Raw genomic sequence first — 114,774 nt, forward strand, 5'->3', positions numbered from 1 at the left:
AGGCCGGCAAGCACGTCTTCGGTTTGGTCGCGGGCCGCGACTTTACCTGGGACGGCGTGATCGAGTGCACTGAAGTCCGTGCCGGCGATCCTTCGCCGGACGGCTCCGGCCCCCTGGAAACCGCCCGCGGCATCGAAATGGGCCACATCTTCCAGCTGGGCCGCAAGTACGCCGAAGCCCTGGACCTCAAGGTGCTGGACCAGAACGGCAAGCAGGTAGTGGTCACCATGGGTTCCTACGGCGTCGGCGTAACCCGGGCCGTGGCAGCCCTGGCCGAAGCCAACCACGATGACCGCGGCCTGGTCTGGCCCCGCACCGTGGCACCTGCCGACGTGCATGTGGTGGCCGTGGGCCGCGGCGAGGAGATCTTCCAGGCAGCGGAGAAACTCTCGGCAGACCTTGAAGCGGCAGGCCTGTCGGTCATCTACGACGACCGTCCCAAGGTCTCGCCCGGCGTGAAGTTCGGCGACGCGGAACTGGTGGGCGTGCCCACCATCCTCGCCGTGGGCCGCGGGCTGGTGGACGGTGTGGTGGAAATCAAGGACCGCCGCAGCGGTGAAGCCGAGAACATCGAGGTGGACAAGGCCGTCGACTACGTGGTCAACGCCGTCCGCAACCAGTGATCTCCGGCTTCGAATCGATCCAGCTCACCACCATCATCCTGATCGTGGTGGCTGGATTCGCAGCCGGCTGGGTTGACGCGGTGGTGGGCGGCGGGGGCCTTATCCAGCTTCCCGCACTGCTGCTGGTTCCCGGCATCGCGCCGGTCCAGGCGCTGGCCACCAACAAGATGGGCTCCATCTTCGGGACCGCCACCAGCGCCGCCACGTACTACCGGAGGGTGGGGCCGGACCTTCGGACGGCCGTCCCCATGGCCGTCATAGCCCTCGCGGGCAGCTTCGGCGGGGCGAGCCTGGCGGCCACCCTGCCGGCCGGGGTCTTCAAGCCCATCATCGTGGTGGCGCTGGTCGCCGTCGCGCTTTTCACCGCCCTCAAACCCAGCGTCGGCGAGCTGACGGCACTGCGGCACGAAGGCCACCGGCACTATGTGGTGGCCTGCCTCATCGGTGCGGTGATCGGGTTCTATGACGGACTCATCGGCCCCGGGACGGGGTCCTTCCTGGTCATTGCCCTGGTGTCCGCCATGGGGTATGCGTTCCTGGAAGCGAGCGCCAAGGCCAAGATCGTGAACATGGCCACGAACGCCGGGGCGCTGCTGTTCTTCCTCCCGCACGGCTCCATCCTGTGGGGCATCGGCCTGCTGCTCGGGGCAGCGAACATGGCCGGAGGCTACCTGGGCGCCCGGACCGCCGTGCAGCAGGGCAGCAAGTTTGTCCGGGTGGTCTTCCTGGTGGTTGTCGGGGCCTTGATCATCAAGCTCGGCTACGACGTCTGGCAGGAGAACTTCGCCTGACCCCGGCCCGGAAACTGGTTCTCGTGACCCGGGCGTGCCCGGCGTAGCATGCAGGTATGGCACACGGCGACGACGGGTATGCCGCGGCGTTGGCAGCCGCAGCAGGGCACTCGCAGGCCTGGCTGGCCAGCCTCCGGGACCGCCCTGTAGGCCCCCGCGTGCATGCCTCTGACCTTGCCGGCGTGTTTGGCGGCCCACTGCCCGCAGCAGGCATGCCCGCTGCTGAGGTGATCGATTTCCTTGCCACGCAGGCCGAGCCCGGGCTGATGGCCATGCCCTCGGGCCGGTTCTTCGGCTGGGTCATCGGCGGTACCCTGCCCGCTGCACTGGCCTCAGACTGGCTGGTGAGCGCCTGGGACCAGAACGCGGCCATGCGCTACGCCACCCCCGCCACAGCCGCCATAGAGGACGGCGCCGGAAAGTGGCTGCTGGACCTGCTGGGGCTGCCCGGCGGGTCCGACGTCGGCTTCGTCACCGGGGCCACCATGGCCAACTTCACTGGGATGGCCGCCGCCCGCTGGCGGCTCCTGGCCGACGCCGGATGGGACCTGGACCGGGACGGACTGTCCGGGGCGCCGCGGATCCGCTGCTTCGTGGGCCGGGAACGGCACGACACTGTCGACCTTGGCCTCCGCTACCTTGGCCTGGGGAAGCCAATCCAGGTCGACGCCGACGCGCAGGGCCGCCTGCTTCCCGCCGCGCTGGACGCCGCCCTCGCCGCCGGGTCCGGCCCCGCCCTGGTATGCCTCCAGGCGGGCAACGTGCACTCGGGCGCCTTTGACCCCTTTGCCGAGGCCATCGCCGTCGCACGCAAACACGGCGCGTGGGTCCACGTCGATGGCGCCTTTGGCCTGTGGGCCGCCGCTGTGCCGGAACTGCGGCACCTCACCCGGGGGTTTGAAGAGGCGGATTCGTGGGGCACCGACGCCCACAAGACCCTGAACGTGCCATACGACTGCGGCATCGCCATCGTCCGGGACCCGTCGGCGCTGCGGGCTGCGATGGGCCTGCATGCCAGCTACCTGGTGCATGACGCCGAAGGCCCGGGCGACCCTTTCGAAAAAGTCCCCGAGCTGTCCCGTCGCGCACGGGGAGTGCCGGTCTGGGCGGCCCTGAAAAGCCTCGGCCGCGACGGGGTGGCCGCGCACGTGGGCGGCCTGGCCGCGGCAGCAACGGCCATCGCGGAGGGAGTGGCGGCCCTGGACGGGGTGGAGGTACTCAACGATGTCGGCTACACCCAGGTGTGCCTGGCATTCGGGGATGACGACACCACCCGCGCAGTCACCGCCCGCGTCATCGAGGAGGGGAAGGTGTGGATGTCCGGTTCGCACTGGCGGGACCGGGACATCCTCCGGGTTTCGGTGAGCAACTGGCACACGGCGGGTGAGGATGTGGCCACGGCAGTGGACGCTGTCCGGTCAGCCCTTGCCGCGGTGCGGAACTCCTGACCATCCAGCACCAATGCCCGCCTTCCGGCAGCAGGGCGGGACCCTATCCACCCTGCCCAGGTTCCGGCAGCGAATGGGGATGCGGCAGGCCCTCCAGGGTGTTTCCGGCGAGGGTGCTGGCTACCCAAAGCGACCGCGCCAGGTCACCCCTATGGCCCTTCCCGGCGTACCACAGCGCGTTTTCCACCTCCCTGGCGATGCCCCATTCCCTGGCCGCGTCCGGGTCCAGCCCGGCGGCGGTGCTGAAATCGTGGCAGCGGCCGAGGAGCGCTGGAGCGGGCCGGGCCGCGGGCAGGTCTCCCAGGCGGTTCCAGAGCAGCGGCGCAACCGCGAACTCGGGCTCACCGATCATGGGCTGGGGGTCGATCGCCGCATAGCCGGCCGCGGCTGCCTCCGCTGTTCCAGGCCGGGCCAGGATGTTCAGGAAATGCAGGTCCGTGTGGACCAGGAGATCCCGGCCGGACCGGCGTCCCACCGCGCCGCGTGTCTGGCACACCTCCAGCGCCGCTTCCAACAGCCACCGGGGAAACGGCCGTCCCAGTTGTTCCCAGTCCGCGGGCAGGTCATCGCTCCATTGTTCGGCCCGGGCAGCTATGTGGGTGAACTCCTGCCATTCCGGGCGGTGGTCCGGGACAAGTCCCAGCTGACGCACCAATCCGCCCCACACCTGCGCTGCCTCATCCAGCGGCAGGTCCGCCAATGACCGGCCGGCGTCGAGCCGTTCCAGGAGCATGGCACAGGATCCGCTGTCCGAGGCCAGCAGGAGGACGGCACCGCGGCCGCCCCAGAGCGCCAGCGCATGCCGCTCCACCTTGGCCTCATCGTGGGGAAAAGCGATTTTGAGGGCTGCCGGCGAGCCGTCATCCTGCCGTACCGGCACGACCAGGCCGCCGTGGCCGCTCCAGGGGAAGCAGCCCGGCACCAGGTCAACCTCCAGATGCCACTGTTCCAGACGCTCGGCCAGCAGGCGCGGAAGACTGCCCAGCCAGGCCCGTCCCGCACTGCTGCGGGCGTAGCGGGAAGCGAGGTCAGGGGGAACGGGAACGGCAGCCGGCACGGCGCCAGATGACAAGGGGCCGGGCACCACGGGATCAGACAACACCGGAGGCGCCGAGCAGGTTGCCGATGACGAACGTTGCCGCGAGGGCCAGGGCGCCGCCCACCACCACGCGGACAGCTGCCCTGGTTTTCGAGCCGCCGCCAATCCAGGCACCGAGTGCACCTGTCAACGCCAGGGCCACCAGCACCGATATGAACGTCAGCGGGACCCGGATCCCCGGCGGCGGCAGCAGGATGGCCAGCATGGGCAGGATGGCGCCAATGGTGAAGGCAATGGCCGAGGCGAAAGCCGCGTGCCAGGGGCTGACAATGTCCGCTTCGTCGATGTTGAGCTCGGCGGACAGGTGCGCTGCCAGGACATCATGGGCCGTAAGCTCGCTGGCGACCTTGGCCGCCGTCTCCGGGGTGAGGCCCTTGGCCTGGTAGATGGCGGTCAGCTCAGCCAGTTCCGCTTCCGGGTCCTCCGCCAGCTCGCGGCGCTCCTTCTCGATCAGCGCCCGCTGGCTGTCGCTTTGGCTGCTGACGGAAACATATTCGCCCAGCGCCATGGACACCGCGCCGCCCACCACCCCGGCTACGCCCGCCGTGAGGATGGGGCCCAGCTCGGCGGTGGCCCCCGCCACGCCCACGACGATGGCGGCAACGGAGACGATGCCGTCGTTGGCGCCCAGGACACCGGCGCGCAGCCAGTTCAGCCGGTGCGCTGTATCGTCGCCGTGCGGCTCAGTCTCCAGGTGGCGGTTCAGGTCCGGGCCGGCTGCATTGGTCCCCGGGGCATCGGCCGGTTCGTCCGCGTTCATGCCTTCAGCAAACCACCCCCGCCCGCCCAATGCCACCCTCCACAAGGCCTTCCTTCGGGACCGGATCCAGGGCGGGACGGCGGTCCGTTCAGCGGGGGTCAGGATGCGGCGGGCGACGGCGCCAGGCCGGTCCCGGCGGGAAGGGCAGGCAGTTGCCCGGTGTCCAGGAGCAGGCCCGGCACAGGCCCGGGGTCTGCTCCCCAGCGCAGGGCACGGCCTGCGGCGGAGCGAAGGGCTGCCAGGGCCCATGTCCGGTCCTGGCCCTGCGAGACGGCCACAACGTCGCCATACGAGGCCAGCGTTGCCGCCTCAAGTTTGCCCAGCCCGGCGGCCGGGGCAGCCAGGAAGCCCGGATCGAGGACGTACCCGGGCTGTTGCGGCACGGGGCCGCCGCAGGCCGCCCGGAGCCGTTCCGCCGCGGCCGCAGCCAGATCCTTGTGCACGCCCAGGAATTCCGACGCCGGACCGGTCTCGGCGGGAGCGAGGCGGGGGAGCGCCGCCTGGTAGCCGTAAACGGCCCGCTGCTCGGCGGAAACGGCCGCGGCCAGGGCCTGGCGCGTGCCGGGGGCAGTGCCTGGCGCCGCGCTGTCCTTGACGGACGGGGCTGAGACGGACGGGGCTGAGGCGGGCGGGGCTGAGGCCGGCGTGCCTGAAGGGGCCGGGGACAACATGGCCTGGACTGAAGGCGAGGGGCACGGGGAAGCGGCTGCTGCTGTCCCGGGCGCCTCGGCGTCGGGTCCTGGGGTTCCCTGCGGTGCGGGGACCCCGGCGGCAGCGGCAAGACGCCCGGCCGCGATGAGCTGCGCGGTGCCGGCACCCGCGAGAAGCCGTGCCATGCCGCCGTCGGCCGTTTCAGCGTCCCTGAGCCGGATGGTCCCGCTGGTGGCCAGGGCCTGGACCAGCTCCGCGGTGTTTCGTGGACCGGCGACGGACGCTGGTGATGCACCTGCCTGCGGCGATGCCTGGGGCGGGCCGGCCGCAGGCACGGTCGGGGCACCGGTCACGGAGGCGGCGCCCGGGGGCATCAACGCCCTGGCCTGAATGGTCAGCAAGGTCACAACAGGGTCCACAGCGGTGGAATCCGCGGCGCCCGCGGAAGCGAGCTGCATTCCGGCGGCCCGCAGATCGAGGGCCGCACTGAACGCTGCCGCCCGGGCGCGCTCAGAAAACGGAGGCTCGGCAGGGGCAGGTTTTTCCGCGGGAATCAGGGCGAAACCGAGGCTCAGGACAACCAGGGCAGCCAGCGCGAAGACGGCAAATCGGATCGGGCGCATGCGGGGGGCGGTGTCCTGGCGGCGGTCTTTCACAACAGACCATGGTGTCACGCTGAGGGGGCACCCCGGTGCACCACTGGACCGGTAAAATAGCTACGCTAGTAAACACCACATCATCTATAGGGAGGGCGGCCGGCATCGTGAGCAATGCAGAAGCCACGGCTTCACCAGACCATACCGGTACGGGAAGCGGATCCGCGCCGGCCCACAATCCTGAAGCTGCCAGGCTCCGGGCCCTCCTGGAACCCGCGGTCCAGGCCAACCGCCTGTACCTCGAGGATGTTGCCATCATCCCCGGCTCCCACCGGGTGGTCCACGTTGTGGTGGACCTGCCGCAGGAGGAGACCGGCGGAGTCAGCCTTGACGTCATCGCGGACATCTCCCGGGTGCTCTCTGACGTGCTGGACAACGACCCCAACGACGACGGGCGGCCCTACGACCTCGAGGTGTCCTCACCCGGCGTCGGGCGTCCCCTGACCGAACCCCGGCACTGGCACCGCGCCCGCGGCCGGATGGTCAAGGTCAACGTCATCCAGGGCGAAAACGTCACCGGCCGCATCCACGCCGTGGACGGTGGGGGAGTGACGGTTATCCCCGAGGTGCCCGTCAAGAAGGGCATGAAGCCCCGGCAGGGTGACCCGGTAAAACTTCCTTTCGACAGGATCCGCAACGGAAAAGTCGAGATCGAATTCAGCCACCTCCCGGAGGACGGTCTGGAACCTGAACACAATGGACCTTCCGAGGAGGCCTGATGGATATTGACATGAGCGCACTGAGACTTTTGGAGCGTGAGCGTGAAATCCCGCTGGACCTCCTGATCCCCACCATCGAGCAGGCGCTCCTGGTGGCCTACCACAAGTCACCCGGCGCCTTCGAAAAAGCCCGCGCCGAACTGGACCGCAAGAGCGGCCACGTCACCATCTGGGCTGTCGAGATTGACGACGACGGCGCGCCCATCGGCGAATTCGAGCACACCCCGGAGGGGTTCGGCCGCATCGCTGCCAGCACCGCACGGCAGATCATCCTGCAGCGGCTCCGCGACGTTGAGGACGACAACGTACTGGGCGAGTTCAAGGGCCGCGAAGGCGAACTGGTGTCCGGCACCATCCAGCAGGGCAACAACCCGCACATGATCCAGGTCAACCTGGGGTCGATCGAGGCTCTCCTGCCGCCGCCCGAGCAGGTTCCCGGTGAAAAGTACATCCACGGCAACCGGCTGCGCGCCCTGGTCATCGATGTGCACCGCGGCACCAAGGGCCCGTCCGTCACGCTGTCCCGGTCACACCCGGGCCTGGTCCGGAAGCTCTTCGAACTCGAAGTACCCGAGATCGCCGACCACTCCGTGGAAATCGTGGCGCTGGCCCGCGAAGCCGGGCACCGCACCAAGATCGCCGTCAAGGCGAACACCCCTGGAATCAACGCCAAGGGTGCCTGCATCGGTGAAATGGGCTCCCGCGTCCGCGCCGTCATGACCGAGCTGAACGACGAAAAGATCGACATCGTCGATTTCAGCGAGAACCCGGCCACGTTCATTGCCAGTGCCCTGTCGCCGTCGCGCGTGAATTCGGTCACCATCACGGACGAGGCCACGCGCTCCGCCCGGGTGGTGGTCCCGGACTACCAGCTGTCGCTGGCCATCGGCAAGGAAGGCCAGAACGCCCGCCTGGCGGCCAAGCTGACCGGCTGGCGCATCGACATCGTCTCCGACGCCGCGGGCAACCGCGATAAGTGAGGTCCGGGCAGGGTGGCTGCTGCACCGCAACAGCCACCCGGTTTCGGGCAGAACGGCCCGGAGGGGCTAGAATAGATAAGACCGCGCCTAACGGCCGGTAGCCGTGTGCCTTGGGCGTGCTCGTTTCCGTGACTGCGGAAACGGTAAAACCTGCGGCCAGCAGAAAGAACGTCAGGACGATGACCGTGGCAGAAATGCTTTCCACCGGGAATCAGCCCCAACGTACCTGCATCGGCTGCCGGAAGAAGGGTCCGCGGTCGCAGTTGCTCCGGCTCGTCGCCGAAGGCAGCGGGTCAACCGCCGTCCTGGTGGATGAACGACGCCGGATGGCTGGCCGGGGTGCATGGCTGCACCCCAGCGCATCGTGCCTGGCTCTGGCGATCAAGCGGCGAGCATTCGGGCGTGCCCTCCAGGGCGCAACCGGGACCGCAGCCGTCGAACACCGGATCACGTCAGGCCCGAACGTTGACGCCGCCCCGGTGGCTGCAACACCAACCGTCCAACCTGAAAGCGGGTCAGAAATCTGATGGAAACCCGATGAGTTCCCAGCGATGAGTGCGTAACGATGACAACTTTGTTGCGCTCTGCAATGGGCCCCTTCGCATCAACAGCGGCTGGGGTCCGCAGTAAGAAGTAGACGGTTCGTGCCTGGCTCGGTGCGGACCGAGACAGGAGAAATGTGGCCAAGGTCCGCGTACATGAGCTCGCCAAAGAGCTCGGTATAACTTCCAAAGATGCAGTGACAAAACTGCAGGAACTGGGCGAATTCGTTCGCTCCGCCTCGTCAACTATCGAGGCCCCCGTTGTGCGTAAACTGCGCAACGCCTTCCCCGACGCTGCCGCAAAGTCGGCGGCTCCGGCCGCAGCGCCCGCCGCTGCCCCCAAGGCGCCCGCTCCCGCAGCAGGCAACCGTCCTTCAGCCCCGGCTCCCGGCCCGGCTGCGCCCAAGGCTCCGGCCCCCAAGGCTGAGGCCCCGGCTCCGGCCGCCCCCGCCGAGCCCGCTGCCAAGGAAGCTGCACCGGCAGCGCCGGCTCCCGCCGCGCCTGCCGCCCCCGCAGCACCGTCTGCGGGTGCTCCTTCCACGGGTGCCAAGCCCGGTGCACGCCCGGCCCCCAAGGCCGAGACCCCGGCTCCTTCCGCCCGTCCGGGTGGATCCACACCGGGTGCCTCCGGCCCCCGTCCCGGCGGACCCCGTCCGGGCAACAACCCCTTCGCCACTTCCCAGGGCATGCCCCGGGGCCGCGGCGGAGACGGTGAGCGCGCCCCGCGCCCCGGCAACAACCCGTTTGCCACCTCGCAGGGCATGCCCCGTCCCGGCGGCAGCCGCACCGACGGCGACCGTCCCGGTGGCCCGCGCCCCGCAGCAGGTGCAGGCGGACCGCGTCCCGGTGGGCCGCGTCCCGCAGCCGGTGCCGGTGGGCCCCGCCCCGCCGCAGGTGCAGGCGGACCCCGTCCGGGTGCACCGCGTCCCGGTGGTCCCCGTCCCACGCCCGGCATGATGCCCAACCGCACTGAGCGTCCCGCACCCGCAGGTGCAGGCCGTCCCGGTGGCGGCCGCGGTCCCGGACGCCCCGGTGGCGCTCCCGGCACCGGTGGTCCCGGTGGCGGCGGCGGTGCTCCCGCCGGCGGCGGTTTCGGCAAGGGCGGCCGCGGCCGCGGCGGTACCCAGGGTGCCTTCGGCAAGGGCGGCGCAGGCCGTGGCAAGCAGCGCAAGTCCAAGCGCGCCAAGCGCCAGGAACTTGAGCAGATGAGTGCCCCGTCGCTGGGTGGCGTGAGCGTACCCCGCGGCGACGGCAACACCGTCATCCGGCTTCGCCGTGGCTCGTCCATCACGGACTTCGCCGACAAGATCGAGGCAAACCCCGCCGCACTGGTCACCGTGCTGTTCCACCTCGGTGAAATGGCCACGGCCACCCAGTCGCTGGACGAAGAGACCTTCGCCCTGCTCGGCGAGGAACTGGGCTACAAGCTCCAGGTTGTCTCGCCGGAGGACGAGGAGCGCGAGCTGCTCTCCGGCTTCGACATCGACTTCGACGCTGAGCTCGAAGCCGAAGGCGACGAAGACCTTGAGGCACGTCCTCCAGTAGTCACCGTCATGGGCCACGTCGACCACGGTAAGACCCGACTGCTCGATGCCATCCGCAAGTCCGACGTCATGGCCGGCGAACACGGCGGCATCACCCAGCACATCGGTGCCTACCAGGTCACGCACAACCATGAAGGCACCGACCGCAAGATCACCTTCATCGATACCCCGGGCCACGAGGCGTTCACCGCCATGCGTGCCCGTGGTGCCAAGGTCACCGACATCGCCATCCTGGTGGTCGCAGCGGATGACGGCGTCATGCCGCAGACCGTTGAGGCCCTCAACCACGCCCAGGCGGCCAATGTGCCGATCGTCGTGGCCGTGAACAAGATCGACAAGGAAGGCGCCAACCCGGACAAGGTCCGCGGCCAGCTGACCGAGTACGGCCTGGTTCCCGAGGAATACGGTGGCGACACCATGTTCGTCGAGGTCTCTGCCCGCCAGAACCTTAACATCGACGAGCTGCTTGAGGCCGTCCTGCTCACCGCGGACGCTGCCCTGGACATGCGCGCCAACCCGAACAAGGACGCCCGCGGCATCGCGATCGAAGCCAACCTGGACAAGGGCCGCGGTGCTGTTGCCACCGTCCTGGTCCAGTCCGGTACCCTGCGCGTCGGCGACACCATCGTGGCAGGCACGGCCCACGGCCGCGTCCGTGCGATGTTCGACGACGACGGCAGCGCCCTGACCGAGGCCGGCCCGTCCCGCCCCGTCCAGGTGCTGGGTCTGTCCAACGTGCCGCGCGCCGGCGACACCTTCTTCGTGACCGCTGACGAGCGCACCGCCCGCCAGATCGCCGAGAAGCGTGAAGCAGCCGACCGCAACGCCGCCCTGGCCAAGCGCCGCAAGCGCATCAGCCTGGAAGACTTCGACCAGGCCGTCGCCGAAGGGAAGATCGACACCCTCAACCTCATCCTCAAGGGTGACGTGTCCGGTGCCGTGGAAGCCCTCGAAGACGCGCTGCTCAAGATCGACGTCGGCGAAGGCGTGCAGCTGCGCGTCATCCACCGCGGTGTGGGTGCCATCACGCAGAACGACGTCAACCTGGCAACGGTCGACTCCGCCGTCATCATCGGCTTCAACGTCAAGCCCGCCGAGCGGGTTGCCGAACTGGCAGACCGCGAAGGCGTCGACATGCGCTTCTACTCCGTCATCTACGCAGCAATCGATGACATCGAAGCAGCGCTCAAGGGCATGCTCAAGCCGGAATACGAAGAATTCCAGCTCGGCACCGCCGAGGTCCGCGAAGTCTTCCGCTCCTCCAAGTTCGGAAACATCGCCGGCTCGATCGTCCGCTCGGGCATCATCCGCCGCAACACCAAGGCGCGCGTCAGCCGCGACGGCAAGATCATCGGCGACAACCTCACCATCGAGACGCTCAAGCGCTTCAAGGACGACGCCACCGAGGTCCGCACGGACTTCGAATGTGGTATCGGTCTTGGGTCGTACAACGACATCACCGAAGGTGACATCATCGAGACCTTCGAGATGCGCGAGAAGCCGCGCGTCTAGTCTGGATCTGCCTGCGGGCGACTCAGCAGTGCAAAGGTGCGGGGCCGTTGGATTTTTCCGGCGGCCCCGCCCCTTCGCTGGGTGGCCTACGTCTTACGACGTCGGCCACCCAGCTCCGGCAGGCCCGATGCCACTCCCTGGCCGCCGGAAAAATCCAACGCAGGTCCGTCGTGCACTCGCCACAGCGCGGGGCAGCCGGCCCCAGGTGCGTGGCAGATAACTGAAACGTCCGATCGCGGCCCCCGTGCCGCCGTCGTACGTCCCTAATTTTTTCTTCTTATAGGAGTTGTTCATGGCTGATCCGGCACGTGCTGCCAAGTTGGCGCAGCGGATTAAGGTTGTTGTTGCTGAGGCTCTGGGCCGGAAGGTCAAGGATCCCCGGCTGGAGGGCATTACTGTTACTGATGCCCGCGTGACCAATGATCTGCAGCACGCCACTGTTTACTACACCGTCTTTGGCGACCAGGCTGTCCAGGCCGACGCTGCCAAGGGGCTTGAGAAGGCCAAGGGCGTGCTCCGGCAGGAGGTGGGCCGGAACATCACCGTACGCCTGACCCCCACCCTTGAGTTTGTGGCTGACCAGATTCCGGTGGTCGCGTCCAACCTCGAAGAACTGCTCCGCGAGGCCAAGAGGCGCGACGCCGAGGTGGCCGCCCTTGCCGCCAATGCGCGGCACGCAGGCGACGCCGACCCGTACAAGTCGGACGCGTCCGCCGACGTGGACATCGACGAGGACGACTTCGACGAAGAGGACCTGGACCTCACCGACGACGAGGACCTCGACGAGGACGGCCACAAGTAAAGACGCACACCAGGGCCCGGGAACGTATCCCGGGCCCTGAGGCATTTAATCCCGCCGCGCCCTGCCGGCGGGGGAGGCTGCCGCTACCGGAGGTCGGCCTTGATGACCTTGCCCGCAGGCGGCTGTGACGGGTCACCCAGGGCGTCGATGGTGGCGTAGAGCGTATGGCCGCTGATGTCGACATCGGCGGGCATGTTCACCGCCAGGAACTGGGAGCGGTCCCCGTCACAGGTGAACTTCAGGATCTCGCCGCCGAACAGCGATGCAACATAGACATCACCGTTGCCTGCTACCGCCAGGCCCGTGGGGCTGAGGATGTCCTCTGCCCAGAGGTCGGTGTCGCCGTTCCACGGGTTGATCCTGAAAATGGCACCGCGGGCCCCGAGTTCAGGTCCTTCCGGGCCGCCCGGCAGGGACGTCACATACAGCATCCCGTCAGGTCCGATCCCCACATCCGTGGGAACCGGTTCAAAGGCATACTCATGGCCCACCACGCACGCGGGCACCTCCACCGTGTTTCCCATCATGTCCGTGGGAATCCGCAGGCCCGCCGGAACCACGGCCGGCCGCGGCGCCAGCACGGCGACAGTGTCGATGTCACCGTTCTTCAGGTTCACCTTGAGCACGGCGTTCATGCCTGCATCCGCAACATAGGCAGTGTTGTCGCGCACCGCCAGCGCATATGGATGGGAATCCACGATGCCCCTGTAGCTGGGGGGCGGGAACTGCGGCCACGCGGCGAGGCACTGGGCGCTGACGTCGTCGCCGAATCCGTAGTGCTGGTCACCGTCGGGGTTGTGGCTCCGCTCGTAATCGGCAAAGTCGGCGATGGTCTCAACATCGCCCCGGGCGTCAATGGACTTCAGGTACCCGTGCAGCCCTGCGGGGTCGCCCTGGCCGGCGCCCACGCTTTCAAGGAAGTACGTCGTGCTGCCGCGGGTGTCGGCCCCGGCCACCTCCCAGCCCTGGGGAGTGTCCGTGGAAAGGTCCTCCGTGGACCCGTCCCGGTCGATCCGGGTGAGCTTTCCGGCAAAATCCTGGGACACCAGGACGGATTTTCCGGGTCCGGCAGTGACATGCAGCGGCGAGACGAAGCCTCCTGCAACCACATCGTAATCCGGTGTCTTGGCGGAAGCGGCGGCAGGGCCTGCGGACGCGATGGCAGCGGCCGAGGCCGCCGTACAGGCTAAGAGTGCAAGTCTTTTGTTCATTGGGTACTCCGGGGTGCGGGCCCTTGCGGGCTGGATGTGGAGCCTCCGCGGAGGCAAAATGGATCCCCCGGGCGCAAGCGTAGGCCCGTACCGGCTGGTAGTGGTTGGGGGCATCTCCCCTTTTTGGCCCCCTTTCCATCCCCCTCCGGGGCGCCCGTGGCTAGGATCGTGCTATGACCTCCGCGGACCAAGGCAACAGCCCTTCCATCGACCCTGAGTTGAGCCAATACCTTGGGCAGGCCGTGGACCTGGCCACGCGGAACGTCGGCGAGGGCGGCGGCCCCTTCGGAGCGGTGGTGGTGACCCCCGACGGGCGCGTCCACGCCGGGGTCAACCGGGTGACCCGGGACAACGATCCCACCGCCCACGCCGAGGTGGTGGCCATCCGGGCCGCGGCGGCAGCAACGGTGAATTTCGACCTCACCGGCTCAGTCCTCTACGCAAGCTGTGAGCCGTGCCCCATGTGCCTGGCATCGGCCCTGTGGGCCAGGATCAGCCACGTCTACTTCGCCGCCGACCGGCACGGGGCAGCGGCTGCAGGCTTTGATGACGCGCTCTTCTACGACTACTTCAACGGCGCCGCGCCGGAGCTGATGCCGGTGACCAGGGGTGACATCCCGACGTCGGACCTCCCCTTCCAGACGTGGCGCGCCTTTGACAGCAGGAAGGAATACTAGCCATGGAACCCACACTCGTCAGCTGCCCCAGCTGCGGGAAGACCAACCGCGTGCCCGCACAGGCTGCCGGCCACCCCCGCTGCGGCAACTGCAAGGCAGACCTGCCGTGGATCGTGTCCGCGGGCGATGGTGACTTCGCTGCCGTGGCGGAGCAGTCCCCAGTTCCGGTGCTGGTGGATTTTTGGGCGGCCTGGTGCGGACCCTGCCGCATGGTCAGCCCCGTCCTGGACAAGCTGGCCCGTGAACGGCCGGGGAAGATCAAGCTGGTGAAGGTGGACGTGGACAAGTCGCCCGGCCTGTCGCGGCGGTTCGACGTGCAGGCCATCCCCACGCTGATGGTGCTCGTGGACGGCAAGGTCGCGGCCCGCCAGGCAGGCGCCGCGCCGGCAGAGGCGCTGCGGTCCTGGCTGGACAAAGCGTTGGCCGGCGCCCGCAGCTGATACTGCCTGGCCCGGGTTTTAACGGCCGGCGGCAGGAAGCCGGGACAGTCCTTCCAACAGATCCTGCTTCCGGCCGCACAGCGCGATCCGGACCCACCCCTCGCCGATGGACCCGAAAGCAGTTCCGGGAGCCAGCGCCACCCCGGAGTCGGCCAGGAACCGCCGGACCCAGCTCCGCACATCGCCGCCGGTCACATGGGACATGTCCGCCCACAGATAGAACGCGCCCTGCGCCGGCAGGTAGCGGATGCCCTTCGCCGCCAGGACCGCGGACGCCGCATCCCGGTTGTCCCGATAGTGCTGGTGCGCGTGCCGCACGTAGTCCTGCGGCCCGGTGAGGGCTGCGAGCGCGGCGTACTGCGGGGCGGACGCCACGCAGGAGACGATCGACTCCATGACGTTGTCCATCTGCTGCTCCAGCCCCGGCGGGCAGATGAGCGCGCCGATCCGCAGGCCCGTCAGGCCGTAGGTCTTGGATAGCGTCAACGAGGTGAACACCCGCGCATCCTCCGCCGTGCCGCCGTCGAACCGTGCCGGGCTGACATGCGGGACATCGTAGGTGAATGCCTCGTAGCACTCGTCCGAGATGACCCAGATGTCATGGCTGCGGGCCAGCTCCACCAGCTCACGGACCAGGTCTTCACTGAGCACGGCGCCCAGCGGGTTGGACGGGGAGTTGAGTACCAGGACCCGGGTGCGGCTGGTGATCAGGGCTTCCACGTCCGCGACCCGGGGCTGGAAGCCGTGGTCCGGGTGCAGGGGATAGCCGACGGGAACGGCGTTCAGCAGCCGGCTGGTCATGGCGAAGGTGGGGTAGCCCGGGTTCGGGATCAGGATCTCGTCGCCGGGGGAGAGCAGCAGGCTCATGGCGAAGTGCAGGCCCTGCTGGGCGCCGGACACCACGTATACCCGCTCCGCGCCGACGTCCACGCCCTGTTCCTCCCGGAACCTGGCGGCGAACGCTTCCCGGAGGGCCGGGATCCCGGCGTTGGGCGTGTAGTTGGTTTCATCGCGGTCCAGGCAGGCGATGCCGGCGTCCAGGACGTGGCGGGGGAGGGGGAAGCCCGGCTCCCCGATGCTGAGCACCACGGCGCCGGGAGTGCGCCAGGCGGCCTCGGTAATTTCGCGGATCTGGTTGACGGGCACGTCGCGGACATGCGCGGCAAGCTCAGGCATGCCAGCCATCCTAGCCGTCCCCTGCCCCGCCTCCGCCCGCCCCGGTGACGTGGCCGTCGTGGTGGGCTGCCGCCGTCGTCCGCTCCCGGCCGGTACCCTGCACATGCGCCCCAACCTGCGCCCATATACTGGGAGGCGTGCTTTCTGGACTGGTGATAGTGGACAAGCCGCAGGGATGGACCAGCCATGATGTGGTTGGCCGGATGCGGCGCCTCGCAGGGACCCGGAAAGTGGGGCATGCAGGAACCCTCGATCCCATGGCCACCGGTGTCCTGGTGCTGGGCATCAACAAAGCCACCCGGCTGCTGACCTACATCGTGGGCACTTCGAAGACCTACACCGCCACTATCCGCCTGGGCCAGTCCACGGTGACCGACGACGCGGAGGGCGAGGTCACGGCCACCACGAGCGCGGCCGGCATCACCGACCAGCAGATTCACGACGGCGTCGCGGAGCTGACGGGCGACATCCAGCAGGTGCCCAGCAGCGTCAGCGCGATCAAGGTCAACGGCGAACGCGCCTACGCCCGCGTGCGGTCCGGCGAGGACGTCAAGCTCGCCGCGCGCCCCGTGACCATCCACCGGTTCGACGTGCATGGCATCCGCAGGGACGCGGCAGCGGACGTGGTGGACCTGGACGTGACGGTGGAATGCTCCTCCGGCACGTACATCCGCGCCCTCGCCCGGGACCTGGGCAACGCCCTCGGCGTCGGCGGCCACCTCACCTCGCTCCGCCGGACCCAGGTGGGGCCCTACTCGCTGGACCAGGCGCGGACCCTCGAACAGCTCGCCGATGAGCTCAATGTCCTGGACATGTCCCTCGCCGCCAGGGCGCTGATGCCCAACCGAGAACTCACCGCCGAAGAAACCGCCGAGATCTCCTTCGGCCGGCGGATCGCGGCCGGTGCTGCAGCCGGGACGCCCGGCGCCGCCACGGTGGAGCACCCTGCCGCGGCCTTCGCTCCCGACGGCACCCTGGTGGCCCTTCTCGCCGACGCGGGAAGCTACGCCAAACCGGTCCTGGTCTTCGCCCCCGGCACCGGGCCTGGCGCCGGGGCCGGACCTGGCGACGGTGCGGCAACAACCTCCGCAGCGGAGGCATAGGCGTGGACGCGTACTTTTGGATCATCCTGGTGGTCGGCCTGGTATCCACCCTGCTGTGCCTGGGCGCCGGGATCCTGAAGAAGGCACCCAACGACGTCACCATCCTGTCCGTCGTGGCCGTCGAAGTGGCCCTGGTGGTCTACCTGGTGGGGTCGATCGTCCGCGTGATCGCCGGCGAACCGATCGCAGGGGAAGCCTGGGAGTTCTGGGGCTACATGGCCACCGCGATGCTCCTGCCACCCGCCGCCATCTACTGGTCCATCCTGGAGCGCACGCGGTGGAGCAACTTTGTCCTGGCCGCTGTCGGCGTCACGGCGCTGGTGATGGCAGCCCGAATGAATCAGATCTGGTACTGAAGTGGAAGAAGCAGCAGAAATGAAAGACCAGCAGGCCCAGCCCGCCACCGGAGAAACCGTCCGCAACACCCGCAATACCGGGCCCGGGCGCCTCCTGATCGCGGTGTACGGGGTGTTCGCCATCTCGGCCACCGCCCGCGCCGGCTACCAGATCCTCACCAAGTTTTCCGAGGCACCCCTGGCCTACCTGCTCTCCGCCTTTGCCGCCCTGGTCTACATCCTGGCCACCGTGTCCCTGGCCAAGGCCGGAACCACATGGTTCAAGGTTTCGGTTGCGGCGGTGCTGGTGGAACTTGCCGGCGTCCTGGTGGTGGGGACCCTGAGCATCCTGGACTCCGTGCAGTTCCCGCATGAGACCGTCTGGTCGCTGTTTGGCCGCGGCTACGGTTTCATCCCGCTGCTGCTGCCCATCCTGGGACTGGTGTGGCTTTACCGGCGCCGGCCCTCACAGGCGAAGACTGCGCAGTGACGGGCAAAGCTGCGCAGTGAATCCGGGTAATCTTGAAGAGTTCCGCGGCCGGAAAGGTCCCGGAACGTTGATGCTTTCAGGCAGCTTAAGGCGAGGGTGATGGTTTACATCTGGAACGATCCGTCCGATGTCCCGGCGGACTTCGGCCCATCTGTTGTCACTTTCGGCAACTTCGACGGCGTTCACCGAGGCCACCAGCAGGTGCTGTCCCAGCTGATCCGGTCGGCCCGCCTCTCCCATGCCAAGGCAGTGGCCGTCACGTTCGACCCCCACCCCGCGGTGATCCACCGGCCGGAGGCTGCACCGGAGCTCATCATGGGCCTCGATGACAAGCTGGAGGCGCTGGGCGAGCTGGGCCTGGACGCGATCCTGGTGGTCAAGTACTCCCTGGACCTCGCCAGCCTCACGGCCGAAGAGTTCGTGGAGCAGTACCTGGTGGACTGCCTGCACGCCAGCCACGTGGTCATCGGCCACGATGCCCGGTTCGGCCGCGGCAACTCCGGCGACCTGGACACCATGAAGGCGCTCGGCGAAAAATTCGGCTTCGATGTCCAGGTGATCAGCGAATTCGGGGCCGAAGGCTACCCGCTGCATGACGACGACGGCACGGACCGCCGCTGTTCCTCCACCTGGGTGCGCGAAGCGCTGCAGGCCGGAGATGTCACCACCGCTGCATCGGTCCTGGGGCGGCCGCACCGGATGCGCGGCGAGGTGGTCCACGGCGCCGCCCGCGGCAGGGCACTGGGGTTCCCCACGGCGAACCTTGCCTCCAACGCCACAGGGCTGATTCCCGCCGACGGCATTTACGCCGGGTGGCTGGTGGACCAGGCAGGCAAGCGCTGGCCCGCGGCCATCTCCGTGGGGTCCAACCCCACGTTCGACGGCGTCAGCCGCCAGGTCGAGGCGCACGTCATCGACAGGCCCAAGGAAGCCGTAGAGGACTTCGATCTGTACGGCCAGACAGTGATCGTTGAATTCGTGGAGCGGCTTCGCGGCATGGTGGCCTACCGTGGCCCTGAGGCACTGGTGGAACAAATGCGGCTGGACGTGGCCCAGGCCCACCAGCTCCTGGGCGGCCGCTGACAGTACGGCCCGGGTGACAACAACGAAAGGCAGGACGTGTCCGTCGAGAAGAACACCCGCAAGCTGGATAAGGGGATTGTCCGCGACTTCAGCTCACGGATGAGCTACGCCTCCTACCTGCAGCTCCCCACCCTGCTCAGTGCCCAGCAGCCGGTCAGCCAGCCCGAACACCACGACGAACTGCTGTTCATCATCCAGCACCAGACCACGGAGCTGTGGCTGAAACTGGTCCTGCATGAACTGCGCAGCGCCGCCGCCTGGCTCCGCGAAGACGACCTCGGTTCGGCGCTCAAGGGCATCGCCCGGGTCAAGCACATCCAGAAGACCCTCACCGAACAGTGGTCCGTGCTGGCCACCCTGACACCCACCGAGTATTCGCAGTTCCGGGGCTTCCTGGGCAACTCGTCAGGGTTCCAGTCCGCACAATACCGGGCCGTCGAATTCGTCCTGGGAAACAAGAACCGCAAGATGCTGCCGGTCTTCGAATCCGATCCTGAGGCCCACGCAATGCTCGAGGAACTGCTTGCTGCTCCCAGCATCTACGACGAGTTCCTGGCCTACCTCTCCCGGCAGGGCTTCGACGTCCCACCCGCAGTCCTGGACAGGGACGTGACCCGCGCCCACGAGTTCACCCCGGAGCTGGTACCGCTCTTCAAGCACATCTACGAGAATGCCGCAGACAACTGGGCGGCCTACGAGGCCTGCGAGGAACTGGTGGACCTGGAGGACAACTTCCAGCTCTGGCGCTTCCGGCACCTGCGCACCGTCCAGCGGACCATCGGCATGAAGACCGGCACCGGCGGATCCAGCGGTGTGACTTTCCTGCAGAAGGCCCTGGAACTGACATTCTTCCCGGAATTATTCGCCGTCAGGACGGAGATCGGACAATGAGCATCCACCAGGAAAACATCGCCGGCGTGACAGCGGAAACGCTCCGGCAGCGCGCCGGGGAGCTGGACCGCCGGGATGTCCTGGCGCGTTACCGGGACCACTTCATCGGCACCGACACGCCCCTGTCCTACCTGGACGGCAACTCGCTGGGCCGGCCGCTGAAGCGGACGGCGGACGACGTCGCCGCCTTCATCCGCGACGACTGGGGCGGCCGGCTGATCCGCGGCTGGGACGAACAGTGGCTCGCCATGCCGCAGGCCATCGGCGACCAGCTGGGCCGTGCCGTCCTGGGTGCGGCGCCGGGGCAGACCATCATCGCCGATTCCACCACCGTTGTGCTGTACAAACTGATCCGGGCAGCCCTCGCCGCCGTGGCGGACCCGGACCGGAACGAGCTGGTGCTGGACACCGAGAACTTTCCCACCGACCGCTACCTGGTGGAAGGCATCGCCCTCGAGGAAGGCCTGACCCTCCGCTGGATCGAACCGGACCCCGCCGCCGGGGTGACCCTTGAGCAGGTGCGCCAGGCCACCGGGCCCCGCACCGCCGTCGTCCTCCTCAGCCAGATCGCCTACCGTTCAGGCCACCTCGCTGACCTGCCGGGCATCACCGCCGCAGTGCACGACGCCGGCGCCCTGGTGGTGTGGGACCTGTGCCATTCGGCGGGGTCGGTGGAGATCGACCTGGACGGCGCGGACGTGGACTTCGCCGCGGGCTGCACCTACAAGTACCTCAACGGAGGCCCCGGCTCCCCGGCGTTCGCCTACGTCAACGCACGGCACCTGCCCTCGCTGAACCAGCCGATCTGGGGCTGGATGGGCCGCAAAGACGCTTTCGAAATGGCGGCCGGCTACCAGCCGGCATCCGGCATCCGCGGATTCCTCAGCGGCACTCCCGCGATCTTCGGCATGATCGCCATGCAGGGGACCCTGGACCTCATCGAAGAGGCCGGCATGGCCGCCATTCGGTCGAAGTCCGAAGACCTTACCGCCTTCGCCGTTGAGGTCTTCGACGCGTGGCTGGAACCCCTGGGAGCCGAACTGGCCACGCCACGGAATCCGGGGGAGCGGGGCGGGCACATCACCGTGGACCACGCTGGGTTCACCAAGGCCACCGTCGAGGCCCTGTGGGACGGCGATGTCATCCCCGACTTCCGCTCGCCGCACGGCATCCGGGTGGGCCTGTCACCCCTGAGCACCAGCTTTGCCGAAGTGCTTCACGGCATGGCCGCCATCCGGGACAGGCTGCAGGGCTGAGCGCAGCGCGCTCCTGCCGCGCGTGTTTCGACAAGGTTAGGCCCGGGCCGGTAAACTGGACGATGGATCCGGCTGCAGTCCGTGGCGGCTGGTTCCTGTTGGTGGCGGACCCTTCCGGATTACCGGGGCGGACGAACACGGCAGACCCGGCAGTGAGTTACTGACCTGGGCCCTCACGGCACATTCCCAAGGAGTTATTGTGGCACTTGACGCCGCTGTAAAGCAGTCCATCATCAAGGAATACGCAACCGCCGAAGGCGACACCGGTTCACCGGAGGTCCAGGTTGCCGTCCTGACCCAGCGGATCAAGGATCTGACTGAGCACATGAAGGAGCACAAGCACGACTACCACACCCAGCGCGGTCTGCTGGCCATGGTTGGTCGCCGCAAGCGCATGCTGAGCTACCTCAAGAAGACTGACATCGCCCGCTACCGTTCGCTCATCGAGCGCCTCGGCCTGCGCCGCTAGTCTGGCTTTGGGGCGGCCCTTTCCATCCGGAACGGGCCGCCTTCTTCAAATGAAAAACTAAACAGGAGGATCAACCGCATCACGCATTCGCGGTCCTCGGTAGTGATCCCCGGGAACGGCTTCGTTGACTGAAGCCGGCGGCCCGTGGGTCTCGATCGATGACCGGGTGCAGGGCCAGTAGACAGATGCTGGCCAGGTTGATGCGGCTGGACTTCCGTAAAAAAGAAACGGAGGTGACTCTCTTGGAGGGTCCCGAAATCCAGTTCTCGGAAGCAGTCATTGACAATGGCCGTTTCGGCAAGCGCGTAATCCGCTTCGAAACCGGCCGGCTTGCCAAGCAGGCAGCCGGCGCGGCCATGGTGTACATCGACGATGACACCGCGCTGCTGTCCGCAACCACCGCCGGCAAGCACCCGCGTGAAGGCTTCGACTTCTTCCCGCTGACCGTCGACGTCGAAGAGCGCATGTACGCTGCCGGCCGTATCCCGGGCTCATTCTTCCGCCGCGAAGGCCGCCCGTCCACCGAAGCCATCCTGGCCTGCCGCCTGATGGACCGCCCGCTGCGCCCCGCCTTCATCAAGGGCCTGCGCAACGAGGTCCAGATCGTGGTCACCGTCCTGGCCATCAACCCGGACGAGCTCTACGACGTGGTGGCCATCAACGCCTCCTCCATGTCCACGCAGCTGTCCGGCCTGCCGTTCTCCGGCCCCATCGGCGGCGTCCGCGTTGCCCTGGTGAACGACGAAAACGGCTCCCAGTGGGTTGCTTTCCCCAAGCACTCCCAGCTCGAGAACTCCGTGTTCAACATGGTGGTTGCCGGCCGCGTTGCCGGTGACGACGTTGCCATCATGATGGTCGAGGCCGAAGCCACGGACAACTCCTGGAACCTCATCAAGGAACAGGGCGCCACCGCCCCCACCGAAGAGGTTGTGGCCGAGGGCCTGGAGGCTGCCAAGCCGTTCATCAAGGCCCTGTGCGACGCCCAGGCTGACCTGGCCGCCCGCGCTGCCAAGCCCACGGTCGAGTTCCCGGTCTTCCTGGACTACGAGGACGACGCCTACGCTGCCGTCGAGTCCGCTGCCGCCGACAAGCTCGCCGCCGTCTTCCAGATCGCCGACAAGCAGGAACGCGACAACGCTTCCGACGCACTCAAGGACGAGGTCCTCGCCGGCCTCGCCGGCCAGTTCGAAGGCCGCGAGAAGGAACTGTCCGCAGCGTTCCGCTCGGTCACCAAGCACGTTGTGCGCCAGCGCATCCTCAAGGACCAGGTCCGCATCGACGGCCGTGGCCTGACGGACATCCGCCAGCTCACCGCCGAGGTCGAGGTCCTGCCCCGCGTCCACGGTTCCGCCATCTTCGAACGCGGCGAGACCCAGATCATGGGTGTCACCACGCTGAACATGCTCAAGATGGAACAGCAGATCGACTCGCTGTCGCCGGTCACGCGCAAGCGCTACATGCACAACTACAACTTCCCGCCGTACTCCACCGGTGAAACCGGCCGCGTGGGCTCGCCCAAGCGCCGCGAAATCGGCCACGGCGCCCTGGCCGAACGTGCACTCGTGCCCGTCCTGCCGTCCCGCGAGGAATTCCCCTACGCCATCCGCCAGGTGTCCGAAGCCCTCGGCTCCAACGGTTCGACGTCGATGGGTTCCGTCTGCGCCTCCACCCTGTCCCTGCTGAACGCCGGTGTGCCCCTTAAGGCCGCCGTCGCCGGCATCGCCATGGGCCTGGTCTCCGACCAGGTGGACGGCCAGACACGCTACGCAGCCCTGACCGACATCCTCGGTGCCGAAGACGCCTTCGGTGACATGGACTTCAAGGTTGCCGGTACCTCCGAGTTCGTTACGGCCATCCAGCTGGACACCAAGCTCGACGGCATCCCGGCCTCGGTCCTGGCCGCAGCCCTGAAGCAGGCCCGCGAAGCCCGCCTGCACATCCTCGAGGTCATCAACTCGGCCATCGACACCCCGGACGAGCTCTCCGAGTTCGCACCGCGCGTCATCGCCGTGAAGATCCCCGTGGACAAGATCGGCGAGGTCATCGGCCCCAAGGGCAAGATGATCAACCAGATCCAGGAAGACACCGGCGCCGACATCTCCATCGAGGACGACGGCACCGTCTACATTGGCGCCACCAACGGTCCGTCTGCCGACGCAGCACGTTCCGCCATCAACGCCATCGCGAACCCGCAGGTCCCGGAAATCGGCGAGCGCTACCTGGGTACGGTCGTCAAGACCACCACCTTCGGTGCCTTCGTATCGCTGACCCCGGGCAAGGACGGCCTCCTGCACATCTCCGAGCTCCGCAAGCTGGCCAACGGCAAGCGCGTGGACAACGTGGAAGACGTGGTCTCCGTCGGTCAGAAGATCCAGGTGGAAATCACCAAGATTGACGACCGCGGAAAGCTCTCGCTCGCCCCGGTGGTCGCTGAGGAAGAGGCTCCGGCCGACTCCGAGCGCGCCCACGCCACGGAGCCTGCCGAAGGCGCTGACGTCTAACAGCCCGGGCTTCCCGGCACAAGCATGAAGCGGCGGGACCGGTGGATGATCCACCGGTCCCGCCGCTGTTACGATGGCAGCCAGATCCGGCTGCCCGTCCTGAAAGGCATCAATGACTGTTGTACCCCTGCCGCTTGAGCAGAACCACGCCGGCGACACCCTGGTCCACGGCTCCGACGGCGGGTCCGAGGTCCGGCGTTCAGTGCTGCCGGGGGGAGTGCGGGTACTGACGGAAGCGATGCCGGGCCAACGGTCAGCCACCATCGGCTTCTGGGTGGGCGTAGGCTCCCGCGACGAGGCTCCCGGCCAGCACGGATCCACCCACTTCCTTGAACACCTGCTGTTCAAGGGCACCAGGCGCCGCACGGCCCTGGAGATCGCCTCCGCCTTTGATGAGGTGGGCGGTGAATCGAACGCGGCCACCGCCAAGGAAAGCACCTGCTACTTTGCCCGGGTCCTTGACTCGGACCTGCCGATGGCCATCGACGTCATAGCGGACATGATCACCGGCGCCGTGCTGGACCCTGACGAGATGGAGCAGGAACGGGACGTCATCCTCGAGGAAATCGCCATGGACAGCGATGACCCCACCGATGTTGCCCACGAGCACTTCGTGGCCAAGGTCCTGGGAAGCCACCCGCTTGGCCGTCCCATCGGCGGCACCCCCGCGGCCATCAAGGCCGTTGCCAGGGACTCGGTGTGGGAGCACTACCGCAGGTACTACAAACCGGAGGAACTGGTCATCACCGCCGCGGGCGGCCTGGACCACGACGTCGTCTGCGGCCTTGTGGTGGACGCCCTCCAGGCCGCGGGCTGGTCACTGGAACCGGACGCGGCACCGGTGCAGCGCCGGTCCACCGAACGTGCCCTGATCACCGGAACCGCCGGCCTGCACGTGGTCAAGCGCGCGGTGGAGCAGGCGAACATCATCATGGGATGCCCCACCATCGTTGCCACCGACGAGCGCCGCTACGTCATGAGCGTCCTGAATGCGGTGCTGGGCGGCGGCATGTCCTCCAGGCTGTTCCAGGAAGTCCGCGAGAAGCGCGGCCTGGTGTACTCCACCTACTCCTTTGCCTCGTCCTACGCCGACGCCGGCTATTTCGGCATGTACGCGGGCTGCACACCATCCAAGGTCCGGCAGGTGCTGGACCTGCTGGCGACCGAGCTGGACAAGCTCGCCGAACACGGAATCTCCGAGGACGAGCTCCGCAAGGCCGTGGGACAGCTTGGCGGCGGAATCGTCCTGGCCCTGGAGGACACGGGCTCGCGGATGTCCCGGCTGGGCAGGGCCGAACTGGTGTCCGGTGAATACCAGGACATTGATGAGACGCTGCGCCTTATCAAGGCCGTCACCGTTGAACAGGTCCAGGAACTGGCTGCCGAACTCGCCGCGGCGCCGCGGACCGTCACGGTGGTTGGCCCGTTCGAGGAGAACGAGACCTTCGGGCTGTAGCCAACCGGCTGCATACGGCACAGAGGCTGGCGGCGCCACGCAGAAGAGTCCATCCTGAGGTGCAGGGGGTTCATGTCTGCAGGCGGGGCGATGGGCGGTGCACGAAATGGAGCAAGGGCATCCTGCCCTGTCCGGCCTTCTGGGCCACTGGCGGGGCCAAACCCACGTCGCTGCAGGCCCATGGGGGCCCGAACGCAGTGTCGACGCCGAGGTGACCTACAGCCGGGTGGCCGCGGGACTGGGCGTCGTGCAGAGCTACCGCCACGTCGAACCGGACGGCAGCCATTTTGAAGGCCACGGCATCTTCACTGTCGATCCGGTCCACAACGACGTGCTCTGGTATTACGTGGACAGTACTGGCGTGCCGCCCGGTACTGCCGCGCGCTGTACCTGGCGCCACGGCGTCCTCCGCGTTGATCGTCCCAGCGACGCCGGATGGACCCGCCACTCCCTCCTGCTCCGTGACGGTGTCCTGACCCACGTCACCGAGTTGCGCTCAGTTGCCAGGGACGACGACGGCGGTGCAGCAGGTGCGGAAGCCGCTGCGGATGGACGAAGCCCGGCCTACAGGCCGTTTATGCGCTCGGTCTTCCGCCGGGCCTGAGGTGCTTCGACTGGCTTGAACTGCTCGCCGGGGCCTTCGCTGCGGCTCAAGGCTCAAGGCTCAAGGCTCAAGGCTCAGGGCTCAGCCTCAACGATGCGCGTCCGGGGTGCTCCAGCGAGGGCAGGGGCGTTGGCAAGGGACCGCCAGACGTTTTCGCGGAGGTTCGACAGCAGCCGCTCTGCCTGGTCCCGGTCAGCGAAGTCCAGCTCCACCACGACGTAGTGGGGGTCTCCGATCGGCCGGCCGATCCTGTGCGCCAGCACGCCCGAGGCGGCACGGCCCACCGGGTCACGGTCGAAGGCCGACTTCCAGGTGGGGAAGTCGGTGATGGAGTGTTCGATCTGCAGCGTGTACATGGGAAACCCCTTTTCCTTTAGCCAGGATGAGATGCATGACACTGCCTAAAGTAGGCGGGCCGGAATCCTCCGGGTATCCCAGAATTCTGGATGGCACATCCACGCAAACGATGCGGGAGGACCGGCGCATACTGGGGGCATGAAGAGGGCCTGGGCGATGGACCGAAGCCTGGACCACATCCGGGTTCTCGCCGGGTCGGGACTGGACCACCAGGCCCTAAGGAAGGCCGTGCTGGGGGAGTTGGGCAGGACGCTGCCCTTCGATGCCTTCGTGTGGCCGCTCTGCGACCCCCGCACCACGGTGGGAATGGCGCCCCGGGCCAGGATTCCCTGCCCCCGGGAGTTACCCGCACTCATCCGGCTCAAGTACCTCTCGGAGCCGGCGCGCTGGACGGGGCTCATGGACTCGTCGTCCCCGGCGCTAAGCCTTCAGCATGCAACCCGGGGGGAGCCCGCGCTAAGCCTGGCATGGAGGGGAGTAATGAAGGGCTGCGGCGTCCGGGACGTGCTGTCAGTCGTCTTTGCCGACAAATACGGATGCTGGGCGTGGCTTGATCTCTGGCGGACCGGAACCGCAACGGACTTCACCCTGGATGAAGCCAAATACATGGGCAAGGTGGCAGCCGAATTAACCGCGGGCTGCGGCGGTCTGTTGCCGGGCAGTTCCAGGCAGGCCCCGTGTTCCAGGCAGGCCGCGCACTCGAGGCCGGCCAGGTGTTCCAGTCAGGCACAGGGCAGCGGGACCTGCCCGAACAGGCCGTCCTGACGTTGGACGAAGATCTGTCGGTGGCCGGCCAGACCGCCTCGGTTGCCGGATGGCTGCGGCTGCTGCAGCCCGGGCCGTTCCCTCACCATCAGGTGCCCGCCGAGGTCCTGAACGTTGCGGCCCAACTGCTCGCCAGGGAAGCGGGAGTCGACGCGCACGACGCGGAATGCCGGGTCCATATCGGCGAAGGCCGCTGGGCCATGCTGCGGGCCACCCGTATGGACTCGGGGCAGACCGGTGCTGTGAATTCCGGGCAGGACGCAGCCGCGGCGCCCCTGGCCGTAACCATCCAGGGCTGCCCACCTTCGGACCGGCTGGACATGTTCGCCAGGTCTTTTGGCCTGACGCCCCGGCAGCGGGAGCTGCTGCTGCTGTCCGCCGCCGGCGCGGACACGGGAACAATGGCTGAGGCCCAAGGGGTGACCTCCTACACGGTGCAGGACCAGTTCAAGCAGATCTTCCAGGCCTGCGGCGTCCACAGCCGCGCGTCCATGCTGGCCAAGGCGTTGGGGAGTTAGCAAGGCCAGTGCACGGCATGCCCTTCCTAGGGCCACGGCTGCATCGTCTTCCAGCAGTCCTTCAACGGGTCCGGCGGGAGCAAAATTGGGCGCGAATAGAACGCCTCCCACAGGGGGTCGTCGACCGGAATATCCTCCGGCTCATCGAGCGCTTGCTCTATGGGTTCGCCGTCGTGCAGCTCCACGCCTCCCGTTCCTGCGTAGTAGTTTTCCGGCACGGTCGATGCTGGCGGCGCAACCGGCAGACCCAGCCCTGGCGGCCAGTGTATTGGTTCTGCATCCTGATGCTCTGGGTTGTAATGGCGTCCGGTGGGTGAAGTCCAGCCGGGCGGTTCGTGATTGTTGGCCGGCCCGGGTGTCCACCTGCTGTTGTGTTTGAGCCGGTGGTGCCTTGGGCACAGCTGAGCCAAATTACTTGCTCCGGTAACGCCGCCGTGTTGCCACGCTTGTAGGTGGTCGGTTTCGTTGTCGGGGGTGCGGTTGGTGCAGCCGGGGAACGTGCACTTGGCGTCGCGCATCCTGATCCAGCGTTTGATGGTTTCGGTGAGCCGGTAGTTTTTGCGGCCTATCTCCAGGGGTGCCCCGTCCCTGGGGTCGACGAGGACCCGGTAGAACGAGTCAGCCCCGTCGGCGACAAGTTTGCGGGCCATGGAGGCCGGAATCGGCCTGAAACCATCGAGCATTGCGGGTTCATCGGTCTGACCGAGCAGGGAGAATACGGGCACCATCACCAGGACGTCTGCCCGCGGGGCGGGGACCTTCCCGACCTCCGTGGATTTCCCGGTCTGTGTGGTGTTCCCAGTGCCGAGGAGCAGGGAGGCGGCGATGTCGGGGCGGAGTTGGGTGAGGGTGCGGGGTTCGTCTGGGCCTTGGAGGCCGCGTGCGGTGGCGGTGGTCCGGTTCCAGATGGCAGAGGCGGTATCGCCGGGCAGGTAGAGGGAGATCCAGGCCATGCCGTCCTTGTCGGGGGAGAATTCCATCCGCCGGTCTGCCACGCCCTTTGCGTGGCGCTTCTCGATCGACTCGGGGTGGTGGCGTTCCCGCCATCCACGCACCTTGGCTCGGAACCGGGACGGGACAAGCTCACCGGGGGCCGCGCCACGGGCAGGGTGGGGTGCGTCGGGGTCGAAGAAATGCGCGACCAACGCAACAGCACCAGCCCCATCGAGACTCTCGGTTTCGTCCGCGACAATCCGGGCGTGCTGCCAGGACATGTCCCCGGCGGACAGGGTGTCGAACACCAGGGGCAGGGAACAAATCCGCCGGGACTGCTCCACGAACACCCCTGCCACCGCGGAGCTGAGGGTCAGGACCCCGGCGATCTCCTCCACCGTCGACATCTGCGCGTAGGTGCGGTCCTGGACCGAGGCATCCGGCGGCGTCATCGCCTCCTGCAGTTCAACGGCCCGCACAGCCTGCCGGGACTTTACCGCGGCGAGCTGCGCTTCCAGCCGGGCCATCAGCTCCAAGCCCTCGAGGCACAGTTCATACCGCCGCTGCAACACATCCACCTCAGCACCGGAGACCAAGCGGGCATCCTCCAGGAGCAGCACATCAAGGGCAGAAACAGAGTCGCGAATACTCATCACCCGTCCCGCCACGCCGCTGCTCGTTCCCATAGAGACATCATGCAACCGGGGTCTGACAATCAAAGCTTGGGTGGTAGACGTACCTTGCAGCGGATCTCTTAGCGCCTAGCCCCCTGCGAAGGGCGGCAGCACGTCCACGACGTCGTCGGGGCCAAGGACGGTTGCCTGGTCCCGCACGGCCACCTCATTGAGCAGGAAGCTGCTCCGCGAAAGAAGCCGGGAAAGCGGCGGAGTGCCCGCCGGAGGCTCCGCGCGCTCCACGGCGGCGATGGCTGCCAGCAGGTCCGCTACCGTGGCGCCCTCGGGCAGCTGGAACTTTTCTTCCTCGAAGCCGGCTGCAGCGCGCGCGGCAGCAAAATAGCGTACAAGCATCTGTGTCAGCCCCCGATGGCGCTCATGCTGCGGTCCGGCTGGACGAAGTCCGGAGCGTCAAGTCCCACGTGGTCCATGCCGTGGGCCTTTGGTTTGATCCACATGGCGTCCTGCCACCGCTGCGCCAGTTCCGCATCGGAGGCGCCCGCGCGCAGCAGGTCCAGCAGGTCGAACTCCTCGCGTGAGAACAGGCAGCTCATGATCTTGCCCTCGGCAGTAATCCTGGTGCGGCGGCAGTCGGCGCAGAACGGTTCGGTGACGGAGGCAATGATGCCCACTGTTCCCAAAACCGGGCTGTCGGTATCAGCGGAACCCGCCACCCGCCGTCGTACTTCAAACCGCTCCGCGGGGGCGCCGTCACGCGCCCGGGGATCAGGGGTGAGGTCGTAGTCCCGGGACAGCAGTCCGCGGATTTCGGCAGCGGTGATCATGTTGCGCCGCGTCCAGCCATGGTCGGCATCGAGCGGCATCTGTTCAATGAACCGCAGTTCGTACCCGCGCTCCAGCGCCCACGCCAGCAGCTGTGGCGACTCGGCGTCGTTGATGCCCCGCATCAGGACCGCGTTCAGTTTGACCGGGCCAAGGCCGGCAGCCCAGGCAGCGTCGACGCCGGCCAGGACCTGGTTGAGGAACGGGCGCCGGGTCAGCTTGGCGAACGTCTCTTCATGCAGCGAGTCCAACGACACGTTGATGCGGGTCAGCCCGGCGTCCTTGAGCGCCGCCGCCTTCTTTGCCAGGCCGACGCCGTTGGTGGTCATGGAGATCGGCAGGTCCGGGTGGTTGGCCCGCAGGGCCGCGATGATGTCCACCAGGTCATGCCGGACCAAAGGCTCACCTCCGGTCAGCCGCAGTTCCCGGACGCCCAGCTGCTGCACGCCAACCTTGACGATCCGCACGATTTCCCCGGCCGACATCACTGCCTGCTTGGCGAGCCATTCCAGGCCTTCCGCAGGCATGCAGTAGGTGCAGCGGAGGTTGCACTTGTCCGTCAGGGACAGCCTCATGTCCGTGGCGCGGCGGCCATACCGGTCCGCCAGTCCCGCCGGCGCATCCGCGGGCCGTCGTGCGGGGACGCCGGGCAGCGCCGATGCTGCTTCCTCCCGCGGCTGCGGCATGCCTAGCTGGACACTCATGAATTCAGGCTACGCCACGTTGCGCCGCGCATCACACCTGTGACCGGGAAGCGGAAGCACCTGGCGCATCCGGGGACATCATCCACGCGCGGAGCGCCGGCGAACCTATGCTGGAAGTTGTGAGGAGTTCCCGGCAAAAGCACGGAGCGGACGACGACGGCGCCGGCCTTGGGGAGCGTGCGGAAAGTCCCGTCCGGCACCGGGCAGTCCTGCGCACCGGGGCCCGCTGGGCCGCGGCTGCCGGAATAGGTGCAGCCGCCGGCGGCGTCGCCGTGGGGGAGCTGGCGGCAGGTCTTGCCAGCCCCTCCCTTTCACCGCTGACCGCTGTGGGCGGGGCTGTCATCGATGCCGTCCCGCCCGGTGTCAAGGACTGGGCCATCGCCCTCTTCGGCACGGCGGACAAGGCTGCGCTCCTGGCGGCCATGGCGCTGGCCATTGCCGTGCTGGCCGCAGTTGCCGGCGTCCTCGAGCGCCGACGGCGGTTCGCCGGTGCCGCCGTGATGGGCATCTTCGGGCTGGCCGGCGTGGCAGCGGTCCTGACACGGTCCCAGGTGACCCCTGCAGCCCTCGTGCTTCCGCTCCTGGCCGCGGCAGTCGCCGTCGTGCTGTTGCGTTTCCTGGCCCGGCGGCTGCAGGCGTGGGAGGACCTGGAACCTGGAGACGCAGGCCCGGAAGGCGAAGGCCCCGGCGACACAGGGCCTGCCGGAACCGGCACCGCCGCTTCCCGACGCAGTTTCCTCCAGGCCCTTGCCACCACTGCCGCGGCCACTGCTTTGGGCGGAGTGCTGGCGGGAATCTGGCGCGGCGCCGCAGCAGCGGTCAGTGAAGCCAGGGCACGCATTTCCCTTCCCCTGCCGGCGTCAGCCGCGCCGCCCATTCCCGCCGCCGCAGAGCCGGGCGTCGCCGGCATGCCGCCGCTGGTCACCCCGAACCCGGACTTCTACCGAATCGACACAGCGCTGGCTGTCCCCGCGGTCAGCCCGGAGACGTGGGTCCTCAAAGTCACCGGACGGGTGGCCCGCGAAGTCCAGCTTTCCTTCGCCGACCTCCTTGCCAAGCCCTTGGTTGAACGCCACGTCACCATTGCCTGCGTGTCCAATGAGGTGGGCGGGGACCTGATTGGCAACGCCCGCTGGCTCGGCTGGCCGGTGCGTGAACTGCTGGCCCTGGCCGGTCCCCAGCCGGGCGGGGATATGGTCCTCTCCCGAAGCGCCGATGGCTGGACCGCCGGAACGCCACTGGATGCCCTCACCGACGGCAGGGACGCCCTGCTTGTCGTGGGCATGAACGGTGAGCCCCTGCCGCTGGAGCACGGCTTTCCGGTCCGCCTGGTGGTCCCCGGCCTTTACGGCTATGTGTCAGCCACCAAGTGGGTCACCGAGCTCAAGGTCACCAGGTTCGCCGACGACGCCGGGTACTGGACGCCGCGGGGCTGGTCCGCGCGCGGGCCCATCAAGACGTCGTCGCGCATCGACGTGCCCCGCAGTGGGCGCCCGGTCAGCGCAGGAACCGTGGTTTTCGGCGGAGTTGCCTGGGCCCAGCACACCGGCATTGGGAAAGTGGAGCTGCGGGTCAACCGGGGACCGTGGCAGGAAGCCGAGCTGGCCCCGGGCATCTCGGTGGACACGTGGTACCAGTGGAAGCTGGCCGTCCACCTCACCCCGGGGCAGTACGAGGTCCAGGTCCGCGCCACGAACCTGTTGGGTGAACCCCAGGACGAAACGGCGCGGCCCCCGGCGCCGGACGGAGCTACGGGATTCCACACGGTTAGAGTGGACGTGAAATCCTGACGGCCGCGACCAAAGGCGTACCCATGACCAGCCACCCCCACGGCAAGGCCGAGCATGCGCGGAGCGTCGCTGCGCATGCCGCCGCCGTTGCGGAACTCCTCCAGCCGCTCCGCTCGTCGGAGCGCACGGAAGTCCTGCCGCTCATCCAGGCGCTGGGCCGCGGCCTGGTGGACCATGTCGCCGCTCCGATCAGCCTTCCTCCGTTCGCCAACTCGCAGATGGACGGGTACGCCGTCCGCTCCGGCGACCTGTCGGGCGCCGGCGCGGACCTGCGCATCGTGCCCCCGGTTCCAGCCGGGTCCAGCCCGCAGCCGCTGGCGCCCGGAACGGCCGCCCCCATCATGACCGGTGCCATGATCCCGGAGGGGGCTGACGCCGTCGTACCCATTGAAAAAGCGGTGCCGGACCGCTTCCCGGAGCCTGGCCCGGACGGCACAGTGAAACTGAACGGCACAGCGAACTGGAAAGGCACAGTCAAACTGCCTGCCACCGCCCCGGGAACGTATGTCCGCCCCGCTGGCAGCGATATTGCTGCGGGGGAGCGGGCCCTGGCTGCCGGTACCTGCCTGGGGCCGGCGCAGTTGGGGCTGCTCGCCGCGCTGGGCATCCCGAAAGTGACAGTTTCTAAGGCCGCCACCGTCCTGCTTGTCACCACCGGGGACGAGGTGGTGGATCCCGGCCAGGACCTTGCGCCGGGCAAGATCTACGACTCCAACGGAACCCTCCTGGAAGCCGCCATGCAGCAGGCCGGGCTGACTGTCCGGCGCACCGCCATTTCCACCGACAACCCCGCGGAACTGCTGGCGCTGCTGCGCGCCGGGAGCCGGCGCGCGGACCTGATCGTGACCACGGGCGGCGTCAGCAAGGGCGCTTACGAGGTGGTGCGCCAGGCGATGGCAGGCCAGCCTGTCGAGTTCCTGCACGTGGCCATGCAGCCCGGTGGTCCCCAGGGAATCGGAACATTCGACGGCGTTCCCTTCCTTGGGTTCCCGGGCAATCCGGTCAGCTGCCTGGTGTCCTTTGAAATGTTCCTCCGTCCCGCCCTGTCAGCATGCCTCGGGGCGCCGGCACCGAGGCTGCCCCTGCGTGCCCGCCTGGACCAGCCCCTGGCGTCCCCCGCGCACAAGCACCAGGTCCGGCGTGGAAGCCTGCAGCCGGACGGGTCCGTGAAGCTGGAGGGCGGCGAGGGCTCGCACCTGATGCACGCGCTCGCCGGTTCCAACGTCCTGGTCCACGTTCCCGCCGGCGTAACGGAGCTCGCCGCCGGCGACGAGGTGGAAGTATGGATGTTGTGAACGCAGAACAAACCCCCGCACTGACGCACCTGCGCCAGGACGGCAGCGCCCAGATGGTGGATGTTTCCGCCAAGGCAGAAACAACCCGCGAGGCCACGGCCACCGCCACGGTCCGGACCACCCCGGAGGTGATGCGGCTCCTGGGCACCGGGGGGCTTCCCAAGGGGGACGCGCTGGCCGTCGCCCGCGTCGCCGGCATCATGGCGGCCAAGAAGACCCCGGACCTGATTCCGCTGTGCCATCCGCTGCCCCTCGCCAAAGTCACGGTCGATTTCGACCTCGGCGAAGATGCCGTCTCCATCAGCTCCACTGTCAAGACACGGGGCGTCACGGGAGTGGAAATGGAGGCCCTGACCGCCGCGTCGGTGGCGGCCCTCAGCGTCTACGACATGATCAAGGCCGTGGACAAACATGCCGTCCTGACAGACATCAAGGTGCTGGCCAAGAGTGGCGGCAAGAGCGGAGACTGGGCCCTGTGACCACCCCCCACATCCTGCATCTCCCCGAACCGCACCGGCACGGCGACGTGCAGGGGCGGAAGGCCGGCGTCGTCATCGCCTCCACCCGGGCCGCCGCCGGCATCTACGACGACGAGACCGGACCGGTCATCACCGACTGGCTCACTGAACATGGCTTCGACGTCTTCCCGGCCATGGTGGTCCCCGACGGCGATCCCGTGGGCGCCGCCATCCGGGCGCTCCTCACCCAGCACCCCGCCGTCGTCATCACCAGCGGCGGCACCGGCCTCAGCCCGGACGACCGGACACCGGACGTCACCCTGCCGCTGCTGGACCGGGAAATCCCCGGCATCATGGAGGCGATTCGCCGCGCCGGCGCTGCCAAGACCCCGCTGGCTGCCCTCAGCCGGGGATATGCCGGTGCCGCCGGGCGTACCTTCATCGTGAACCTGCCCGGATCGCCCAAAGGCGTCATGGACGGGCTGACCGTCCTGGACCCGGTGATCGGACATCTTTGTGACCAGCTGGAAGGCGGACATGGGCACTGAAGCATTCGAAGTAGTGAGCGCGGTCCTGAGCGCGGAGCCCATCTCCGTGGACCAGGCAATCGCCGCAGTGGAAAGCGACACGGCCGGCGCCGTGGTCAGCTTCAGCGGCGTGGTGCGCAACCACGACGGCGGCAAGGCCGTTGAGCGCCTCAGCTACAGTGCGCACCCCACGGCGCACCAGGTGATGGCCGACGTCGTCGCGCGCCTCGTTGCCGAACAGAACGCCGAAGCAGGTGCCGGCACCGGACAGCCCGTCCGGATCTGGGCGGCGCACCGGATCGGGATGCTGGAGATCGGGGACCCCGCCCTGGTGTGCGCGGTGTCCGCCGCGCACCGCGGGCAGGCGTTCGCCGTCTGCTCCGATCTGGTGGACCGCATTAAGGAACAGGTGCCCATCTGGAAGGAACAGTTCTTCTCGGACGGCACCGTCGAATGGGTCGGCGCAGGCAGCTGACGCTGCTGCCCGGACGGCCCCCGGGTGCGAGGTAACGCACGCCATCCGGTTCCTGCCCGCACCCGTCCCGCCGGTAGGGTTAATGCCATGACCGAACAACACTCCGTTCCCAAGCTGGTGGCCGTCCTTGGTGCCAATGGACGCATGGGCGCCGAGGCCGTCAAGGCCATCGACGCCGCGCCCGACATGAAGCTCGTTGCAGCCCTGGGACGGGGTGACTCGCTGGAGCAGCTGGCAGCCTCAGGTGCCCGGTACGTGGTGGACCTGACGGTTCCCGAAAGCACCGAAGCGAACGTCCGCTTCGCCGTCGAGCACGGCATCCACGCCGTGGTGGGAACCACCGGCTGGGACACGGGGCGGCTGTCCGCCCTGGAATCCCTGCTGGCAGCGCACCCGGAGACCGGCGTTCTCATCGCCCCCAACTTCGCCCTGGGCTCGGTGCTGGCCTCTGCCTTCGCCGCGAAGGCGTCCAAATACTTCGAATCGGTGGAGATCATCGAGCTGCACCATCCGGACAAGGTGGACGCCCCTTCCGGCACCGCAGTCCGCACCGCTGAGCTGATCGCCGCCGAACGCCGGGCAGCGCAGGTGCCGCCCAGCCCGGATGCCACCACCAGTGAACGTGCCGGCGCCCGCGGCTGTGAGGTGGACGGCGTCCGGGTCCACAGTGTCCGGCTTCGCGGCCTCGTGGCACACCAGGAAGTCCTCCTGGGTGGCCCGGGCGAACAACTGACCCTCCGCCACGATTCCTTCGACCGCGCCTCGTTCATGCCCGGCGTGCTCCTGGGCCTGCGCAACGTTGCCGCACACCCGGGGCTGACCTTCGGCCTGGACGGCTACCTGGACTTGGGGCTCTAAGCCGTGAACGGGCTCCTTGCCGGCTTCCGGAAGAACCGCACCAAGATCTGGGTGGGCGCGGTGACGCTGCTGCTGGTCTTCTACCTGGTGGTGTCGTTCCAACGCTCCCTCCTGCTCCTGACGGACAGCAACCTCACGGCCAAGGCCATCGGCGCCGCCTACCTGGTGCTGCCTGTGGTGGGTGCCTGGGCCCTGATCCGCGAGCTGATGTTCGGTGCCCGCACCGAGCAGATGGCCAAGGTCCTGGAAGCCGAAGGCGGGCTGCCCGTCGATGAGCTTCCGCGCACGCCCGGCGGCCGGATCGTCCGGGCCGCGGCGGACGCTGAATTCGAAAAGTACCGGGCCGAAGCCGAGGCCGCTCCCAACGACTGGCGTTCCTGGTTCCGCCTCAGCTGCGCCTACGACGCGGCCGGAGACCGCAAACGTGCACGGGCGTCCATGCGCGACGCCGTGAAGCTCTTCACCGCCGCCTCCTGATACCGCCACGCGCCAGCCCTTCTCCCGCAGGCCCCGCGCTCCGCGGCCTCCTGCACCGTTTACTGCGATGGGCATTTCTGCCCATCGCAGTCCGCTGCCGTCCGCGGTAGGTTTATTTAGTAAAGACTCTTTAGCTTTGGGGGAAAGCATGAGGTTGGCCATGTCCATGCCACGGGCGTGGGCCAGCTGTACCCCAGGCCCTCTCCCCGGGCAGCCGCACCCATCCCTGCCACGCACCAGCGCTCCCTTGCCGCGTGCCGGGAAGCCGGAGGCTGCCTGACGCTGCACGCACCCCACCCTTGAACCCGCCCGCACACCTGCACCCGTGCACCCAAGAACCCGCACCTTTGGACAGAAGGACCATCCATGAGCCACCCGAATTTCCCCAACCCATCCCAGAGCGGGCCGTCCGCTCCGCCCATTCCGCCGGCCCCGTCCACCTTCGGCGGACCATCCACGTTTGAGGGGCACTACCCCGGAGCTCCGCAGGGGGATTACCAGCCGGGGCCCCACGGCAGCGGCCCCTACCCGGACGGTCCCCGGAAGTCGTTCATGACAACCTGGATCCTTTCGCTGCTGCTGGGTACCTTCGGCGCGGACCGCTTCTACCTTGGCAAGATCGGCTCCGGCATCGCCAAGCTCCTGACGGCCGGCGGCCTCGGCATCGTGGCCATCGTGGACCTGATCATCACCTTGACCGGAAACACCAGGGACAAGGATGGCCGCCCGCTTGAGGGCTACCCGGAGAACAAGAAGAAGGCCTGGATCATCACCGGCGTCGTCTGGCTCATCAGCATCATCACCGGAATCCTGCTGACCATCATGTCCGTCGCCATGATCGGAGCTGCCCTCGACAACCGGAAGCTCCCCGTATCTCCCGAGCTTCCGTCGGCCTCGCAGGCAGCGCCCAACCCGTCACGTGGAACAACCCCGTCGAACGGAGCCGCTCCGTCCAGTGGCGCCGACGCCGGTGCAAACTCCTTCGTCGCCACCGTGTCCGAAGGCAACACCGTCAAGATCAGCGTCCTCGATTCCATCTACACGGCCGAAATCCCGGGCATGACCTACATGCAGCCGAAGAACGGCGGTTTCCTCGCGGTCAAGGTGTCCTGGGAGACGCTGACCGGAAGCAGCTTCTCCAGCCCCTCGAATTTCAAGGTCTACGACGCCGAGGGCAAAGAGGGCGAACTGGTCTATCTTGACGATGGCATGGGCGCCCTGCCCACCGACGAGGTCGGTGCCGGCGATGTCCGCCAGGGCGTCATTGCGTTTGATGTGAAGAAGGGCCCCACCCAGGTTGTTGTCAACGATGACTTCGGCGACAAGACGGCCACCTTCACCCTGACCCCGCAGTAGCAGCCGCACTGCAGCCGGTTTCAGAACGAAACCCGCGGCCCCACTTTCCGGTGGGGGCGCGGGTTCTTTTTCATTCCAGAGCGGGGGCGAAGCCGGGCCAGACGAGGTGGATTGCCTTGGTTCAGGAGAGGGCCTTGAAGCCGCCCCGGCCCACCACGGCCGCCGCATGGCCCGCCCATTCCAGCGGGCCGCGCCAGGACAGCCGCGCAAAGACAATGCCGACAGTGATGGCAGTGGCCGCCTGGGCAAAGTACATCCCGTCCTCCGTCCAGCCGGCGGGCAGGGGTTTCAGATAGAAGCTGGACACCACCCAGACGTGCACTGTGTACAGGGTCAGCGTCATGGCGCCGGCCCCGCGCAGCGGAAGCAGCAGGTCCAGGTCCACCCACTCCGCGAGGCGACCCAGCAGCAGGCAGGCCCCAATGACCGCCGCCGCCACTGCCGAGGTGTGCAGCAGGTCAAGCGGAGTTCCCGAGTGCGGTGCGGCCGATGCCAGCCACCACCAGGAGCCCTCCTGGGGGATACCTGTCAGGTTGACCTGCAGCACGCTGCCCAGCGGATACCCCGGGGAATTGAGGACCTTTTCCAGCGCTGCCAGGCCGCCCCAGTCCTCCATGGCCGCTGCCCCCAGGGCCTTGGCTGCCACGGCCACCACCGTTCCGGCCGACAGCAGCAGTATGGGAACCAGTGCCTTGGTGAGGACCAGGCGCCCGATCACCAGCCCCACCAGCAGGTAGGACAGCCACTGGAACACAGGGTAGTAGCCGGTAAAGAACACATCCGCGAGCAGCCGGGCAGGTGTTCCGAGGTCTTCCCAGCCCGGGTTGTGGCCCAGCTTCAGGGGAGGCTCAGGGGCAAGGAGCCAGGGCCGCATGAGGTATGCCAGCACCGGCGAGGCAAGGATCCAGCCACCGGCCCAGGCGCACAGCGGCTTCACGCCAAGCCCCAGGAAGGGGAGGATGCACAGGAACAGCACGGCGTAGTGGACCAGGATAATGGCCACGTTCACCTCCAGGCCGCCCAGGGTAAGTCCGACGGCGGCAATCACCAGGGCGCGCAGCGCCACACCGCGCCGGGCGGCGGAGAGCCCGGGGCCCGCCAGCGGCTTGTCCTTCCCGGTGGACAGGGCAAGTCCCACGCCGGCCAGCACGGCGAAGAGGGCGGCGGCCCGGCCCGAGAAGGTGAGGCCAATCCAGGTTGGCGTGAGGTTTGTATTCGATTCGAACGTCGGCAGCAGGTGGGTGGCCATCATGCCCAGCAATGCCACGCCGCGGGCGGCGTCGATGCCCCGGAGGCGCCCCGGTTGTTGCCTGCCTGGGGCCTTGCTGGACCGGGTGGCCGGGCTTCGGGACGTCATGACCAGATCGTCTCACATGCTGCTCCTGGGTCGCTTGTCACAGCGGGCGCCAGCGGTGCCCGGAGCGCCAGCATCCCTTGTATTCGAATATATGTTCGAATAGCATGTCGGGTATGGAAATGACGTCGTCCGGAGCATCCGGATCCAGGGGGGGAGCGGCCGGGGGAGCCGCCCATGAAACCAGCGGGCAAGGGCGCCGGCAGCCGGAAGCCCCGCAGGGCAGTCTGCAGGCAGCCCCCGTGCGGGAGGGCAATGTGCAGGCGGGCAATGTGCAGGCGGGTCCTGCATGGGAGGGCCGTGCGCCGGCAGGCAACGCCCAGGCGGATCACGTGCAGTCCGGGAGCCTGCCGCGCCGTTACGCCCCGGACGACCTTCCGCCCGGGGATCCTGGCGCCGCGGACGGGCCACTGAAGGCGATGAGTCCCGGAGTGGTGGACTACTTGTTCCGCCAGCTTGTTTCCGGGCGGCCCGCGGAGGACGTCGCGTGGGAACGGGAAGGCATCAGCCTTGCGGCCCAGCCGGAGGGGGCAGAGCTGGCCCGCAGGCTTGCTGAAACGGATCTTGATGCCCTGACGCCCACGGAGTTGTTCCATTACGTGCGGGCGGCGCAGCGGCTCGCATCCTGGGCAGAGGGCCTTCGGCAGTCGGCGGTCGGCCGCTATTGCCATGCGGGGGCGGACGCTCCACGGCCAGGGCGTCGCCGTATTTGACGTTCGTCACGCCCGTGGCATTGTCCTAACCAGCCGGGGACAGGGTAACGTTTTTTCCATGGCTGACTCTTCCGCGCACATCCCTGCCCTCGGTACCCTCCTGACCGCCATGGTCACGCCGTTCACCAAGGACGGCGCAGTGGATTACGACCAGGCGGCAGCGCTGGCCAGCAAACTGGTCGACGACGGCTGTGACGGCCTGGTGGTCACCGGCACAACCGGCGAGACCTCCACGCTGACGGACGAAGAGAACCTCGGCATGTTCCGCGCCGTGAAGGACGCCGTGGGCGGCCGGGCGGCCATCATTGCCGGGACCGGCACCAATGACACCGCGCACTCGGTCCACCTCTCCCAGCAGGCTGCTGCCCTCGGCGTCGACGGCCTCCTCCTGGTGACCCCTTACTACAACAAGCCCAGCCAGGCCGGTGTCCGCGCCCACTTCGAGACCATCGCCTCCGCCGTGGACGTACCCGTCATGCTGTACGACATCCCCGGCCGGTCCTCGATTCCGATCGAAGCCGACACCATGATCCGGTTGGCGCAGCACCCCAACATCGTCGCCGTCAAGGACGCCAAGGCAGACCTCACCGCAGCCACCCGCGTCATGGCCGAAACGGACCTCCTGTTCTACTCGGGCGACGACGGGCTGACCCTTCCCTGGATGGCGCTGGGCGCCGTCGGCCTGGTGGGTGTCACCACCCACGTCGCCACCCGCCGCTTCCGCGAGCTCATCGACGCCGTCAACGCCAATGACCTTGGGACTGCGCGCAAGATCAACTTCGAGCTGCAGCCCGTGGTCCGCGCAACCATGACCCGTGTCCAGGGGGCCGTGGCGGCCAAACAGATTCTTAAATGGCAGGGAGTCCTGCCCAACTCGATTGTCCGTTTGCCCCTCGTGGAGCCGGACGAAACCGAGATCGAAACCATCCGCGGGGATTTGGCGGAAGCGGGGCTGGTCTTCTCCTGAGGCTAAGACCGGCACCCTTCCGCCTGGAAAGAAGTGCACTATGACCCAAACTGCCCTTACCGGCCTTGTCACCCCTCCGCGCCTGCCCCAGGGCACCCTGCGGATCGTCCCGCTTGGCGGGCTGGGGGAGATCGGCCGGAACATGGCCGTGTTCGAAATCGACGGCAAACTGCTGATCGTGGACTGCGGCGTCCTCTTTCCCGAGGAAACCCAGCCCGGCGTTGACCTGATCCTGCCGGACTTCTCGTACATCGAGGACCGGCTGGACGACGTCGTGGCCGTGATCCTCACACATGGCCACGAGGACCACATCGGCGCCGTGCCGTACCTGCTGCGCCTGCGCAACGACATCCCCCTGGTGGGCTCCCAGCTGACGCTGGCCCTGATCGAGGCGAAGCTGCAGGAGCACCGCATCCGGCCCTACACGCTGACCGTTGAAGAAGGCCAGGTGGAGAAATTCGGGCCGTTCGAATGCGAGTTCGTCGCCGTCAACCACTCCATCCCGGATGCCCTTGCCGTGTTCATCCGCACGGCCGGCGGCACGGTCCTGCACACCGGTGACTTCAAGATGGACCAGCTGCCGCTGGACGGACGCATCACCGACCTGCGCCACTTCGCCAAGCTGGGCGAGGAGGGCGTTGACCTCTTCATGTCCGACTCCACCAACGCCGACGTGCCCGGATTCACCACGGCCGAGAAGGAAATCGGCCCCACCCTGGAGCGGCTTTTCGGCCAGGCCACCAAGCGCATCATCGTGGCGTCCTTCTCCTCCCACGTCCACCGCGTGCAGCAGGTCCTTGACGCCGCTGCCAAGCACAACCGCAAGGTGGCCTTTGTGGGCCGCTCCATGGTCCGCAACATGGCCATCGCGGAGAAGCTGGGCTACCTGGACGTCCCTTCCGGGCTTATCGTCGACATCAAGAACATCGACAACCTGCCGGACAACCGCGTGGTCCTCATGTCCACCGGCTCCCAGGGCGAGCCCATGGCGGCCCTGTCCCGGATGGCAAACGGCGACCACCGCGTGGTGGTGGGCGACGGCGATACCGTCATCCTGGCCTCCAGCCTCATCCCGGGCAACGAAAATGCGGTGTTCCGGATCATCAACGGCCTCCTCAAACTCGGGGCCGACGTGATCCACAAAGGCAACGCCAAGGTCCACGTATCCGGCCACGCAGCAGCCGGGGAACTGCTCTACTGCTACAACATCCTCGAGCCGCTCAACGCCATGCCCGTGCACGGCGAGACCCGCCACCTGATCGCCAACGGCAAGATCGCCATTGAGTCGGGAGTCCCGGAAGCCAGCGTCATCCTTGCCGACAACGGCACGGTCATCGACCTCCGCGACCACCAGGCGGACATCGTGGGCCAGGTGGAGGTTGGATTCGTCTACGTTGACGGCTCCAGCGTGGGCGAAATCACCGACGCGGACCTCAAGGACCGCCGCATCCTGGGCGATGAAGGCTTCATCTCGATCATCACGGTTATCCACCGGGCCACCGGCAAGGTGGTGTCCGGGCCCGAGATCCACGCCCGCGGTGTTGCCGAGGACGATTCAGTCTTCGACGACATCATCCCCAAGATCAACGCGGCACTGGAAGAAGCAGTCCAGAACCACGCCGACCACACCAGCCACCAGCTCCAGCAGGTGGTGCGCCGCGTCGTGGGCACCTGGGTCAACCGCAAGCTGCGCCGCAAGCCCATGATCATCCCGGTGGTGCTCGAAGCCTAAGATTGGCTCCGCTGCCGCAGGGCAGGTTCGGAAGGCCCCGGTTCACCGTGAACCGGGGCCTTCCGCGTGTCCGGGCGGTGCGGCCGGCGCCCCCAACCGATGCGCTCCCCGGGCCCCGATATCCCCGGAATCACAGCATGCTTCCGGTACCGTGGCTACTATGGCCACACGTACTACTTCCGCGCCCAAAGGTACCGGCAGGGGCAGCTCCGGCAGCAAATCCGGGAGCTCCACAGCCCGCGGAACCGGCTCCACTGCCAGCAAGGCAGGGCGCGGCGGCTCATCCAGCACCGCACGCACCCGCCAGCTTCCCGCCGTCGAACACCACCAGCCGTGGCTGCTGCGCGTGGTCGGCGGGGCATGGCTGGGCATGGGCCACCTGGTGGGCGGGGGAGTGCGCCGCATCGGCCATGACGTCAGTGACCTTCCCGCCGAGGACCGCCGCGACGGCGCCGCGCTGTTCAACCTGGCGCTGGGGGTTTTCATCGCCACGTTTGCCTGGTGGGGCCTGACGGGCTGGTTCCCGGACGCCGTCTACGCCGTGGTGAACGGCACCTTCGGCTGGATCTCCCTGCTGCTTCCGCTCATGCTTTTCGTGTGCGCCTTCCGGTTGTTCCGGCAGCCCTCCGACGGCCGGGGCAACAACAGGGTGGGCATCGGCTTCCTGATCATGACGTTCGCGGGCTGCGGCCTGGCGCACATCCTGGGCGGCCAGCCCACCGTGGCCGACGGCTTCGACGGCCTCCGCAAAGCCGGCGGCATGCTTGGCTTCCTGGCCGCCACGCCGCTGGCCGCCATCCATCCCGCCGTTCCTGTGGCCCTCTATGGCCTGCTCGCTTTCGTGTCCCTGCTGATCATCACGGCCACCCCGTTCACGGCCATCCCGCGCCGCATCCGCGGAGCCTACGAGCACCTTATGGGCATCGACCTGATGGACCAGGAACGCCCCGACGTCCACGACCGCAGCTACCTGGAACGGACGGCCCCCGCCGCACCGCGCAAGAAGAAGCGCAAGCTCTTTGGCAAGGACCAGGAGTCCGAGCCGGGCCTTGAGGGCTACGTGGGCGACGAAGCGTTTGAGCACGCCGTCATTGACGACGACGAGCAGGAACCTGCCCGGCCCGCGCCGGGCGTGCGTCGGCCCACCCAGGCGGAGATCGCCGTCGAGAAGATCAAGGCCGCCCAGGGCCTGGGCGCCGGTTCGCAGGCGGCCCCGCCGGAAAACGCCACCGAGGCCATCCCCCTGGTCATCCCGGGTGCCGCGGCTCCGGGCAAGCCTGCCGCGCCCACCGTGCCCTCGAACCCGGTGGCGCCCGCGCCGCCGCCCGTTCCCATCCCGCAGCGGACCGAGCAGCTTTCACTCGCCGGCGATGTCACGTACACCCTCCCGGCCTCGGACTTCCTGACCCCCGGATCCATCCCCAAGGAGCGCACGGAAGCGAACGACGCCGTCGTCGCCGCCCTGACCGATACCTTGCAGCAGTTCAACGTTGACGCCACCGTCACCGGCTTCAGCCGCGGCCCCACCGTCACCCGGTACGAGATCGAACTTTCGCCGGGCACCAAGGTGGAGCGTGTCACCGCCCTGTCCAAGAACATCTCCTACGCCGTCGCCTCCAGCGATGTCCGCATCCTCAGCCCCATCCCGGGCAAGTCGGCCATCGGCATCGAGATCCCCAACACGGACCGCGAAACCGTCTCCCTGGGCGATGTCCTCCGCAGCCAGAACGCCCGCCGCACGGACCACCCGATGGTCATGGGCGTGGGCAAGGACGTGGAGGGCGGCTACGTGGTGGCCAACCTGGCCAAGATGCCGCACCTCCTGGTGGCTGGTGCCACCGGTGCCGGTAAGTCGTCCTTCGTGAACTCAATGATCACGTCCATCCTGATGCGTGCCACCCCGGACGAGGTCCGCATGGTCATGGTGGACCCCAAGCGTGTGGAACTGACCGCCTACGAGGGCGTTCCGCACCTGATCACTCCCATCATCACCAACCCCAAGAAGGCGGCCGAAGCGCTGCAGTGGGTGGTACGGGAAATGGACGCCCGCTACGACGACCTCGCCAACTACGGCTTCAAGCACATCGACGACTTCAACAAGGCCGTGCGCGCCGGCAAGGTCCAGCCGCCGGTCGACTCCAAACGCGTCATCCGGCCCTACCCGTACCTGCTGGTGATCGTGGACGAACTCGCCGACCTCATGATGGTGGCCCCCCGCGACGTCGAAGACTCCATCGTCCGCATCACCCAGCTGGCCCGTGCCGCCGGCATCCACCTGGTCCTGGCCACCCAGCGGCCCTCCGTCGACGTGGTCACGGGCCTCATCAAAGCCAACGTGCCCTCGCGCATGGCCTTCGCCACGTCCTCCGTCACGGACTCCCGGGTGGTCCTGGACCAGCCGGGCGCCGAGAAGCTCATCGGCCAGGGTGACGCGCTCTTCCTGCCCATGGGCGCCTCCAAGGCGATGCGTGTCCAGGGCGCCTGGGTCACGGAGTCGGAGATCCACAAAGTGGTGGAGCACGTCAAGGGACAGCTGCAGGCTGTCTACCGTGACGACGTCGCCCCTGAAGCGGAAAAGAAGCAGATCGACGACGACATCGGGGACGACCTCGAGGTGCTGCTGCAGGCCACCGAACTGGTGGTCACCACCCAATTCGGCTCCACCTCCATGCTGCAGCGCAAGCTCCGGGTCGGGTTCGCCAAGGCCGGCCGGCTCATGGACCTCCTCGAATCCAGGGGAGTGGTGGGCCCCTCGGAGGGTTCCAAGGCGCGTGACGTCCTGGTGAAGCCGGACGACCTCGCCGCCGTCCTCGCCGCGATGAAGGGCCAGGAAGCCCCTGCGGCGCCTGACTCGCAGACCGCCGCACTCAGTGACAATGCCAACGCCAACATCGCCCAGGGCGGCTACGCCGAAGACCTGGTGGCTGCGGACCTGGACCAGAGGAAGCAGAACGTCGAATACTACGACGGCTCGGATTCGGCCCCGGGCGGCTACGGCGATGACGACGACGGCTCCGAAGACGCGTGGTCCCTCACGGGACGCTAGGCCGGTAGCCTAGGAACGTGACTAGCACCGATGCCACCGCCGCCGGCCAAGGCCGAGCCGGGGTCTGGAACCTTCCCAATGTCCTGACCATGATCCGCATTGTGCTGGTCCCGTTCTTCGTGTGGTTCCTCGTCGCGGATGCGCCGGGGCTGCACAGTACCTCCGGACCGTGGCGCTGGGCGGCGGTGGCGGCGTTCGCCGTCGCCATCTACACCGACAAGCTCGACGGCGATATCGCCAGGAGCCGGAACCTCGTTACGGACTTCGGCAAGATCGCCGATCCCATCGCCGACAAGCTCCTCATCGGCTCCGCCCTGGTGATGCTGTCCCTGCTGGGCGAACTGCCCTGGTGGGCAACCCTGGTGATCCTGGTCCGGGAATGGGGCATCACTGCGCTGCGTTTCTTCGTGATCCGCTACGGCGTCATCCCCGCTTCCCGCGGCGGCAAGCTCAAGACCGTCGTGCAGACCGCAGCGATCTTCCTGTACCTGCTGCCGTTCGGGGCGTTCGCGCCGTGGATGTCCTGGGTAGCGTTTGCCGTCATGATGGCCGCCGTGGCAATCACGCTGTGGACCGGCGTTGAATACGTGATTGAAGCCATGCGCCTCCGTGCGAAGGGCAAGCGCCAGGCAGGGACCGCGGAAGGGCAGGAACAGGCATGAGCAACCTCCACCAGCTGGCCGCCCAGGCCGTCAGGCAGGCGCTCGAGTCAGGACGGACCGTTGCCACCGCGGAATCTTTGACGGCCGGAATGGTGTCCGCGGTCCTCGCCGACACGCCCGGAGCCTCCGGCATGCTCCAGGGCGGCGTGGTGGCCTACCAGAACTCCGTGAAGGACGCGGTGCTGCACGTGCCTGCCGACCTGCTGGCCCGGGCCGGCTCCGTCGACCCGGACGTCGCCCGTGCCATGGCGGCCGGGGCGCGCACCGTCCTGGGCGCCGACGTCGGGCTTTCCACCACCGGCGTCGCCGGTCCCGAGGCCCATGACGGCAAGCCCGTGGGCCGGGTTTACATTGGTATTGCCACGGCTGCCGGCACCGCCGGTTTCGAATACACCTTTGCCGGCAGCAGGCCGGACATCCGGGCCGCTGCGTGCGGCGCCGCGCTGGAAAGACTGCTTGAGGCCCTGTCCGGCTGACCTTCGCAGCCTGCGAAGTTACCGGGCGTAAAGTTGCCGGGAACAAAAGCCGGTACCGATTAGTTATTACATTGTGTCGCTTCCGGAGAGCGGAGGCGCCTAGGATGAAATGACCAAGACGGGTTCGCCGGCGGCGGACCTGACCAATGAGGGAGCAAGGCGATACAGATGGTAAAGCAGCCCGTATCCGTAAACGGCGTTGTCCGCTGGAAGGATGTGGGCCTCGCCGAACAGGCTAAGAGCGAACAGAAGGAGCGCAAGATGGTAGTACTTCGTCACGAAATCGGTGATGTCCTGCGCGATGTCCGCCAGCGTCAGGGGCGCACGCTCCGTGAAGTTTCGCACAGCGCCCGTGTCTCCCTGGGATACCTCAGCGAAGTGGAGCGCGGCCAGAAGGAAGCATCATCAGAGCTACTGTCCTCGATCTGCTCGGCACTGGATGTTCCGTTGTCAAGCATGCTCCGTGAGGTCAGCGACCGCGTGGCAGTAGCCGAAGGCGTCGCAGTTCCGGACACCGTTCCGCAGGAATTCTCCCAGCGTTACGGCCGTGACCTGGAACGCGACCTCAACACTGAACTGAACGACGAACTCTCCACGGGCCTCCTCTCCGGCGCCCGGTAAAAGCAGCCCCACCCCAGGGTGGGACGAGGAAACAGCAGGAAGCCCCCGGCCGTGCCGGGGGCTTCCTGCTGTCGCCTAGTTGTCGGATGCGTCTTCCTGCGCGGTGGACGGGTCCGCCGCTTCCCTGGCGAACCCGTCACGCTCATAGGTGGAGTTCAGCTTGGCCATGCAGCGGGCCAGCTCCTGCAGGTCCTCCACCGGCCACTCGCGCAGCCGCTCCTGGAAGACCTGGCGCCGGGCGTCCTGGACCTGGTGCATCTTCTCTTCGCCCTTCGGCGTCAGCCGGATGGACTGCGCCCGGCGGTCCAGGGGGTCCGCCTCCTTGGACACCAGGCCCAGGCTTTCCAGGAAGGCGATCTGCCGGCTGACCGACGGCTTGCCCACGCCGATGTTCATGGCAAGGTCGGTGAGCCGGATGGGTCCTTCCCGGCGGATGACCGTCAGGAGCCCATACGCGGCAGGCTCCATGTCCGGGTGAACCTCGCGCGAGAGCTGGTTGGAGATGGCCCGGGCCCGCCGCCAAAAGAGGCTGATTTGGTGTTCGACATTCTGAAGCGCGGCGTCGGCGGCATCGTTGCCTGTGTCCTGCCGCGGCGGGAGATCCGGGGAGTTGCTCATGGCAACAATTCTAGGGTCCGCAATCATGAGAGGATTTACCGATGCGAATCAGCGAGTACTGGCGTCTCATGGATGACGAGTTCGGTGCGGGGTACTCCCGCGTGCTGAGCAGTACCCTGGTCCTTGCCGGCGTAGGCGGACGCACCGCTGACCAGGCCCTGGCCGCGGGCGTTGAGCCGCGGAGGGTATGGCTTGCTGTCTGCGACGTCCAGGACGTCCCGGCGGAACGGCGGCTCGGGCGAGACATCGCCCCGCGCCGCGATTGACGGCGGCGCCCGCCTCGATGCGGGCGCCAAGGATCCTGCCGCCTGACACGCCGCAGGAACTCCACTCTTCGAATACCTGTTCGGATAACGCTATGCTTTTTCCATCGGGTTTATCCACATAGCCGTTGTCCTCCGGCCGGAATGTCAGTGGGTCCCCTTAGCGTCAGAGATGACCAATACAACGGCCGCGAAGGCCACCATCGAGAAAGCATTAGAGGTGTCAACCATGGCGGCAGCCCCGGATCGTGCAAAAGCGCTGGAAGCAGCGCTTGCCCAGATTGACAAGCAGTTCGGCAAGGGCTCGGTCATGCGCCTGGGCGACGAAGTCCGCGCTCCGATCGAAGTCATCCCCACCGGCTCCATCGCCCTGGACGTCGCCCTTGGCATTGGCGGGCTCCCGCGCGGCCGCGTCATTGAAATCTACGGTCCTGAATCCTCGGGTAAAACCACCGTGGCCCTGCACGCCGTGGCGAACGCACAGCGCGCGGGCGGGATCGCAGCGTTCATCGACGCCGAGCACGCCCTGGACCCGGACTACGCCGCCAAGCTCGGCGTGGACACGGATGCCCTCCTGGTCTCGCAGCCGGATACCGGCGAGCAGGCCCTGGAGATCATGGACATGCTGGTCGGCTCCGGCTCCCTGGACGTCATCGTCATCGACTCCGTGGCCGCCCTGGTGCCGCGCGCTGAAATCGAAGGCGACATGGGTGACAGCCACGTCGGCCTCCAGGCCCGGCTCATGAGCCAGGCACTGCGTAAGATCACCGGCCGCCTGAGCCAGACCAAGACCACCGCCATCTTCATCAACCAGCTCCGTGAAAAGATCGGCGTGTTCTTCGGTTCCCCGGAAACCACCACCGGTGGTAAGGCGCTGAAGTTCTACGCGTCGGTCCGCATCGACGTCCGTCGGATCCAGACCCTCAAGGAGGGTGCCGATTCCGTCGGCAACCGGACCAAGGCCAAGATCGTCAAGAACAAGATGGCTCCGCCTTTCAAGGTCGCCGAGTTCGACATCATCTACGGCCAGGGCATCTCCCGTGAGGGCGGCATCATCGACATGGGCGTTGAGCACGGCATCATCAAGAAGTCCGGCTCCTGGTTCACCTACGACGGTGACCAGCTGGGCCAGGGCATGGAGAACTCGCGCCGGTTCCTCCGCGACAACCCCGAGCTGGCCGCCGAGCTGGAGCGCCTCATCAAGGAGAAGCTCGGTGTCGGGGTCAAACCTGCGGAGGATGAGTCCAAGGACTCGCCAAAGCTGAAAGCTGTCGACGGGTTCTAGCCCTTGACCGGACCACGAACACGGCGGTCCCGTGCCGGCACCCCCTCAACAGGGGTGCCGGACGGGTATGCAGTCCCTGACGACCCGCAGGCCGCGGACGCCGAACCGGACCCGTTTACGGTGGCGCAGGCAATCGTGTACCGGCAGCTGACGGCGGCGCCTAAGAGCAGGCTGCAGCTTGCCCGGAAACTGGCCGAACGGAACATCCCGGAGCACGTCGCCGAGGCCGTACTGGACAAGTTCCAGGAAGTCCGGCTGATTAACGATGCAGAATTCGCTGACATGTGGGTCAGGAGCCGCGCCCAGTCCCGCAAGCTTGCCAAGGGCGCGCTGAGGCGTGAGCTCGCTGAGAAAGGCATCGACCAGGAGACAGCGGCTTCAGCGCTGGAACAACTGACTGACGCCGACGAGGAGGCCGCTGCGCGCGCCCTGGTTGAGCGCAAGCTCCGGCCCGGGACGGACCTGTCCGGTCCCGGGGAACGGGACAAAGCAGTGCGGCGCCTGGCGTCCATGCTGGCAAGAAAGGGTTACCAGCCCTCGCAGGCGTTCCGGATCGTCAACGATGTCCTCGATTCCCAGCAGGACCCCGACAGCGGGATCCTCCAAAGCCGGTACCCTTAACGGGTGAGTTTGACCATTCCTTCCCCCCAATCCGGCGCCACCCCTTCCGTCGACGCAGGGACGGTCCCGCAAACCGGAGCCCTGCCCCGCACCTACCAGGTGCGAACCTTCGGCTGCCAGATGAACGTCCACGACTCGGAACGGATGTCTGGCCTGCTCGAGGCCGCGGGCTACGTCCCGGCGGAGGGCGAGCATGCCGACGTGGTGGTGTTCAACACCTGTGCGGTCCGGGAAAACGCGGACAACAAGCTCTACGGCAACCTGGGCATCCTGGCCCCCGTGAAGGCGGCCAACCCCGGCATGCAGATCGCCGTGGGCGGTTGCCTGGCACAAAAGGACCGCGAGACGATCCTCAAGAAGGCGCCGTGGGTGGACGCAGTCTTCGGTACCCACAACGTCGGTGCCCTTCCCGCCCTCCTGGACCGGGCGCGGCACAACAACGAAGCGCAGCTGGAGATCCTGGAATCCCTGGACGTCTTCCCGTCAACGTTGCCCACCAAACGTGACTCTGTCTACTCGGGCTGGGTGTCCATCTCCGTGGGCTGCAATAACACCTGCACCTTCTGCATCGTGCCCGCCCTCCGCGGCAAGGAAAAGGACCGCCGGCCCGGAGAGATCCTCGCCGAGATCCAGGCACTCGTGGACGATGGCGCCATTGAAGTCACCCTGCTCGGCCAGAACGTCAACTCCTACGGGGTGGAATTCGGGGACCGGCAGGCATTCTCCAAGCTCCTGCGTGCCTGCGGAGAGATCGAGGGGCTCGAACGCGTCCGGTTCACCAGCCCGCACCCCGCCGCCTTCACGGATGACGTCATTGACGCCATGGCAGAGACGCCGAATGTGATGCCGCAGCTGCACATGCCGCTCCAGTCCGGGTCGGACAGCATCCTCCGGGCCATGAAGCGTTCCTACCGGTCCACCAAGTTCCTGGGCATCCTGGACAAGGTCCGCGAAAGGATCCCGCACGCCGCCATTTCCACCGACATCATCGTGGGCTTCCCGGGTGAAACGGAGGAAGACTTCCAGGCCACCCTGGACGTGGTGGAAAAGTCCCGCTTCGCCACCGCCTTCACGTTCCAGTATTCAAAGCGTCCCGGCACGCCCGCGGCCGACCTGCCCGACCAGCTCCCCAAAGCCGTGGTCCAGGAACGCTTCGAACGCCTGACCGCGCTGCAGGACCGCATCGCCGCGGAGGAAAACCGGAAGCAGCTTGGCCGCCGGCTCGAAGTCATGGTGACCGCACAGTCCGGGCGGAAGTCTGAGGAAACCCACCGGCTGTCCGGCCGGTCGCAGGACCAGCGCCTCGTCCATTTCTCGGTCCCGGAGGGTGCACCTGCCCCGAGGCCGGGGGACCTCGTCACCGTCACCATTACCGAGGCCGCGGCTTTCCACCTGGTCGCCGACCCCACGCCTGAGGACTACACCCTTCGCCGTTCACGGGCAGGGGACGCGTGGGACAGATCCCAGGCCAACTCCTGCGGCGCGCCGGTCCCCGGTTCCGGAGAGGCACGTAAGGGCGTCTCCCTCGGCATGCCCTCACTGCCGCTGCGCACCCGCTGACAGGTGGCTGCTCCGCCCGTCATCGCCGTCGTCGGTCCCACCGGCTCCGGAAAGTCCGACCTTGCCGTCAACCTTGCCCTCGAACTGGACGGCGAGGTCATTAACGCCGATGCCATGCAGTTCTACCGCGGCATGGACATCGGCACCGCCAAAATCACGGTGGCCGAGCGCAGGGGAGTGCCGCACCACCTCCTCGACATCCTGGACGTGACCCAGGAAGCCAGTGTTTCCGACTTCCAGGCCCAGGCGCGCGAAACCATCGACGACATCCATGGGCGCGGCAAGCGCGCCATCCTGGCAGGCGGCTCCGGGCTGTACGTCCGGGCCGCCCTGGACGTCCTGGAATTCCCGGGGACCGACCCTGCGCTGCGTGCCCGGCTTGAAGCGGAGCACGCGGAAGTCGGCACAGGTGAACTCCTGGCCAGGCTCGGGAGGGTGGATCCCACCTCCGCTGCCCGGGTGTCCGATGCACGGCGCATCATCCGCGCGCTGGAGGTCCACGAACTTACCGGGCGCCCCTTCAGCTCCTACATGCCGCGGAGGGAGTACCACCAGCCCGCCGTCCAGGTGGGCCTCGGCGTGGACCGCGAGGTTTTGCGGGACCGGCTGGCAGCCCGCGTGCACCGGATGGTGGACTCCGGCCTGCTGGAGGAGGTCCGGATGCTCGATGCCAACGGCCTGCGCCGCGGCAAGACCGCGTCCCGTGCCCTGGGCTATGCACAGTTCCTGCGGGTCCTCGATGGCGCCTCCACCGTCGAGGCTGCCGCGGAGGAAACCATCGTGGCCACCCGCCAGTTTGCCCGGCGCCAGTTGACCTGGTTCCGCGCCGATCCCCGCATCACGTGGCTGGACTGGCAGGATCCGGAGCTCGTTGGCAAGGCAGCGGAGTTGTGCCGGTAGCTGCGGTTTCAGGACCGGCAGCATCCGCCGCTACGCTTGGGATCATGAATGCTACCCCCGCAGAAACCATCGGGCCCGCCCTGCGCACACTGAGCGGGCTCCGCTTTTCCAAGGGGCACGGCACCGGCAACGACTTCGTCCTGGTGGCGGACCCCGAGGGGACGCACGTGATCGGTGCCGACCAGGCCGCCGCCCTGTGCGACCGGCACCGTGGCATCGGGGCCGATGGCTTGATCAGGGCCGTCCCGTCCCGCTTCCTGCCGGAGGGCCGCGAACTGCTCGTGGGCACCCCGGACGCGGAATGGTTCATGGATTACCGCAACGCCGACGGCTCCCTGTCCGAGATGTGCGGCAACGGGGTCAGGGTCTTCGTCCACTTCCTGCGGACCGAGGGCCTGATCGACCTGCCCGACGGCGGATCGCTCACCATCGGCACGCGGGGCGGTGTGAAGACCGTGGTCCGGACCGGAGACGGCTACGCGGTGGACATGGGACCCTGGGAGTTCATTTTCCCCGGGGAAGCCAGCGCCAAGGCCATGGATTCCCTTGTCACCGCCGACGGGCTGGAGGTTCCCCGGCCGGCACTCTCCGTGAGCATGGGCAACCCGCATACGGTGGTGGCCCTCGCTGAACTTGCGGAGCTCGCGGGCACCCGGCTGTTCACCGCTCCGAAGGTCGACCCGGTACCCGCGAACGGGACCAACGTGGAATTCGTGGTGCCGGCAGAACCGCTGGTCCATGACGGCGTCGGCTCCGTAACCATGCGGGTGCACGAGCGCGGCGTGGGGGAGACCCAGTCCTGCGGGACGGGCGCCTGTGCTGCCGCCGTCGCCACCAGGCATTGGGCCGGGGCGGAAGCCCCCGACGCCTGGCAGGTCCACGTTCCGGGAGGAGTGGTGGGCGTGAAGTTCTTCGCCGGCCCCGGTGGCCACGAGCATGTGGAGCTCAGCGGTCCCGCCGTCATTGTGGCGAGTGGGACGCTTTCCTGACCTTCAGGATCCGGAAGGACTTGGACGTCGATTCGCGGGTCACGGTGAAGGAACTGTCCAGTTCGGCGGCCAGCCAGCGCTGAAGGGAATCAGAGCCAAGGTTCTTCTGCACCACCAGCCACGCGGTGCCGCCCTCCGCCAGGCGCGGCAGCCACAGCTTGAGCAGGGCATGCAGTTCGTCCTTGCCGATCCTGATGGGAGGGTTGGACCAGATTGTGTCGAAGCGGATGCCGGGATCCACGGCCTGGGGCGTGCTGGCGACGACATTGGACAGTCCCAGCGCGGCGGCGTTCTCGTTGGTCAGGGTGATGCAGCGTTCGTTGACATCCACGGCGTAGACCTTTGATTCGGGGGCCAGCAGAGCCATAGTGAGCGCCACCGGACCCCAGCCGCACCCGATATCCAGGAGATTGCCCTCGGGATTCGGGGCCGGAACTTCGGCGAGGAGCACCGCGGTGCCCTTGTCGATTCCGTCGGGGCTGAAGATGCCCGTGGAGGTCTGGAGCCGTCGCGTCTCACCGGCCAATTCCACCGTCAAAGGCTTCCGGGTAAAGGGGCCGGCAGGGGACGTGCTGAAATAGTGTGCGGACTCCATAACTGGCCAGAGTAGTTCCCCCTGCAGCGTAATGGGAAACCGGCGTGAAGGCCCTCTGGTACGCTGGAAGGCATGTTCCTGATCTTCGAGTAGCCGGTACGGGCCATGCCCGTCCGCAGCCTGTCCTCCAGCGACAGTCCGTCCCGCAGCGACGCAGGTTTCCATGCCTTCCGCTTTGTGCACCGGCCAGACCGTTCCGTCTGAGCCGGACGCCGGACAATACTCGAAAGTCAGCCCGTTGCTGCACTTCCTGCCATTCTCCGGCCTCTTCCAGCCCTGCCGCCGTCGTGAGGCGGCATTCGAGCCCCGGCATTGCAGCCGGCGGCGAAACAACCAGGAGAACTGCATGACCGCAGGCCGTCAGCCCAGCGCGAATACTTTCCAACTTCCACCCAATCAGCACTATTCTGGAACTGCCGAATCTTCAAAGGAGACCATGACCAGCCAGCCCAATACCGGTTCCGATCCAGCCGCCCAGGACATGAGTCCGCAGGAGATCCAGGCTGTCATCGACCGGATCCTCGCCAAGGACGTACCGGCCAGAAACGTCAGCACGCCCGGTGGTGAAGGCGGCAGTGGAAAAGCGGTGCTTGGCAAGGCGCAGGCCATTTCCCGCCTTGACGAAGAACACTCAACGTACGACGGCGACCAGCAGGACCTCGAGGAACGGCGCGCGCTGCGCCGGCGGGCAGGCCTGTCCACCGAACTCGAAGACGTCACCGAGGTCGAATACCGGCAGCTGCGCCTGGAACGCGTCGTCCTCGCCGGGCTCTGGTCCGAAGGAACGCTTGCCGACGCCGAAAACTCGTTGCGTGAGCTCGCTGCCCTCGCCGAGACCGCCGGTTCGGAGGTCCTCGACGGGTTGGTGCAGCGCCGCGACAAACCAGACCCCGGGACGTTCCTGGGGTCCGGCAAGGCCCAGGAGCTGAAGGACATCGTCATGGCCACCGGCGCGGACACCGTGGTGGTGGACGCCGAACTGGCACCTTCCCAGCGCCGCGGCCTTGAGGACATCGTCAAGGTCAAGGTCATCGACCGCACGGCCCTGATCCTGGACATCTTCGCGCAGCATGCCAAGAGCCGCGAAGGCAAGGCCCAGGTGGAACTGGCACAGCTGGAATACCTCCTTCCCCGCCTGCGCGGCTGGGGCGAGTCGATGTCCCGCCAGGCCGGTGGCCAGGTGGGCGGCGCTGCTGCCGGCATGGGCTCGCGTGGTCCCGGTGAGACCAAGATCGAACTGGACCGGCGCCGGATCCGTACCCGCATGGCAAAGCTGCGGCGCGAAATTGCCGCCATGAAGCCGGCCCGCGAGACCAAACGGGCCAACCGCCGTCGTAACGAAGTGCCCTCCGTGGCAATCGCCGGGTACACCAACGCCGGCAAGTCCTCGCTGCTGAACAGGCTCACGGACGCAGGTGTCCTCGTGGAGAACGCGCTGTTCGCCACGCTGGATCCCACCGTCCGCAAGGCCGAAACCGCTGACGGCCTGGGGTACACCCTGGCCGACACCGTCGGATTCGTCCGTTCGCTGCCCACCCAGTTGGTGGAAGCCTTCCGTTCCACCCTGGAAGAGGTCGCCGACTCGGACCTGATCCTGCACGTGGTGGACGTTTCGCACCCTGACCCCGAAGGGCAGATCGCAGCGGTCCGGAAGGTCTTCAGCGAAGTCGATGCCCGCAAGGTGCCGGAAATCATCGTCCTGAACAAGGCCGATGCAGCCGACCCCTTCGTGGTGGAACGGCTGAAGCAGCGCGAGCCGCGGCACGTGGTGGTCTCCGCCCGGACGGGGGAGGGCATTCCGGAACTCCTAATGGCCATCAGTGAGTCCATTCCCCGGCCATCGGTCAAGATGGAGCTGCTCATTCCGTACGACCGCGGGGACCTGCTCAGCAAGCTCCACGAGTCCGACGCCGAAATCCTCAGCCTGGACCACGTTGAGGCAGGCACCAGGGCTGCCGTGATGGTCCGGGAGGGCCTCGCGTCTGAACTGGAACCATTCGTCGTCAATGACTGACCCCGCGGCCGGCGAAGCTGCGCAGACGGCGGGCGAGCAGTTCGTTATTGAACTGCTCGACCGCGCCGTCGCCGGCATGGGCGGACAAAGCCGCACCGGACAACACGAAATGGCCCGCCAGGTGGCCCGGGCCATCGAAACGGGCAACCACTTGTTGGTCCAGGCAGGCACCGGCACCGGCAAATCGCTCGCCTACCTGGTGCCGCTTATCGCCCATGCCCTGGAAAGCAACAAGCCGGCCCTGGTGTCCACGGCCACGCTGGCATTGCAGACCCAGATTGTGGGCAGGGACCTGCCCCGGCTCCTGAAGAACATCACGCCGGCACTGGACCGGCCGGTCAAGGTTGCCCTGGTCAAGGGGCGGTCCAACTACGTTTGCCGCCACAAGCTTGAAGGCGGGTTCCCGTCAGAGGAACCCTCGGAAGGTCAGCTCTTCTCCCTGGGAGAGGACACCAGCGTTCCACATTTCGCTGCTTCCGTGGGCGGACCATCGTCGCAGCTTGGCAAGGAAGTGGTGCGGCTCCGCGAATGGGCTGAAAAGACAGCCACCGGCGACAGGGACGAGCTCCTGCCGGGTGTGACCGACCGTGCCTGGCGCCAGGTTTCCGTGACCTCGATGGAATGCCTGGGGGCACAGAAATGCCCAATGGCCGCCGAATGCTTCAGCGAACTCGCCCGCCAGGACGCAGCCGACGCCGATGTGGTGGTGACCAACCACGCCATGCTGGCCGTCAGCGCGTTCGAGGGACTCGCGGTCCTGCCCGAATACGACGTCGTGGTGGTGGACGAAGCGCACGAACTGCAGGACCGGGTCACTGGCGCCGTGTCCGGACAGTTGTCCGTGGCCATGGTCCACGCTGCCGCTTCGGGTGCCCGGAAACATACCGCCATCACCGTTGATGCCCTGAACGCCGCAGCTGCCAACCTGGAGCTGGCTCTTGCCGGCGCGCCGAACGGTCTGCTTCCCAACGGGCTGAATGATGAACAGCTCGACTGCGTGGACCAATTGCGTGAAGCGTGCCGCGCCGCGTTGTCCGATTCCAAAGGGGACAGCAACACCACAGCCGACGGCGGGCGGCAGCTGGCGCGTTCCCGGCTGATGCTCATCCTGGAACTCTGCGAAAGGCTCATTGCTGCACGCGAGAACCGCGAAGTGGTGTGGTTTTCCCGCGCCAGCACCTTCGACCCCGGCCAGGGATACTCACCGCCCGATGACAGTGCACCGGTGCTGATTAACATAGCCCCGCTGTCCGTCGCCGGCAGGCTGCGGGAGGGGCTTTTTGCGGACCATACCGTCGTGCTGACCTCTGCCACCCTGGCCATTGGCTCCGCCTTTGAACCGGCGGCCGGGGGACTGGGCCTGGTAGGCGACGGAGCCCCCAGCTGGACGGGCGTGGATGTTGGCTCGCCCTTCGACTATCCCAAACAGGGCATCCTCTACGTCGCCGGCCACCTGCCCAAGCCCGGCCGCGGCGTGTCACCGGAAGCGCTGTCAGAACTCGAAGCACTCATCAAGGCATCCGGTGGGGGCGCCCTGTGCCTGTTCTCCTCGCGTCGGGCCGCCGAAGAGGCCGCCGATGCCCTCCGGCCCAAGCTCAATATGACTGTTCTCTGCCAGGGCGAGTCGACCATGACCGCCCTGGTGAAGCAATTCGCCGACGAACCGGACACCTGCCTCTTCGGAACCATGTCCCTGTGGCAGGGCGTCGACGTTCCCGGAGGATCCTGCCGGCTGGTGGTGATAGACCGCATCCCCTTCCCGCGGCCGGACGATCCCCTGATGACGGCGCGTTCGCGTGCCGTGGCGCAGGCAGGGGGAAACGGCTTCATGTCCGTTTCCGCCACCCACGCGGCCATCCGGCTTGCGCAGGGCGCCGGCCGCCTGATCAGGTCTACCGGGGACAAAGGGGTGGTGGCTGTCCTGGACTCACGGCTGGCCACCGAACGCTATGCGGGATTCCTGCGCGGGGCGCTGCCCCCGTTCTGGGCCACCACCGATCGCGCCAAGGCGCTGGCTGCGCTCACCCGGCTTGGTGCAGACGCTTCCTGAGAAACCGCCGGACAACGCCTGCGCGGATGCCGCGCAGGCGTGCGCAGGCTAGAGCGAACGCAGGACTGAGACGACCTTGCCCATGATGGTGGCGTGGTCGCCCAGGATTGGTTCGTACTGCGTGTTCTGGGGGAGCAGCCAGGTGTGTCCGTCGCGCTGGCGGAACGTCTTCACGGTCGCCTCGTCGTCCAGCAGGGCAGCAACAATGTCCCCGTTGGCAGCGTCAGCCTGCCGCCGCACCACCACCCAGTCGCCGTCGCAAATGGCGGCGTCCACCATGGAGTCACCGGCCACCCTCAGCATGAAAAGTTCGCCCTGGCCCACCAGCTGGCGGGGCAGCGGCATGACGTCTTCCACGAGCTGTTCGGCGAGGATGGGGCCGCCGGCGGCAATCCGGCCCACCAGCGGAACCATGGCCGTATCCAGCGCGGTGGGCAGTTCGGTGACCGTGGCGCCGCCGCCCGCAGCCTGCGGCGCAGGAGACGCGCCGGCGCCTTTGCCCCCGCCGTCGAGCGTGAGCGGCATCAGCACTTCCATGGCGCGCGGCCGCTTGGGGTCGCGGCGCAGGTAACCCAGCTTCTCCAACTGTGAGAGCTGGTGGGTCACGCTGGACAGGCTCGCAAGGCCGACGGTATCGCCGATCTCGCGCATGGAGGGCGGATAACCGTTCTCGTTGACCGAGCGCTGGATGGTTTCGAGGATCTTTTTCTGCCGTGGGGTCAGGCCCTTGGCTGTCCTCTTGGATTGCGGGGCGGTCCTGCCCCCGGCGGCTGCTGCTGCCATATTCGCCAATGCCTTTCGCTTGCCGCCGGATCTTCCGTGTGCCGCTGTTGCACAGTGCCGCCGGAAGGACTCCCACTGTCATTGTCAGACCCTGCTGTTCAACTTCAGTGGTGGATGTTCTGTGGTTCCAAAACTAGGCCAGCCACATTGCTTTTTCAAACATTTGTTCTAGCGAGTCTCGACATTGTTCGTTGATAGGTGCTAAAACTTAACATGCAAAGTTCGAACATGTGTTCTAACCAGCAGATGCCCCATTCGAATACGCGGCCGGGAGAAGTCACGGCGCGATATGCGCGGCAAGGCAGCAGCGGGCGGACACCCGGGCAGCACGGCAAGTCCAGGAGGGCTTAGTTCATGTCAGCTTTATCTCTTCACCAGGTTTCACCTTCGTCCGCACCCCTGCGGCTGACCCGCCGGGGGAGGATCGTCCTGATCGGAGTTCCGCTCGTGCTCCTGGCTGTACTCCTGCTGTCGCTTTCGGGCCTCTTCCACTCCCCGGCCAAGGCCTCGGATTCGGCCGCCGACCTTGCCGTGACGCCCACCGTCACGGTGACCGTGCAGTCCGGCCAGTCGCTGTGGGCCATTGCGGGCGCCGTCGCTCCGGACCGGGACGCCCGGGACGTCGTGGCAGACATCGTCCAGCTCAACAACCTTGCCGCGGGCACCGTTCTTCCGGGCCAGCAGCTCTTCGTCCCCACTCACTGACCGTCCCCGCCCACTGACTGTCCCGCCCACTGACCGGCCGCCCACTGACCGGCCGCCCACTGACCGGCCGCCCACTGACCGGCCGCCCACTGACCGGCGCCACCCCTGAGTTCGTGGCCTCTGCGAGGGTGGCCTGCCTGGCTGGCTGGCAAGCCCTGGAGCGGGCCGCCGCGGGACATGCCGAGGGCGAACAGGAACCGTCACATTTTCCGGTCGTTGCCGCGGCAACTAAACTGTTCAGGTGAACGACCAGCTAGAACGTCTGAACCGGCTTCCCCTCCGCAGCAACCTCCGCGGCCTGACCCCTTACGGGGCGCCCCAACTGGACGTCCCCATTCTGCTGAACGTCAATGAAAACACCCATGGTGTCCCCGCCGACGTGCGCGCAGCCATCAGTGCCGCCGTGACGGAGGCCGCTGCGGGTCTAAACCGTTACCCGGACCGTGAGTTCACCGCGCTCCGGAAGGCCCTGGCCGAATACCTCGGGCATGGGCTCGATGAAACCAACCTGTGGGCCGCCAACGGTTCCAACGAGGTCCTCCAGCAGATCCTCCAGGCCTTTGGCGGTCCGGGCCGCACCGCATTGGGTTTCCCGCCCACGTACTCCATGTACCCGCTGCTGGCCAGCGGAACAGACACGCAGTACATCACCGGGGAGCGCGCGGAGGGCTATGACCTCAGCGCGGAGTCGGCCGCGCGCCAGGTCAAGGAACTGCAGCCGAACATCGTGTTCCTCTGCTCGCCCAACAACCCCACCGGGACCGGACTTGGGCTGGACGTCGTGGAGTCCGTCTACGAGGCCGGTTCGGACAGCCAGGCCATCGTCATAGTCGATGAGGCGTACCACGAGTTCGCGCACGACGGAACGCCCAGCGCGCTGACGCTCCTGCCCGGCCGTGAGCGGCTGATCGTGTCCCGCACCATGAGCAAAGCGTTCGCCCTGGCGGGGGCCCGGCTCGGCTACATGGCCGCTGCACCCGAGGTCACCGACGCCCTGCGCCTGGTCCGCCTGCCGTACCACCTGTCCGCCATCACCCAGGCCACCGCCCTGGCCGCACTCGAACACCGCGAAGCGCTCATGGCCGACGTCGAGGACATTAAGAAGCAGCGGGACCGCATCGTGGCCGAACTGACCAGGATGGGCCTCAAGCCCGCCGCGTCGGACTCCAACTACGTGTTCTTTGGCGGCCTGGAAAATCCGCACCAGGTCTGGCAGGAACTGCTGGACGCGGGCGTGCTCATCCGGGACGTGGGCATCCCCGGCCACCTCCGGGTCACCGCAGGCACTGAGGCGGAAACCACAGCCTTCCTCACGTCCCTGGAACGCATCCTTGCCGACCACGCCGCGCTTCACGCCTAGACTTGATACTGCGGCGCTGGTCGCCTTGAACCACTCCTTCTCCCACTAAGGATCCTTCACCATGAGTCCAACCGGATCGAATACGGCTGCTGCCCGGACCGCCCGCATGGAGCGTGCCACCAGCGAGTCCTCCGTACTCGTGGAGATCAACCTCGACGGAACCGGCGTATCGGACATCGATACCTCGGTGCCGTTCTACGACCACATGCTGACCGCCCTGTGCAAGCACTCACTGATCGACATGACGGTCAAGGCCACCGGCGACACCCACATCGACGTCCACCACACCGTGGAGGACGTCGCCATCACCTTCGGCGAGGTCCTCCGGACCGCCCTGGGCAACAAAGCAGGGATCCGCCGGTTCGGCGAAGCCACCGTGCCGCTGGATGAGGCCCTTGCCAATGCGGTGGTGGACGTGTCCGGCCGCCCGTATCTGGTGCACGGGGGTGAGCCGGCGGGCCAGGAATACCACCTGATCGGCGGCCACTTCACCGGGTCCCTGACCCGCCACGTGTTCGAGGCCATCACCCTGCACGCCGGCATCTGCCTGCACATGAACGTGATTGCCGGCCGGGACCCGCACCACATCGTCGAGGCACAGTTCAAGGCCTTTGCCCGCGCCCTCCGCGCCGCCGTCGAACCGGATCCCCGGGTTGAGGGCATCCCGTCCACCAAGGGTGCGCTGTGAGCGGGCAGGTCCTGAAGGACGGGGCAATCATCGACCCGTCGGCGTCGCGCAGCCTGCCGTCGCCGGAGGGCAAGCCCACGGTCACGGTGCTGGACTACGGGTCCGGGAACGTCCGCTCGGCCGTGCGCGCGCTGGAACGTGCCGGCGCGGAAGTGGTCCTGAGCGCCAAGCCGGAAGACGTGCTGAACGCGGACGGTCTGGTGGTGCCGGGCGTCGGCGCGTTCGAGACCGTGATGCGCGAGCTCAAGGCCGTGGACGGCATCCGGCTCATCGGCCGGCGCGTGGCAGGCGGCCGCCCTGTCCTTGGTATCTGCGTGGGCCTGCAGGTCCTGTTTGAAGCCGGCGTCGAACACGGTACCGAAGCGCAGGGCATCGGCGAATGGCCCGGCAAGGTGGAGGCACTCCCCGCGGAAGTTGTTCCGCACATGGGCTGGAACACCGTCAAGGTCCCCGAAGGCTCGAAACTCTTTGCCGGCGTCGAAAACGAGCGGTTCTACTTCGTGCACTCCTACGGCGTGCAGGAATGGAACTTCGACGTCATCCAGCCCCGGATGGCGCCGCCCCTGGTTACTTGGTCCGAGCATGGCGGACCGTTCATCGCTGCCGTAGAAAACGGCCCGCTCTGCGCCACCCAGTTCCACCCCGAAAAGTCCGGCGATGCCGGTGCGCGGCTCCTGCGCAACTGGGTGGAAGGCCTGCGCAAGCCGGCCGCCGCTGACTCCGGCGCCCCGGCCGCCGACGCCGGCAGTGACGCCTAGATGTGGCCCGTACTCCTGACGGGCCTCGCCGGCCTGCTGATTGGCGGCGGCATCTCGTTCCGGCAGCAGCGCAAGCCCCTCTGGACCCAGGTGGCCTTTTACGTCCTGGCCGCCATGTCGCTGGTCGCCGCCTACCTGCTCACGCTGCCGGCCGGCTGATCCAGGGGCTCCGCGGCACTGCCTGAACGCGCCGACTTCCACCCGCCTTTGCCCGAAACCGAAGAACCAACATCGAGGATGAGTATGACCACCGCACATGACCTGCCGGTACTTGAACTGCTGCCTGCCGTCGACGTCGTCAACGGCCAGGCCGTCCGGCTGGTCCAGGGCGAGGCAGGAAGCGAAACCAGCTACGGAACGCCCCTCGAAGCGGCGCTGAACTGGCAGCAGCAGGGCGCCGAATGGGTTCACCTGGTGGACCTTGACGCAGCGTTTGGGCGTGGCTCCAACGCCGACCTGCTCCGCGAGGTGGTGGGCAGGCTGGACATCAAGGTGGAGCTCTCGGGCGGCCTCCGCGATGACGAGACCCTGGAAGCAGCCCTCGATTTGGGTGTGGCGCGCGTCAACCTTGGGACCGCAGCACTGGAAAACCCGGAGTGGACTGCCCGGGCCATCGAGCGTTTCGGCGACATGATCGCCGTCGGCCTTGACGTCCGGGGGACCACCCTGGCCGGCCGTGGCTGGACGAAGGAAGGCGGGGACCTGTGGGACGTGCTGGGCCGCCTCGAAGAGGCCGGCTGCGCCCGCTACGTGGTGACCGATGTGACCAAGGACGGCACCCTGCAGGGCCCGAACGTTGAACTCCTGCGCCAGATGGTCGAGAAGACCGGCAAGCCCGTGGTGGCCTCCGGCGGCATCTCCAGCCTGGACGACCTCAAGGTCCTCCGCTCGCTGGTTCCCCTGGGCGTCGAAGGCGCCATTGTGGGCAAGGCCCTCTACGCCGGTGCCTTCACGCTGCCCGAAGCCCTCGACGTCGCCGGCCGCCGCTAGGCGCGGGGAAGCAGCCCGGCCATGCCCAGCTCCGAAGAACCGGTAAGCCCTCCCGCCCGCCACCTGCCCGGCCACATTGCGGCGGCGCTGGCCGGCGCCGGTGGTGCCACGGACTCCGCGGGCCAGCCATGGGCCGGCCGCAGCCTCGCCGGTGAGGACGCAAAGATCCACAACTTCGAGGACGACGACGGAACGGCCGACGCCGGCTACCTCGCCGCAATTGCCGCGCTCCGCCAGGGGCGGGGCGACGAGGCTGACGTCGTTGCGTCGCTGGCCACGGCCCGGGTCTTCATTCCCATCGTGGCGCAGCTGGCTGAAGAAGCAGAAACAGAGCACGGGCTGCACGCTGACAAACAGGCGGATATGGCGCTGGTGACGCTGAAGGCTGCGGACGGACGGACTGCGCTGCCGGCCTTCACGTCGGCAGACGCATTGTCCGCATGGCATCCCGAAGCCCGTCCGGTGGCCGTCTATGCCGCCCGCGCGGCGCTCTCGGCCGTCGCCGAAGGTGCAGAACTCCTGGTCCTGGATCCGGGCGCCGACGTGACGTTCGTGGTGCGCAGGCCCGGTGTCTGGGCCCTCGCCCAGCAGCATGGCTGGACCCCTTCCTACAGTGACCCGGAGCTTGCCGCCGAAATGGGCACCGCTGCCGCCGGCTTCGCGGCTGTCCGCGGCATCGAGCTGCTGCCCGGCAGGGGAGTGGCCGCCATGGCCGCCGACGGCTCTGTTGTTCCAGGCGGTGGTGCCGGGCCGGAGCTGCAAGTGGTGCTTTACCTTGAAGACGGCCTCGACGCTGCCGGTGTGCAGGAGCTGGTGGCCGGCCTGCAGTCAAAGTGGTCACAGAATGTATTGTTTGGGGAGCGCGTCGACTCCCTTGAAATCAAACTGAGGCGCGCTCCCGATTAACCGCTGCAGGGTGGGTGATCCCCGCCGGTACAGCGGAATACCCTGAAGGACCGCTTCGTGAATTTCGCTCTCTACCGGGAGTTGCTCGCCATCCGGCCGATCCGGCGGCTGCTGCTGGTGGGCATGGTTGCCCGCATCCCCCATTCAGCCGCGGGGGTCCTGCTGACCCTGCATATCGTCCTCACCCTGGGCCAGGGCTACGCCGCAGCCGGCGCTGCAGCGGCGGTCATGACCATCGGCATTGCCCTCGGGGCGCCGTGGCGGGGGAGGCGCGTGGACACCGTGGGGTTGCGGACCGCCCTCATCCCGTCGGTCATCTCGGAGACCGTGATCTGGTCCATCGTGCCCCATGTGTCGTACCAGTGGCTCCTGCCGCTGGTCTTCGTGGGCGGCCTGCTCACATTGCCCATTTTCAGCGTGGTGCGGCAATCCTTGGGTGTCCTGGCCGAGGGTGACCAGCGGCGCACCGCGTTCGCCCTGGACGCCATCACCACGGAATTCGTATTCATGATCGGGCCGGCCGCCGGCGCCGTCGTAGCTACCAGCGGCCACACTACTGCGGGACTGACAGTGGTGGGCGTGGCTACGTCCCTCGCCGGGCTGTTCCTCATGTGGTTCAACCCGCCCACCCGCAGCCGGGACCAAACGGTCGAATGCGTCGAGGATGAACAGCACGCTGCGGAAGTCGCCGTCGTCTCCACGGCACCGGCGCATGTCCAGGAAGCGGCCGCGGAGCTGGCCCCTGCGGGCGCGGCCACCAGCGCGGCGCAGGGCGGCCTGCGGGGAAGGCTGGCCGGCGGCTTCGCCTGGTTCACCGCCACGGTCGCGGCACTCTTCGCCGTTGCCGCCGGCGCGGGCATGGTCCTCAGCGGCACCGACGTCGGCATTGTCGCGGCCCTGGAAACCGGCGGCCACCAGAGCGAAATCGGAATTGTCTTTGTCTTCTGGTGCGCTGCCTCCGTGCTGGGCGGCCTGATTTACGGCGCCATGCACCGGCCCATTCCACCTGTCATCCTGCTGCTGGGCATGGCCGCGCTGACGCTGCCCATGGCCTTCGCCCACGACACGTGGACGCTTGCCTTCATATCCGTCCTCCCCGGCCTGCTCTGCGCCCCCGTGCTGTCCGCGGCCTCCGAGAAGGTCGCGGACCTGGTATCGGAGGAACGGCGCGGGGAGGCCATGGGCTGGTACGGCTCCGCGCTGACCGCCGGCGTTGCGCTCGGTTCGCCCCTCGCCGGGGTCTTCATCGACATCATGGGCCCCTCCGGCGGCTTCGTGTCCGTCGGCGCCGCCGGCGTGCTGCTCTGCCTGGTGGGCCTAGCGCTCCAGCAGCGCCGCCGCCGCGCCGCCGCCTGAGCGGCCCCATCCAGCGGGGAGTTAAAGCGCGACGGCGGGACAGCCTGCAAAGGCCGTCCCGCCGTCGGACGCTGCTTGGGGGAGTTGCTCCCTAGTTCACGGCCCCGGTGTACTTTTCACCCGGGCCCTTGCCCGGTGCATCCGGAATCAGCGACTCTTCACGGAAAGCCAGCTGCAGGGACCGCAGGCCGTCGCGCAAGGGCCCTGCGTGCTGGGAACCGATCTCGGGGGCGGCTGCGGTCACCAGGCCGGCCAGCGCGGTGATCAGCTTCCGGGCCTCGTCGAGGTCCTTGAGTTCGGCTGCGTTGTCCTCTGCGGCCAGGCCAAGCTTTACCGCGGCCGCGCTCATCAGGTGCACGGCGGCCGTGGTGATGACCTCGATGGCGGGAACTTCGGAGATGTCGCGGATCTGTTGTGAAACGTCTGCGCCTGCTTCGCCGGGCTCGAAGACGTACGAATTACTGTCTGAGGTGCTCATACTGGTAAGCTTGACACAGACCGACTGGATGTCGTTATTTCAGAGATTGTCCCAAACGATCAGGTTCCCAACAGCGCTTCGCGGCGTTGACGGGAATTTTTTCTGTAGAATGGCTTCCAGTTTGCAAGCGGAGTTCTCTCCCACCCGCGTCAGCCGCTGTCCCACCCGTTCCTTTGGAACCTGCAGGGACGCAAGGTTGCCGGGTACCTGGTTGGGCATGGGCCGGCATTTGCCGGGACCGTGCACGTGCAGCCCTTTGCGGGGTTGCCGGTCCAACCTCTTTGAGGCCTTCGATTGCTCCGGCAATTGGGGGCCTTCTTCATTTGCTGGACTCAACAACAAACACAGGAGCTTTAACATTAGCGAGCCAAGAATCAATGAGCGTATCCGCGTCCCCGAGGTGCGGCTGGTCGGCCCTGCAGGTGAACAGGTAGGAATCGTCCGTATTGAGGATGCCCTGCGCCTGGCTGCCGAGTCCGACCTTGATCTCGTTGAAGTTGCACCTCAGGCGAAGCCTCCGGTGTGCAAGCTGATGGACTTCGGCAAGTACAAGTACGAGGCCGCAGTCAAGGCACGTGAGGCCCGGAAGAACCAGACGAACACGGTTCTGAAGGAAATCCGCTTCCGCCTGAAGATCGACACCCACGACTACGAGACCAAGCGCGGCCACGCCCTGCGCTTCCTCGGCGCCGGGGACAAGGTCAAGGCCATGATCCAGTTCCGTGGCCGTGAGCAGCAGCGTCCGGAGATGGGCATCCGCCTGCTCCAGCGCTTCGCGGACGACGTCGCCGAAGTCGGCGTGGTGGAGTCCAGCCCCCGTATCGACGGCCGCAACATGGTCATGGTGGTTGGTCCGCTGAAGAACAAGGCTGAGGCCAAGGCGGAAGCACGCCGGGCAACCCAGCGCGCCGAGGCCAAGGCCCAGAACGAAGCCAAGGCTGCGGGACGGGTTGACACCTCCGGCGAGGACCAGGCCCCCATGACCCAGTCACTGGCGGACCTCCTGCCGGAAGGCTTCACCGTCTCCACTGAACCGGAGGCACCGGCCGCGGACAGCGCCCCGGCTGAAGCCCCTGCTGCCGCTCCTGAGCAGGAAGCCCCCAAGGCCCCCGCTCCGAAGCAGGAAGCTCCAAAGCAGGAAGCCCCGAAGGCCGAAGCCCCCAAGGCTCCCGCTCCGAAGCAGGAAGCTCCGAAGCAGGAAGCCCCGAAGGCCGCCGCTCCCAAGGCTGCTGCACCGAAGGCCGCCGCTCCGGCGCCCAAGCCTGCAGCTGCCGCCAAGCCGGAAGCTGCCGCACCGTCGGCGCCGAAGCCGGCTGGTGTGCCTGCGCCGCCGAAGCCGGTGGCCAGGCCTGCTGCACCGAAGCCTGCTGCCCGCCCTGCCCCCAAGGCAGTGCCGAAGCCGGCCGGTAAGAAGACCAACTAGTTCACAGCTGCCGGGGCGTGTCCCCGGCAGTCAGCAACCAGCATGCTGCCCGCAGGGGTGGCTGCGCGATAGAACTGCCGGCCCCCGGGTCCGCAGAAACGTAAGGAGATCGGTTCCCATGCCGAAGATGAAGACCCACAGTGGTGCTAAGAAGCGCTTCAAGCTGACCGGCAGCGGCAAGCTGCGCCGCCAGCAGGCCAACCGCCGCCACTACCTGGAGCACAAGTCCAGCCGCCTGACCCGCCGCCTTGCCGGCGACAAGATCGTCTTCAAGGGCGACGCCAAGGTCATCCGGAAGATGCTCGGCATCTAGTTTCCAAGTTTATTGATGGACCGCCCACCGGTGGTCCGTCACCTGCCAAACAGCCTTCTCAGGCCGCCGGAACACCGGCAACAGATGCTTGGGATCAGATTTTCGAAGGAGTACGCACGTGGCACGTGTGAAGAGGGCGGTCAACGCCCACAAGAAGCGCCGGGTTGTTCTTGAACGGGCGAAGGGTTACCGCGGACAGCGTTCGCGCCTGTACCGCAAGGCCAAGGAACAGCTGCTGCACTCGTTTGTGTACAGCTACGGTGACCGCAAGAAGAAGAAGGGCGACTTCCGCCGCCTGTGGATCCAGCGCATCAACGCTGCGTCCCGCGCCAACGGCCTCACCTACAACCGCCTCATCCAGGGCCTGAAGGCCGCTGAGGTCGAGGTTGACCGCCGCATGCTGGCCGAGCTTGCCGTTTCTGACGCCAACGCCTTCGCCGCACTGGTCCAGGTGGCCAAGGACTCCCTGCCGGCAGACACCTCCGCCAAGAAGGTTGCCGCAGCCTAGCAGCCGCTGCCGCCCCTCGCCTGAGGGGCCAGTTCAGGAACTGGAAGCGTCAGCTACTACAGTTCTTGTATGAACGAAACCGGGCGCCCGCAAGATCTTCCACTGTCCAACCCCCGAGCCGATCGGGTCAGGGACGTGGCAAGGCTTGCAGGGCGCCCGGCCCGTTTAAAGCGTGGCCAATTCCTTGCCGAAGGGCCGCAGGCGGTCCGGGAAGCCCTCAAGCTCCACCAGCAGCGCCTCGCGGCGGGAGCGCCCGGAGTGGTTACCGAGGTATTCGCCAGCGAAAGCTGCCTGGACCGCTTCCCCGAATTCGAACAGCTCGCCGAAGGCACCAACGCCCGGCTGGCCACCGATGAGGTCCTGGCGGCCATGGCGGACACCGTCAACCCGCAGGGAATCGTGGCCGTCTGCAGGTTCGTGGACGTTGAGCTGGCGGACGTGCTCGACGCCGGCCCGCGCCTGATTGCCGTGCTGTGCCAGGTCCGGGACCCGGGAAATGCAGGAACCGTGCTGCGTGCGGCCGATTCGGCCGGCGCCGACGCCGTCATTTTCACAGCGTCCAGCGTGGATATCTACAACCCCAAGGCGGTCCGCTCCACCGCAGGGTCGCTGTTCCATCTTCCGGTCGTCCTGGCCGCAGATCCCGCGGAACTGGCTGCCGCCTGCAAGGCCCGGGGCATCGGCGTCCTCGCTGCCGACGGTTACGGGCAGCTGGACCTGGATGTCCTGCAGGACGAGAACGCGCGGCGCAGGCTCACCGGGGACGGCCCTGAATCCGCCTTTGACCTCGCTGCACCGACCGCCTGGTTCTTTGGGAATGAGGCCCAGGGACTCTCGGATGAGGAGCTTGAACTGGCCGACCACCGGGTGGCGGTCCCGGTATACGGCGCGGCCGAAAGCCTCAACCTTGGAACCGCAGCCACCGTGTGCCTCTACGCCAGCGCCCGATCCCAGCGCCGCCCCGACACTGCCGCCGGGCAGGTCCGCGCCGGGTAAGGGGAGCACGACGGCGGCCCGCGGCCCGCGCCCGGCCGCACTCCCGGTGCCCGCATGCACATCCGCGGAGCAGCATTGTTGCCGGGCACAAAGAAAGGCCCCGGAAATCCGGGGCCCGATGGTTGTTGCTGGACAGAGTTATCAGGGAGCGCGGCTGGCTTTTCCGCGTCCGGTGACGGCTCCGTAGATGCCGGCGACAACCAGGCCGCCGACGATAGCGAGAATCCAGGTGCCGAGGTCGAAGAAGGCAAGATCGCCCTTGTTGAACAGGAGGCTGCCAATCCAGCCGCCAACGATGGCTCCAACGACACCCAGGATGAGGCTGGTAACCCAGCCGCCGCCGACCCGACCGGGCATAACGGCTTTAACGATGGCCCCGACAATCAGGCCCAGAATAATCCAAGCAAGAAAACCCATGTCTCCTCCTCATTGTGACCGGGATTAATAGTCCCGATGAGCCTCAAGCTAACATAAGCACCCCGCAAAGTCAGTAGCCCCAAAAAGGGCGTTGCCGCATCGTTAGGAGCGTGTATCGGCGGGAAGTTTCAGGGGCCGTGGCCGCGGGGCGCGCAGTGGGCCACGGCTTAGCCCGCCAGCGGCCTCTTCCGTTCCAACAGGCCGCTGAGGAGGGCGACGCCGAAACCGAGGACGGCCAGGACGGCGCCGACGAGTGCCGGGGCAACGAAGCCCCACCCGAGGGCGATGACCACTCCACCAAGGAACGCGCCGAGTGCGTTGGCGACGTTGAGGGCGGCATGGTTGAGGGAAGATGCCAGCGACGGTGCATCCGGGGAGGCGTCGAGGAGCCGGGTCTGCAGGGCGGGGATCAGCATGGAACCGGAAGCTCCCACCACGAACACCATCACCATGGCGCTCCACTGCCAGTGGGCTGCCACCGCGTAAACCACCAGGGCCACGGCAATGGCCGGGAGGACCCGGTAGAGGGTGCCCATTACCGATTTGTCGGCCAACCTGCCACCCACGATGTTGCCGGCCACCATCCCCAGTCCGTACAGGGCCACCACCAGGGGGAGCAGCCCCGACGGGATGCCGGCCACGGCCGTCATGGTGTGCGCGATATAGGTGTAGGTGGCGAAGAAGCCGCCGAAGCCCACGATGCCCACCAGGAGGGCCAACCAGACCTGTAGCCGCTTGAGGGCGCCAAGTTCGCGACGGATGCTGGCATCGGGGTGGGCCTGCTGGAACGGGACGAACTTCCACACCATGGCCAGGGCCACCAGGCCGATGGCGCCCACCAGGACAAACAGCAGGCGCCACCCGAAGGTTTGGCCCAGCCAGGTGGCGAACGGGACGCCCACCACGTTGGAGACACTGAGCCCGGCCATGACCATGGAGATGGCCCAGCCCCGCCGGGTGGGGGGAACCAGGGATGCAGCGATGACGGCAGCAACTCCGAAGAACGCCCCGTGGGGCAGCCCGGCGGCAAAGCGGGACACGAGCATCGTCCCGTAGTCAGGGGCTATGAACGAGGTCAGGTTGGCCACGGTGAAGAACAGCAGGAGGCCCAGTGCCAGTTTCTTGCGGGGCAGCCTGGCGCCGACGGCGGCAAGGAGCGGAGCGCCTACCACGACTCCCAGTGCGTAGGCGGAGATCAGGTGCCCGGCCTCTGGAGTACTGATCCCCAGGCCCTGTTCCACTTCCTTCAGCAGGCCCATCATGGTGAACTCGGTGACGCCGATGCCCACCCCGCCCATGGCCAGGGCAAAGATGGCCATGCCGACGTTGGGGGTCTTGGTGCGGGCTGCCGTGGACGGGGAAAGGACGCTGCTCATATGCCTGCTTTTCAAAAAGTGGAACTGGAAGTGGGACGGGACGCCACGGCAATGGGGCAGGAATCCGGACAGTGAGGCCAACCCCGGGCGGGCAGGCCCTATTCCCTGGGACGGGAAATGCTGATCCGGGCTGTTCCCATTGTGGCCCATAGAATGGGCCGGTGACTGGACTGATTCAGGTAGTGGGCGGAGCCGTGGTGGACAGCCTTGCCAATCCAACGGCACTGCTGGTGGCGAGGCGGAGCGCTCCGGAGCACCTCGCCGGGCTGTGGGAGTTCCCCGGAGGCAAGGTGGAACACGGCGAGGCGCCCGAAGCGGCACTGGTACGGGAACTGGCCGAGGAGCTGGGAATCGGGGTGCGGCTGGGGGCAGAGCTGCCGGCGGAAACACCGGCCGGATGGCCCCTGAACGACCGGGCCAGCATGAGGGTGTGGTTCGCCGAGGTGACCCGTGGCGATCCCGCACCTTTGGAAGACCATGACGAACTGCGCTGGATCCGGCTGCAGGACAGCGAAGCAGTCCTGGGGCTGCCGTGGATTCCGGCCGATTACCCGATTGTGCGTGCCCTCCTGGAGTCAGCGGGCGCACTGGCACCGGGGCAGGGCCGGGCCCACGCCCGATAATCCAGGCTGCTCAGAACAGGGAATCCTGCACCGCGGACGGCGGCGCTGAAGCAGCCGTGTGACCTCCGGGCGCTGCAGCCGGAATGCTCCCCGCCGGATACTCCGCTTCCTCGGCGCGTGGATCATCCACGTCCCTGTTGTCGAGGTCCCTGTTGTTGAGGTCCCGGTGGCTGAAACCGGAGGAATGCGAAAAGCCGTGGCGTGCCTTGAAATAGCGGACCTTGCCGGCAAGCCATGTCCGGTATTCCTTGGACGCGTAGGAGCCGGTCCCGTAGAGCCGCCGGTAGCGGCCGGCCAGTTCGGGATGGTTTGCGGCGATCCACTTCATGAACCATTCCCTGGTGCCCGGCTTCAGGTACAGCGCGCCCGCACTGACTCCGGTTGCGCCGGCGGCCGCCAGGGAACCGAACAGCGCATCCAGGGATTCATCGCTGTCGGAGAGCCACGGCAGGATGGGCATCGCCATGACGCCGCAGGGCAGCCCGGCTTCGCGCAGCCGGGACACCAGTTTGAGCCGGGCCCTGGGCCCCGGGGTGCCGGGCTCGATGGCCTCGGAGAGGGCTTCGTCGGTCATGGCCAGGGAGATGCCAAGCCCTACCGGCACCTGTGCGGCAGCACTCTTGAGCAGCGGGATGTCCCGTGCCAGCAGGGTCCCTTTGGTGAGGATGGACAGGGGAGTGCCGGACTCCGCCAGGGCATTGATGATGCCAGGCATGAGCTGGTACCTGCCCTCGGCCCGCTGGTAGGGGTCGGTGTTGGTGCCCAGCGCCACCTGCTGGCGCGTCCATGAGGCCTTGTTCAGTTCCTTCCGGAGGACTTCCGCGGCGTTGACCTTCACCACCACCTGGCTGTCGAAATCCATGCCGGCGTCGAAGTCAAGGTAGGTGTGGCTCTTGCGGGCAAAGCAGTAAACGCAGGCGTGGCTGCAGCCGCGGTAGGGATTCACTGTCCACTCGAAAGGCATCTTCGATCCCGCCGGGACCCTGTTGAGCACCGATTTTGCGGTGACCTCGTGGAACGTGATCCCGGCGAACTCGGGGGTGGTGACCGAGCGGACCAGCCCGGCCAGCGGAAGCAGCGCGGGACCGGGTCCTCCTGCGGTTTCCGGCGTGGGCACCAGTGCTTGCGCTTCCCATCTCATGGGACCCATTCGAAAACATGTTCGAATTTAAGTCAAGGCGCCACGCAGTCGAAGCCAGTGGAAACTATGCCTCGACGCGGCCCATACGGCTCCAGGAGCCATCGGGGCTAGGGCCGCAGTTCCCATGTGACGGTGACGGCTGCCTCCACCCGGTTCAGGCCCGGCTCAACCTGTGGACCTTCCGTGGCGGATGCCCGCTGCAGCCCGGCAAACCGTACCGGTCCCGGTGCCGGGCGCTGGTCGGTGACGGACAGGACCCGGCCCAGGCCGGCCGAGGCCAGTGCGGCATACTGCGCAGCGGAACCCAGCGCGTCCTGCCAGGCCGCGTCACGCGCCTGCGCCCGGACCACTGAGTCGTCCGAAAGGACCAGCTGCAGGCTGTTCAGGCGGACATTGTCCCCGGCGGTGTGGACGGCTGCTGAAACTGTGGCCGCCGCGCTGCCGAGGTCCCGCAGCCTGACCGCGAGGCTGCTGGAGGCAATGTAGCCCACAAGCCGCTGGCCCTCACCGTCCCGCCAGGCGAGGTCCGCTCGGACGGCCAGGCCGGCCGAGCGGATATCGTCCGGGGAAACGCCCCGGCTGCGGAGGGCCGCTCCAACTGCCGCCAGGTCCCTGCCTGCTGCCGCGTAGGCTTCCGCCACCGATTCGGCGCGGCACTCCATGCCTATGGAAACAAGCATCAGGTCCGGTGCGGCCTCCGCCCATCCAGTCCCCGTGACGGTGATGGCCCCAGGATCCCGGCGGTCCTGCGGGTCCTGGCCCGTCACGGCTGCCTCGCCGCCCGGAGTGGGTAACCGCCGGCGGCAAGGCCTGCCCGCCGCTCGAAGATGTTCGCCGTCCCCGGATTGCCGGTGCGCAGCACGGACCAGCCGGCGGCTGCCAGGTACAAGGGGATGAAGGGCAGCCCCAGGCACCACGCGTACTGGCTGCAATGCCGTTCCTCGTGTCCCAGGAGCGCAGGCCGGGACAGCAGGTCCGCAGCCGTGCTGCGGCACAGCACCACGTTGCCCAGGGTGAAGGCGCCGGCGAAAGGCAGCCGCCAGCGGTAGCCGGCCGCAATGATCAGGCCGCGCGGCCCCCGGCTGATCCGGGTCCGGGCGGCCAGGGCGACGGCGAGCCCGGCCAGGGTGCTCCCGTTGAGGAGGTTTGCTGCCCGCCTGAGCCGCTGGGCCGTCGTCGGGCCATTCACCGAACCTGCGTGCTGCCGCAACGTCATGAGGCCATGGTAACCGGAGGGTTCTACTAGACTGGAGGGCAGTGGCCGCCGGTCCTGCCGGCGAGCCCTGACCTGGTCATTGAATGACACTGACGTTCAGCGCATTCATCCATGACCTGCCAGCGACGGAGGCACCGGGCGGGAAACCGCGCAGGGCTGCCCCGGCCGCAGGCAGCCACGACTCGTAGCTAAGAACAGTAGATGACTGAAACTTTGCCGGGCGCCGCCATCCCGAACCCCACGGATGAGGCCGCCATCAACGCCGCTGTAGACCAGGCCATCACCGCCATCGCCGGTGCGGCCACCCTTGACGAGCTGAAGGCGGTGCGCCTCGCCCACAGCGGCGAAAAATCGCCGCTTAGCCTGGCCAACCGGGAAATCGGCCGCCTCCCCAAGGACCAGAAGGCGCTCGCCGGAAAGCTGATGGGTGCTTCCCGCGGCCGGGTCAACAAGGCGCTCGCCGACCGGACCGAGGTACTCGAAGCCGAGAATGATGCCCGGATCCTGGTTGAGGAGACCGTGGACGTCACCGCTGCCCCCCGCCGCCGCCGCGCCGGTGCGCGCCACCCGCTGTCCACCCTGCAGGACCGCGTGGCGGACATCTTCGTGGGAATGGGCTGGGAGATCGCGGAGGGCCCCGAGGTGGAATCCGAGTGGTTCAACTTCGACGCCCTGAACTTCAAGCCGGACCACCCGGCGCGCGAAATGCAGGACACCTTCTTCGTGGAGCCGCCCGAAGCCCACCTGCTAATGCGCACCCACACCTCCCCGGTGCAGGTCCGCTCCATGCTCGAGCGTGAGGTGCCCATCTACGTGCTGTGCCCGGGCAAGGTGTTCCGCACCGATGAGCTGGACGCCACCCACACCCCGGTGTTCCACCAGTTTGAGGGCCTTGCCATCGACAAGGGCCTGTCCATGGCGGACCTGCTGGGCACCCTGGAGCACTTCACCCGGCAAATGTTCGGCGAGGAGGCGAAGGTCCGCCTGCGCCCCAACTACTTCCCGTTCACCGAGCCCTCCGCCGAGCTGGACATCTTCCACCCCGGCGCCAAGGGCGGCCCGCGCTGGATCGAGTGGGGCGGCTGCGGCATGGTCAACCCCAACGTCCTGCGCGCTGCGGGCATCGACCCGGACGTCTATTCAGGTTTTGCCTTCGGCATGGGCATCGAGCGTGCCCTCATGTTCCGCAACGAGGTTGCCGACATGCACGACATGATCGAAGGCGATGTACGGTTCAGCGAGCACTTCGGGATGGAGATCTAACAGTGCGTATCCCACTTTCCTGGCTGCGGGAATTCGCAGCAGTACCGGCCGGAGCAACGGCCGAAGACGTCATGGAAGAACTGGTCAAGGTCGGCTTTGAAGAAGAAGCCGTCCACCGTCCCACGGACACCCTCCAGGGCCCCGTGGTGGTGGGCCAGGTCCTGAGCCTGGTCAAGGAACCGCAGACCAACGGCAAGACCATCAACTGGTGCCAGGTCCGCGTAGTCCCCGAAGGCAAGGAACAGACCCTCACCGGGGACGGCATCGACCCGTCCGGCGTCCAAGGCATCATCTGCGGCGCGCACAACTTCGTTGAGGGCGACAAAGTGGTGGTCACGCTTCCGGGCGCCGTGCTGCCCGGCGACTTCCGCATCTCCGCCCGCAAGACGTACGGCCACCTTTCCGCCGGCATGATCGCCTCGGTCCGCGAACTGGGCATCGGCGAGGACCATGACGGCATCCTGGTGCTGTCCCGCATCGGGCTGGACCCTGAGGTGGGTACCGACGCCATGGAGCTCCTGGGCCTGTACGACCAGGCAGCCGAAATCAACGTCACCCCGGACCGCGGCTACGCCTTCTCCATCCGCGGCGTGGCCCGCGAATACGCGCACGCCACCGGCACCGCCTTCACGGATCCCGCCTCCAGGGTCCAGGCGCCGGCCGAACTTTCCGGCGGTTACGGCGTCAAGCTCAACGACGACGCCCCGATCTACGGCAAGGCCGGCTGCGACCGGTTCGTGGCCCGCACCGTCAGGGGCGTGGACGCCACCCGTCCCACCCCGCCATGGATGGTCTCCCGGCTCCGGCTCGCCGGCATCCGCTCCATCTCGCTGCCGGTGGACATCTCCAACTACGTCATGCTCGAACTGGGCCAGCCCACGCACTGCTATGACCTGGACAAGCTCTCCGGCGACATCGTGGTGCGCCGCGCCGCCGCAGGGGAGAAGATCACCACCCTGGACGGCAAGGAACGCACCCTTGACGCCGAGGACCTGCTCATCACCGACGACTCCGGCGCCATCGGCATCGCAGGCGTCATGGGCGGCGCGGCCACCGAGGTGAGCGATTCGACGTCGAACATCCTGGTTGAGGCGGCGCACTTTGACGACGTGTCCATCGGCAGGTCCCGGCGCAGGCACAAGCTGCCGTCCGAGGCGTCCAAGCGCTTCGAACGCGGCGTGGACTGGCAGGTGGCGGGCATCGCCGCCCAGCGCGTGGTGGACCTCCTGGTGGAACTGGCCGGCGGCACTGCCGACGAAGCCGGCACCGACGTCGGGACCGCCCCGGAAACCGTCACCATCGAGCTGCCCGCAGGCTTCGCTGCCGCACGGATTGGCATCGACTTCACCGAAGACCAGATCGTCACCTCGCTTGAGGACCTGGGCGCCGTGGTGGCAAAGCACGACGCCGGGTGGACGGTGACGCCGCCGAGCTGGCGGAGCGACCTGGAGACCAAGGAAGACCTGACCGAGGAAATCGCCCGGCTGGTGGGCTACGACAAGATCCCCGCCACCCTGCCGGTCGCCCCTCCGGGCCGTGGCCTCACCCGTGTCCAGCAGCAGCGCCGCCGCCTCATCCAGGCACTGGCCGACGCCGGACTCACCGAGGTCCTGTCCTACCCCTTCGTCTCCAAGGCGGCCAACGACACCTTCGGCGTGGCCGACGAAGGAGGGGCGCGGACCGCCCTCAAGCTCGCCAACCCGATCAGCGAGGAGCACGGCTACCTGCGCACGTCCATCCTGCCCGGACTGATCGAGGTGGCCAAGCGCAACCACTCCCGTGGCTTCCGGGACCTGGCCCTGTTCGAATCCGGCCTGGTGTTCCTGCCCGAGGGGACAGTGGGCACGGCCTCCATCCCGCCGCTGGGTGCCAAGCCTGCCGATGAGGTTCTTGACGCTTTGTACGACGGCGTCCCGAACCAGCCGTTCCACATCGCGGCAGTCCTCACCGGCCACGATTCCCCGGCCGCCGCGTCCCACACGCCCCGTGTGTGGGACTGGGCCGACGCCCTGGACGTGGCCCGGCTTGCCGGCGACGTGCTGGGCGTGGACCTGGTGGTCAGCCAGGGCAGCCACCAGGCGTTCCACCCCGGCCGCACCGCCCGGCTGGCGCTGCGCACGGGGGAGACCGTTGGCTACGCCGGCGAACTGCACCCCAAGCTGCTGGCCGCCTCGGACATGCCCGCCCGTTCGGTGGCACTGGAACTTGATGCCGATGCCCTGTTCGAGGCCGCGCCGGACGTGATTGTGGCCCGCCACATTTCCACGTTCCCGGTGGCCACCCAGGACGTGGCGCTCGTGGTCCCGGCCGACGTGGCGGCAGACGACGTCCTTGCCGCCCTGCGCGAAGGCGCCGGAGAGCTGCTGGAAGACGTGGCACTGTTCGACGTTTACGCAGGCAGGGGCATCGAGGACGGCAAGAAGTCGCTGGCCTTCGGGCTCCGCTTCCGGGCCGCCGACCGCACCCTGACCGCTGACGAGGCCTCGGCGGCGCGTGAAGGCGCAGTTGCGCTGGCTGCCGAACGCTTCGGAGCTGTCCAGCGGTAGGGTTCCTCCAGGCTTTTCGGGAAGGGCGGGTCATGGCGCAATGCGAAGTGCGCGCCATCCCGCCCTTCCTGCTGTCCGGGGAAGCGGCTGGGGTGCAGCAGGACGCCGAAGGCCTCCTGGACAGCGTCGAATTGGCGCGGGCCAAGGCTTTGCCGCCAGCCGCCGGCATTGCTTTTCTGGCCGGCCGGCTGGCGCAGCGGAGGCTCGCCGCGGAGCTGCTCTCACTTCCCGCCGCAGACCTCACCGTGGCCTACAGCTGCCCGCAGTGCGGAACCGGTCCCGGGGTGGGCCACGGCCGGCCGGGATACAGCTATCGGGGTGCCCCCGTGCCGCTGGCACTGAGCTTGTCCCGGGCAGCGGGCTGGACATTGTTGGTGGCTGTGGTGGACGCCTCGCCGGGAACGCGGCTGGGCGCCGACATCGAGGATCCGTCCCGTACCGGCTTTGACGGGTTCGACGGGCTTGCCCTGACGCCTGCGGAGCGCCGGAACCTCCGGAACGTCAGGGTGGAGCTGCTGCCGGCGGCGAGGGCCAGGCTCTGGGCACGCAAGGAAGCCTGGCTGAAAATGACCGGTGACGGACTCCGGACTGCGCCGTCCACCGTGGACGTCAGCGGGCGTCCCGGCCTGCGGGACCTGGGCCCTGCTGAAACCGGGCTGCCCGCACACCTGGCCGCCGCCGTCGCACTCTCCGGACCCGTTCAGGCCAGCGGAAGCGGCGGCAGCGGCTCCTCGTAAAGCCATGGGTGCAGCAGCGGCTCCGCATCGACAGCTGTGGCGCTGCTGACCGCCACGATGAAGTCCTGCGTCGTGACGGAGCCGTGCCTGTGACCGGCTGTCCAGTCCTGCAGGACGGCGAAAAAGGCGAGGTCGCCCACGGCCGTCCGGACGGCGTGCAGGGCCAGGGCGCCCCGCTTGTACACGCGGTCATCGAACATGCGCGCCGGACCGGGATCGCCCACCAGGATGTCCTGGTCCTCAGCCTGCAACCGCTGCCAGGCCGCCGCGGCCCGCTCCGCCACGGGCATGACACCGGCTTCCTCGGACCAGATCCACTCGGCATAGCAGGCGAAGCCCTCGTGCAGCCAGATGTCCTGCCACCCCGCAGCGGTCAGGGAATTGCCAAACCACTGATGCGACAGCTCATGGGCGATCAGGCGCTGGGACTCCCAGTCCAGGCCCAGGTGGTTGGGACCCAGGATTGCCATCGACTGCGCCTCAAGCGGGATTTCCAGTTCGTCCTCGGTCACCACCACCGTGTACGCGGGAAACGGATAAGGGCCAAAGCAATTGCTGAAGGTGCGCATCATTGCCGGTTGCCGGGCCAGTCCTGTCCTGGCACGGTCCGCCAAGGCGTGGGAGACCGCCACGGACTGCGGAACCGGGGCCCCGTGCCGTCCGGCGTCCAGATCCAACGGCACGTACCTGCCAATCTGGACGGTCGCAAGATAGGCGGCCATCGGCTCCGCCTGTTCGTAGACCCAGGTTTCCCGGCTGGCGCGGGCCGTGTGCGATTGCAGTACGCCGTTGCACACCACCCGGTAGTTCGCTTCAGTGGTGACCGTGAACCGGTAGCTGGCCTTGTCCCCGGAGTGGTCGTTGCAGGGGAACCAGGAGGGGGCACCGTTGGGTTGCCCGGCCACCAGGACACCGTCCGTCAGTTCCTCCCAGCCCACCTCGCCCCAGGGGCCGCGCCGCGGCCGCGGGTTGCCCTCATAGCGCACCTCCAGGGTGAAGGGCTGTTCCGGTTCGAAGGGGGCTTGCGAGGTGACGACCAGCTGCCCGGCCCGCTGGCTGAACCGGAGCGGTTTGCGGCCATCCAGCAGGACCTTGGTGGCGCGCAGGCCAACGAGGTCCAGGACAATGGCCGACGTCGGAGCGCAAGTGACGCCGTGCAGCACCGCTTTGCCGCTGAGCCGGTTGCTGGCCACCCGGTAGTCCAGGTCCAGTTCGTACCGCTCGACGCGGAAGGCGTTTGTCCCGGCACCGGGCAGGTACGGGTCCGGGGAGGTTCCCGTGGCTGCGGGAATGCTGCCCCGGGCGGCTGATGCTGAAGAACTCATGGGACCTTCGGTTAGGTGGCAGGCGGCGATCCGGGCCCGCTCCATGGGCTGACCGGGTTACCCATCCAGTACGTCGCGGCGGGCACTGCTTCGCCGCGCATCACCAAGGATGCCGGCCCCACCGTTCCGCCGGCGCCGATGCTGGCCTGGGGAAGGATGACCCCGTGCGGGCCCATGGTGGCCCCGTCCTCGAGCGTAACAGCGTCAATGCTCATCACACGGTCGTGGAACAGGTGCGTCTGCACCACGCAGCCCCGGTTGACCGTGGAATTCCTGCCAAGGGCCACCAGGTCGGCTTCAGGCAGCCAGTAGCTCTCGCACCACGTGCCGCTGCCAATTTTCGCCCCGAGCGCCCGCAGCCACCAGACCAGCGCGGGGGTGCCCGATGCTGCCCGGGCGAACCACGGCGCCGTGACCAGTTCGATGAAGCTGTCCACCACTTCGTTCCGCCAGATAAAGGAGCTCCACAGTGGATGTTCGCCGGGCCGGATCCGCCCCACCAGCACCCATTTCGCGGCGACGGACGCCCCTGCCGCCACGAGGCCCGCCAGCAGCATCACGACGCCGGTGAGCAGGGCGGCGGCGGCGTAGCCCCAGGTTGTTGCGATCCAGTCGAAGGCCAGCATGGTACCGGCCGCGATGGCGACCGTGAGCATGACCGGCAGAAAGCGGCCCAGTTCCCACAGGGTGCGGGCGACTTTCAGCCGCGCCGGGGGCTGGAAAGTGCGCGAATCGTCGGAGGCGATCGCGGTCCGCCGCAACCGGACGGGCGGGCTTCCCAGCCAGGAGGTGCCGGATTTTGCCTTCGCCGGTGTGGCGGACAGGACGGCCACGAGTGAGTTCTTGGGGACGCTGCGTCCCGCGGCGGTCATGCCCGAATTGCCCAGGAAGGACCTTTTGCCGATCTTCGCCGGTGCCACCCGCAGCCAGCCGCCGTCGAGTTCGTAGGAGGCCACCATGGTGTCATCGGCGAGGAAGGCGCCCTCGCCCACGGTGGTCATCTTCGGTATCAGCAGCACGGTGGAGGCCTCGACGTTCTTACCGACCTTCGCGCCCAGCAGGCGCAGCCACACCGGCGTGAACAGGCTCGCGTAGATGGGGAAAAGCAGGTCCCTGGCCAGGTCCAGCACCCGCTCGGTGGCCCAGATCTGCCACCCCACCCGGCTGCGGATCCGGTAGTAGCCCTCCGTGATCCCGATGGAGAGGAGCCGCGTGGCAACCAGCACCAGGACGGCGTTCGTGGCGAACCACACCAGCGATGCCGGAGCAAGGGCCGCCAGCAGCCGGGGGAGGGCCCCGGTCAGCGACGTACTGCCCTGGACGAAGGTGAACGCGACCCACAGCGCGGCGGCAGCAGACAGGTACGGAATGAAGGACAGGCACGCAGACGCCAGGGAAAATCCGGCAAACCACGCACGTGCGGCAAACTTGCCCTGGGGCGGGGCATGTGGCACGCTGTGTTTGGCCTTGCCCTGCCGGCGGGCCGGTGAACCTGCGGCCAATTGGCCTGCCTTCACCTTCCCCAGCACCGCGGAACCGGCTTCCACCTGCGCCCCGGCCCCAATCGAGGCGCCGGGCATCAGCGTGCTGCGTGCACCCACGCTGGCACCGCGGCCAATGCGGATGGCCCCAATGTGAACGTCGTCGCCGTCGATCCACCAGCCTGACAGGTCCACCTCCGGTTCCACGTTGGCTCCGCTGCCGAGCGTCAGCAGCCCCGTGACAGGCGGCAGCGAATGAAGCTGGACGTCCCTGCCGATCTTCGCCCCCAGCGCCCGGGCGTAGTACGGCACCCAGGGCGCACTGGCGAGGCTGATGGCCCCTGCCAGGTCCTGGATCTGTTCCGCCAGCCACAACCGCAGGTGGACCCGCCCGGACCGGGGATAGATGCCTGGCCTGACGCCCCGGAGGAGGACCCTCGCGGCTGCGATGGACAGCAGCATGCGCCCGGCCGGGCTGACGAACACCAGCCAGGACGCTGCCACCCACCACCACGAAATGGTCGGTGCAGCAGTAAATCCGGCGAGTCCGGCCAACAGGTTGTTGATTGCCATGAGGTAGGTCAGCCACCGCATGCCCACCAGGATGTGCAGCGGCACACCCATCAGTGTCTGGAAGACCTGCGACTTCCTGGCAGTTGGCCGCACCGTCCGCTCCCGCGCAGGAACGGAGTCCCCGGATTGGTTGACCTGCCGCGCCAGCTCCACCAGTGCCCCGACCCTCGGCGTCGCGTAAACATCGGCCACCGTGATGGTGGGGTAGCGGACCCTCAGCGCGGAGACCAGCTGGGCGGCGGACAGCGAACCGCCGCCGTAGGCGAAGAAGTCGGCGTCCAGCGATGTGACGGGGCTGCCCAGCACGCTGCTCCACTGTTCCACCACCCACGCGGCATCATCCGGAAGGTTCAACGGAGCGGCATCCGCCTCTGCGGCGCCTGCACCCGCCAGGGGCCACGGCAGGGCGTGCCGGTCCACTTTTCCGCTGGTCTTGGTGGGCAGCGAGTCAACTGTGGTCAACAATGGCACCAGCGCCGCCGGAAGGCTTGCCGCCAGCTGTTCCCGTGCGGCACCCAGGTCCATGTCGTGGCCCGGTGCGGGGGCAAGATAGCCCACCAGGATGTGGTTGCCTGCGGCGGTGGTCTGCACGGCGGCCGCCGCGCCGGCCACCCCGGGGAGGGCCTGCATGGCTGCGTCGATCTCGCCGAGTTCGATCCGGCGGCCGCCCAGCTTGACCTGGTCGTCCGCGCGGCCCTGGAAGATCAGGCCCGCCTGTTCGAACCGCACGAGGTCCCCCGAGCGGTAAGCCCGCTCCCACCCCAGGCTGGGCATGGGCGCGTACTTTTCCGCGTCCTTGGCCGGATCCAGGTACCGTGCCAGCCCCACCCCGCCGATAATCAGTTCACCCGTTCCGCCCTCGGGCACCGGGACACCCGCGGCATCGACAACGGCAAGGTCCCAACCGTCCAGGGGCAGTCCGATCCGTATTGGTCCGGGGCCGCCCAGCGGCGCCGCGCACGCCACCACCGTTGCTTCCGTGGGGCCGTACGTGTTCCAGACCTCCCGGCCCTCCACGGCCAGGCGGTCGGCGAGTTCCGGCGGGCAGGCCTCGCCGCCGAAGATCAGGAGCCGGACGTTTTCGAGGGATTCGGCGGGCCACAGGGCTGCGAGCGTGGGCACCGTGGAAACGGCGGTGATTGCGTGGTTGATCAGCCAGGGGCCGAGGTCCATGCCGGTGCGGACCAAGGCGCGCGGTGCGGGTACCAGGCAGGCGCCGTGGCGCCAGGCGAGCCACATTTCCTCGCAGGAGGCGTCGAAGGCAACCGAAAGGCCGGCCAGGACGCGGTCCTGCGGGCCGAGCGGATCATCCTGGAGGAAAAGCCGGGCCTCCGCATCGACGAAGGCTGCGGCCGAGCGGTGCTGGACGGCCACCCCCTTGGGTGTTCCGGTGGACCCCGACGTGAAGATGATCCAGGCGTCGTCCCCGGGTCCGGGCAGGCGCGCGCCCTTGAATGGACCGCTGCGTGCCGCACCTGCCGGCCCCGGCCCGACGGAGCCCCCGGCCCCCAGGACGGCTGCCACCCGGGCTTCGCCAAACACGAGCCGGGCCCGTTCTGCGGGATCGTCCGCATCCACGGGAACGTAGGCTGCGCCCACCAGGAGGATGGCAAGGATGGAGACATACAGTTCGTTGGTGCCGGAGGGGATCCGCACGCCAATCCTGTCGCCGGCGCCCAGGCCGGCGAGGTGGAGCCGGCGTCCCGTGGCACGGACCTCGTCCAGCAATTGGGCGTAACTGAGCGACGTGCGGCCGTCATCCAGTGCCGAGGCGTCAGGAAACCGGGCGGCCGTGTCCTGCAGCACATCAATGAGGGTCCGGGCCGGCGGCGCCGCGGGAGCCCCGGCCAGCTGGGGCCGGAAAACGGCAACGCTGTGGCCGGCGTCCCCGGACTCCTGGTCCCGGCCGCCGGCTCCTGCACCGTCCCGGATGATGCTGGCTGGCTCCACGCCGGAACCGGAATCCCCAAAGGGGACCTGCTGCTGAGTCACTTGCGCATTGTGCCGGGACAAGATGAACGGAAGGTGTCGTGCGCGCCCGGACGGGCCGTTTCAGGCCGTTCGGGCGTTTGCCCGTTGTTCACGTCGCCCGTGCCTAGGGAACCAGCAGGACTTTCCCGGTGGTCTTGCGGCCTTCGAGGTCGCGGTGCGCCTGCCCGGCCTGGCTGAGCGGGTAGCGTGCACCGATCCGGACCTTCAGGCTGCCGTCGGCTGCGGCGGCGAACACCTCGTCCGAACGCCAGCGCCGCTCCGCCGCGTCCCGCAGGTAGTGGCCCATGGTGGGGCGCGTCAGGAACAGGGAGCCCGCGGCGTTGAGGCGCTGCGGGTCAAACGGCGGGACGGGCCCGGAAGCCGCCCCGAACAGCACCAGCATGCCCCGGATCCGCAAGGCTGCCAGGGAGCCGTCGAACGTATCCTTCCCCACGCCGTCGTAGACGACGTCGACGCCGGTACCGCTGGTGATGTCCCTGACCCGCTCCGCGAAGCCGTCGTAGCGCAGCACGTGGTGCGCGCCGGCTTCGAGCGCAAGCTGCTCCTTTTCGTCGGTGGAGACCGTGGTGATGACTTCCGCGCCCCGTGCCTTGAGCAGCTGGATCAGCAGCAGCCCCACGCCCCCGGCGCCCGCGTGCAGCAGGACCTTGTGGCCGGGCTCCACCTTGAAGGTGGAATTCATCAGGTAGTGGGCGGTGACGCCCTGCAGGGGGAGCGCTGCGGCAGTGAAAACATCCAGGCCTTTCGGTACGGGCAGTGCGGCATCCTCATCCACCAGCGCGTAGTCCGCGTAGCAGCTGATGCCTTCAGCGGTAGCCACCCGGCTGCCCACGGCGAAGCCGGTCACGCCCTCGCCGACTGCCTCGACAGTGCCGGCGGCCTCCGAACCTGGAGTGAAGGGGTAGGGGACTTTGTACGTTCCGCTGCGCTTATAGGTGTCGATGAAGTTGACGCCGGCCGCCCCGACCTTGACCAGCAGCTGCCCAGGGCCCGGAACGGGGGGCTCCGCCTCCGTGTACTCAAGGACTTCCGGTCCGCCTGCCTGCCGTGCGACGATTGCGTGCGTCATGGCTCTCCTTTCGCGGGTCCCGGCGTCTCCGGCCCCGGCTGCCGAAACCATCCTAGGGACACTCCCGGGCGGCACGACAAGTGCCGCGTTACCCGGACGCGCTCGAATGCATAATTATCAGTACCAATGCATAACTATTGCTGTATAGTCGGAGCATGACTATTTCTGTTGCGGTTTCGGGAGCCAGCGGCTACGCCGGGGGAGAGGTCCTCCGCCTCCTTGCCGGGCACCCCGGTGTGACCATTGGCGCCATCACAGCCCACAGCAACGCCGGTTCCCGCCTCGGTGAACTCCAGCCCCACCTGCACGGGCTGGCCAGCCGCATCCTCGAGGACACAACGGTGGAGAACCTCTCCGGCCACGACGTCGTGTTCCTTGCCCTGCCGCACGGCGCCTCCGCGGAGATCGCCGCCCAGCTGCCGGAGGGCACGGTGGTCATCGACGCCGGCGCAGACCACCGGCTTGAGGACCCCGCCGCCTGGGAAAAGTTCTACGGCTCCGCCCACGCCGGCACCTGGCCCTACGGCCTTCCCGAGCTGCCCGGCCAGCGTGAAGCCCTCAAGGGCGCCAAACGCATCGCCGTTCCCGGGTGCTACCCCACGTCCGCCCTGCTGGCCCTGACCCCCGGGTTCGCCGCGCACCTGCTGGAGCCCGACGACGTCGTGATCGTTTCCGCGTCCGGCACCTCAGGCGCGGGCAAGGCCGCCAAAGTCAACCTGATCGGCTCGGAGGTCATGGGCTCCATGAGCCCCTACGGCGTAGGCGGCGGCCACCGGCACACGCCGGAAATCGAGCAGGGCCTGTCCAACGCGGCGGGGGAGCAGGTCACCGTATCCTTTACGCCCACCCTTGCCCCGATGAGTCGCGGCATCCTGACCACCGCCACGGCCAAGGTCAAGGCCGGCACCACGGCGGCGGAACTGCGCCTGGCCTGGGCCGAGGCGTACGAAGATGAGCCGTTCGTCCACCTGCTGCCGGAAGGCCAGTGGCCCACCACCAAATCGGTCCAGAGCTCCAACCATGCCGCCATGCAGCTGGCCTTCGACGCCCACACCGGCCGGGTCATCGTCACCTGCGTCATCGACAACCTCACCAAGGGCACTGCCGGCGGCGCCGTGCAGTCCATGAACATCGCACTCGGCCTGCCGGAAACCGCCGGCCTCAACCTGCAGGGAGTAGCCCCGTGACCATCACCGCACCCCAGGGATTCCGGGCCGCCGGCGTCACTGCCGGACTCAAGGCCTCCGGCAATCCGGACCTCGCCCTGGTCGTCAACGACGGCCCCTCCAAGGCCGCCGCCGCCGTGTTCACCAGCAACCGGGTGGCGGCAGCCCCCGTGCACTGGTCCCGCCAGGTGGTCTCCGACGGCCGGGTGGACGCCGTCATCCTCAACTCCGGCGGCGCCAACGCCTGCACCGGCCCCACCGGGTTCCAGAACACCCACAGCACAGCGGAAAAAGTGGCGAAGGTGCTGGGGATCTCGGCCACTGACGTCTTCGTCTGCTCCACCGGCCTGATCGGCGAGCAGCTGCCCATGGACAAGATCCTTCCGGGGGTGGAGGCTGCCGCGGCGGAGCTCAGCACCGACGGCGGTCCGGCCGCCGGCACCGCCATCATGACCACGGACAGCGTGCCCAAGTCAGCGCTCTTCATCGGCACCGACGCCGACGGCCAGGAGTTCAGCATCGGCGGCATCGCCAAGGGGGCAGGCATGCTGGCCCCGGGCCTGGCCACCATGCTGGTGGTGCTCACCACGGATGCCGACGTGCAGCCGGAAATGCTCGACGTCGTCCTCCGCGATGCCACCCGCGTCACCTTTGACCGCGCCGACTCGGACGGCTGCATGTCAACCAACGACACCGTGGTCCTGCTTGCCTCGGGAGCTTCCGGTGCCGTGCCGTCCGCCGAGGCGTTCGGTGCCGGGCTGACCCAGGTCTGCGCCGAGCTGGCACGCAAACTGATCGCCGATGCCGAGGGCGCCAGCCACGACATCGCCATCCGGACCTTCAACGCGGCCAGTGAAGCCGACGCCGAGACGGTCAGCCGCTCCGTGGCCCGCTCCAACCTCTTCAAGGCCGCCATCTTCGGCAAGGACCCCAACTGGGGGCGTGTGCTCTCCGCCGTGGGCACCACCGACGCCGCCTTCGAGCCGGACAAACTCAACGTGGCCATGAACGGCATCCAGATCTGCCGGAACGGCAGCATCGGCGATGACCGCTCCCTGGTGGACCTGGAACCCCGCGAAGTGCTGGTGGAAATCGACCTGCAGGCAGGCGACGCCGAAGCCACCATTTGGACCAACGACCTCACCCACGACTACGTGCACGAAAACAGCGCCTACTCCAGCTAGGAGCCCCGGCCACGGCAATACCGCCAGGCACAAGCCGCTGTGGAAAGTGACAACATGAACACCCAGACGCGTGAAACCACCAGCATGTCCGCCGCCCAGGACAAGGCAGAAACCCTGATCGAGGCACTGCCTTGGATCCAGCGGTTCGCCGGCACCACCATGGTGATCAAATACGGCGGCAACGCCATGGTCAACGACGAACTCCGGCGTGCCTTCGCCGAGGACATCGTCTTCCTCCACCACGTGGGCATCCACCCTGTAGTGGTGCACGGCGGCGGTCCGCAGATCAACTCGATGCTGGGCCGGCTGGGCATCGAATCCGAATTCAAGGGCGGCCTGCGCGTCACCACCCCCGAGGCGATGGACGTGGTCCGCATGGTCCTCACCGGCCAGGTGGGCCGCGAACTGGTGGGCCTGATCAACTCCCACGGTCCCTACGCCGTCGGCATGTCCGGCGAAGACGGCGGGCTCCTCCGCGCCGTCCGCACCGGGACCGTGGTGGACGGCGAAGACGTGGACCTGGGGCTGGTGGGCGAGGTGGTCGGCGTCGACCCCGCAGGCATCATGGACATCCTCGCCGCGGGCCGCATCCCCGTAATTTCCACGGTGGCCCCGGAAATCGTCGACGGCGGCGAAGGCGTGGCGGGGGCCGCGCGGTTCCAGCCCACCGGCCAGGTCCTGAATGTCAACGCCGACACCGCAGCGGCCGCCGTGGCCTCGGCCCTTGGTGCCTCCAAGCTGGTGATCCTGACCGACGTCGAGGGCCTCTACGCCAACTGGCCGGACAAGTCTTCCCTGATCTCCTCGCTCACGGCGTCGGAGCTGCGGGACATGCTGCCCCGCCTCGAATCCGGCATGATCCCCAAGATGGCCGCGTGCCTCAAGGCCATCGACGAGGGCGTGGAACGCGCACACATCGTGGACGGGCGCCTGCCCCACTCCATGCTTCTTGAAACATTTACGACGGCGGGCATCGGCACCCAGGTTGTCCCGGACGAGGAGATCAACGGATGAACACCATGGAAAAGTCACCAGTGAATGAGTTGGTGGAAACCACGGGCCACGCCGGTTCCGAGTGGCTCTCCCGCTACTCCAGCTCGCTGATGAACGTGTTCGGCACGCCGCAGCGGGTCCTGGTCCGCGGCGCCGGCTGCCTGGTCTGGGACGCCGACGGCAAGGAATACCTGGACCTGCTCGGCGGCATCGCCGTGAACGCCCTGGGCCACGCCCACCCGTTCGTGACGTCGGTGATTTCCAGCCAGCTGGCCACCCTGGGGCACGTCTCCAACTTCTTCACCAGCCCCACCCAGGTGGCGCTGGCCGAGAAACTCCTGCAATTGGCCCACGCGCCAGCCGGCTCCAAGGTGTTCTTCAGCAACTCCGGCACCGAGGCCAACGAGGCAGCGTTCAAGCTGGCCCGGCGCAACACCGGTTCCGGGGACACGAAACGCACGAAGATTATTGCCCTGGAGGGCGCCTTCCATGGCCGGACCATGGGGGCCCTGGCACTCACCGCCAAGGAAGCCTACCGTGCACCCTTCGAGCCGCTGCCCGGCGGCGTGGTGCACATCCCGTTCGGTGACATCGCCGCGCTGGAGGCAGCCGTTGACGACACCGTCGCCGCCGTGTTCCTGGAACCGATCCAGGGCGAGGCAGGCGTCCGTCCGCTGCCGCCGGGCTACCTGAAGGCAGCGCGGGAGGCCACCAGCAAAGTGGGCGCCCTGCTCATCCTGGACGAGGTCCAGACCGGCATCGGCCGGACCGGCAAATGGCTCGCCAGCGAGGATGCGGGCATCGTCCCCGACGCCATCACCCTGGCCAAGGGGCTGGGCGGAGGCTTCCCCATCGGTGCTCTGCTCACCTTTGGTGAGCAGACGTCGTCGTTGCTCTCAGCAGGCCAGCACGGCACGACGTTTGGCGGAAATCCCGTGGCTACCGCGGCGGCCCTGGCCACCCTCCACGCCCTCGAAAGCCAGAACGTGCTGGCCAACGCGGCGGCGGTTGGGGAGCACCTGCGCTCCGCGCTGGGCGCCATTCCCGGCGTCACCGAAGTCCGCGGCGAAGGACTGCTGATCGGCTTCGACCTGGACGCCGACGTCGCGCCGGCCGTGGTGCAGGCGGCCCTCGACGCCGGCTTCATCGTCAACAGCCCGGGTCCGCGCACCATCCGCCTGGCACCGCCGCTGATCCTCACCACGGCGCAGGCCGATGCCTTCCTCTCCGCTTTCCCGGCAATCCTCCAAGCAGCTAAGGACGCCCAGTGACCACCGCAACCCGGCACTTCCTCAAGGACACCGACCTCAGCCCCGCCGAGCAGGCAGAGGTGCTGGAACTTGCCGCCCGCATGAAGGCGGCCCCCTACAGCGTGCAGCCCTACGCCGCGGAAGGCAGCGGCCGCAAGACCGTGGCCGTGATCTTCGACAAGACCTCCACCCGGACCCGCGTGTCCTTCGCCACCGGCGTGGCCGACATGGGCGGCAACGCGCTGGTCATCAACCCGGGCGAAGCCCAGATCGGGCACAAGGAATCCGTGGAGGACACCGCCAAGGTCCTCGAACGGATGGTGTCCACCATCGTGTGGCGCACCGGCGCGCACGCAGGCCTGGTGGCCATGGCTGCCAACTCCAAGGTCCCGGTCATCAACGCCCTGTGCGACGACTACCACCCGTGCCAGCTCCTGGCCGACCTGCTCGCCGTCAAGGAACACAAGGGCGAACTCAAGGGGCTCACCATGAGCTACCTGGGCGATGCCGCGAACAACATGGCCAACTCCTACCTGCTGGCCGGAGTCACGGCCGGCATGCATGTCCGGATCGCCGGGCCGGCGGGCTACCTGCCCGCGGAGGACATCGTCGCGGCAGCCCGGGAGCGTGCGGCCGAAACCGGCGGCTCCGTGCTCATCACCACCGACGCCAAGGAAGCGCTGCAGGGCGCAGACGTCGTAGCCACCGACACCTGGGTGTCCATGGGCCAGGAAGCCGAAAAGGAAGCCCGGATGCAGCTGTTCCGGGACTACTCCGTGGACTCGGACGCCATGGCACTCGCCGCGGAAGACGCCGTCGTGCTTCACTGCCTGCCCGCCTACCGCGGCTACGAAATTTCCGCCGACGTCATCGACGGCCCGCAGTCCATCGTCTGGGATGAAGCCGAAAACCGGCTGCACGCCCAGAAGGCGCTGATGGCGTGGCTGATGCACCGCTCGGGCCTTGCCTTCGTGGACGGACTTTCCCCCGTCGAAGGCACCGGAGAGAGCACGTTCTAGTGTCCGCCCAGCCGTCCTCCCCGGGCACCAGCCCCGCCACCAAGACCGCCCGGCAGGCGCGCATCACCGCCATCCTCACCGGGCAGTCCGTGCGTTCCCAGGCGGAGCTTGCGGCGCTGCTGGCGGACGATGGCGTCCAGGTCACCCAGGCCACGCTGTCCCGCGACCTCGTGGAACTGGGTGCCGTCCGGGTCCGCGGGAAGGAAGGCGTCCTGGTGTACGCCGTCCCCGGCGAGGGCGGCGAACGGGGCGCCAAGAGCGGCGTCACCCAGGAGATCCTGGATGCCCGGCTCGCCCGGCTGTGCAGCGAACTGCTGGTCACCGCCGAAGCGTCCGCCAACATCGCAGTCCTCCGGACGCCGCCCGGAGCCGCGAACTTCCTGGCCCTGGCCATCGACCACTCGGTGATGCCGTCCATCCTGGGCACCATCGCCGGTGACGATACCGTCCTGCTGGTTTCCCGTGACCCGCTGGGTGGCCCGGACCTCGCCGCCCGCTTCCTGCAACTGGCTGAGGAAGCCGGGCAATAAGCTTGAAGACAACAAATCAACCAACCCCAACAAGGAGCATTTAAAGTGACTGAACGCATTGTGCTGGCCTACTCCGGCGGCCTGGACACGTCCGTCGCCATCGGCTGGATCGGTGAAGCCACCGGTGCCGAGGTCATCGCCGTGGCGGTCGACGTCGGACAGGGCGGCGAATCGCTCGAAACCATCCGCCAGCGCGCCCTGGGCTGCGGCGCCGTCGAAGCCTACGTCGCCGACGCATCGGACGAGTTCGCCAACGAATACTGCGTCCCCACGCTGAAGGCCAACGCCCTGTACCAGGGCCACTACCCGCTGGTGTCCGCCATCTCCCGCCCGGTCATCGTCAAGCACCTGGTCAAGGCAGCCCGCGAATTCGGCGCCACCACCGTTGCCCACGGCTGCACCGGCAAGGGCAACGACCAGGTCCGCTTCGAAGTGGGCATCCAGACCCTGGGCCCGGACCTGAAGTGCATCGCACCGGTCCGTGACCTCGCCCTCACCCGCGACAAGGCCATCGCCTTCGCCGAGGAAAAGGGACTGCCGATCGAGACCACCAAGAAGAACCCGTACTCCATCGACCAGAACGTCTGGGGACGCGCCGTCGAAACCGGCTACCTCGAGGACATCTGGAACGCCCCCACCAAGGACATCTACGACTACACCGCCACCCCGGAATTCCCGCCGGCACCGGATGAAGTCATCATTTCCTTCGAAGCCGGCGTGCCCGTGGCCATCGACGGTGTCAAGGTCACCCCGCTGCAGGCCATCAAGGAACTCAACCGCCGCGCAGGCGCACAGGGCGTCGGCCGCATCGACGTGGTCGAGGACCGCCTGGTGGGCATCAAGTCCCGCGAAATCTACGAAGCCCCGGGCGCCATGGCGCTGATCACCGCGCACAAGCACCTCGAGGACATCACCATCGAACGCGAGCAGGCCCGCTTCAAGGCCACCGTTGGCCAGCGCTGGGCCGAGCTGGTCTACGACGGCCAGTGGTTCTCCCCGCTCAAGCGCTCCCTGGACGCGTTCATCGAGGACACCCAGAAGTACGTCTCCGGCGACATCCGCATGACCCTGCAAGGTGGCCAGGCCATCGTCAACGGCCGCCGCTCCGACACCTCGCTGTACGACTTCTCGCTGGCCACCTACGACACCGGCGACACCTTCGACCAGTCCATGGCCAAGGGCTTTATCGAGCTGTGGGGCATGTCCGCCAAGGTTGCCTCCGGCCGCGACATCCGGGTCGCAGGGAAGTAGCCCCTGTGGCTGAGCAAAAAACCGAAGCAACCAACGCAGGTGCGCTGTGGGGCGGCCGGTTCGCCGGCGGCCCGGCGGACGCCCTCGCGGCGCTGAGCAAGTCCACGCACTTTGACTGGCGGCTGGCCCGGTACGACATCGCCGGGTCCAAGGCGCACGCCCGCGTGCTCCACAAGGCCGGGCTGCTGGACGACGCCGAGCTGCAGGGCATGCTTGCAGCCCTCACCAAGCTCGACGAGGACGTGGCCTCCGGCGCCTACCTGCCGGCGGAGTCCGATGAGGACGTGCACGGTTCGCTCGAGCGCGGCCTGATCGAGCGGGCCGGTGCCCAGCTGGGCGGCAAGCTCCGCGCCGGCCGGTCCCGCAACGACCAGGTGGCAACCCTGGGCCGGATGTTCCTGCGCGACCACGCCCGGATCATCGCCCGGGGGGTCCTGGCTACCGTGGATGCCCTGGTGGAGCAGGCCAAGGCGCACCACGGTGTCGCCATGCCCGGCCGCACCCACCTGCAGCACGCCCAGCCGGTCCTGCTCAGCCACCACCTCCTGGCCCACGCCTGGGCCCTGCTGCGCGACGTGCAGCGGCTCCAGGACTGGGACAAGCGGGCCGGGGTTTCACCCTACGGTTCGGGCGCCCTGGCAGGCTCCTCGCTGGGCCTGGACCCGGAAGCGGTGGCGGCTGACCTTGGGTTCTTTTCCGCCGTGCACAACTCGATCGACGGCACCGCCTCCCGCGACGTGTTCGCCGAGTTCGCGTGGGTCTGCTCGATGATCGGCGTGGACCTGTCCCGGATCTCCGAGGAAGTCATCTTCTGGGCCACCAAGGAGTTCTCCTTCGTCACGCTGGATGATTCGTACTCCACGGGGTCCTCGATCATGCCGCAGAAGAAGAACCCCGATGTGGCCGAGCTGGCCCGCGGCAAGGCAGGGCGTTTGATCGGCAACCTGACCGGGCTGCTGGCAACGCTCAAGGGCCTGCCGCTGGCGTACAACCGGGACCTGCAGGAGGACAAGGAGCCGGTGTTCGACGCCGCCGACACGCTGGAGCTGCTGCTCCCGGCCGTGTCCGGCATGATCGCCACCCTGACCTTCAACACGGAGCGGATGGAATCGCTGGCTCCGCAGGGCTTCGCGCTGGCCACGGACATCGCCGAATGGCTGGTCCGCCAGGGCGTGCCGTTCCGCGAGGCCCACGAGCTGTCCGGTGCAGCCGTGAAGCAGGCGGAGTCCCGCGGCGTTGAGCTGTGGGACCTGACGGACGAAGAGTACGCCGCGATCTCGGAGCACCTGACCCCGGAGGTCCGGACCGTGCTGTCCACGGAGGGTTCGCTTAACAGCCGGAACTCCCAGGGCGGAACGGCGCCGGCCGCCGTCGAACGCCAGCTGGCTGCGCTGGAAGGCGAGCTTGCCGGCGTGCGGGAGTACGCCGGGTAGGAAACATTGTTGCCAAGGGCCCCGGGGCATGTTCCCTGGGGCCCTTGGCGTCTGTGGCTAGGCTGGGGCCATGAGCGAAACCTTCCGCAAGTTCCTTCGTACCCTGCCCGACTTCCCGTCCGACCTGCCCGGCTTCGACCCCGGCAACGCACCGCAGGACCCGGCCTTGCTCTTCAAGCAGTGGCTGGACGAGGCACTGGATGCGGGGGAGCAGCAGCCGCACGCGTTCAGCCTCGCCACGGTGGGGGAAAGCACCGACGGCGCTCCGCAGCCTTCTTCGCGGATGCTTATCCTGAAGAACATTGACGACGACGGCTGGCACTTCGCCACGTCCCGCACCTCCCGCAAGGGCCGCGAGCTGTCGGGGTCACCGCGCGCGGCGATGAACTTCTACTGGCCGGCCCTGGGCCGCCAGGTGCGGGTGGCGGGCACTGTGGTTGAGCTTTCCGCCGAAGCCTCCGCCGTCGACTGGCACGAGCGGCCCCGGGCCGACGGCAGCGACAACCCGGACTGGCAGCTCTACGCCCTCCAGCCGGCCGAAATCGAGTTCTGGCAGGCCAGCAACGACCGCCGGCACGTCCGCCACCGTGTCGGGCGGGACGGAAGACCACTGGACTGACTGCTCGGCTAGGCTAACCGCATGACGTCACCATCCCCTGCCGCCCTCCTCGCTGAACTGCACAAAGCCGCGGACGCACTGACCGCTGCGGTGGACCGGATTCCGGCCGGCGGCGAAAGGGCCCCGTCCACCCTTCCCGGCTGGAGCCGCGGCCACCTCCTGGCCCACATCGCCGGAATCTGCAGCGCGCTGGCCCGCCAGGTGGAATACGGGCGGTCCGGCAGGACGGTGGAGCTGTACGACGGCGGCGTGGACGGCCGCAACCGGGCCATCGAGCTTGCCGCCGGCCACAGCCTGGAGGAGCACCGGAAGGACGTTGCGGCCGCAGTGCAGCGGGCACTGGCGGCCTTCGATGCGCTGGGGGAGGACGAATGGCAAACGCGCATCGCCTTCCGCGACGGCGTGATTTTCGACGCCGGTTTGGCGCTCTGGCGCGAGCTGGTCATCCACACCGCGGACCTGGACACCGGCGCGGGACCCGAGACCTGGAACAGGGCATTCTGCTCCCACCTCTTCGACTTCCTCGCCGCCCGCGTGCCGGCGGAAACCCGGCTGGTCCTGCAGCCCGTGGCACTCCCGCCGCTGACCCTCGGAACCGGCGGCAGCACCGTCGTCGTCAGCGGGATGGTGACGGACATCGCCGCGTGGCTCGCAGGCCGGCAGCCGTCGCTGGACAGCCTGCGGGCCACGGCCGCCGGGGACGGCACCGATCTTCCCGGCCTGATGCCCTGGCCGTCGGCGATGCCGGACCCCAAGTAGCCATTCGTTGCCCCATCACTTTTGGTCCCCAAACCGGGGTTAAAGGGACCACAAGTGATGGAGCAACGCCAGGGGAGTGAGTGGTCAGGCGGCCTCGCGGGCCAGCAGGCTCTCTTTGATGCGCAGGCCCCAGCGGAAGCCGCCCAGCGAGCCGTCGGTCCGTATGACGCGGTGGCACGGCACGAACAGGGCAGCTGCGTTGAACGCGCAGGCACTGGCGGCGGCCCGCACGGCGCGCGGGTTGCCGGCCAGTGCGGCGTACTCCGAGTAGGTGACGGGTGAGCCCGGCTTGACCTGACGCAGCACGTCCCAGGCGTGGGCACGGAACGGTCCGGACTGCTGGCGGACCGGCACCGCCATGGCCGGGGCGGGGTCACCGGCATAGAAGGCCTCCACGGCGGATGAGATCCCCCCAAGGTCCGTTACCTCTTCCACGGCGTCGGGCCGCAGCATTGGATGGACCTGGCCGGTCAGGTCCGCCAGGCCGGCCGTCCAGCCGGACGCAAGGACCACGCCATCCTGGGCGAGGACCGTAAACGGACCGTCCGGCGTGGACAGCTGCAGCAGTTGGGCTTTCATGGCGTCCCTTTCGCGGGAATGGTGGTTTTTGCGGCGGGCCGGACGGCAGCGCGCCAGAGGTGCATGGTGGCGTAGGAGCGCCACGGGCTGGTCTCCCGGAAGTCAGGGCTCAAGGCGCTGGTCCCATTATCGAGGGCGCGGATCCCGTTCCGCACGGCGGCGTCGTTGGCAAGGAAAATATCCGGGGCACCCAGGACCCGCATGGCGACGTACCCCACCGTCCAGGGCCCGACGCCGGGGAGCGGCAAAAGTGCCGCGGTGAGGCTTGGGAGGTCGTCTCCATAGCCGAAGTCCAGGCGGCCGCGGGCCATGGCCTCTGCAGCATGCAGCAGCGACTCGGTGCGGCGCCGGGGGCCGCGAAGCAGATGTCCTGCAGCAGCGATTTCCGCCGGAGTGGGAAACAGGCGGTCCAGGCCGTCGCCGGGGGCACTGGCAGGACTGCCCGCCGCGGACAACTGGGTCAAGGCTGTCCTGGCGGCCGCCACCGTGATCTGCTGGCCCACCATGGCCCGGATCAGCAGTTCCTGCGGATCCACCGCGCCCGGCAGGCGCATCCCCGGTGCGGAGGCAACGGAGCCGGCAAGCCTGGGATCGGCGGCGAGCGTGCCGTCGATCGCCTCCGGGTCCGCGTCCAGGTCGAACAGCCGGCGGACGCGGCTGAGCAGCGCCGGAAGGTCGCGAAGGTCCACCGCGCCGATGGTGAGGGTCAACGGCCGTTCCCGGGCCCCGTCGTCGTACTCCACCCTGAAGCGCGCGTCCCCGTGGGGGAGCCGCAGCGTCCGGGCATAGGAAGTGGGCGTGCCGTCCTCGACCCCGGGGATGGCGCGGACCGCCAGGAAGGAGAAGATGCCCGGATCGAAAGGCGGACGGTAGGGCAGGCCCAGGGTCAGGGCTGTGGCGCCGCCGCCGTTCACCGGATGGCGGACGGTCCTCCTGAGCGCCGTGGGCGTCATATCGAACACCTCGGCGATGGTCTCGTTGAACTGCCTGACGCTGCTGAAGCCTGCCGCAAAGGCGACGTCGGCGAGTTTCATCGATGTTGAAACCAGCAGGGTGCGGGCCGTCTGGGCCCGTGCGGCGCGGGCCAATGACAGGGGGCCGGCGCCAAGTTCCTGGCCGAGGATCCGGTTCAACTGGCGCGGCGAATACCCCAGCCGGGCGGCCAGGCCCGCCACGCCGTCGCGGTTGATCACGCCGTCGTTGATCAGGCGCATCGCCCGCCCCGCGATGTCCTGCCGCACGTTCCAGGCCGGGGTTCCGGGCACCGCCTCCGGCAGGCAGCGCTTGCAGGCGCGGTAGCCTGCCTCGTGTGCGGCGGCGGACGTCTCGTAGAACGTGACGTTGGAGGCCTTGGGGGTCCTGGCAGGGCACGACGGCCGGCAGTAGATCCCCGTGGTGCGGACGGCCGTAAAGAACTGGCCGTCGAACCGGGTATCGCGGGCATCGATTGCCCGGTAGCGCTGCCAGAAGTCCATTCCTCCATCCTGCCAGCCGCCGGCCACGGCTTCTAGCGGAAATCGGACATGGCCGTGGGCGTGCAGATCCACCCCGGACCCCTTTCCGGTGGCGGATGAAACCTGCGGGATCTGGGTAAGGTCAACTAATGAACCAAAGCGCTGGGGCAATGGCACAGCTGCGGGAATTCCTGTCCGCGGACGCCCGGGAACTCGCACCAAAGCTGCTCGGTGCCGTGCTCACCCATGAGTCCCGCGACGGTGCCGTGTCCGTCCGGCTCACCGAGGTGGAGGCCTATATGGGCCCCGAGGACTCCCTGCACCCGGACCCCGGCTCCCACACCTACCGCGGCCCCACGCCCCGCAACGCCCCCATGTTCGGCCCCGCCGGCCACCTCTACGTCTACTTCACCTACGGAATGCACCACTGCACCAACATCGTGTGCGGTCCGGCCGGCGTCGCGTCCGCCCTGCTGCTCCGGGCAGGGGAAGTGGTGGACGGGCTGCAGCTGGCCCGGCTGCGCCGTCCAACGTCCAAAACTCCTGCGGACCTTGCCAGCGGGCCGGCCCGCCTTGCCAAAGCGCTGGGATTGACGACGGCGGACAGCGGCCGCGACGCGCTCGCTCCGCCGTTCCGGCTCGAACTTCCGTCCGTTCCCGCCGGCGCGGTCAGTTCCGGTCCCCGGGTGGGGGTGGCCGGCGCCGGAGGCACGGACGAATACGCCTGGCGGTACTGGCTGACCGGCGACCCTACCGTGTCCAGATACAAGGCAGCGAAGCCGCGGACCCGGAAGCAGGCAGCGGAACCCCGGCCGGATGCAACGTTTCACCGGCGTTAACGGAAATGGTTGTAGAATGGACGGTCTGTCTTTTGCGATAGGGGAACGTTAATGCTTGACGCCGAATTGGCCCACGAACGGGAGTATGTAGCCGGCCTGTACGCCCGGCTGGAGGAACTCCGGGAGGAGAAGCGCCGCCAGTTGGCGCAGGTCCGTCGTGCCGGAGCCGTGGGCACCATGCAGAACGTTTCGGAGCGGGACGCGTTCGCTGCACTGTATGAGGACCGCCTGGCGCAGCTGGACGCCGTGGATGACCGGCTGGTTTTTGGCCGCCTGGACCTGGACTCCGGCGAAGCGCAGTACATCGGCCGCATTGGCCTCACCACCGAGGACCTGCAGCGTCTCATGGTGGACTGGCGTGCCCCCGAGGCCGGGCACTTCTACCAGGCCACGGCCTTTGACCGGCAGGGCGTCCGCCGCCGCCGGCACCTGATCCTGCAGGGACGCGAGGTCAAGGCCATCGAGGACGATGTCCTGGACGCCGGGATGCTCACGGACGACGAATCGCTCCAGGGCGAAGGTGCCCTGCTGGCTGCCCTGAACTCCAAGCGGACCGGCCGCATGTCGGACATCGTCAGCACCATCCAGTCGGAGCAGGACCGGATCATCCGCTCCTCCATCTCCGGCGCCGTCGTGGTCCAGGGCGGACCCGGCACCGGCAAGACCGCAGTGGCCCTGCACCGCGCCGCCTACCTGCTCTATACCCACCGTGACCGGCTCAAGAGTGCCGGCGTGCTGCTGGTGGGGCCGTCGTCGTCGTTCATGAAGTACATCGAACGGGTGCTGCCGTCCCTGGGTGAGACCGGCGTGGTCATGGCTAGCCTTGGCCGCCTGATGCCCGGCATCCACGCCGTTCCGGAAACAGACGCCGACGTCGCCGCCATGAAGGGGCGGCTGGACATGGCCGCCATCGTGGCCAACGCCGTCTCCAACCGCATGCGCGTCCCCGCCCAGAACCGGATCCTCGAGGTCGACGGCCGCAAGCTGACCCTTACGCCCCGGCAGGTGCGCCGCGCGCGGGAACGCGCCCGCGCCACCGGAAAGCCGTACAACGAGGCCCGCGTAACGTTCGTGAAGATCCTGCTGCGCGAACTGACCGAGCAGATGACCGAGCTCGTCGAGGCCGGAAACATTGGCAACAACGCGGACCGCTCCTACCTGGCCGAGGACGTCCGGACCGCCCGGGACGTCCGGATCGCCCTGAACCTGTGCTGGATGCCCATGACGCCGGAGAAGCTCATCTCCGACCTCTTCAGCAAGCCGGAGGTGCTGGAGTTCTGCACCCCCCACCTGACCCCTGCCGAGCGGGCGCTGCTGCAGCGTCCGGCCGATGCGCCGTGGAGCGAGTCCGACGTCCCGCTGCTGGATGAGGCCGCCGAGCTGCTTGGGGAGCTGGACCCGGCCGCCGGACGCGGGCTGGCCCAGCAGGAGCACGACCGTGCCCGGGACCTCGCCAACGCAAAGCAGACCCTGGTCAACATGGAAGCCGCCGGGGTGGATCCGCTCATGTCCGCAGAGGAGCTGGCGGAGCAGAACCGGGAGCAGGAAGCCCGGCAGACGGCAGCCGAACGCGCAACGAGCGACCGCACGTGGGCGTTCGGGCACATCGTCGTGGATGAAGCCCAGGAGCTTTCGCCCATGCAATGGCGTCTGCTGGTGCGCCGCTGCCCGCTGAAGTCCTTCACCATCGTGGGCGACATTGCCCAGACCAGCTCCGTGGCCGGGGCCAATTCCTGGCAGGGGGCGCTGGCCCCGATGTTCGGCGACCGCTGGCAGCTGGAGGAGCTGACCGTCAACTACCGCACCCCGTCCCAGATCGCCGAGGCCGCCGTCAGGATGGCCAACGCCGCGGGCTTGGTGGTCTCCGCACCCAAGGCCGTCCGCGAGGGCCGCTGGGCCCCCATCATCGACGAGGTGCCCGCCGGCGGCATCGTGGACCGGCTGGTGGAGGTCCTTCCGGAGGAGCTTGCGGCGCTCGACGGCGGCCTGCTCGCCGTGATTGCCGACGGTGACCTCCTGCCCCAGGCAACGGCGGCCCTCCGTGCCGTATACGGCCGCAGGATCGGCACCGGGGCCGGCAGCTACGAGCAGGACATCGTGGTCATCAGCCCGCGTGAGGCAAAGGGCCTGGAGTTCGACGGCGTGGTGGTCCTGGAACCCTCCGTGATGCTCAACCACGAACACGGCAAAGTGGGGGACCTGTACGTCGCCATGACCCGCGCCACGCAGAGGCTGCGGCTGATCGCGGCGCAACCGGTCCCCGCCGGTATTGCCGGCTGACGGGGCAATCGGCGTTACTGCTAACTTAGGAAGCGTGCCAGAACTGAACATCCTCGAACCGCAGCGCAACGACCCCACTTTCGCCAATATTTGGCAGGAACTGAAGTGGCGTGGGCTGGTCCATGTTTCCACCGATGAAGCGGAGCTCGAAAAGCTGCTCGCCAACGGGCCGGTCACGTACTATTGCGGCTTCGACCCCACCGCGCCGAGCTTGCACCTGGGCAACCTGGTCCAGCTCCTGGTCATGCGGCGGCTTCAGCTGGCAGGGCACAAGCCCCTCGGCCTGGTGGGCGGGTCCACCGGCATGATCGGGGACCCGCGTCCGACGGCGGAACGCACCTTGAACACCAAGGACACGGTGGCGGAGTGGGTTGGCTACCTCCAGGCCCAGGTGCAGCGCTTCCTCAGCTTCGAGGGGGACAACGCTGCCAGGATGGTGAACAACCTGGACTGGACGGCGCCGCTGAGCGCCATCGACTTCCTGCGTGAAGTGGGCAAGCACTTCCGGGTGGGCACCATGCTGCGCAAGGACGCCGTGGCGTCCCGGTTGAACTCCGATGAAGGCATCAGCTACACCGAGTTCAGCTACCAGATCCTGCAGGGCATGGACTACCTGCAGCTTTACCGCGACTACGGCTGCGTCCTGCAGACCGGCGGCTCGGACCAGTGGGGCAACCTCACCAGCGGTACGGAACTGATCCGCAAGGTGGAGGGCAAGAGCGTCCACGCCCTGGGGACCCCGCTCATCACCAACTCTGACGGAACCAAGTTCGGCAAGAGCGAAGGCAACGCCATCTGGCTCGATGCCGGCATGTGCAGCCCGTATGCGTTCTACCAGTTCTGGCTCAACACTGCGGACGCGGACGTGGTGGACCGGCTCAAGGTGTTCACCTTCCTGACCCGCGCGGAGATTGAAGAGATTGCCGTTTCGGTGGCGGAGCGTCCGTTTGCCCGTGAGGGTCAGCGGAAGCTTGCCTTCGAAGTGACCTCGTTGGTGCACGGCGTTGACGCCACCGAAAAGGTCATCGCAGCTTCGGCGGCGCTCTTCGGCAACGGGGATTTGGCCGCATTGGACAAGGCAACCCTGCAGGCTGCAACGTCCGAACTTCCTTCCACCACAGTGCAGGTGGATGAGATGGGGATTGTGGACCTGCTGGTGGCGTCCGGTCTTTCCGAAAGCAAGTCCGCCGCACGCCGGACCGTGGGTGAAGGCGGAGCCTACGTGAACAACGAGAAAGTCTCGGATCCTGACGCTGTGATCTCCGAGTCGGAGCTCCTGCATGGACAGTACCTGCTCCTGCGCCGGGGCAAGAAGAACCTGGCGACAGTGGAAGTACTGGTCCCGTAACCGCGGGAGCGCAACCTACCACCTGCACGCCCCTCGGCGGCCGATTTGCGCGGCCGCGGAGGGGCGTGTATTGTTTTCTGAGTCGCCGCCGCTGAGTGGTGACAAACCCCCAACTGATATTGAGAAGCAATTCTCGGCCATGCGGTGCATGGAACCAAGAATGCTTCTCATTCTGCTGGGCGGATTCATTCCGCAGAGTGAATTCCGGGAAAACAACCGGATTTGCAAAAGCGAATATGAATGAAATAAGATAAAAACATCGCAGCGAAGAAATACGGAAAAGAAATTCTCTTTTGAATTGTTCCGGGAATATTCGTATGTGTCTGTTGTTTGAGAACTCAATAGTGTGCCAAGTTTGTTGATACCGATTATGTATGTAATTGGTTGAATTTGCCGAATCGTGCCGCCCCTGTGGTGTGGTTTGGTGTTTTTAGCTGGTTTCAAATTTTGTGCAGCCATTATGACCGTTATTTCCGGTGGTTTTGGTTGTGTCTGTTTGTTTTCAACGGAGAGTTTGATCCTGGCTCAGGATGAACGCTGGCGGCGTGCTTAACACATGCAAGTCGAACGATGATGCCCACTTGTGGGTGGATTAGTGGCGAACGGGTGAGTAACACGTGAGTAACCTGCCCTTGACTCTGGGATAAGCCTGGGAAACTGGGTCTAATACCGGATATGACCGACTATCGCATGGTGGTTGGTGGAAAGCTTTTGTGGTTTTGGATGGACTCGCGGCCTATCAGCTTGTTGGTGGGGTAATGGCCTACCAAGGCGACGACGGGTAGCCGGCCTGAGAGGGTGACCGGCCACACTGGGACTGAGACACGGCCCAGACTCCTACGGGAGGCAGCAGTGGGGAATATTGCACAATGGGCGCAAGCCTGATGCAGCGACGCCGCGTGAGGGATGACGGCCTTCGGGTTGTAAACCTCTTTCAGTAGGGAAGAAGCGTAAGTGACGGTACCTGCAGAAGAAGCGCCGGCTAACTACGTGCCAGCAGCCGCGGTAATACGTAGGGCGCAAGCGTTATCCGGAATTATTGGGCGTAAAGAGCTCGTAGGCGGTTTGTCGCGTCTGCCGTGAAAGTCCGGGGCTCAACTCCGGATCTGCGGTGGGTACGGGCAGACTAGAGTGATGTAGGGGAGACTGGAATTCCTGGTGTAGCGGTGAAATGCGCAGATATCAGGAGGAACACCGATGGCGAAGGCAGGTCTCTGGGCATTAACTGACGCTGAGGAGCGAAAGCATGGGGAGCGAACAGGATTAGATACCCTGGTAGTCCATGCCGTAAACGTTGGGCACTAGGTGTGGGGGACATTCCACGTTTTCCGCGCCGTAGCTAACGCATTAAGTGCCCCGCCTGGGGAGTACGGCCGCAAGGCTAAAACTCAAAGGAATTGACGGGGGCCCGCACAAGCGGCGGAGCATGCGGATTAATTCGATGCAACGCGAAGAACCTTACCAAGGCTTGACATGAACCGGAAAGACCTGGAAACAGGTCCCCCACTTGTGGTCGGTTTACAGGTGGTGCATGGTTGTCGTCAGCTCGTGTCGTGAGATGTTGGGTTAAGTCCCGCAACGAGCGCAACCCTCGTTCTATGTTGCCAGCACGTGATGGTGGGGACTCATAGGAGACTGCCGGGGTCAACTCGGAGGAAGGTGGGGACGACGTCAAATCATCATGCCCCTTATGTCTTGGGCTTCACGCATGCTACAATGGCCGGTACAAAGGGTTGCGATACTGTGAGGTGGAGCTAATCCCAAAAAGCCGGTCTCAGTTCGGATTGGGGTCTGCAACTCGACCCCATGAAGTCGGAGTCGCTAGTAATCGCAGATCAGCAACGCTGCGGTGAATACGTTCCCGGGCCTTGTACACACCGCCCGTCAAGTCACGAAAGTTGGTAACACCCGAAGCCGGTGGCCTAACCCCTTGTGGGAGGGAGCTGTCGAAGGTGGGACTGGCGATTGGGACTAAGTCGTAACAAGGTAGCCGTACCGGAAGGTGCGGCTGGATCACCTCCTTTCTAAGGAGCACCTACAACAACCGGCCTGGATGTATGTCCGGGTGTGGGGGTTGTCAGGAAGCAAGCCCGTTGCGCAGGCGATTGTCCTGCGGCGGGTGCTCATGGGTGGAATATCAACAAATAGCGGCCGTTGTGTTGTCGTGTCTTTTCCTAGTACGAACCCTGGTGGTTCTGGAACGGTGGGCGTGGTGATGTGGTGGTTTTCGTGTTTGGCACACTGTTGGGTCCTGAGGCAACAGGACCACGGGTTCGCTGTCTTCGCCTTTCGGGGTGTGGGTGGTGTTCTGGTGGGTTTGTTTGTTTCTGGTTTCCCTGCCATGACGGTCCATGCACGTGTGTGTGGGGTGTGTGGTGTGGGGTTGTTGTTTGAGAACTACATAGTGGACGCGAGCATCTTGTATAAGAAGCAATTTCCAAGATAAATGAACCTGGATCTGGTTCGTGTGCCTTTGGGTGCGCGGGACAGTTTTCGTGGTTCTCTCGAAAATGTTTTTGATCTTTGTGGTCAAGTTTTTAAGAGCACACGGTGGATGCCTTGGCATTAGGAGCCGAAGAAGGACGTAGGAATCTGCGATAAGCCTGGGGGAGTCGATAACCGGACTGTGATCCCAGGGTGTCCGAATGGGGAAACCCCGCCAAGCGCGCGAGTGACTTGGTGACCCGTACCTGAACACATAGGGTGCGTGGGGGGAACGCGGGGAAGTGAAACATCTCAGTACCCGCAGGAAGAGAAAACAATAGTGATTCCGTTAGTAGTGGCGAGCGAACGCGGATCAGGCTAAACCGTTCCATGTGTGATAGCCGGCGGGCGTTGCATGGTCGGGGTTGTGGGACTTTCCATACCAGTTCTGCCGGGCTGGTGGGGTGTGATGTGCGCGCATAGGTGAACGGTTTTGAAAGGCCGGCCAGAGAGGGTGTTAGTCCCGTAACCGTAATGTGTTTGTACCGCCTGTGAGAGTATCCCAAGTAGTACGGGGCCCGAGAAATCCCGTGCGAATCTGTCAGGACCACCTGATAAGCCTAAATACTCCCTAATGACCGATAGCGGACCAGTACCGTGAGGGAAAGGTGAAAAGTACCCCGGGAGGGGAGTGAAACAGTACCTGAAACCGTGTGCTTACAATCCGTCGGAGCCAGTCTGATTCTGGTGACGGCGTGCCTTTTGAAGAATGAGCCTGCGAGTTAGTGTTACGTCGCGAGGTTAACCCGTGTGGGGCAGCCGTAGCGAAAGCGAGTCTGAATAGGGCGTGTGAGTGGCGTGATCTAGACCCGAAGCGAAGTGATCTACCCATGGCCAGGTTGAAGCGACGGTAAGACGTCGTGGAGGACCGAACCCACTTCAGTTGAAAATGGAGGGGATGAGCTGTGGGTAGGGGTGAAAGGCCAATCAAACTTCGTGATAGCTGGTTCTCCCCGAAATGCATTTAGGTGCAGCGTTGCGTGTTTCTTGCTGGAGGTAGAGCTACTGGATGGCTAATGGGCCCTACAAGGTTACTGACGTCAGCCAAACTCCGAATGCCGGTAAGTGAGAGCGCAGCAGTGAGACTGTGGGGGATAAGCTTCATAGTCGAGAGGGAAACAGCCCAGACCACCAACTAAGGCCCCTAAGCGTGTGCTAAGTGGGAAAGGATGTGGAGTTGCCCAGACAACCAGGAGGTTGGCTTAGAAGCAGCCACCCTTAAAAGAGTGCGTAATAGCTCACTGGTCAAGTGATTCCGCGCCGACAATGTAGCGGGGCTCAAGTACACCGCCGAAGTTGTGGCATTCAGATATTTAGCTAAGCCCTTGTGGTTCAGGCGTCTGGATGGGTAGGGGAGCGTCGTGTGGGCAGTGAAGTCGCGGTGTAAACCAGCGGTGGAGCCTACACGAGTGAGAATGCAGGCATGAGTAGCGAAAGACGGGTGAGAAACCCGTCCGCCGAATGATCAAGGGTTCCAGGGTCAAGCTAATCTGCCCTGGGTAAGTCGGGACCTAAGGCGAGGCCGACAGGCGTAGTCGATGGACAACGGGTTGATATTCCCGTACCGGCGAAAAACCGTCCATGTTGAACAGGGGATACTAACCGCCCGAGACCTGCCTGACACCCCTTGTGGGTGAAGGGTTTTGGTGGAGCGCGGGACCTGATCCTGGGAGGCAAGCGTATTAACAGGTGTGACGCAGGAAGGTAGCCGAGCCGGGCGATGGTTGTCCCGGTCTAAGGATGTAGGGCGAGTGGTAGGCAAATCCGCCACTCATATAGCCTGAGATCTGATGGGACCCCCGTTTGGGGGGATTTGGTGATCCTATGCTGCCGAGAAAAGCATCGACGCGAGGTTTTAGCCGCCCGTACCCCAAACCGACACAGGTGATCAGGTAGAGAATACTAAGGCGATCGAGAGAATTATGGTTAAGGAACTCGGCAAAATGCCCCCGTAACTTCGGGAGAAGGGGGGCCCCAACCTTGAACGGACTTCGCGTCCGGGAGGGGATCGGGGCCGCAGAGACCAGGGGGAAGCGACTGTTTACTAAAAACACAGGTCCGTGCGAAGTCGCAAGACGATGTATACGGACTGACTCCTGCCCGGTGCTGGAAGGTTAAGAGGACCGGTTAGCCTCACGGCGAAGCTGAGAATTTAAGCCCCAGTAAACGGCGGTGGTAACTATAACCATCCTAAGGTAGCGAAATTCCTTGTCGGGTAAGTTCCGACCTGCACGAATGGAGTAACGACTTCCCCGCTGTCTCAACCATAAACTCGGCGAAATTGCAGTACGAGTAAAGATGCTCGTTACGCGCAGCAGGACGGAAAGACCCCGAGACCTTTACTATAGTTTGGTATTGGTGTTCGGAGTGGCTTGTGTAGGATAGGTGGGAGACGTTGAAGCCCGGACGCCAGTTCGGGTGGAGTCATCGTTGAAATACCACTCTGGTCACTTTGGACATCTAACTTCGGCCCGTAATCCGGGTCAGGGACAGTGCCTGATGGGTAGTTTAACTGGGGCGGTTGCCTCCTAAAAAGTAACGGAGGCGCCCAAAGGTTCCCTCAGCCTGGTTGGCAATCAGGTGTCGAGTGTAAGTGCACAAGGGAGCTTGACTGTGAGAGAGACATCTCGAGCAGGGACGAAAGTCGGGACTAGTGATCCGGCGGTACATTGTGGAATGGCCGTCGCTCAACGGATAAAAGGTACCTCGGGGATAACAGGCTGATCTTGCCCAAGAGTCCATATCGACGGCATGGTTTGGCACCTCGATGTCGGCTCGTCGCATCCTGGGGCTGGAGTAGGTCCCAAGGGTTGGGCTGTTCGCCCATTAAAGCGGTACGCGAGCTGGGTTTAGAACGTCGTGAGACAGTTCGGTCCCTATCCGCTGCGCGCGCAGGAAATTTGAGAAGGGCTGTCCTTAGTACGAGAGGACCGGGACGGACGAACCTCTGGTGTGTCAGTTGTACTGCCAAGTGCACCGCTGATTAGCTACGTTCGGATGGGATAACCGCTGAAAGCATCTAAGCGGGAAGCTCGCTTCAAGATGAGATTTCCATACACATTATGTGTGAGAGGCCCCCAGCCAGACCACTGGGTTGATAGGCCGGATGTGGAAGCGAGGACTAACGACTCGTGAAGCTGACCGGTACTAATAGGCCAATAACTTACACCACACAGAAAAACATTCTGCTTGCGTCCACTATGTGGTTCCCAACCAACAACCCTGTTGGCGGAACCTAACAATTGAATACAACACCACCCCCTGCCCACGGGCAGGGATGTTGTAACCACAAGACTTCCCAACCCCCTGCGGGGTTCGGGTACAAGGGTTACGGCGGTCATAGCGTGGGGGAAACGCCCGGTCCCATTCCGAACCCGGAAGCTAAGACCCACAGCGCCGATGGTACTGCACCCGGGAGGGTGTGGGAGAGTAGGTCACCGCCGGAACAACTATTAATGGTCGAGGCCCCAACCACACGGTTGGGGCCTCCCACATTTAACACACAAAACACGCGGGAGCTGCCAGCGGCGTCCGGCGGGCAGAGTTCATGTCCGGCTGCCTGGTTACAGCGGGCAGCGGCTGCCGCAGGGCTGTCCCGTTGTGAAGATGGCCACGATACCCGGTCCCAGGGCCCGCACTGTCCGGGGGGATTTGGTCGCTCCACTAGAATTGATGAAGATGTACGGACTTCGAAGCGCTTGATTTCGGGTTGCGTAGGAAACGAAACGAGCGGCTGCAGTTGCGCCAGTGGTCGGCTCACAACAGGAGGAATCCACATGGCCGAGCATAACGGTGGCAACCGAGGCAACGACCGGGGCGCGTTCCGCGGCAACAACAACTCCGGCGGTGAGCCCCGCGGATTCCGGTCCCGGTCCGACCGCGACGGCAACAACTTCTCCCGCGGCGGCTCTGCCGGCGGTGGCGAGCGGAAGCCGTTCGGTGACCGTGACCGTAAGCCGTTTGGTGACCGCCCCCGTCGCGATGGCGAGGGTGACCGTCGCGGTTTTGGCGGCGGTGCCGGCGGTGGCGAGCGGAAGCCGTTCGGTGACCGTGACCGCAAGCCCTTTGGCGACCGTCCGCGCCGCGATGGCGAGGGCGACCGTCGCCAGTTCAACGACCGTGACCGTAAGCCGTTTGGTGACCGTCCGCGCCGCGATGGCGAGGGTGAGCGTCGTGGTTTTGGCGGCGGTGCCGGCGGTGGCGACCGTAAGCCCTTTGGCGACCGTCCGCGCCGCGATGGCGAGGGCGACCGCCGTGGTTTTGGCGGCGGTGCCGGCGGTGGCGACCGTAAGCCCTTTGGCGACCGTCCGCGCCGCGATGGCGAGGGTGACCGCCGCGGTTTTGGCGGCGGTGCGGGCGGTGGCGAGCGGAAGCCGTTCGGTGATCGTGACCGTAAGCCGTTTGGTGACCGTCCCCGTCGCGATGGCGAGGGTGATCGCCGAGGTTTTGGCGGCGGTGACCGTGACCGTAAGCCGTTTGGTGACCGTCCCCGCCGCGATGGCGAGGGTGATCGCCGAGGTTTCGCTGGCGGTGACCGTGACCGTGACCGCAAGCCGTTTGGTGACCGTCCGCGCCGCGACGGCGAAGGCGATCGCCGTGGTTTTGGCGGCGGCGATAACCGCAAGCCGTTCGGAGACCGGCAGGACCGGGCTCCCCGCAGCTTCGACCGCGGTGACTCCCGCGCCGAGTCCGGCCGTGGCGCCGGCCCCCGCAGCTTTGGCCGCGATCGCCAGGAAGACCGTCCTGTCCGCGTGCCCAACGCCGCTGACCTCCGCAGTGCCAACCGCCCGGACCGGGAACGCTCACCCGAAATCGATGAAGACGTCACGGGTAAAGAACTGGACCGCGCCACCCAGCACCAGATCAAGACCCTCGAAGCCAAGAGCTCGGAATGGGTGGCCCGCCACCTGGTGATGGCCGGCCGCCTCATCGATGACGAGCCGGAGCTTGCCTTCCAGCACGCCCTGGCAGCCAGCCGCCGCGGCGGCCGGCTCGCCGCTGTCCGGGAAGCCGTTGGCCTGACAGCCTACGCCGCCGGGCACTACGGTGAGGCGCTCCGCGAGTTCCGCACCTTCCGCCGTATCAGTGGTTCAAACGTCCACCTCCCCATCATGGCGGACTGCGAGCGTGGCCTGGGACGCCCCGACCGTGCCCTGGATGTGGCGCGCTCTGAGGAAGCCCAGGACCTGGATGCCCCCGGCAAGGTGGAACTGGCAATCGTCGCCGCCGGTGCGCGCACCGACCTGGGCCAGCTTGACGCGGCAGTAGCCGAACTTGAAATCCCGCAGCTGGACATGAACCGCGCGTTCTCCTACAGCCCGCGCCTCTTCCGCGCCTACGCCGATGCGCTGGCTGCGGTGGGACGCGAAGACGAGTCGCAGAAGTGGAGCCGTCAGGCCGTCGTGGCAGAATATGCCCTGGGCGTGGGCGCTGACGAAGAACCCGAAATCATCGACCTCGGCTGGGACGAGGAAGAGGAAGCCCGGGAAGAGGCAGAACGCCGGCGGATGCTGGACCGCGCCTCCAAGGGCGCTGGGCCCGAAACGCCCGCAGCAGGTTCCACGGAGGCAGCTTCCGGGAGCGCCCGCGCAGCCGAGGCGAAGTCCTCACAGGACAGCAGCATCGACGACCAGGATGCCGACTACTTCGTTTCCGACGACGCAGAATCGGACCAGGACTCGGTGGAACACGACGAGCTCCACTCCGTGCCCGCGGACGACGCCGGTGCTGATGATGCCAGCGCAGACGACACCGCTGCCCAGGACAACGCTGGCACTGAGCACGACGAAGACCGCCGGGAAGACTGAACACCGATGAGCGATGTTTCCCTGGTTTCCCGCTTCGACGCACTCCTCGCCGACCTGGACGGCGTGGTCTACGCCGGGCCCCACGCCATTCCCGGAGCTGTTGAGTCGCTGAAGCAGCTTTCCGGGCTGGGCATTGGCCTGGGCTATGTCACCAACAACGCCTCCCGGTCACCGGCGGAAGTGGCCGCGCATCTCCGTGAGTTGGGTGCACCGGCTGAGGACAATCAGGTGGTCAGTTCATCCCAGGCGGCGGCCGAGCTGCTCGCCTCGATGCTGGCTCCGGGGTCAAGGATCCTCATCACCGGCAGTCCGGCCCTCGCCCGCGAAATTGAGCTGGCGGGCCTGGTGCCGGTGGCCGGCCAGGATGAGGACCCGGTCGCCGTGGTCCAGGGTTTCAGCCCCGCCATTGGCTGGAAGGACCTGGCGGAAGCCACCTATGTGGTGAACGCCGGTGCCCTCTGGGTGGCCACCAACACGGACATGTCCATTCCCCAGGCGCGCGGCATCGCTCCTGGAAACGGCACCCTGGTGGCGGCGGTCGCTGCGGCCACCGGGCAGCAGCCGAAAGTCGCGGGTAAGCCGGAAGCGCCGCTTTTCCATTCGGCCGCCAAGCGGCTTGGCGCCGGGCGCCCCCTGGTGGTGGGCGACCGGCTGGACACGGACATCCTGGGCGGCAACAACGCCGGCTTCGCCACCGTGGCCGTGCTGACCGGCGTCGACACGCGCGAGACCATCCTGGCGGCCCGCGCCGCGGAACGTCCCGCGTACATCATCGAAAACCTTACGGACCTGCACCGGCCATACCCGGAGATAACGCACGACGACGGCACTTACACGTGCGGGCAGTCGACGGCGCGCGTGGCCAACGGAGCAGTGGGCATCATTGGCAGCCAGGACGACCTCAACTCGTGGCGCGCGGCGTGTGCCGCATGGTGGGCCGGGACGCCTGACGCGTCAACCCCGCAGGCGCCCAAGCTGGTGTGGCTGGATCACTAGACTGGTTCTATGACCGAGCTGACCGAACCGGACCATCCGACAGACCAGCCGGCCCCGGAGTGGCCCCAGGCCCCCGGGCAGGACATCAGGGATCCGCAGGTGGCACAGGCCACCGCCAGGCTTCTGGACCTGCCCGGCCTTCCGGCAGCGGAGCACGAAGCCGTTTACAACGTGCTGCACGATGAACTGCTGGCCGCCCTCAACAGCGAACCCGCAGACAGCGGTCCCACAGGCAGCGAAAAGACCGGCGGGGCCGCCTGATGCCGGTACGCCTCGACCAGGCATTGGTGGCCCGCGGACTGGCCAGGTCCCGGACGCACGCAGCCTCGCTGATTGCCGAGGGCAAGGTCCGTTCCGGCGGCCAGGTCCTTGCCAAGGCCTCCCTGCAGGTTGACGACAGCCGGGACCTGGCCGTCGAACATGATGACCAAGACACCTACGCCAGCCGTGCCGGGCACAAGCTGGCCGGCGCCCTGGACGCATTCCCGGACGTTTCGGCCCAAGGCAAAAGGTGCCTCGACGCCGGTGCCTCCACCGGCGGCTTCACGGACGTCCTGCTGAGGCGCGGGGCCGCACACGTGGTGGCGGTCGACGTCGGGCACGGCCAGCTGGTGCCGCACCTCCGGGACGACCCCCGCGTGGAGGTCCACGAGGGCATGAACGTCCGGTACATGGCGCCCGCGGACATCGGCGGGCCGGCCGCCCTGACCGTCGCCGACCTCTCCTTCATCTCCCTCACCCTCGTGGTGCAGCCGCTGGCTGACTGCACGGAGCCCGGCGGCGACCTGGTGCTGATGGTCAAGCCACAGTTCGAGATCGGCAAGGACCGCCTGGGCCGCACCGGCGTGGTGACGTCGGAGCGCGAGCGGCGGATGGCCGTGGAGAAGGTGGCCAGGGCGGCGCTCGACGCCGGCCTGGACCTGTGCGGCCTTGCGGCCAGTCCGCTGCCCGGACAGGACGGAAACGTCGAATACTTCCTGTGGATAAAACGCAGGATCACCCAAGACTTGCCTAAGATCGAAGAGCGTGAGGCAGCAGCTGCTGCTTTGCTCGGACAAATCTGGCCGAACCACTAGAGAGCGGAACCTGATGAGCAGGCGTGTACTGGTCCTTGCCCACACCGGCCGCGAGGAGTCACTGAAAGCCGCCTGGGAGGCCTGCGCCCTGCTGCATGCTTCAGGCATGGTCCCCGTGATGCAGGAGTCCGAACTGGGCGACATGGAACGGTTCTTCGGGCACCTGGCCCAGCCGGTGGAGGTGCTCCACGACCACGTCCAGCTGCCCGATGTGGAACTGGTCATGGTCCTTGGCGGCGATGGAACCATCCTCCGGGCCGCTGAGCTGGTCCGCGAGGTGGACGTGCCGCTGCTGGGCGTGAACCTGGGCCATGTGGGCTTCCTGGCTGAAAGCGAGCGGGCGGACCTTGCCCAGACCGTGGAGTGGATTGCCAGCCGCGAGTACACCGTTGAAGAGCGGATGACCATCGATGTCCAGGTCTGGGTCCGCGGCCAGAAGATTTGGCACACCTGGGCTTTAAACGAGGCCGCCATCGAGAAAGCCAACAGGGAACGGATGCTCGAGGTGGTGACCGAGGTGGACGAGCGACCGCTGACGTCCTTCGGCTCCGACGGCATCGTGCTGGCCACCCCCACGGGCTCCACGGCCTACGCGTTCTCCGCCGGTGGTCCCGTGGTGTGGCCGGAGGTGGAGGCGCTGGTGATCGTGCCCATCAGCGCACATGCGCTCTTCGCCAAGCCCCTGGTCGTATCGCCCCGGTCCAGGCTCGCTGTTGAGGTGCTGGGACGCACCGACGCCCAGGGTGTCCTGTGGTGCGATGGCCGGCGCTCGGTGGACCTGCCGCCGGGCGCCCGCGTGGAAGTGACCAAATCGGCCACCCCGGTCCGGCTGGCCCGCACCCACCAGACCCCCTTCTCGGCCCGCCTGGTCCGCAAGTTCGAGCTGCCCATCCATGGCTGGCGCGGTCCGGTGCCCAAGTCCGATGCCGTGCACACCGGCCCCATTCCCATTGTGCGGACGCCACGGCCCATGCCGCCGCTGCCGGTACCGCATGCGGAGAACCCGGGCAGCGATCCCGATCCGTCGACTGCGAAGTGAAGCCATGCTTGAAGAACTGAGAATCCGCGACCTCGGCGTCATCACCGACGCAACGCTTCCGCTCGGCCCTGGACTGAGCGTGGTGACCGGCGAAACCGGTGCGGGCAAGACCATGGTGGTCACCGCCGTCGGACTGCTCCTGGGGGCGCGTTCCGATGCCGGCGCCGTCCGGAGCGGCGCAAAAAGTGCCACCGCGGAAGCGGTGCTCAAGCTCGACGCCGGACATCCGGCCATCGCCCGTGCGCTTGATGCCGGTGCCGAAGCCGAGGAGTTCGACGGCGGCGCCGAGCTCATCCTGGCGCGCCGCCTGGGTGCGGACGGCCGCAGCCGTGCGTTCCTCGGTGGGCGGGCTGCGCCGGTGGGCGTCCTGGCCGAGATCGGCGAATCGCTGGTGGTGGTGCACGGCCAGTCGGACCAGATCAGGCTCAAGAGCGCCACGGCCCAGCGGGAAGCCCTGGACAAGTTCGCCGGGGACAGCCTGGCCGGCCCGCTGTCCGCGTACCAGGAGCTGTACAGCAGGTGGAAGGCCAGCCAGGCAGAACTGGACAGCCTGCGGAGCGCCGCACGGGACAGGCTCCGCGAAGCCGAATCCCTGGAGGCCGCCCTGGCCGAAATCGACGAGGTGGATCCGCAGCCGGGGGAGGACGAGCTCCTGAAGGCCGAGGCCGTCAAGCTCGCCAACGTTGAGGAACTGCGGATTGCCGCCAGCACGGCACACCAGGCCCTCATCGCCGAGGACTTCGGCGAGACCGGTGACGCCACCACCCTGGTGGATTCCGCCAAACGTACCCTGGAACATGTGGCCGAGCACGACGCCGAACTCGGTTCCGCCGCGGCGCGGCTGGCGGAAGTGGGCTTCCTGCTCAACGACATCGCCACCGAACTGGCCAGCTACCAGGCCGGCCTGGACTCGGAGGGCCCGGAACGGCTCGCCGAGATTGAGGACCGGCGGGCAGCCCTGGCCAAGCTGGTCCGCAAATACGCCCCAACCATCGACGAACTGCTGGAGTGGGCCGAAAAGGCCCGCGTCCGGTACGACGAGCTGCAGGACGACTCCTCCCGCATCGAAGCCCTGGACGCGGAGGTGGTCCGCGCCGAAGCAGAACTCACCAAGCAGTCGGCAGCCATCAGCAAGATCCGGGCCAAGGCCGCCAAGGACCTCTCTGCCCGGGTCAGTGCCGAGCTGAAGGCCCTGGCCATGGCCGACGCCACCCTGGTGATCAATCTTGAGCCCTCCGGGCAGCTGGGCCCCCACGGCGCGGACGAGATCACCTTCCTGCTGCAGCCGCACTCCGGAGCCCCGGCCCGGCCCCTGGGCAAAGGCGCCTCCGGTGGTGAACTGTCCCGGGTGATGCTTGCCATCGAGGTGGTGCTCGCCGCCGTCGACCCC

103 protein-coding genes and 3 rRNA genes (2 of these 106 running past the window's edge) are annotated in these 114,774 nt (G+C 67.1%); 82 read left to right on the forward strand and 24 right to left on the reverse strand.

The genetic code is table 11. The features are described from left to right. The 3 genes in view from LDO22_RS21110 to LDO22_RS21120 are tightly spaced (at most 56 nt apart) and all read left to right on the forward strand, a layout consistent with a single transcriptional unit that may run on beyond the window. A protein-coding gene (locus tag LDO22_RS21110) for a proline--tRNA ligase (RefSeq protein WP_224025581.1) crosses the window boundary here: on the forward strand, positions 1-623 show its final stretch. Its footprint begins 1,189 nt before the window's first position; only the last 623 of its 1,812 coding nucleotides appear in the window; its start codon lies beyond the left edge, outside the window; it ends in the stop codon at positions 621-623. After that, complete coding sequence (locus tag LDO22_RS21115; protein WP_224025582.1) at positions 620-1,414, forward strand: TSUP family transporter; 795 nt, start codon at positions 620-622, stop codon at positions 1,412-1,414. The genes LDO22_RS21110 and LDO22_RS21115 overlap by 4 nt, the downstream gene beginning before the upstream one ends. Positions 1,415-1,470: 56 nt before the next feature. Further along, positions 1,471-2,862: a pyridoxal-dependent decarboxylase gene (locus tag LDO22_RS21120; RefSeq protein ID WP_224025583.1), complete on the forward strand. Its 1,392-nt coding sequence runs from the start codon at positions 1,471-1,473 to the stop codon at positions 2,860-2,862. Positions 2,863-2,905: 43 nt separating this feature from the next. Here the strand turns inward: LDO22_RS21120 and LDO22_RS21125 are convergent, their stop codons facing one another. The 3 genes from LDO22_RS21125 to LDO22_RS21135 all read right to left on the reverse strand — a co-directional run bounded on the left by LDO22_RS21125 (position 2,906) and on the right by LDO22_RS21135 (position 5,995). Beyond that, positions 2,906-3,919, reverse strand: a complete 1,014-nt coding sequence (locus tag LDO22_RS21125) for an aminoglycoside phosphotransferase family protein (protein WP_224025584.1) — start codon at positions 3,917-3,919, stop codon at positions 2,906-2,908. A 34-nt stretch (positions 3,920-3,953) separates the two neighbouring features. Then, positions 3,954-4,721: a VIT family protein gene (locus LDO22_RS21130; RefSeq protein WP_159632363.1), complete on the reverse strand. Its 768-nt coding sequence runs from the start codon at positions 4,719-4,721 to the stop codon at positions 3,954-3,956. A gap of 98 nt (positions 4,722-4,819) precedes the next feature. Further along, positions 4,820-5,995, reverse strand: coding sequence for a DUF4439 domain-containing protein (locus LDO22_RS21135; RefSeq protein ID WP_224025585.1), 1,176 nt, complete (start codon positions 5,993-5,995; stop codon positions 4,820-4,822). Positions 5,996-6,135: 140 nt separating this feature from the next. Here LDO22_RS21135 and rimP point away from each other — a divergent pair, with 140 nt between their 5' ends. The 5 genes from rimP to rbfA all read left to right on the forward strand — a co-directional run bounded on the left by rimP (position 6,136) and on the right by rbfA (position 12,127). After that, positions 6,136-6,747 (forward strand): ribosome maturation factor RimP, encoded by a 612-nt coding sequence (gene rimP / locus LDO22_RS21140; protein ID WP_224025586.1) that lies wholly within the window; start codon positions 6,136-6,138, stop codon positions 6,745-6,747. Then, positions 6,747-7,727 (forward strand): transcription termination factor NusA, encoded by a 981-nt coding sequence (gene nusA, locus LDO22_RS21145; protein WP_159632360.1) that lies wholly within the window; start codon positions 6,747-6,749, stop codon positions 7,725-7,727. The genes rimP and nusA overlap by 1 nt, the downstream gene beginning before the upstream one ends. A 194-nt stretch (positions 7,728-7,921) precedes the next feature. Continuing rightward, positions 7,922-8,254 (forward strand): YlxR family protein, encoded by a 333-nt coding sequence (locus LDO22_RS21150; protein ID WP_346347087.1) that lies wholly within the window; start codon positions 7,922-7,924, stop codon positions 8,252-8,254. Positions 8,255-8,406: 152 nt separating this feature from the next. Continuing rightward, entirely contained in the window at positions 8,407-11,325 is a 2,919-nt protein-coding gene (infB, locus tag LDO22_RS21155) for a translation initiation factor IF-2 (protein ID WP_224025587.1), read from the forward strand. A 292-nt stretch (positions 11,326-11,617) separates the two neighbouring features. Then, positions 11,618-12,127, forward strand: a complete 510-nt coding sequence (rbfA, locus tag LDO22_RS21160) for a 30S ribosome-binding factor RbfA (protein WP_159632358.1) — start codon at positions 11,618-11,620, stop codon at positions 12,125-12,127. Between the two features lie 83 nt (positions 12,128-12,210). Here rbfA and LDO22_RS21165 read toward each other — a convergent pair whose 3' ends face one another. Then, positions 12,211-13,338: a ScyD/ScyE family protein gene (locus LDO22_RS21165; protein ID WP_224025588.1), complete on the reverse strand. Its 1,128-nt coding sequence runs from the start codon at positions 13,336-13,338 to the stop codon at positions 12,211-12,213. 173 nt (positions 13,339-13,511) lie between these two features. Here LDO22_RS21165 and LDO22_RS21170 point away from each other — a divergent pair, with 173 nt between their 5' ends. Continuing rightward, positions 13,512-14,015, forward strand: a complete 504-nt coding sequence (locus tag LDO22_RS21170) for a nucleoside deaminase (RefSeq protein WP_224025589.1) — start codon at positions 13,512-13,514, stop codon at positions 14,013-14,015. A gap of 2 nt (positions 14,016-14,017) precedes the next feature. Further along, the gene (gene trxA / locus LDO22_RS21175; protein WP_159632355.1) at positions 14,018-14,455 is read left to right on the forward strand and encodes a thioredoxin; all 438 of its coding nucleotides are present in this window, start codon (positions 14,018-14,020) and stop codon (positions 14,453-14,455) included. Positions 14,456-14,473: 18 nt separating this feature from the next. Here the strand turns inward: trxA and LDO22_RS21180 are convergent, their stop codons facing one another. Beyond that, positions 14,474-15,631: an aminotransferase class I/II-fold pyridoxal phosphate-dependent enzyme gene (locus LDO22_RS21180; protein WP_224025590.1), complete on the reverse strand. Its 1,158-nt coding sequence runs from the start codon at positions 15,629-15,631 to the stop codon at positions 14,474-14,476. 137 nt (positions 15,632-15,768) lie between these two features. On the opposite strand from LDO22_RS21180, the gene truB reads away from it, so the two are divergent. From truB to LDO22_RS21230, 10 genes are all read left to right on the forward strand, one after another. Then, positions 15,769-16,734, forward strand: coding sequence for a tRNA pseudouridine(55) synthase TruB (gene truB / locus LDO22_RS21185; protein ID WP_224025591.1), 966 nt, complete (start codon positions 15,769-15,771; stop codon positions 16,732-16,734). 2 nt (positions 16,735-16,736) lie between these two features. Next, positions 16,737-17,090 carry a hypothetical protein gene (locus tag LDO22_RS21190; RefSeq protein ID WP_159632352.1) on the forward strand — a complete coding sequence of 118 codons (354 nt, stop codon included), beginning with the start codon at positions 16,737-16,739 and terminating at the stop codon, positions 17,088-17,090. Positions 17,091-17,109: 19 nt separating this feature from the next. Next, complete coding sequence (locus tag LDO22_RS21195; protein ID WP_159632351.1) at positions 17,110-17,559, forward strand: hypothetical protein; 450 nt, start codon at positions 17,110-17,112, stop codon at positions 17,557-17,559. Between the two features lie 99 nt (positions 17,560-17,658). Further along, entirely contained in the window at positions 17,659-18,642 is a 984-nt protein-coding gene (locus LDO22_RS21200) for a bifunctional riboflavin kinase/FAD synthetase (RefSeq protein WP_159632350.1), read from the forward strand. A gap of 36 nt (positions 18,643-18,678) precedes the next feature. Next, positions 18,679-19,533: a tryptophan 2,3-dioxygenase gene (gene kynA / locus LDO22_RS21205; protein WP_224025592.1), complete on the forward strand. Its 855-nt coding sequence runs from the start codon at positions 18,679-18,681 to the stop codon at positions 19,531-19,533. Beyond that, entirely contained in the window at positions 19,530-20,789 is a 1,260-nt protein-coding gene (locus tag LDO22_RS21210; RefSeq protein WP_224025593.1) for an aminotransferase class V-fold PLP-dependent enzyme, read from the forward strand. Before kynA ends, LDO22_RS21210 begins: the two co-directional genes overlap by 4 nt. A 199-nt stretch (positions 20,790-20,988) precedes the next feature. Next, a complete protein-coding gene (gene rpsO, locus LDO22_RS21215; protein ID WP_043452786.1) occupies positions 20,989-21,258 on the forward strand; it encodes a 30S ribosomal protein S15 in 270 nt (89 codons plus the stop codon). 242 nt (positions 21,259-21,500) lie between these two features. Further along, entirely contained in the window at positions 21,501-23,759 is a 2,259-nt protein-coding gene (locus LDO22_RS21220) for a polyribonucleotide nucleotidyltransferase (RefSeq protein ID WP_159635603.1), read from the forward strand. A gap of 112 nt (positions 23,760-23,871) precedes the next feature. After that, a complete protein-coding gene (locus LDO22_RS21225) occupies positions 23,872-25,215 on the forward strand; it encodes a pitrilysin family protein (RefSeq protein ID WP_224025594.1) in 1,344 nt (447 codons plus the stop codon). Between the two features lie 106 nt (positions 25,216-25,321). Continuing rightward, positions 25,322-25,819 (forward strand): DUF1579 family protein, encoded by a 498-nt coding sequence (locus tag LDO22_RS21230; RefSeq protein WP_224025595.1) that lies wholly within the window; start codon positions 25,322-25,324, stop codon positions 25,817-25,819. Positions 25,820-25,893: 74 nt separating this feature from the next. On the opposite strand, the gene LDO22_RS21235 is transcribed toward LDO22_RS21230, so the two are convergent. Continuing rightward, the gene (locus LDO22_RS21235) at positions 25,894-26,175 is read right to left on the reverse strand and encodes a hypothetical protein (RefSeq protein WP_159632345.1); all 282 of its coding nucleotides are present in this window, start codon (positions 26,173-26,175) and stop codon (positions 25,894-25,896) included. 678 nt (positions 26,176-26,853) lie between these two features. Here LDO22_RS21235 and LDO22_RS21240 point away from each other — a divergent pair. Then, the gene (locus LDO22_RS21240; RefSeq protein WP_224025596.1) at positions 26,854-27,459 is read left to right on the forward strand and encodes a hypothetical protein; all 606 of its coding nucleotides are present in this window, start codon (positions 26,854-26,856) and stop codon (positions 27,457-27,459) included. A gap of 26 nt (positions 27,460-27,485) precedes the next feature. Here LDO22_RS21240 and LDO22_RS21245 read toward each other — a convergent pair whose 3' ends face one another. From LDO22_RS21245 to moaA, 3 genes are all read right to left on the reverse strand, one after another. Then, on the reverse strand, positions 27,486-29,078 hold the full coding sequence (locus tag LDO22_RS21245) for an HNH endonuclease signature motif containing protein (protein ID WP_224025597.1): 1,593 nt from the start codon (positions 29,076-29,078) through the stop codon (positions 27,486-27,488). A 75-nt stretch (positions 29,079-29,153) separates the two neighbouring features. Beyond that, positions 29,154-29,420, reverse strand: coding sequence for a MoaD/ThiS family protein (locus tag LDO22_RS21250; protein WP_224025598.1), 267 nt, complete (start codon positions 29,418-29,420; stop codon positions 29,154-29,156). A 5-nt stretch (positions 29,421-29,425) separates the two neighbouring features. After that, a complete protein-coding gene (gene moaA, locus LDO22_RS21255; protein ID WP_224025599.1) occupies positions 29,426-30,553 on the reverse strand; it encodes a GTP 3',8-cyclase MoaA in 1,128 nt (375 codons plus the stop codon). Positions 30,554-30,762: 209 nt separating this feature from the next. Here moaA and LDO22_RS21260 point away from each other — a divergent pair, with 209 nt between their 5' ends. The 8 genes from LDO22_RS21260 (at position 30,763) to LDO22_RS21295 (ending at position 37,789) form a co-directional block, all read left to right on the forward strand. Then, on the forward strand, positions 30,763-32,343 hold the full coding sequence (locus tag LDO22_RS21260; protein WP_224027302.1) for a molybdopterin-dependent oxidoreductase: 1,581 nt from the start codon (positions 30,763-30,765) through the stop codon (positions 32,341-32,343). A gap of 23 nt (positions 32,344-32,366) precedes the next feature. Then, positions 32,367-33,638 (forward strand): gephyrin-like molybdotransferase Glp, encoded by a 1,272-nt coding sequence (glp, locus tag LDO22_RS21265; RefSeq protein ID WP_224025600.1) that lies wholly within the window; start codon positions 32,367-32,369, stop codon positions 33,636-33,638. Beyond that, positions 33,626-34,117 (forward strand): cyclic pyranopterin monophosphate synthase MoaC, encoded by a 492-nt coding sequence (gene moaC / locus LDO22_RS21270; protein ID WP_224025601.1) that lies wholly within the window; start codon positions 33,626-33,628, stop codon positions 34,115-34,117. Before glp ends, moaC begins: the two co-directional genes overlap by 13 nt. Beyond that, positions 34,114-34,644 (forward strand): MogA/MoaB family molybdenum cofactor biosynthesis protein, encoded by a 531-nt coding sequence (locus LDO22_RS21275; RefSeq protein WP_159632338.1) that lies wholly within the window; start codon positions 34,114-34,116, stop codon positions 34,642-34,644. Before moaC ends, LDO22_RS21275 begins: the two co-directional genes overlap by 4 nt. Beyond that, positions 34,634-35,098: a molybdenum cofactor biosynthesis protein MoaE gene (locus tag LDO22_RS21280; RefSeq protein WP_159632337.1), complete on the forward strand. Its 465-nt coding sequence runs from the start codon at positions 34,634-34,636 to the stop codon at positions 35,096-35,098. Before LDO22_RS21275 ends, LDO22_RS21280 begins: the two co-directional genes overlap by 11 nt. An 87-nt stretch (positions 35,099-35,185) precedes the next feature. After that, positions 35,186-35,956, forward strand: a complete 771-nt coding sequence (gene dapB / locus LDO22_RS21285) for a 4-hydroxy-tetrahydrodipicolinate reductase (RefSeq protein ID WP_224025602.1) — start codon at positions 35,186-35,188, stop codon at positions 35,954-35,956. A 3-nt stretch (positions 35,957-35,959) separates the two neighbouring features. Further along, positions 35,960-36,433: a hypothetical protein gene (locus tag LDO22_RS21290; RefSeq protein ID WP_141160970.1), complete on the forward strand. Its 474-nt coding sequence runs from the start codon at positions 35,960-35,962 to the stop codon at positions 36,431-36,433. A 366-nt stretch (positions 36,434-36,799) separates the two neighbouring features. Then, complete coding sequence (locus LDO22_RS21295; RefSeq protein WP_224025603.1) at positions 36,800-37,789, forward strand: TM2 domain-containing protein; 990 nt, start codon at positions 36,800-36,802, stop codon at positions 37,787-37,789. Positions 37,790-37,910: 121 nt separating this feature from the next. On the opposite strand, the gene LDO22_RS21300 is transcribed toward LDO22_RS21295, so the two are convergent. After that, entirely contained in the window at positions 37,911-39,146 is a 1,236-nt protein-coding gene (locus tag LDO22_RS21300) for a heparan-alpha-glucosaminide N-acetyltransferase domain-containing protein (RefSeq protein WP_224025604.1), read from the reverse strand. 113 nt (positions 39,147-39,259) lie between these two features. Between LDO22_RS21300 and LDO22_RS21305 the strand changes: the two genes are divergently transcribed. From LDO22_RS21305 to LDO22_RS21335, 7 genes are all read left to right on the forward strand, one after another. After that, positions 39,260-39,856 carry a hypothetical protein gene (locus tag LDO22_RS21305; RefSeq protein ID WP_224025605.1) on the forward strand — a complete coding sequence of 199 codons (597 nt, stop codon included), beginning with the start codon at positions 39,260-39,262 and terminating at the stop codon, positions 39,854-39,856. A 58-nt stretch (positions 39,857-39,914) separates the two neighbouring features. Then, entirely contained in the window at positions 39,915-40,823 is a 909-nt protein-coding gene (gene dapA / locus LDO22_RS21310; protein ID WP_224025606.1) for a 4-hydroxy-tetrahydrodipicolinate synthase, read from the forward strand. A 40-nt stretch (positions 40,824-40,863) separates the two neighbouring features. Then, on the forward strand, positions 40,864-42,555 hold the full coding sequence (locus LDO22_RS21315) for a ribonuclease J (RefSeq protein ID WP_159632332.1): 1,692 nt from the start codon (positions 40,864-40,866) through the stop codon (positions 42,553-42,555). Positions 42,556-42,715: 160 nt separating this feature from the next. Beyond that, positions 42,716-45,601, forward strand: coding sequence for a DNA translocase FtsK (locus tag LDO22_RS21320; protein ID WP_224025607.1), 2,886 nt, complete (start codon positions 42,716-42,718; stop codon positions 45,599-45,601). Positions 45,602-45,618: 17 nt separating this feature from the next. After that, positions 45,619-46,263 (forward strand): CDP-diacylglycerol--glycerol-3-phosphate 3-phosphatidyltransferase, encoded by a 645-nt coding sequence (pgsA, locus tag LDO22_RS21325; RefSeq protein ID WP_159632331.1) that lies wholly within the window; start codon positions 45,619-45,621, stop codon positions 46,261-46,263. After that, entirely contained in the window at positions 46,260-46,739 is a 480-nt protein-coding gene (locus LDO22_RS21330) for a nicotinamide-nucleotide amidohydrolase family protein (protein WP_224025608.1), read from the forward strand. Before pgsA ends, LDO22_RS21330 begins: the two co-directional genes overlap by 4 nt. Positions 46,740-46,907: 168 nt before the next feature. Next, positions 46,908-47,360: a helix-turn-helix transcriptional regulator gene (locus LDO22_RS21335; protein WP_018771597.1), complete on the forward strand. Its 453-nt coding sequence runs from the start codon at positions 46,908-46,910 to the stop codon at positions 47,358-47,360. A 75-nt stretch (positions 47,361-47,435) separates the two neighbouring features. Here LDO22_RS21335 and LDO22_RS21340 read toward each other — a convergent pair whose 3' ends face one another. Continuing rightward, positions 47,436-47,978 carry a MarR family transcriptional regulator gene (locus LDO22_RS21340; RefSeq protein ID WP_159632329.1) on the reverse strand — a complete coding sequence of 181 codons (543 nt, stop codon included), beginning with the start codon at positions 47,976-47,978 and terminating at the stop codon, positions 47,436-47,438. A gap of 41 nt (positions 47,979-48,019) precedes the next feature. Here LDO22_RS21340 and LDO22_RS21345 point away from each other — a divergent pair, with 41 nt between their 5' ends. The 6 genes from LDO22_RS21345 to dapF all read left to right on the forward strand — a co-directional run bounded on the left by LDO22_RS21345 (position 48,020) and on the right by dapF (position 53,596). Then, complete coding sequence (locus tag LDO22_RS21345) at positions 48,020-48,244, forward strand: DUF3046 domain-containing protein (RefSeq protein WP_224025609.1); 225 nt, start codon at positions 48,020-48,022, stop codon at positions 48,242-48,244. Between the two features lie 226 nt (positions 48,245-48,470). After that, positions 48,471-49,526 (forward strand): recombinase RecA, encoded by a 1,056-nt coding sequence (gene recA, locus LDO22_RS21350; RefSeq protein ID WP_159635594.1) that lies wholly within the window; start codon positions 48,471-48,473, stop codon positions 49,524-49,526. Positions 49,527-49,646: 120 nt separating this feature from the next. Beyond that, entirely contained in the window at positions 49,647-50,147 is a 501-nt protein-coding gene (locus LDO22_RS21355; protein WP_224027303.1) for a regulatory protein RecX, read from the forward strand. A gap of 3 nt (positions 50,148-50,150) precedes the next feature. Then, positions 50,151-51,707: a tRNA (N6-isopentenyl adenosine(37)-C2)-methylthiotransferase MiaB gene (miaB, locus tag LDO22_RS21360; protein ID WP_224025610.1), complete on the forward strand. Its 1,557-nt coding sequence runs from the start codon at positions 50,151-50,153 to the stop codon at positions 51,705-51,707. A 3-nt stretch (positions 51,708-51,710) separates the two neighbouring features. Beyond that, positions 51,711-52,607: a tRNA (adenosine(37)-N6)-dimethylallyltransferase MiaA gene (gene miaA / locus LDO22_RS21365; protein ID WP_224025611.1), complete on the forward strand. Its 897-nt coding sequence runs from the start codon at positions 51,711-51,713 to the stop codon at positions 52,605-52,607. Positions 52,608-52,651: 44 nt separating this feature from the next. Then, positions 52,652-53,596 (forward strand): diaminopimelate epimerase, encoded by a 945-nt coding sequence (gene dapF, locus LDO22_RS21370; protein WP_224025612.1) that lies wholly within the window; start codon positions 52,652-52,654, stop codon positions 53,594-53,596. On the opposite strand, the gene LDO22_RS21375 is transcribed toward dapF, so the two are convergent. Then, positions 53,568-54,191 carry a methyltransferase gene (locus LDO22_RS21375; protein ID WP_159632324.1) on the reverse strand — a complete coding sequence of 208 codons (624 nt, stop codon included), beginning with the start codon at positions 54,189-54,191 and terminating at the stop codon, positions 53,568-53,570. The genes dapF and LDO22_RS21375 overlap by 29 nt on opposite strands. Before the next feature lie 436 nt (positions 54,192-54,627). On the opposite strand from LDO22_RS21375, the gene hflX reads away from it, so the two are divergent. Then, the gene (gene hflX, locus LDO22_RS21380; protein ID WP_224025613.1) at positions 54,628-56,205 is read left to right on the forward strand and encodes a GTPase HflX; all 1,578 of its coding nucleotides are present in this window, start codon (positions 54,628-54,630) and stop codon (positions 56,203-56,205) included. After that, a complete protein-coding gene (locus LDO22_RS21385) occupies positions 56,198-58,255 on the forward strand; it encodes an ATP-dependent DNA helicase (protein ID WP_224025614.1) in 2,058 nt (685 codons plus the stop codon). The genes hflX and LDO22_RS21385 overlap by 8 nt, the downstream gene beginning before the upstream one ends. 48 nt (positions 58,256-58,303) lie before the next feature. Here the strand turns inward: LDO22_RS21385 and lexA are convergent, their stop codons facing one another. Next, complete coding sequence (lexA, locus tag LDO22_RS21390; protein WP_159632321.1) at positions 58,304-59,038, reverse strand: transcriptional repressor LexA; 735 nt, start codon at positions 59,036-59,038, stop codon at positions 58,304-58,306. Positions 59,039-59,392: 354 nt separating this feature from the next. Here lexA and LDO22_RS21395 point away from each other — a divergent pair, with 354 nt between their 5' ends. The 8 genes from LDO22_RS21395 (at position 59,393) to LDO22_RS21430 (ending at position 65,801) form a co-directional block, all read left to right on the forward strand. After that, positions 59,393-59,743 (forward strand): LysM peptidoglycan-binding domain-containing protein, encoded by a 351-nt coding sequence (locus LDO22_RS21395; protein ID WP_159632320.1) that lies wholly within the window; start codon positions 59,393-59,395, stop codon positions 59,741-59,743. Between the two features lie 241 nt (positions 59,744-59,984). Beyond that, the gene (locus LDO22_RS21400; protein WP_224025615.1) at positions 59,985-61,103 is read left to right on the forward strand and encodes a histidinol-phosphate transaminase; all 1,119 of its coding nucleotides are present in this window, start codon (positions 59,985-59,987) and stop codon (positions 61,101-61,103) included. 61 nt (positions 61,104-61,164) lie between these two features. Next, positions 61,165-61,791, forward strand: coding sequence for an imidazoleglycerol-phosphate dehydratase HisB (hisB, locus tag LDO22_RS21405; RefSeq protein ID WP_224025616.1), 627 nt, complete (start codon positions 61,165-61,167; stop codon positions 61,789-61,791). After that, complete coding sequence (gene hisH / locus LDO22_RS21410; RefSeq protein ID WP_159632317.1) at positions 61,788-62,549, forward strand: imidazole glycerol phosphate synthase subunit HisH; 762 nt, start codon at positions 61,788-61,790, stop codon at positions 62,547-62,549. The genes hisB and hisH overlap by 4 nt, the downstream gene beginning before the upstream one ends. Then, the gene (locus LDO22_RS21415) at positions 62,550-62,708 is read left to right on the forward strand and encodes a hypothetical protein (RefSeq protein WP_224025617.1); all 159 of its coding nucleotides are present in this window, start codon (positions 62,550-62,552) and stop codon (positions 62,706-62,708) included. An 84-nt stretch (positions 62,709-62,792) separates the two neighbouring features. After that, entirely contained in the window at positions 62,793-63,539 is a 747-nt protein-coding gene (priA, locus tag LDO22_RS21420) for a bifunctional 1-(5-phosphoribosyl)-5-((5-phosphoribosylamino)methylideneamino)imidazole-4-carboxamide isomerase/phosphoribosylanthranilate isomerase PriA (protein ID WP_224025618.1), read from the forward strand. Between the two features lie 21 nt (positions 63,540-63,560). Beyond that, positions 63,561-64,445: an SseB family protein gene (locus LDO22_RS21425; protein WP_224025619.1), complete on the forward strand. Its 885-nt coding sequence runs from the start codon at positions 63,561-63,563 to the stop codon at positions 64,443-64,445. A gap of 57 nt (positions 64,446-64,502) precedes the next feature. Continuing rightward, positions 64,503-65,801 carry an MFS transporter gene (locus LDO22_RS21430; protein WP_224025620.1) on the forward strand — a complete coding sequence of 433 codons (1,299 nt, stop codon included), beginning with the start codon at positions 64,503-64,505 and terminating at the stop codon, positions 65,799-65,801. Positions 65,802-65,892: 91 nt separating this feature from the next. On the opposite strand, the gene LDO22_RS21435 is transcribed toward LDO22_RS21430, so the two are convergent. Next, the gene (locus LDO22_RS21435) at positions 65,893-66,279 is read right to left on the reverse strand and encodes a DUF1844 domain-containing protein (RefSeq protein WP_159632313.1); all 387 of its coding nucleotides are present in this window, start codon (positions 66,277-66,279) and stop codon (positions 65,893-65,895) included. Positions 66,280-66,652: 373 nt separating this feature from the next. Here LDO22_RS21435 and infC point away from each other — a divergent pair, with 373 nt between their 5' ends. The 4 genes from infC to LDO22_RS21455 all read left to right on the forward strand — a co-directional run bounded on the left by infC (position 66,653) and on the right by LDO22_RS21455 (position 69,519). After that, positions 66,653-67,702 carry a translation initiation factor IF-3 gene (gene infC / locus LDO22_RS21440; protein ID WP_224027304.1) on the forward strand — a complete coding sequence of 350 codons (1,050 nt, stop codon included), beginning with the start codon at positions 66,653-66,655 and terminating at the stop codon, positions 67,700-67,702. 118 nt (positions 67,703-67,820) lie between these two features. After that, positions 67,821-68,015 carry a 50S ribosomal protein L35 gene (gene rpmI / locus LDO22_RS21445; RefSeq protein ID WP_009358635.1) on the forward strand — a complete coding sequence of 65 codons (195 nt, stop codon included), beginning with the start codon at positions 67,821-67,823 and terminating at the stop codon, positions 68,013-68,015. Positions 68,016-68,133: 118 nt separating this feature from the next. Beyond that, entirely contained in the window at positions 68,134-68,523 is a 390-nt protein-coding gene (gene rplT / locus LDO22_RS21450) for a 50S ribosomal protein L20 (protein ID WP_018763610.1), read from the forward strand. Positions 68,524-68,592: 69 nt separating this feature from the next. Then, the gene (locus LDO22_RS21455) at positions 68,593-69,519 is read left to right on the forward strand and encodes an RNA methyltransferase (RefSeq protein WP_224025621.1); all 927 of its coding nucleotides are present in this window, start codon (positions 68,593-68,595) and stop codon (positions 69,517-69,519) included. A gap of 141 nt (positions 69,520-69,660) precedes the next feature. Here the strand turns inward: LDO22_RS21455 and LDO22_RS21460 are convergent, their stop codons facing one another. Next, positions 69,661-69,936, reverse strand: a complete 276-nt coding sequence (locus tag LDO22_RS21460) for a GlsB/YeaQ/YmgE family stress response membrane protein (RefSeq protein WP_159632311.1) — start codon at positions 69,934-69,936, stop codon at positions 69,661-69,663. Positions 69,937-70,103: 167 nt separating this feature from the next. Next, on the reverse strand, positions 70,104-71,312 hold the full coding sequence (locus LDO22_RS21465) for an MFS transporter (protein WP_224025622.1): 1,209 nt from the start codon (positions 71,310-71,312) through the stop codon (positions 70,104-70,106). A 161-nt stretch (positions 71,313-71,473) separates the two neighbouring features. Between LDO22_RS21465 and LDO22_RS21470 the strand changes: the two genes are divergently transcribed. After that, a complete protein-coding gene (locus LDO22_RS21470) occupies positions 71,474-71,935 on the forward strand; it encodes a (deoxy)nucleoside triphosphate pyrophosphohydrolase (protein ID WP_275966933.1) in 462 nt (153 codons plus the stop codon). Positions 71,936-71,945: 10 nt separating this feature from the next. Here the strand turns inward: LDO22_RS21470 and LDO22_RS21475 are convergent, their stop codons facing one another. The 3 genes from LDO22_RS21475 to LDO22_RS21485 form a co-directional block, all read right to left on the reverse strand. Next, complete coding sequence (locus LDO22_RS21475) at positions 71,946-73,076, reverse strand: Rv2578c family radical SAM protein (protein WP_224025623.1); 1,131 nt, start codon at positions 73,074-73,076, stop codon at positions 71,946-71,948. A 107-nt stretch (positions 73,077-73,183) separates the two neighbouring features. Continuing rightward, entirely contained in the window at positions 73,184-73,843 is a 660-nt protein-coding gene (locus tag LDO22_RS21480; protein ID WP_224025624.1) for an SIMPL domain-containing protein, read from the reverse strand. Next, positions 73,840-74,292, reverse strand: a complete 453-nt coding sequence (locus LDO22_RS21485) for a hypothetical protein (protein WP_159632307.1) — start codon at positions 74,290-74,292, stop codon at positions 73,840-73,842. Before LDO22_RS21485 ends, LDO22_RS21480 begins: the two co-directional genes overlap by 4 nt. Positions 74,293-74,493: 201 nt before the next feature. Here LDO22_RS21485 and pheS point away from each other — a divergent pair, with 201 nt between their 5' ends. The 3 genes from pheS to LDO22_RS21500 are packed head-to-tail and all read left to right on the forward strand — an operon-like array spanning position 74,494 to position 78,838. After that, entirely contained in the window at positions 74,494-75,555 is a 1,062-nt protein-coding gene (gene pheS / locus LDO22_RS21490) for a phenylalanine--tRNA ligase subunit alpha (protein ID WP_159632306.1), read from the forward strand. Positions 75,556-75,557: 2 nt separating this feature from the next. Beyond that, positions 75,558-78,101, forward strand: coding sequence for a phenylalanine--tRNA ligase subunit beta (gene pheT, locus LDO22_RS21495; RefSeq protein ID WP_224025625.1), 2,544 nt, complete (start codon positions 75,558-75,560; stop codon positions 78,099-78,101). 32 nt (positions 78,102-78,133) lie between these two features. Further along, positions 78,134-78,838 (forward strand): 4'-phosphopantetheinyl transferase superfamily protein, encoded by a 705-nt coding sequence (locus LDO22_RS21500; protein ID WP_224025626.1) that lies wholly within the window; start codon positions 78,134-78,136, stop codon positions 78,836-78,838. Here LDO22_RS21500 and LDO22_RS21505 read toward each other — a convergent pair. The 3 genes from LDO22_RS21505 to LDO22_RS21515 form a co-directional block, all read right to left on the reverse strand. Then, entirely contained in the window at positions 78,802-80,163 is a 1,362-nt protein-coding gene (locus LDO22_RS21505) for a M1 family metallopeptidase (protein ID WP_224025627.1), read from the reverse strand. The two genes, LDO22_RS21500 and LDO22_RS21505, sit on opposite strands and share 37 nt — an antisense overlap. Before the next feature lie 11 nt (positions 80,164-80,174). After that, positions 80,175-84,068, reverse strand: a complete 3,894-nt coding sequence (locus tag LDO22_RS21510; protein ID WP_224027306.1) for a Pls/PosA family non-ribosomal peptide synthetase — start codon at positions 84,066-84,068, stop codon at positions 80,175-80,177. Positions 84,069-84,312: 244 nt separating this feature from the next. Continuing rightward, positions 84,313-85,278 carry a quinone oxidoreductase gene (locus LDO22_RS21515; protein ID WP_224025628.1) on the reverse strand — a complete coding sequence of 322 codons (966 nt, stop codon included), beginning with the start codon at positions 85,276-85,278 and terminating at the stop codon, positions 84,313-84,315. A 155-nt stretch (positions 85,279-85,433) separates the two neighbouring features. On the opposite strand from LDO22_RS21515, the gene argC reads away from it, so the two are divergent. The 10 genes from argC to LDO22_RS21565 all read left to right on the forward strand — a co-directional run bounded on the left by argC (position 85,434) and on the right by LDO22_RS21565 (position 95,482). Then, on the forward strand, positions 85,434-86,465 hold the full coding sequence (gene argC / locus LDO22_RS21520) for an N-acetyl-gamma-glutamyl-phosphate reductase (RefSeq protein ID WP_224025629.1): 1,032 nt from the start codon (positions 85,434-85,436) through the stop codon (positions 86,463-86,465). After that, positions 86,462-87,628 carry a bifunctional glutamate N-acetyltransferase/amino-acid acetyltransferase ArgJ gene (argJ, locus tag LDO22_RS21525; protein ID WP_224025630.1) on the forward strand — a complete coding sequence of 389 codons (1,167 nt, stop codon included), beginning with the start codon at positions 86,462-86,464 and terminating at the stop codon, positions 87,626-87,628. Before argC ends, argJ begins: the two co-directional genes overlap by 4 nt. Positions 87,629-87,682: 54 nt before the next feature. Continuing rightward, positions 87,683-88,642 carry an acetylglutamate kinase gene (argB, locus tag LDO22_RS21530; RefSeq protein WP_224025631.1) on the forward strand — a complete coding sequence of 320 codons (960 nt, stop codon included), beginning with the start codon at positions 87,683-87,685 and terminating at the stop codon, positions 88,640-88,642. Then, positions 88,639-89,892, forward strand: a complete 1,254-nt coding sequence (locus tag LDO22_RS21535) for an acetylornithine transaminase (protein ID WP_224025632.1) — start codon at positions 88,639-88,641, stop codon at positions 89,890-89,892. Before argB ends, LDO22_RS21535 begins: the two co-directional genes overlap by 4 nt. Beyond that, the gene (gene argF / locus LDO22_RS21540) at positions 89,889-90,890 is read left to right on the forward strand and encodes an ornithine carbamoyltransferase (protein WP_224025633.1); all 1,002 of its coding nucleotides are present in this window, start codon (positions 89,889-89,891) and stop codon (positions 90,888-90,890) included. The genes LDO22_RS21535 and argF overlap by 4 nt, the downstream gene beginning before the upstream one ends. Beyond that, positions 90,890-91,420: an arginine repressor gene (locus LDO22_RS21545; protein ID WP_159632296.1), complete on the forward strand. Its 531-nt coding sequence runs from the start codon at positions 90,890-90,892 to the stop codon at positions 91,418-91,420. Before argF ends, LDO22_RS21545 begins: the two co-directional genes overlap by 1 nt. A 45-nt stretch (positions 91,421-91,465) precedes the next feature. Then, on the forward strand, positions 91,466-92,671 hold the full coding sequence (locus LDO22_RS21550; RefSeq protein ID WP_224025634.1) for an argininosuccinate synthase: 1,206 nt from the start codon (positions 91,466-91,468) through the stop codon (positions 92,669-92,671). A gap of 5 nt (positions 92,672-92,676) precedes the next feature. Next, a complete protein-coding gene (gene argH / locus LDO22_RS21555) occupies positions 92,677-94,104 on the forward strand; it encodes an argininosuccinate lyase (protein ID WP_224025635.1) in 1,428 nt (475 codons plus the stop codon). 70 nt (positions 94,105-94,174) lie between these two features. Continuing rightward, the gene (locus LDO22_RS21560) at positions 94,175-94,723 is read left to right on the forward strand and encodes a pyridoxamine 5'-phosphate oxidase family protein (protein ID WP_224025636.1); all 549 of its coding nucleotides are present in this window, start codon (positions 94,175-94,177) and stop codon (positions 94,721-94,723) included. 21 nt (positions 94,724-94,744) lie between these two features. Next, on the forward strand, positions 94,745-95,482 hold the full coding sequence (locus tag LDO22_RS21565; RefSeq protein WP_159632293.1) for a maleylpyruvate isomerase family mycothiol-dependent enzyme: 738 nt from the start codon (positions 94,745-94,747) through the stop codon (positions 95,480-95,482). Positions 95,483-95,566: 84 nt separating this feature from the next. Here the strand turns inward: LDO22_RS21565 and LDO22_RS21570 are convergent, their stop codons facing one another. Together LDO22_RS21570 and LDO22_RS21575 are read right to left on the reverse strand one after the other, a co-directional pair. Further along, positions 95,567-96,061 (reverse strand): methylated-DNA--[protein]-cysteine S-methyltransferase, encoded by a 495-nt coding sequence (locus tag LDO22_RS21570; RefSeq protein WP_224025637.1) that lies wholly within the window; start codon positions 96,059-96,061, stop codon positions 95,567-95,569. Then, entirely contained in the window at positions 96,058-97,536 is a 1,479-nt protein-coding gene (locus LDO22_RS21575) for an AlkA N-terminal domain-containing protein (RefSeq protein ID WP_224025638.1), read from the reverse strand. The genes LDO22_RS21570 and LDO22_RS21575 overlap by 4 nt, the downstream gene beginning before the upstream one ends. Before the next feature lie 128 nt (positions 97,537-97,664). Here LDO22_RS21575 and LDO22_RS21580 point away from each other — a divergent pair, with 128 nt between their 5' ends. The 12 genes from LDO22_RS21580 to recN all read left to right on the forward strand — a co-directional run. After that, on the forward strand, positions 97,665-98,354 hold the full coding sequence (locus tag LDO22_RS21580) for a DNA-3-methyladenine glycosylase (RefSeq protein WP_224025639.1): 690 nt from the start codon (positions 97,665-97,667) through the stop codon (positions 98,352-98,354). A gap of 51 nt (positions 98,355-98,405) precedes the next feature. Then, the gene (locus tag LDO22_RS21585; protein WP_224025640.1) at positions 98,406-100,634 is read left to right on the forward strand and encodes an AAA family ATPase; all 2,229 of its coding nucleotides are present in this window, start codon (positions 98,406-98,408) and stop codon (positions 100,632-100,634) included. 34 nt (positions 100,635-100,668) lie between these two features. Further along, positions 100,669-101,982 (forward strand): tyrosine--tRNA ligase, encoded by a 1,314-nt coding sequence (gene tyrS, locus LDO22_RS21590; RefSeq protein WP_224025641.1) that lies wholly within the window; start codon positions 100,669-100,671, stop codon positions 101,980-101,982. A gap of 502 nt (positions 101,983-102,484) precedes the next feature. Continuing rightward, positions 102,485-104,006 (forward strand): 16S ribosomal RNA (locus tag LDO22_RS21595). Positions 104,007-104,509: 503 nt separating this feature from the next. After that, positions 104,510-107,638: ribosomal RNA gene (locus LDO22_RS21600) — 23S ribosomal RNA — on the forward strand. 157 nt (positions 107,639-107,795) lie between these two features. After that, positions 107,796-107,912, forward strand: a 5S ribosomal RNA gene (rrf, locus tag LDO22_RS21605). Together the 16S, 23S and 5S rRNA genes form the textbook arrangement of a ribosomal RNA operon. Positions 107,913-108,242: 330 nt before the next feature. Further along, a complete protein-coding gene (locus tag LDO22_RS21610; RefSeq protein ID WP_224025642.1) occupies positions 108,243-110,273 on the forward strand; it encodes a tetratricopeptide repeat protein in 2,031 nt (676 codons plus the stop codon). 6 nt (positions 110,274-110,279) lie between these two features. After that, a complete protein-coding gene (locus tag LDO22_RS21615) occupies positions 110,280-111,269 on the forward strand; it encodes an HAD-IIA family hydrolase (protein WP_159632287.1) in 990 nt (329 codons plus the stop codon). A gap of 9 nt (positions 111,270-111,278) precedes the next feature. Continuing rightward, entirely contained in the window at positions 111,279-111,530 is a 252-nt protein-coding gene (locus LDO22_RS21620; protein ID WP_159632286.1) for a hypothetical protein, read from the forward strand. Beyond that, positions 111,530-112,345, forward strand: a complete 816-nt coding sequence (locus LDO22_RS21625; protein ID WP_224025643.1) for a TlyA family RNA methyltransferase — start codon at positions 111,530-111,532, stop codon at positions 112,343-112,345. The genes LDO22_RS21620 and LDO22_RS21625 overlap by 1 nt, the downstream gene beginning before the upstream one ends. 13 nt (positions 112,346-112,358) lie before the next feature. Continuing rightward, positions 112,359-113,384: an NAD kinase gene (locus LDO22_RS21630; protein WP_159632284.1), complete on the forward strand. Its 1,026-nt coding sequence runs from the start codon at positions 112,359-112,361 to the stop codon at positions 113,382-113,384. Between the two features lie 4 nt (positions 113,385-113,388). Continuing rightward, positions 113,389-114,774 carry the 5' portion of a DNA repair protein RecN gene (gene recN, locus LDO22_RS21635; protein ID WP_224025644.1) on the forward strand. The gene runs 354 nt beyond the window's last position, so only the first 1,386 of its 1,740 coding nucleotides appear in the window; its start codon is at positions 113,389-113,391; its stop codon lies off the right edge, out of view.

Origin of the sequence: Arthrobacter sp. NicSoilC5 (assembly GCF_019977395.1) — a bacterium.
Lineage (GTDB): Bacteria > Actinomycetota > Actinomycetes > Actinomycetales > Micrococcaceae > Arthrobacter.

What these genes read in the sequence shown, in the direction of transcription:
- moaC (WP_224025601.1), top strand. Translation starts at nt 33,626, where the DNA reads ATGGATGTTGTGAACGCAGAACAAACCCCCGCACTGACGCACCTGCGC.
- argB (WP_224025631.1), top strand. Translation starts at nt 87,683, where the DNA reads ATGAACACCCAGACGCGTGAAACCACCAGCATGTCCGCCGCCCAGGAC.
- dapF (WP_224025612.1), top strand. Translation starts at nt 52,652, where the DNA reads ATGAATGCTACCCCCGCAGAAACCATCGGGCCCGCCCTGCGCACACTG.
- LDO22_RS21165 (WP_224025588.1), bottom strand. Translation starts at nt 13,338, where the DNA reads ATGAACAAAAGACTTGCACTCTTAGCCTGTACGGCGGCCTCGGCCGCT.
- LDO22_RS21565 (WP_159632293.1), top strand. Translation starts at nt 94,745, where the DNA reads ATGACGTCACCATCCCCTGCCGCCCTCCTCGCTGAACTGCACAAAGCC.
- rpmI (WP_009358635.1), top strand. Translation starts at nt 67,821, where the DNA reads ATGCCGAAGATGAAGACCCACAGTGGTGCTAAGAAGCGCTTCAAGCTG.
- recA (WP_159635594.1), top strand. Translation starts at nt 48,471, where the DNA reads ATGGCGGCAGCCCCGGATCGTGCAAAAGCGCTGGAAGCAGCGCTTGCC.
- rbfA (WP_159632358.1), top strand. Translation starts at nt 11,618, where the DNA reads ATGGCTGATCCGGCACGTGCTGCCAAGTTGGCGCAGCGGATTAAGGTT.
- LDO22_RS21475 (WP_224025623.1), bottom strand. Translation starts at nt 73,076, where the DNA reads ATGAGATGGGAAGCGCAAGCACTGGTGCCCACGCCGGAAACCGCAGGA.
- LDO22_RS21425 (WP_224025619.1), top strand. Translation starts at nt 63,561, where the DNA reads ATGCCCAGCTCCGAAGAACCGGTAAGCCCTCCCGCCCGCCACCTGCCC.
- LDO22_RS21585 (WP_224025640.1), top strand. Translation starts at nt 98,406, where the DNA reads ATGCTTGACGCCGAATTGGCCCACGAACGGGAGTATGTAGCCGGCCTG.
- trxA (WP_159632355.1), top strand. Translation starts at nt 14,018, where the DNA reads ATGGAACCCACACTCGTCAGCTGCCCCAGCTGCGGGAAGACCAACCGC.
- LDO22_RS21320 (WP_224025607.1), top strand. Translation starts at nt 42,716, where the DNA reads ATGGCCACACGTACTACTTCCGCGCCCAAAGGTACCGGCAGGGGCAGC.
- LDO22_RS21560 (WP_224025636.1), top strand. Translation starts at nt 94,175, where the DNA reads ATGAGCGAAACCTTCCGCAAGTTCCTTCGTACCCTGCCCGACTTCCCG.
- LDO22_RS21295 (WP_224025603.1), top strand. Translation starts at nt 36,800, where the DNA reads ATGAGCCACCCGAATTTCCCCAACCCATCCCAGAGCGGGCCGTCCGCT.
- LDO22_RS21280 (WP_159632337.1), top strand. Translation starts at nt 34,634, where the DNA reads ATGGGCACTGAAGCATTCGAAGTAGTGAGCGCGGTCCTGAGCGCGGAG.
- LDO22_RS21330 (WP_224025608.1), top strand. Translation starts at nt 46,260, where the DNA reads ATGAGCAACCTCCACCAGCTGGCCGCCCAGGCCGTCAGGCAGGCGCTC.
- LDO22_RS21615 (WP_159632287.1), top strand. Translation starts at nt 110,280, where the DNA reads ATGAGCGATGTTTCCCTGGTTTCCCGCTTCGACGCACTCCTCGCCGAC.
- LDO22_RS21335 (WP_018771597.1), top strand. Translation starts at nt 46,908, where the DNA reads ATGGTAAAGCAGCCCGTATCCGTAAACGGCGTTGTCCGCTGGAAGGAT.
- LDO22_RS21620 (WP_159632286.1), top strand. Translation starts at nt 111,279, where the DNA reads ATGACCGAGCTGACCGAACCGGACCATCCGACAGACCAGCCGGCCCCG.
- LDO22_RS21340 (WP_159632329.1), bottom strand. Translation starts at nt 47,978, where the DNA reads ATGAGCAACTCCCCGGATCTCCCGCCGCGGCAGGACACAGGCAACGAT.
- argC (WP_224025629.1), top strand. Translation starts at nt 85,434, where the DNA reads ATGACTATTTCTGTTGCGGTTTCGGGAGCCAGCGGCTACGCCGGGGGA.
- dapA (WP_224025606.1), top strand. Translation starts at nt 39,915, where the DNA reads ATGGCTGACTCTTCCGCGCACATCCCTGCCCTCGGTACCCTCCTGACC.
- LDO22_RS21435 (WP_159632313.1), bottom strand. Translation starts at nt 66,279, where the DNA reads ATGAGCACCTCAGACAGTAATTCGTACGTCTTCGAGCCCGGCGAAGCA.
- LDO22_RS21300 (WP_224025604.1), bottom strand. Translation starts at nt 39,146, where the DNA reads ATGACGTCCCGAAGCCCGGCCACCCGGTCCAGCAAGGCCCCAGGCAGG.
- LDO22_RS21500 (WP_224025626.1), top strand. Translation starts at nt 78,134, where the DNA reads ATGGCGCAATGCGAAGTGCGCGCCATCCCGCCCTTCCTGCTGTCCGGG.
- LDO22_RS21460 (WP_159632311.1), bottom strand. Translation starts at nt 69,936, where the DNA reads ATGGGTTTTCTTGCTTGGATTATTCTGGGCCTGATTGTCGGGGCCATC.
- pheS (WP_159632306.1), top strand. Translation starts at nt 74,494, where the DNA reads ATGACTGAAACTTTGCCGGGCGCCGCCATCCCGAACCCCACGGATGAG.
- LDO22_RS21235 (WP_159632345.1), bottom strand. Translation starts at nt 26,175, where the DNA reads ATGTACACGCTGCAGATCGAACACTCCATCACCGACTTCCCCACCTGG.
- LDO22_RS21535 (WP_224025632.1), top strand. Translation starts at nt 88,639, where the DNA reads ATGAACACCATGGAAAAGTCACCAGTGAATGAGTTGGTGGAAACCACG.
- LDO22_RS21465 (WP_224025622.1), bottom strand. Translation starts at nt 71,312, where the DNA reads ATGAGCAGCGTCCTTTCCCCGTCCACGGCAGCCCGCACCAAGACCCCC.
- LDO22_RS21180 (WP_224025590.1), bottom strand. Translation starts at nt 15,631, where the DNA reads ATGCCTGAGCTTGCCGCGCATGTCCGCGACGTGCCCGTCAACCAGATC.
- LDO22_RS21210 (WP_224025593.1), top strand. Translation starts at nt 19,530, where the DNA reads ATGAGCATCCACCAGGAAAACATCGCCGGCGTGACAGCGGAAACGCTC.
- LDO22_RS21245 (WP_224025597.1), bottom strand. Translation starts at nt 29,078, where the DNA reads ATGGGAACGAGCAGCGGCGTGGCGGGACGGGTGATGAGTATTCGCGAC.
- LDO22_RS21575 (WP_224025638.1), bottom strand. Translation starts at nt 97,536, where the DNA reads ATGGACTTCTGGCAGCGCTACCGGGCAATCGATGCCCGCGATACCCGG.
- moaA (WP_224025599.1), bottom strand. Translation starts at nt 30,553, where the DNA reads ATGAGTGTCCAGCTAGGCATGCCGCAGCCGCGGGAGGAAGCAGCATCG.
- LDO22_RS21515 (WP_224025628.1), bottom strand. Translation starts at nt 85,278, where the DNA reads ATGACGCACGCAATCGTCGCACGGCAGGCAGGCGGACCGGAAGTCCTT.
- LDO22_RS21120 (WP_224025583.1), top strand. Translation starts at nt 1,471, where the DNA reads ATGGCACACGGCGACGACGGGTATGCCGCGGCGTTGGCAGCCGCAGCA.
- LDO22_RS21230 (WP_224025595.1), top strand. Translation starts at nt 25,322, where the DNA reads ATGGAGCAAGGGCATCCTGCCCTGTCCGGCCTTCTGGGCCACTGGCGG.
- nusA (WP_159632360.1), top strand. Translation starts at nt 6,747, where the DNA reads ATGGATATTGACATGAGCGCACTGAGACTTTTGGAGCGTGAGCGTGAA.
- LDO22_RS21395 (WP_159632320.1), top strand. Translation starts at nt 59,393, where the DNA reads ATGTCAGCTTTATCTCTTCACCAGGTTTCACCTTCGTCCGCACCCCTG.
- LDO22_RS21170 (WP_224025589.1), top strand. Translation starts at nt 13,512, where the DNA reads ATGACCTCCGCGGACCAAGGCAACAGCCCTTCCATCGACCCTGAGTTG.
- LDO22_RS21130 (WP_159632363.1), bottom strand. Translation starts at nt 4,721, where the DNA reads ATGAACGCGGACGAACCGGCCGATGCCCCGGGGACCAATGCAGCCGGC.
- LDO22_RS21625 (WP_224025643.1), top strand. Translation starts at nt 111,530, where the DNA reads ATGCCGGTACGCCTCGACCAGGCATTGGTGGCCCGCGGACTGGCCAGG.
- LDO22_RS21485 (WP_159632307.1), bottom strand. Translation starts at nt 74,292, where the DNA reads ATGACGTTGCGGCAGCACGCAGGTTCGGTGAATGGCCCGACGACGGCC.
- LDO22_RS21570 (WP_224025637.1), bottom strand. Translation starts at nt 96,061, where the DNA reads ATGAAAGCCCAACTGCTGCAGCTGTCCACGCCGGACGGTCCGTTTACG.
- hflX (WP_224025613.1), top strand. Translation starts at nt 54,628, where the DNA reads ATGACCAGCCAGCCCAATACCGGTTCCGATCCAGCCGCCCAGGACATG.
- LDO22_RS21630 (WP_159632284.1), top strand. Translation starts at nt 112,359, where the DNA reads ATGAGCAGGCGTGTACTGGTCCTTGCCCACACCGGCCGCGAGGAGTCA.
- LDO22_RS21375 (WP_159632324.1), bottom strand. Translation starts at nt 54,191, where the DNA reads ATGGAGTCCGCACACTATTTCAGCACGTCCCCTGCCGGCCCCTTTACC.
- LDO22_RS21250 (WP_224025598.1), bottom strand. Translation starts at nt 29,420, where the DNA reads ATGCTTGTACGCTATTTTGCTGCCGCGCGCGCTGCAGCCGGCTTCGAG.
- LDO22_RS21385 (WP_224025614.1), top strand. Translation starts at nt 56,198, where the DNA reads ATGACTGACCCCGCGGCCGGCGAAGCTGCGCAGACGGCGGGCGAGCAG.
- glp (WP_224025600.1), top strand. Translation starts at nt 32,367, where the DNA reads ATGACCAGCCACCCCCACGGCAAGGCCGAGCATGCGCGGAGCGTCGCT.
- priA (WP_224025618.1), top strand. Translation starts at nt 62,793, where the DNA reads ATGACCACCGCACATGACCTGCCGGTACTTGAACTGCTGCCTGCCGTC.
- LDO22_RS21455 (WP_224025621.1), top strand. Translation starts at nt 68,593, where the DNA reads ATGAACGAAACCGGGCGCCCGCAAGATCTTCCACTGTCCAACCCCCGA.
- LDO22_RS21345 (WP_224025609.1), top strand. Translation starts at nt 48,020, where the DNA reads ATGCGAATCAGCGAGTACTGGCGTCTCATGGATGACGAGTTCGGTGCG.
- LDO22_RS21580 (WP_224025639.1), top strand. Translation starts at nt 97,665, where the DNA reads ATGAACCAAAGCGCTGGGGCAATGGCACAGCTGCGGGAATTCCTGTCC.
- dapB (WP_224025602.1), top strand. Translation starts at nt 35,186, where the DNA reads ATGACCGAACAACACTCCGTTCCCAAGCTGGTGGCCGTCCTTGGTGCC.
- hisB (WP_224025616.1), top strand. Translation starts at nt 61,165, where the DNA reads ATGAGTCCAACCGGATCGAATACGGCTGCTGCCCGGACCGCCCGCATG.
- LDO22_RS21305 (WP_224025605.1), top strand. Translation starts at nt 39,260, where the DNA reads ATGGAAATGACGTCGTCCGGAGCATCCGGATCCAGGGGGGGAGCGGCC.
- LDO22_RS21415 (WP_224025617.1), top strand. Translation starts at nt 62,550, where the DNA reads ATGTGGCCCGTACTCCTGACGGGCCTCGCCGGCCTGCTGATTGGCGGC.
- LDO22_RS21315 (WP_159632332.1), top strand. Translation starts at nt 40,864, where the DNA reads ATGACCCAAACTGCCCTTACCGGCCTTGTCACCCCTCCGCGCCTGCCC.
- LDO22_RS21135 (WP_224025585.1), bottom strand. Translation starts at nt 5,995, where the DNA reads ATGCGCCCGATCCGATTTGCCGTCTTCGCGCTGGCTGCCCTGGTTGTC.
- LDO22_RS21150 (WP_346347087.1), top strand. Translation starts at nt 7,922, where the DNA reads ATGCTTTCCACCGGGAATCAGCCCCAACGTACCTGCATCGGCTGCCGG.
- LDO22_RS21610 (WP_224025642.1), top strand. Translation starts at nt 108,243, where the DNA reads ATGGCCGAGCATAACGGTGGCAACCGAGGCAACGACCGGGGCGCGTTC.
- lexA (WP_159632321.1), bottom strand. Translation starts at nt 59,038, where the DNA reads ATGGCAGCAGCAGCCGCCGGGGGCAGGACCGCCCCGCAATCCAAGAGG.
- LDO22_RS21200 (WP_159632350.1), top strand. Translation starts at nt 17,659, where the DNA reads ATGGTTTACATCTGGAACGATCCGTCCGATGTCCCGGCGGACTTCGGC.
- LDO22_RS21225 (WP_224025594.1), top strand. Translation starts at nt 23,872, where the DNA reads ATGACTGTTGTACCCCTGCCGCTTGAGCAGAACCACGCCGGCGACACC.
- LDO22_RS21195 (WP_159632351.1), top strand. Translation starts at nt 17,110, where the DNA reads ATGAAAGACCAGCAGGCCCAGCCCGCCACCGGAGAAACCGTCCGCAAC.
- LDO22_RS21505 (WP_224025627.1), bottom strand. Translation starts at nt 80,163, where the DNA reads ATGAGTTCTTCAGCATCAGCCGCCCGGGGCAGCATTCCCGCAGCCACG.